Source organism: Erwinia aeris (assembly GCF_041224955.1).
GTDB classification, from domain to species: domain Bacteria; phylum Pseudomonadota; class Gammaproteobacteria; order Enterobacterales; family Enterobacteriaceae; genus Erwinia; species Erwinia aeris.
The window spans coordinates 57433-171011 of record NZ_JBGFFX010000011.1 but is presented as its reverse complement, the minus strand read 5'-3'; the positions used below and the strand labels follow the sequence as shown (position 1 = coordinate 171011).

The following is a 113579-nucleotide window of genomic DNA, read 5'->3' as shown; positions in this document are numbered from 1 at the left end:
TAACCGACGTATTCTGGAAAATCTGCTGCGCATCTCTTTTATCACCAAAACGGTGGTGCGCGTGCCGGTGATCCCGGGCGTTAACGACAGCCCGGAAGAGATCCGGCGCATTGCGGAATTCGCCCGGCTGATGATGAACGTCACCGAGATCCATCTGCTGCCTTACCATAATTTTGGTGAAAACAAATATGCTCTGCTGGGCCGCGACTATCCGCTGCGGGAAAGCGCTGCTAAGGTCAATATCGAGCCGCTGAAAGCGGTGGTAGAAGGGCTGGGGTTTACCTGCCATACCGGCGGCTAGCGATGGTGATTGGGCGATCGCAACAAACGGACAGCGTTGGCCGACGGCCAGGGCACGTGGTCGCCTGGTGATCAAAGCAGAGGGGCAATCGGGGTAAAGGAGATGACACGGTTGGCCGGAGGTAAAACACAGGGTCAATTGGGGTAAAGGAAAGCTGGTGATAAAGAGACGGGATCGACTGCGGTAAAGGAAAGGTATACGGTTTGGCTGGTGATAAAGACACGGGAGCGACCGCGGTAAAGGAAAGGTATACGGTTTGGCTGGTGGTAAAGATACGAGATCGGCTGCGGTAAAGGAAAGACGCACGGTAGGCTGGTGATAAGGAAAAGCGCGGCGCCACCACCGCCTATTTTTTGCGTTGGCCGGAACGACGTGCCGACTTATTACCTTTAGTTACAGCATCCTGAACAGGGGATATCGCATCGGAAGACGGCTCGTTGGCGTTGATATCCGCTCCGTTATTGACCGGATCTGTCTCTGCTTCGGACCTGGGTTGTACTGGTGCATCACCAGGCGAAACCAGCTGCGTTAAGGTGACGTCAGGCACAACAGCTTTCGCCGTTACGTCGTCATGCAAAGCAGTCTTCGCGCCTGTGTCGGCAGGCAAAGCAGGCCGCGTTGGGGCTACCGATTTACAGGTAATTTGCGTCATCGCCTCAATGCCCTCTGCCGCTCTGGCTATGACCCGACGGGCGTAAAGCTTGCCCATGCGGCTGGCTGCCACCGCGCCTGCTTCGACGGCAGCATTCACCGCCGACACCTCTCCCATTAATTTCACCAGTATCAGACCGTTTCCTTTGGTCTGCTCGCAGCCTGCCAGCGTCACGTTGGCCGATTTCAGGGCCGCATCGGCGGCTTCCACCGCGGCGGCCAGCCCCACGGTTTCAATCAGCCCAAGGCTTTTTCCGGGCATAGCGTTCTCCTTAATGTTATCCCGCTATTTTACCGGCCTCCCTGACGGAGCCAGGGAAACTATTTTGCCCGTTACAGAGACTTTTTTGTCTGGTCTTTATTGTTTCCGGTCGCCGTCATCTGACGACAGTAGTCTGACGGCGCCATGCCCGTTTCCTTTTTAAAAATGCGGCAGAAATAGTTGGCATCCTGCCAGCCAAGCTCCAGTGCAACAGTATGAATATTCAGATCGCTGAACTGTAACAGGGCGCAGGCAAACTGCATTTTGCGATGGGTAACGTAAGCGGAAAAACCTGTGCCCGTCTCTTTTTTAAATTTTCGGCTCAGGTAGCAGGCGCTGATAAAAGATTTGGCGGCAATACCATCCAGCGTAACGTTTTCCGTTATGCCTCGTTCAATATGAAATTTTGCCCGGGCGACAAAGGACTGCGTGCTTGTTTTCAGGGCTGCATCAAATATTTCCCGGCTTGCCTGCAACAGCAGCAGAACCAGACGCCGGTAGCGCGCCTTGCTCACACCGTCCTGCCCGACCTGTAGCGCCAGCATGCCGATCTTTTCCCGCATCGGCGGCCTTAATGACGCCTGCCGACATATCAGTTCCAGCAGCAGAACCAGCTCGCGGCTTGCCTGGTTGTCCCCAAAAAAGGCGCGTCTGTGTACGTCCAACAGCAGGTCATGCCATTGCGGATAGTCACACCGGGCAATAAGCGTCTGAAGCCGCCGCTTCAGCGCTTCGCCATGGGCGGTTCCGTGCGCATCAGCGTTCAGGCTACCGTTAACCTTATCAATGATGGCCTGCTTTTTTATCGGTTTCAGCAGATAATCTTCAATCTGCAAAGGCAGCATACTGCGGAGAAGATCAAAGTCGTCGCTGGCGCTGGTGACGATAACACGGGTAGCGCTGCTTTTGGTGCGCAGATACTGAATAACCTGCCTGCCGTCGGGGCGGGGAATGGTCAGGTCGACAAAAATCAGGTCGATATGCGGCAGTTCATCAATCAGCTGCATGGCTTTTCTACCGGTCGGAGCGTCATAAATCAGCACGCCTTGCTGACTGGCCGCTACAATGCGGCGCAGGCTTTCCGCTTCCATCGGTTCATCTTCAACTATCACCACGGTGGACATAACCGGCTCCTGTTTTACGACTGAGGCTGAAGAGGAAAACGAAGTTTGATGGTGGTGCCCATCATGGGACGGTGGGCGCTAAAGATCTCCAGCCCGTAAGCGTCGCCAAACAGCAGCTGCAGGCGCTGCATAATATTCCTTATGCCTATTCCCTGCTTATTGTCCTGCGGCCCGCTTAAAATTTGCGTTATCGTCTGTTGTGCGATGCCATCGCCGTTATCGCTGACCTCAATAATAAGATCGCGACCATCGTCGGTTGCGCGAATATGGAGTACGGCAGGTATTTCCCGCGGTTCAACAACGTAATTAAAGAAATTTTCCGCCAGCGGTTGCAGCGTTAAAAAAGGGCAGGCGACGCCATAATATTTTTCCGGAATAGCGCAAAGATAAGTGAAACGGTCCGGCATTCTGACTTTCTGCACTGCCATATAGCTGTTGACGTAGTGGATATCTTGTTCAAGCGTGATAACGGCATGATTATTTTTGCGTAGCAGATAGCGCATCATATCGGAGAAATCATGCACCATGGCTTCCGTCCGCGGCGCTTCTTCCAGAAAGGCCAGTCGGCCAATGGTATTCAGCACGTTAAATAAAAAATGCGGATTAAGCTGGTAGCTCAGCGCTTTAAATTCCGCCTCGTGCAGCAGTTTTTCCGTTTCCACTCGCCTGCGCAATTCACGGGTCAGCTGCCGTTCTTTTTTATGCAGTTCGCGCTGTATGGTGGTGGCCCAGGCCTGTTCCACCAGGCAGGAAGCCATATGCAGCAGGGTTTCAGCCAGTAGCTCAAAGCGGCGATAGGGGGTAATCGGTATTGCCTGATGAAAGCGCTTCAGAGAGGGGGTGATTTTTCGACGCGGGCGATTGGGCAGAATGCAGGGGATCGTTTTTGCCTTTTCCGCTTCAACTCTGGCCTGACCCGCAATAAAAGCGCCCAGATAATGCTCGTTAATAACCACAGGTACGGCAAACTCAACCATGCCGCAGCAGCAGCGGTAGATGACCGGTTTCCGCGCCTGCATGGCCGCCCGACCGCCGGCATTGTCGCAGGCGTGGCAGCGTTCCGCCTGGTCCGGGTTTTGGCGGTAGCGGGCGCAAAAGTCAGAAAAGCCGCTTGGCCTGGTGACGGGGAGACCAGCGGCGTCCACCACTACCAGCGCAATTCTCATTGTCTGGCTGAAGTTGTCCTGTAGCTTTTGCAGCCTGTGCGTATCCAGAAAATCCGCGATCTTATATTCAGCTTCCATGCTAAATACCTTATGCAAGTCGATATCAGGGTAATGTAACGTAAGCAATACGCTTTAATAGTGCACGGCTTCACAGCTGACAAATATTTTTTATACAGATGGAATGCCGCCGCGCTGCCTGAGCCTGCTTTGGTCGTGCGGCGATATTCAGATCGGCGATCGTCTCCTTTTTGGCGCTTCCTGACCCTGGCCGATGTTTGATAAATAGCAAAAGCTGCTGCCGGTAGAAGATAATTACAGTGTGCTGGCAGAGATGACGAGATTTGGCTGAGCGGAGAGGCCAACGGAATAATAAAGCCCGGTTTTAATTTTTTTAGTCTGCAGCGTATATGTCTGTCTGATATTTACGCTGCAAAATTGCCTGTAGCTACAGTCAGAGCTGTCCGGCTTGCTATTCAAAGGCATTACTACCTAAAACCTTACGCCGCCGCTAATGGCTGAGTAAATAAAGCGATTCGCGGCGGTGCCCGCCTTACGCTTCCTTTCTCCCCAGCCAGCGCTCTTTCAGCAGCGAGCCAGCAATGGCCGCATCCAGCAGCGGGGAGGGCGGCAGGTAATTTGCTTCGCCCAGCGCCAGCATCGTGGCCGTCAGCGGATTATCATAGCCTAGCGCATAATCCGCCAGCAGCGATCCCGCGATAGTCTGCTTAGAGATCCCCGCCCCGTTGCAGCCGCTGGCGGTGTAAACAGCGCCGCTCAGTGCACCCCAGACCGGTGCGCCGTTGCGGGTTACGCTGATGGTTCCCGACCAGCTGTGGGTCAGGCTGACGTCCCTGAACTGGGGGAAAATCTTGTCGAAAGTGGCTCTGTGCAGCCGCGTGGCGGCATAAGTTTGCGTAGCAGTTACGCGGCCGTGTAGGGCCGGCACCACGTGTTGACGAATTAAAATGCGGCGATCGGCGGTGTAGCGCAGCGTGGCGCCCGCGATGGCGTTAACCGGCGTCAGGCCCCAGCTCTTCATGATCGGCAGCCGCTGGCGCTGTTCATCGGTTAGCGGCGCGGTCAGGCTGGCGAAAGTCGCCATGGCCGCCTGCTTGCTGATGCCCGGCGCCAGTTCGCGGGAAAGGGCAGCGGTTGCCAGCATCACTTTCGGCGCACAAAGCGTGCCGAAAGGCGTGACAAGGCGATTTATTTTGCCGTAGTGAATGGCCATCACCGGCGTCATATCATAAAGAGTGACGTTTTCCGGCAGCGTTGCGGCCAGCCCGATCGCCAGGCTTGCCGGGTTGAGCAGCACCGCGCCCGGCGTATAGATGCCCTTGTGATAAAAATGCGTGCCCAGCTTTTGCGACAGCGTCTCGCGGTCAAGCACCTCATAAGCCTCGTCCATCAGCTCAAGGTTATCGCGATACTCCTGCAACACGCTTTCGCTGCGTGCATCGGCCTGGCAGTGATACTTCCCGGCCTTCTCCCATTCGCAATCGATCCCTCGATCCGTCACGATCGTTTTTAATTCGTCGATCCCGGCCTGTAATAAGGATCGATAATCCTGCGCCTTTTTCAGCTCCGCCGTCGAGCTGCCAATATTATGCGGCAGGCCGATCGCAAAGCCGGAGTTTCTGGCTGAAGAGCTTTCCGCCGCGCTGGCGGCATCAACCACCACAATTTTCAGGTTCGGATTGTGACTGGCCAGCCGACGAGCGAAAGCCAGACCGGCAAAGCCTGCGCCGACGATCGCCCAGTCCGCTTCGCAGTCGCCGCGCAGCGCAGGACGGCTTGCAGGCGTCTCGCGCAGCCAGCCATTGTGATTCTGGTTAAAAGGTATTGAGGCGTATTTCACTGTAACCATCCCTGAACGAGCCGTTCGTTAGCAAAGCAGCAAGGGCCACACCGCATCTGCTTACTCTTTTTTGTCATGTATCAAGCCATGACGCCGCCATCAGCTATCTTGTGCCTGGCCGATTGCGGCATCAATCATTCAGCAGCGTTCCGGCAGGCGGCTTCACTGCCTGCGCAACATGCAGGCGCAGCGGCCTGCATAGCGTGCGATCAATAGATTTTGCGGTAGAGGCTGGCGATATCGTCCAGCGTTGCTTCTCGTGGATTGCCGCCGGTGCAAACATCGTCCAGGGCGGCCTGCGCCAGCGCCGGAATATCTTCTTCTTTCATGCCCACATCGCGCAGGCGGGCAGGAATGCCGACGTCGACAGAAAGCTGTCGGACGGCTTCCACGGCGGCTTCTCTTGCCTCGCCCAGACTCATGCTGCACACCCTGGTGACGCCCATCGCACGGGCGATATCACGGTACTTCTCGCCGGTGAAATCGGCGTTCCACGCCATAACGTGCGGCAGGATAATGGCGTTGGCGACGCCGTGCGGCACGTTGTAGAACGCGCCCAGCGGGTGAGCCATACCGTGCACCAGGCCCAGCCCGACGTTGGAAAAGCCCATGCCTGCCACGTACTGGCCCAGCGCCATATCCTCTACGCCCTGCTTGTCGCCAGCTACGGAAGCGCGCAGCGAACGGTTGATAATCTGAATCGCCTTCAGATGCAGCGCGTCGGTCAGCTCCCAGGCGCCCTTAGTGGTGTAGCCTTCGATAGCGTGGGTCAGCGCATCGATCCCCGTGGCGGCCTTGAGTGAAGGCGGCATACTCGCCATCATGTCCGCATCGATAATAGCGACGACCGGAATGTCGTGCGGATCGATGCAGACAAATTTACGGCGATTTTCCTCATCCGTAATCACGTAGTTAATGGTGACTTCCGCCGCCGTGCCTGCCGTGGTCGGAATGGCGATAATCGGTACGCAGGGATTTTTGGTTTTGGCAAAGCCTTCCAGACTGCGAACATCGGCGAATTCAGGGTTGTTGATAATGATGCCGATAGCTTTTGCCGTATCCTGCGGCGAGCCGCCGCCGATGGCGATCAGATAGTCCGCCTGTGCGGCTTTAAATGCCGCTACGCCCTGGGTAACGACGGCGATAGTCGGGTTCGGCACCACCTCGTCATAAATGACGTAAGGAAGATGATGCCGATCCAGCAGCGAGGTGACCTTTTCAATTACGCCCGCTTTAAGCAGCGTTTTATCCGTGACCAGCAGCGCTTTTTTAAGGCTGCGCTGGCTGACTTCATGGACGATTTGCGAGATAGCGCCGGGACCGAACCAGGAGGTCTCATTCAGAATCATTCTTTGTAGCATCATCTTCTCCACTCGTTTCAAATTTTTTAAAATCACAAACGTTATTATCACTGGCTGGAAATATGCGGAGGAATGCCCGGACGAGTATTGATTAAGATCAGGTCACGGCGAGTCTTCAGGATGGAGTAATGACTATCAGGGCTTATCTTTACGGTAGGGTTTGTTAAGCTGCGGGTTCGTTAATTTTATAAGGTAGAGCTATGTTACGTGCAATCACGGCCGGAGTTTTGATGGTTTCCCCAATGATGGCCTTTGCCGATGCGGATCACCCTGAAATCGACTGTATGAAAATTAAGAACTATGCCGCAGCAGGCGATAAAGCTTATAAAGCAAAGCAGTATGAAAAGGCACGCGACAGCTATACAGAACAGGTAGCCTGGAGTGAGAGTTGCCAGCTTCCAGATAGCGCTATTGCGGTAGCTTATAATAATGTGGCGCTCACCTGGATACGTCAGGGAGACTATCGTAAAGCAAAAGCCTGGCTGCTGATTGATGAGAAAGACGCCAAATCGCAATATAATCTGGGGTTAATAAAAGAGAAACTTGCTGCCTTACCGCAGCCTGCTTCGCCCGCTGGTGAATACTGGGAATACGCAGGAAAAGGGATGTGGAATAGCTACAGCATCTCGGCAGAACAGGACCACTACAAAATTAACTTTGATGGCGTCTCGCCAGGGCTGATGGCGATGTATTACGGCCCGAATATCGGCAGCCTTGAAGGAAAGGCCACCATCCAGAACGGCAGAGGCGTACTGCAACAACGTGAGGAAGGTGACTGGGGCAACTGTGATGTCACGCTGCTCTTTACCCCAATGGATTTAACGACTCAGGTTAACGGTGACTGCGGGTTTGGTCATAACGTTTCTGCGGCTGGCCATTACATTCGCGTTGAATAGCATCGTTGGACTGAACGCTCGGCAGCCCGGCCGAAATAAAGAATAAGGAATCCTGGCGGCCGATGGCTTATAAACCCAGCCGCGACGATATTCTCTGCCTGATTTTATTTATGCCTGACGTAATCCGCTTTTTTGCGCCGGTCCATCCGCTTTTTTCAGAGCAAGGCATGGCGTCAGCTTTGGTCTGACGGGGCTCGTGCGGTTCTTCTGATGGGCGAGGTTCTCGCGGTGTACAGGACTTTTCTGGCATGCGAGGCTCTTCTGATTCGCACAGCCCCTGTAGTGCACGAGACTCTTTTGGCGTGCAAGCCTCTGCTGATGGGCACAGCTCCCATAGTAGGCGAGTGTCTTTTGGCGTATGCGATTCTCCTGACGTGTGCCGTTCTTCTGGCAAGCGTGACTGCCGTGGTGCGCGCGGTTCTCGAGGTTTACGCGGTTCTCGCGGCGTTCGCGGTTCCCGTGGCTCTCTTGGTTCACGCGGTTCCAGCGTTTCTCTGGGCGTACGCGGCTGTCGCGGTGTACGAGGTTCGCGCGGTTTTTTCTCTGCCGGTTCTGTTTTTTCCTGCACGCTGGCTCCTGATAAATGAACTTTAAAGCCCAGCTTAACAAACGCCGGGGCGCTCAGGAAATGTCGGTGGAAAAGAGCGGGTTTCCCCGCTCAGACGAATACCGCCGCCACGTTTTCAATACGCTTATGCGGCAGGGCGGCGATAACCCAGCAAGACCATCGCCGTCGACAGCTACTCGCTTTCCATTATGGAGGCGGCCAGCTGCGCGCTGTCCGGCGTGTTGCCGATAAGCTCCGTCAGCAGGTTGTTCACCCCATCGCTCATTGGCGTGAAGCGGGTCTGCGGCGAGCGCGTCACCACGATAAACACGCCGACGCTATAGCGCGGCACCATCGCCATATAGGTAATAAAGCCGCCGCCGCCGCCGGTTTTCTGGATAATGCCCGGGCGGCCGCCCTGCGGCGCCATATAAACCCAGCCCATACCCAGCGCGGAGGCTTTGCCCGGCACGTCCATTCCCTCGACGTTGGTCAGCTGGCCTCGCTGATAAATCATGGTCTGAATGCGATCGGCCTGAGGCGAACGCGCCTGCAGATCGGAAGACAGGAATTGCTGCATCCAGCGGCCCATATCGTCAGGCGTCGAATAGACGCCGCCGCTGCCGATAGCGGCCAGCGTATTGGTGCAGGGGCTGGCGCCTTTTTCCGCGATCATCAGACGCGAACACTGCTCGGGCGAGGGGGTAAAAGTCGTATCCTTCATGCCTAAAGGGCGCGTAATTTCACGCTGTAGCAACGCCGGATAGGAGGTGCCTGCGGCGCGAGCCAGCGCATCGCCCAGCAGATCGAAAGCCAGATTGGAATAGGCGGCGCGGGTGCCCGGCGCGGCTTTCAGCTGCGCATGTTTCAGCCAGTTCCAGCGCTGGCTGGCGGTTGGCCAGACGAAAACAGGCCGGTTCGGCTTGCCGCCGGGCTGCTCGCGGGGCAAACCGCTGGTATGCGTAGCCAGATTAATCAGGCGGATCGTCTGGCCTGCATAGGCCGGTACCGCGCTGCCCGGCGGCGCATATTTGCTTAGCGGATCGTCAAGCCGCACCACGCCTTTCTCCGCGAGCTTAACCAGCAGCTCGCTGGTCATCAGCTTGGTCAGCGAAGCAATACGGATAACGGACGTTTTCTGCGGCCTGACGCTGCTGCCGGGACGCACCGAGCCAAGACTGGTAAAGACGCGCTGGTTGGCGTCAATCGCCACCATCGCCATGCCGGTCGCTTTGGTGTTATAGAAGATATTCTGCGCGTAGCGATCGACAATCTGCGAGGCCAGTAAAGGATCGGGAGAGGTTCTTGCGGCCAGCGCGCCGAGCGGAAAAAGGACGCAGAGCGCCAGCAGGTGGAGTGGTTTCAACGTGCGTATATCCATCGGGAGCGGAAAAGTGCCCTTATACTAATCTTTTTCCTGGAGAGGAAAAAAGAGCGGCGGCCCTCTTTTTTACGGGCCGCCGTTAGCCGTCAGGCCGCGTTGTGGCTTACTTTGAAGATGCCGATGGCGCGGGAAAGCTGTTCAGCCTGTTCCTGCAGCGATTGCGCGGCGGCGGCGGATTCATTCACCAGCGAGGCGTTCTGCTGCGTAACCTGATCCATCTGGGTAATCGCCATATTGATCTCATCAATGCCGGTGCTCTGCTCGTGGCTGGCGATAGAGATTTCGCCCATGATTTCCGTCACGCTTTTCACGCTGGCCAGCACTTCTTCCATCGTGGTGCCCGCTTTGGCGACCTGCTTGCCGCCTTCGTCCACTTTATTCACGGAATCCTGGATCAGCTGCGCAATTTCTTTAGCGGCGGAGGCCGAACGCTGCGCCAGGTTGCGGACTTCCGAGGCGACAACGGCGAAGCCGCGACCCTGCTCGCCCGCGCGGGCGGCTTCCACGGCGGCGTTAAGCGCCAGGATATTGGTCTGGAAGGCGATGCCGTCAATCACGCTGATAATGTCGACAATTTTCTTCGACGAGGTGTTGATCATTTCCATGGTGCTGACGACCTGATTCACCGCCGAGCCGCTCTGCACGGCTACTTTCGAGGCCAGCGCGGCCAGCTCGTTAGCCTGACGAGCATTGTCTGCGTTTTGCTTCACGGTAGAGGTCATCTGCTCCATTGCGGAGGCGGTCTCCTCCAGCGAGCTGGCCTGCTGCTCGGTACGGGAAGAAAGATCCATATTGCCCAGTGAAATTTCGCCGGAGGCGGTAGCGATTAGCTCGGTGCCGGAGCGAACTTCGGTCACGATACGCAGCAGGTTTTCATTCATGGTTTTCAACGCCTGCATCAGCTGACCGGTTTCGTCAGTTGAATTCACGCGGATCTGCGTACGCAGATCGCCCGCCGCCACGTTTTCAGCAATACGTACTGCTTCGCGCAGCGGGGCAACGATAGAGCGGGTCAGGAAATAGCCCAGCACGACCGCCAGCAACGCCGCCAGCGTGGAGAAAATCAGCGTAATGCGGATTGCGGTAGCGCCATCGGCAACGGCGTTAGCGCCTTCCGCCTGCAGCTGTCCGGACTGTGAGTCGGCAAAACGCTTTACGATATCCAGATAGGCGGTTTGGGCAGGCGTCATTTTCATCAGCGCATAGTCGGCGGCGGCATCCTGATTACCGGCGCGCACTAAAGTAAGCAGCTCACTTTTGGCCGCTTCAAACTGCTGCGCCGCCTCTTTTACTGCCTGGATTTTCTTGATGCCGACTTCGGTTGTTTGCAGTTTGGCAATCTTGTCTATCGTCTGGTTGGTTTGCTGCGTCACGCTGTCCAGCTGGCCGTAACGCTTCTGGTTTTTCTCCGGATGCGAAGTCTCAATAACCATCCCGCGCAGATATTTAATCTGATCGTTAACCCCGTCGCGCGCGTCAAAAGCCAGCCTCACCTTGATATAGCGATCGTTAACAATGCGATCCACCGCGCCGTTAATGCTGCCGATTTTTACAATAGCCGTTACGCTGACCACGATTAATAACAGTATTACCAGGGCAAACGCCGCGCCGAGGCGCACGCCGACTTTCAAGTTTTTTACAGAAATCATCCGGATTGTTCCTTGCTGTTTAAAAAAGAGTCACTGAGGAAACCTTTAGCATTACAGGGGCATTAAATCGGCAGCAGGCGTGAAAACTTGATGGCATTGTGAGCGAAATCGCGCATAAGGCATGGACGGAAAAGAAAAAATGCGGCGGGCTTCCCCGGCCAGGGCGGCCGGGGAGAGGACAATTTACTGAACAGGCACGACTTTTAAACTTACCAGCCCGATGCCAAGCTGACGGGCGGTGAAACCGGCTACCGCGCCTTCGGCAGTGGTTTCCGGCACCGGCGCTCTGATAACCAGCGTGCGTTCCCGTGTCGGGTTGGACAGGCGAATGCTGACCGTACTGTCGCTATGGCTCAGGCGGAACGTCTGCTCGCTATCGCCAATTTTAACAACGAAAGGCCGCTGGCTGTTGGCGCCAAACGCGCGGGCCGTCAGCAGCAGATCGAAGGTTTCCGGCAGCGGCTCCAGCCAGGTAAGGGTGACTTCAGGCAGCAGTCCGGCATCCGACCAACGTCCGCCCCAGGGTTCGATATAGGAAAGGCCGGTGACCTTCTGCACCTGTTTGGGTAGGCCAGGCAGGGCAAACAGCAGCGTGTCGGAGGCATAGCGTAAATCCTCATCGGCAATGCGCAGCCGGGTCACGGTTTGCTGATAGCGTTCCTCGCTTTGATCACCAATCTGGCGGAAGCCCACGCGGCCCTGAGTCACGCCGGGGTTGATCTCGCGGATAGTTGGCGGTGAATTCAGCGTGCCGTCGGCAATGCACAGCTGCCTGTTAAGCGCCAGTTTCTCATCCCAGACATCGCCCATTTTAAAGCAGCTATCGATCCAGACGAACTTCTCATCCGGCGCAAAATTAGCCAGCTGCTGTTTTAACGGCGGCGCCAGATAGACATCGAACTTCGGCTCGATTTTGCCCGGTTTAACGGAGAGCAGCAGCGGCAGTTTGAAATGCACGCCGGCAAAGCTGAAGGTGTTATTCACCGTGTCCGTTTTATAATCGGCAATCGCCTTCGGAAAATTCCACAGTTTAATCACGTCCGGCTTCCACTCGTTGATCTTCTCTTTGATATTCAGGTAAGTCGCGGCAAGAGAAGAGGACGAGAGGCTGCTGCGCCCCAGGCCGATAAAGTTATCGCCGCCCAGCGCGTCCAGCACCGTCGCGCCGTTGTCCAGCGTGCTGCGCTTAACCGCAATGACTTTACCGTCGTCGTTATCGCCACGCAGCATAAAGAAGAGATTGCTGCGGTCGTGCTGGTTAAGGAATTTCCAGGCGGTATTGTTCATTGCCAGATGATCGGAGCTGACCACGATAATCGTATTTTTAAACCACGGCGTGGTGCGGATCCGCTCTATCAGATGCGCAATATGCTGTTGGCTGCAGGCGACAGCGGCGAAAGATTTGTTTTGTTTGCCTTCCCACAGATAGCTGTTGCGCTGGCAGCTGCGCGAAATAAAACCGTCAGGGTGGTGCGTATCCACCGTCAGAGCAAACAGCGAGAAAGGCTGACCCTGCTGCGCCAGCTCGACATATTTATCGTAAACGCTATCCAGCACCGTATCGTCATACCAGCCCCAGTCGTTACGGTAGCTCGGATCTTTCACTACGCTTTTCAGTTCGTTAAATCCATACAGATGGTCGAACCCGTGCGAGGAGAGGAACAGATCTTTACCGGCAAAGCTCAGGCTGGCGCCCTGGTAGAAGTAGTTTTGATAACCCGCCGCTTTCAGAATGTCGCCCAGGCAGACATTCTGCGGATAGAAAGTTGAAAGCGAGCTGGAGGCGTTGCCGTCGAAAGGCGCGAACAGCGGGATACCGCACTGCGAGGCGACCATTCCCGCAATCGTATATTCGGTGCCGGGCAGCTGCTGGGTGTTGCTGAAATCCAGCGAACCCGCTTTGACGGCGTTAAGTTCCGGCGCAAGATGGGGAAAGGCTGCTTCGTCAAAGTAGGTGCGCTCCAGGCTCTCGGCATAGATATAAACCAGATTCGGTTTATCGCCGCGTATCTGCGTGCCGGGCACCTTATAGTGCGCGTAAAAATCGGAGTCGCCTTTGCCCAGCTGCGATTTCAGCAGATCGGCCACCTGCTGATAAGCGGGCGTGGTTTTGATCGAGGCCAGCGCCAGCACAATCGCCAGCAGGCCGCAAAGCTTGCTGCCGCTACGCTTTTGACCGCGTCGTAAGATCCAGGCAAGCAGGGCAAACAGTACCAGCAGCGCCAGCACCATGCCTGCGGCCGGCAGCAAATATTTACCGATGCCCGCGCCGCTCAGGCTGTTGGTGAGGGTATAGATAACCGCGTCATTAATGCCTTCGCCCGTAAAGTAGTTGCTGGCAAGCAGCGAAGCATTCAGCACGATATAAATACCCAGAAGTAAAACAATCGCGGAAAAGCCCAGCCTGTTTTTTCCAGCTTTCCAGCTGTACAGCGCGGCCGAGGCGATAAAAAGAAGCAGTGAAAGTGATTCAGATCCCATTATTTTTTATATTCCCCGAAAAAGGCAGTCCCTGCCGGTATTCATCACCAATTTGTAGCGAATCTTCCAATTTAACGCAGCCGGTTAAGGCTGGCAATAAGCGGCCAGACGAGAAAAATGACCGCCGTCACGGGGATAAACTTTCGTTGAGGTTCTGTTTAACTTCGCGTTTAACGAGGCTCAGGGACGCTGGCAAATCGTCAGAGCTAAAAATAAATTAATTAAAGATTAAGGCCTTCGCTGCCGAAAACCTGGTCAGGCTCTCCAGCGTTATCGGGAAACAGGGGCACAACGTGGACAGGGAATAAGAAACGTGTCGCCTCGGGCGTTTATTGGCAGGCGCTTTTAGCAATTCTAAAACAAAAATAGATAAGAGATTTTACAAAAGCCTTTTTTATCCGCTGTACTGCCGCGCTTAATCCCTATAATCGCGCGCAAAATCGGCTTTATGTGACGTTTTTTTGCTTTTTCGTTCTCTCTTTTTTTAGCAATGCTTTACAGGGCTACATAATGTTAACAAAAATGCGCGTGTTAAGTCAGGCTGTCGGCCTGGCGCTGGTGATGGGCGGAGCGTCTTTTGCCGCAAACGCTGAAGTAACGTTGATCAAACAGGATCCGCAGGCGGGCGATCCGCTGAGCCGTCTGAATTTCACCGTTGGCGGCAGTATCCGTCCCCAGTTCAATAACCTGACCGGCGACGACGGTAAAAATGCCTATAAGCGTAACGGCTTTGATGGCGGCACTCGTTTCCGTTTCCTGGCCGATTACTACCTATTTGACGATGTCAGCTGGGTGGGGTATTACGAGCTGGGCGTAAATATTCCGGCGCTGTTCGACTGGGGCAACCATTATGCGGCCAAAGCGCATGACACCAGCCGCCGTATGCTTTACACCGGTTTCCAGAGCAAGACCTGGGGTAAACTGACCTTCGGTCAGCAGAACAGCGTGTATTACGATGTGGTCGGCGCGAAAACCGATATCTGGGACTACGACATGCTGGCGCAGGCGCCGGGCAACGGCATCAACGGCGACTACGACGGTTCTTACCGTTCACGCAAAATGCTGAAGTATAAAAACACCTTCGGTAATGCGGACGTGCTGGCTTCTTATCTGTTTGCTGATAACGAATATTTGCCGGGTGATGGCCTGCGCTACAAGCGTCAGGGCGGCGGCTCGCTGGGCGTGGATTACCATCTGAGCAAAGAGCTGACCTGGGGCGCGGCGTGGAACTATACCCGTGCTGATATGCGTAATCCGGGCACCGGCGACGATAAAACCTGGAACCAGAACATTTACGGGACTTCCCTTAGCTGGAAGCCAGACAGCTGGACCTTCTCGCTTGGCGGCGGCTATTACCAGAACTATCTGCTGAGCAAGAAAAAAGGCGTGGATAACTACTTTGCTGGCGATGCGTGGGGTATTGAGTACCTCGCGGGCTACACCATCCCGGTTGGCAACTACGGCCTGAAAACCTTTATGCCGTATGTGATGGGCGACCGTCTGGAATACGTTAACGATCGCGACTATCAGCGTATCGATAACGGCGTGGGGATCACCTTCCAGCTCGACTACGGTTTCCGCGTGGATTATGAACACGTCTTTACCTCAAGCAGCGATAACCTGGGCGATATGAACCTGGTGCGTCTGCGTTACGACTTCTGATGCTCGCTTTCCCCGGCTTCGGCCGGGGATTGTTTCACGGCCCACGCCTCAAAGCTCGCCTGTCATATACTGCGCCACGCCGTTACCGAAGCTCCAGTCGCCCTTGCTGTTAGTGATAAAGCTGATCATCACGTCGGCCGGTGAAATACCGCAGCTTTCTTGTAGTTCACGACACAGTTCCGCCATAAAAAATTGCTTCTGCTCATCGCTGCGTGGACTGGTAAACACCCGTACCATCACCAGGTTATCGGTGCGCGTCAGCCCCAGGCCGGTATCCTCAAACACCATCTGATAAGGCTTGTTTTCGTGAACAATCTGGTAGCGATCGCGCGCCGGTACTTTAAAAGCGGCCAGCACGGCGCGGTGCGCGGCATCCAGCAGCGTTTTCAGTTCCGATTCCGAGCGACCCTGAATGACGTCAAATTGCAGTAATGGCATGGTTTTCCCCTTAAAATATAGTGTAATGGCACCTGAGCGGCAGAAGTTACTTTAGGGACATTAGCGCGCGGGAAAAAGCGCTATAGTTGAAATGATTATTTATTATAGTGAACAATGACGATGGCTATAAAAACCGATGCGTTATGGCTACATCTTCACTGGCTGACCGTGCTGGCTGAGCAGGGCAGCTTTACCCGCGCGGCCGAAAGGCTGGAAGTCAGCAAGGCCGCCATGAGCCAGAAAATCAAAGAGCTGGAGCAGCAGGCGGGCGTGCCATTGGTAACCAGAACCACCCGTACCCTGCGGCTGACCAGCGCGGGCGAAAAACTGGTTGAGGAGCTGCGTGCGCCTTTCGCTCAGATAGAACAGAGTTTTTTCAGTGTGCGCGATTCGGCCGGGCCGCTGCGGGGATTGATCCGCGTAACCGCGCCGGTCGCTTTTGCCCGGCAGCAGCTGGTGCCGCATATCACCGCTTTCCTGAAAGAACATCCCCAGGTTCGTGTACAGCTGGAAGTGTCCGATCGGCTGGTTTCTCTGGCCAGTGAAGGGTTCGATCTTGCCATTCGCCACAGCGATACGCTGCCCGATACGCATGTAGCGCTACCGCTATGCGCCACGCGCGCGCTGGTTGTGGCATCACCGGTTTATCTGCGCCAGTACGGCCAGCCGCAAACGCCGCAGGCGCTAAGCGAACATCAGTGCCTCTACTATCCGCGCGGCACGGAAACGCCGCAGTGGACTTTTTGCCGGGAAAACAGCAGCGAAAAAGTCGTGGTTAATGTCAGCGGCCCCTTCGCGACCAATAATAGCGAATCGATAAGGGATGCCGCGCTGGAAGGATTGGGCATCGCGCTGCTGCCTGATTTCAGCGCGCAGGGTGCCCTTGCCGACGGAAGACTGGTCGAGGTTTTGCCGCAGTGGCGAACGCCGGGCGCTTTTGCCGAACATCTTTACGTCGTCCGTCCCTGGGCTGCTCAGGTCCCACGGGCCGTAAGCGGATTCGTACACTGGCTGCGCGATGCTTTCGAGCGCCAAAGCAAAAGCGCCATGGCGCCGTAAGCTACCTTTAAAGCTATTGATCACGAAGATGAAGACACGCAGGGCGGCCGCCCTGAAAGTGATTGCCGCTTTGTCAGCAGGAAGAGGCTGTGAAGCGCTGAGCTATTTTACTCTTCCCTGAACGACAGGAGAAAACGTATGGAAGCCGAGATACATGGCATCAACGATATTCTTGCGCCCGACCTTAGCGTGATTTTTTGCGGCATTAACCCGGGGAAATCTTCTGCGCATACCGGGTTTCATTTTGCGCATCCCGGAAACCGCTTCTGGAAAACCATCTGGCAGGCGGGTTTCACCAAGCGTCAGCTAAAGCCGGAAGAGGAAAAGCTGCTGCTGACCACGCGCTGCGGTATCACCATGCTGGTGGAAAGGCCCACCCGTGAGGCTACGGAGCTTTCTGCTACGGAGCTACGCGAAGGCGGCAAACTGTTAGTCGATAAGATCATGCGCTATCAGCCCGAGGCGCTGGCGGTATTAGGCAAGCAGGCCTATAAGCAGGCTTTCGGTGTCGGTAAGGTGGCATGGGGCAGGCAGCCGCATAAGCTGGGTGAAACGGAAGTCTGGGTGCTACCCAATCCCAGCGGGCTGAACCGTGCTTCGCAAGAGGAGCTGGTGGCGGCCTATAAAGAATTGGTAATGGCTTTAGCTGCTCGTTGAGACGATTTACATCGGCGTTGCAGGAAAATCAGAGCCAGCGTCAGCTTTAGTAAATTGCATCAGCGCGGGGAGAGGAAGGGCGTTACACTGCGCGACGGGTGCTCAGGATCTTTTTGTTCCGGGCAGCCGGGACAGAAAGAGAAAAGCCCCACCCGACGTCAGTCAAAGTGAGGCTACTTTCTACATCCAACAGTGTAAAGGTAGCCTTTTACCCGCTGTAAAGCAATGGAAAAGGAGGCCTGGGATGGCGCAAAAATTGTTCGCGCTCTGTTTAATAGTGGTCTGTGTAACGGTGATAGCCGTTATCTGGATCACCCGCGGCTCGCTCTGCGAGCTGCACGTTAAGCAGGGAGGTACAGAGGTTGTGGCCAGCTTAGCCTGCAACGCCGCAGGGTAGGGCAAACCGCCGGCGGACAGGACGTCTGCCGGCGCATTGTTGGGAGGATCCTTGAGCACCCTTCTTAAGGCACCTTAAAAACGCCTTCATTCAATCCGCTACATATTCCCTGGTACGATCACCACGGTAGACGGCCTTAGGCCCTGCCGTTTTCACGCTTGTTGCAGGAAAATCAGATCCAGTATCAGGTTTAGTAAATTGCGCCAGCGGAGGGAGATAAAGCGCGCTACACTGCGCGACGGGTGCTCAGGATCTTTTTGTTCCGGGCAGCCGGGACGGAAAGAGAAAAGCCCCACCCGACGTCAGTCAAAGTGAGGCTACTTTCTACATCCCACAATGTAAAGGTAGCCTTTTACCCGCTGTAAAGCAATGGAAAAGGAGGCCTGGGATGGCGCAAAAATTGTTCGCGCTCTGTTTAATAGTGGTTTGTGTAACGGTAATAGCCGTTATCTGGATCACGCGCGGCTCGCTCTGCGAGCTGCACGTTAAGCAGGGAGGTACAGAGGTTGTGGCCAGCTTAGCCTGCAACACCGCAGGGTAGGGCAAATCGCCGGTGGACAGGACGTCTGCCGGCGCATTGTTGGGAGGATCCTTGAGCACCCTTCTTCAGATAGAAAAAAGCCCCGGCCTGGGCCGGGGCTTCTTGTCACACAGGCTGGATTAATCGTCCAGGAAGCTGCGCAGTACTTCGGAGCGGCTTGGATGACGCAGCTTACGCAGCGCCTTGGCTTCAATCTGACGAATACGCTCACGGGTAACGTCAAACTGCTTGCCGACTTCTTCCAGCGTATGGTCGGTGTTCATATCGATACCAAAACGCATACGCAGCACTTTCGCTTCACGCGCCGTCAGGCCGGCCAGCACGTCGTGAGTCGCTGAACGCAGGCTCTCGGAGGTGGCGGAGTCCAGCGGCAGCTCCAGCGTAGTGTCTTCGATAAAATCGCCCAGATGCGAATCTTCATCATCACCGATCGGCGTCTCCATGGAGATTGGCTCTTTGGCGATCTTCAGCACCTTGCGGATTTTATCTTCCGGCATCAGCATCCGCTCGGCCAGCTCTTCCGGCGTAGGTTCGCGGCCCATTTCCTGCAGCATCTGGCGGGAGATACGGTTGAGCTTGTTGATAGTCTCAATCATATGCACCGGGATACGGATGGTGCGCGCCTGGTCAGCGATAGAGCGGGTGATAGCCTGACGGATCCACCAGGTAGCATAGGTCGAAAACTTATAGCCACGGCGATATTCAAACTTATCTACGGCCTTCATCAGGCCGATGTTGCCTTCCTGGATCAAATCCAGGAACTGCAGGCCGCGGTTGGTGTACTTTTTAGCAATAGAGATAACCAGACGCAGGTTAGCCTCAACCATCTCTTTTTTCGCACGACGCGCTTTCGCTTCGCCGATGGACATCCGGCGGTTGATATCTTTTACCTGTTCAATCGTCAGGCCGGTCTCTTCTTCAATCTGCGCCAGCTTCATCAGGCTGCGCTGAACGTCTTCCGACACGTCCTTGAGCTTCTCGGACCACGGTTTGTTCATTGCCAGCGCGGCGTTGAACCAGGTTTCGCTGGTTTCATTGCCGGTGAACAGCGTGATGAAGTTCTTTTTCGGCATCTTACAGATTTCAACACACAGTTTCATGATGAGGCGTTCCTGAGTACGGACGCGATCCATCATGGTACGCATGTTGTTCACCAGGTAGTCAAACTGCTTCGGCACCAGGCGGAACTGTTTAAAGACGTCGGACAGGTTTTGGATCTCGCTGACGGCGTCGGCATGGCTGCGGCCTTTGGCCTTGATCACCGTACGCGTTTTCTCGTACTGCGTGCGCAGCTCGGTGAATTTCTCACGCGCCAGTTCCGGGTCGATGCTGTTGTCATCGTCAGCGGTGTCGTCGTCGGACTCTTCGTCTTCGTCTTCGTCGTCGTCGCGCTCTTCTTCAGAGAGTTCAGAACCTACATGCGTTGCCGTAGGCGCAATCTCTTCTGCCGCGTTCGGATCGACAAAGCCGGTGATCATATCGGAAAGACGAGCTTCGCCAGCCTCGACGCGATCGTACTGCTCCAGCAGGTAGGTGATAGCCTCCGGGTATTCGGCAACGGAACACTGCACCTGGTTGATGCCGTCTTCGATACGCTTGGCGATGTCGATTTCGCCTTCGCGCGTCAGCAGTTCGACGGTGCCCATTTCGCGCATGTACATACGGACCGGATCGGTAGTCCGCCCGATTTCAGATTCAACGCTGGAGAGTACCTGAGCAGCCGCTTCGGCAGCATCTTCGTCCGTATCGCTGCTGTTTTCATTCAGCATCAGATCGTCGGCATCAGGCGCTTCTTCCACAACCTGTATGCCCATGTCGTTGATCATCTGGATGATGTCTTCGATCTGATCGGAGTCGACGATATCTTCCGGCAGATGGTCATTGACCTCGGCATAGGTCAGATAGCCTTGCTCCTTACCACGGGTGACAAGCAGCTTCAGCTGTGACTGCGGGTTTTGCTCCATAAGACGGTATCCACACTTCTGTTAAATTAGATTGGTGTTGGTCGGCTAAGTTTAAGCAGCCAACAATAACAGTGAGGGCGTTGGTTTATTGCCGCTGCCCATCGTGGCGGCTGCCAGGCTCAACCTGGCGGATAGTCGGCACTTAAGCCGCGGATATGCTGACAGAAGCTTTTTTCCTGCCGGTCTATTGCTGATAGCGTTTAAACCGGCTGCGACGATATGCGCTTCATCATGTTTCCATCGCCGCTGTTAATTCGTTTGTTACTGTTTTTTCAGGGCCTGGCTGAGCGTCCAAAATTCACGACGCTCTTCGGCATTCAGGCCGTGCGTGCGGTCGCGCGCAATTAACTCTTCCAGCCTGCGCTCCAGCGCCGCATCATACATGCTGGCCAGCGAGTCCTTGAACATGGTTTCCACTTCATCCTCAACTATCATGTGGTTCCATGTTGCCAGCGTTTCAAGGCTTTGGCTAAATTTTGTGCCGCGATAAAGTTCCAGTAACTGGCCCGTCGTCAGGCCAGGATGCGCTACGCAAGTACTCACTAACTCTACGAATAGCGGGAACCCGGGAAGCTCCGAATTATTCAGCCCTTCCAACGAAGGAACCATCGTCGCCAGCGCCGGATTCTGGATCAGCAATCCAATCAGTATACGCATGGTTGTGCGTTTTAGCTGGGGCTGCTGGGGCAACTTCGCGCCTTCGCTTTGTTTTGGCAGCAGTTTTTCCAGCTGGCTATCGTCCAGAATGCCCAACTTGTTGCCCAGTTCCTGACGCAGATAGATACGCAGCGTTTCCCCTGGTACCTGGCTAATCAGCGGCAGCGCCAGCGTACTCAGCTGGGCTCTGCCGTCCGGGGAACGCAGATCAACCTGCGGCATCAGCGTATCGAACAGGAAAGCGGAGAGCGGCATCGCCTGCTCCATCCGCGCCTCGAACGCGTCTTTTCCCTCTTTCCGCACCAGCGTATCGGGATCTTCGCCGTCCGGCAGAAACATAAAGCGTAGCTGACGTCCGTCATTCATGTAAGGCAATGCGGTTTCCAGCGCACGCCATGCTGCTTCCCGACCCGCTCTGTCGCCGTCGTAGCAGCAAATTACCGTATCGGTCGTGCGAAAAAGCAGTTGGATATGCTCGGGCGTAGTGGAAGTGCCGAGCGATGCAACGGCATAATCAATGCCGAACTGCGCCAGCGCCACCACGTCCATGTAGCCTTCCACCACCAGAAGCTTAGCGGGTTCTGGATGTTTCTTTTGCGCTTCATACAGGCCGTACAGCTGGCGGCCTTTATGGAATATTTCGGTTTCCGGCGAGTTAAGGTATTTAGGGAGTGCATCGCCGACAACGCGGCCGCCAAACCCGATAACACGTCCACGCTTATCGTGGATAGGAAACATAATGCGTTCACGAAAACGATCGTAGCTGCGTCCCTGATCGTTGGTGACCAGCATACCGGCATCGCTCAGAGACTGGCGGTCTTCCTGGCTGCGACCAAAACGTTTTAGCGCGTTATCCCAACCCGCAGGCGCAAAGCCAATCGAAAAATGCCGGATAACATCGTCGCTAAGACCGCGTTTGGTAAGATAATCGCGCGCGCCAGCCGCCTGGTTCTGCGTAAGCGACTGCTGGTAGAAATCATTCAGGCTGCCCATCAGCTGATAAAGACTCTGGCGCTGATGACGCTCTAACTGACTGGGGCCGGAACCGCTCTCATACGGCACTTCGAGGCCGTAAAGCGTTGCCAGTTCTTCAATGCTTTCGACGAACTCCAGCCGATCGTAATTCATTAAGAAATCGATCGCGTTGCCGTGCGCGCCGCAGCCGAAGCAGTGGTAAAACTGTTTTTCACCGTTGACGGTAAAAGAGGGCGTCTTTTCGTTATGAAAGGGACAGCACGCGTGATAGTTCTTGCCCTGCTTCTTTAGCTTTACGCGCGCATCGATAAGATCCACGATGTCCGTGCGAGCCAGCAAGTCATTGATAAATACGCGTGGAATTCGTCCAGCCATAGGCCTATCAGCTCATAAACGAGAACAAGCCGCGCATTCCTTTCGGAAAGCACGGCCTTGTATACTACTACTGGTCTGTGAAGCCTGAGGGCAAGCCCTCAATAATTAGTACAGACGAGTGCGGCGTGCGTTTTCGCGAGCCAGTTTCTTCGCGTGGCGTTTCACAGCAGAAGCTTTAGCGCGCTTACGTTCGGTAGTAGGTTTTTCATAAAACTCACGACGACGAACTTCAGCCAGAACGCCTGCTTTCTCGCAAGAACGCTTGAAGCGACGCAGTGCTACGTCAAATGGCTCGTTTTCACGTACTTTAATTACCGGCATGTAACTCTCACCTCGATAAATTCGGTTTTGTTGCTGACGTCAGTGCCAGCTTGTTTCAAAATGGTGCGGAATTTTACTCCAACACAGGCTGCGTTGTAAAGCACCATAGCATAATGTCTCACCAACAGATGCGCCTGTGCGGCTGCCGGTTTTTTCAGGGCAAGGATTATACCGCACTCGAAGAGGCGAGGCGATGAAATTTTCCTCTTATCGATCATGGCGATCGGTGGATAACGCGGAAATTTGCCGCAGCGCGAAGCGGCTTCATGTTACACTGCGCGCCGCAAGAATGAGGTAAATGCCATGCGTGTGCTCGGAATAGAAACTTCCTGCGATGAAACCGGTATCGCGATTTACGACGATAATGCCGGATTGCTCGCTAACCAACTTTACAGCCAGGTCAAACTGCACGCCGACTACGGCGGCGTGGTGCCGGAACTGGCTTCGCGCGATCACGTGCGTAAAACCGTGCCTTTAATTCAGGCTGCCCTAAAAGAGGCGGGCCTGCAGGCGCAAGATATAGATGCCGTAGCCTATACCGCAGGGCCTGGCCTTGTTGGCGCGCTGCTGGTCGGGGCCACCATCGGTCGTTCGCTGGCTTTTGCCTGGAACGTGCCGGCGGTGCCGGTACACCACATGGAAGGGCATTTGCTGGCGCCGATGCTGGAAGACAATCCGCCTGCGTTTCCCTTTGTCGCGCTGCTGGTTTCCGGCGGTCATACGCAGCTGATTAGCGTCACCGGCATCGGTGAATACCAGCTGCTTGGCGAATCCGTGGATGATGCGGCCGGCGAAGCCTTCGATAAAACGGCCAAGCTGCTGGGTCTGGACTATCCGGGCGGGCCGATGCTGTCGAAAATGGCGCAGCAGGGCGTGGAAAAGCGCTTTATCTTTCCGCGTCCTATGACCGACAGGCCTGGGCTGGATTTCAGCTTTTCCGGTTTGAAAACATTCGCAGCGAATACCATTCGTGAAAACGCCGGTGACGATCAGACGCGCGCGGACGTGGCTCGTGCCTTTGAAGATGCCGTTGTCGATACGCTGATCATCAAATGCAAACGCGCGCTGGAGCAAACCGGCTTTACGCGGCTGGTGATTGCAGGCGGCGTCAGCGCTAACCGTACGCTACGGGCAAGAATGGCCGACGTGATGCGAGCGCGGGGCGGAGAGGTGTTTTACGCCAGGCCGGAGTTCTGCACCGATAACGGCGCGATGATCGCCTACGCGGGTATGGTCAGGCTCAAAGGCGGGACAAGCAGCGATCTGAGCGTTAGCGTCCGTCCGCGCTGGCCGCTTGCAGAACTGTCACCGCTGCAAAGCGACTGACATTGACTCGGCGTTGTTTGCGGAACTGTCGCTGCTGCAAACCGAGTGACGTTAAAGCGGCATAGCTTGCAGAACTGTCACCGCTGCAAAGCGACTGACATTAAAGCGCCATTGCTTACGGCAATGGCGCACGGCCTGTTAGTTGCCCAGCAGGCCATTCAGCCAGCCGCCGATCAGCGGAATACCGGCGATAAGGCTTTCGATCATACCGCCAGCCTGACTACCCAACGTTGAACCGATATCTTTGCCCAAATCGGGATAGAAAGAGCCTATGCTGACCTTACCGATTAGCGGCAGCTCCACGCCTGTATTAGCGACCAGACCGTACAGGCCGTTGCCGACATAGCTACCTATGCTGCTCAGCGCTTCCTGAATATAGCCAGCGCCGCTGACCTGCATCACTTCATGCTGTGTTAATTCTTTCATCACGTTTCCTTGTAATAAAAAATAAACCCGCATCTTATGTGCGGGTTAATAATTTTATTAGATTAACGCGAAGGCCGTAAACCTGTTTTTTTAGAATTAACAGGATATTACATGAATTTATTTGCGCTTTTTCTTCCAGATTTTAGTTTCCTGGCCGCGCCAAAGGCGCTGGATATTGTCGTGATGGCGCAACAGCACCAGACAGGAAAGCATCGCTACCGGAAAAGTCAGCTGCGGTTTAAACCACCAGACATAAAACGGCGCGATCAGCGCGCTGATAATGGCGCCTAACGACGAATAGCCGCTCAGCAGAACGGTCAGCAGCCAGGTGCCGGTCATCAGGCCGGTGAGATCCCAGCCGATCGGCGCGATGGCGCCAAACGCCGTCGCCACGCCTTTACCGCCTTTAAACTGGAAAAAGATCGGATAGATATGACCCAGACAGGCCGCGATAGCGATCAGGCCAAGCCAGAAGGGCGAAAGCCCGAAATGATAAGCCAGCCAGACCGGCAGCATACCTTTCAGGATATCAAACAGCAGGACGAGCAGCGCAGGCGCTTTACCGCCGAGACGCAACACGTTAGTGGCACCGGGATTGCCGGATCCATTCTGTCGCGGGTCGGGTAATCTGAACAGTCGGCATACCAGGATTGCGCTGGAAATAGAACCGCACAGATACGCGAAAATAATCATACCGGGCGCGAATATGCTCATAACACCGTTCCGTCTTCAGGGGGTCGTTTTGTTCTCGTCATCCGTGGATAATACGCATAATCCGTCGGAAGTGGTATCCGGCAACCGCAAAAACAGAGACTCGCATCATGGATATTGTATTTATTGAACAGCTGTCGGTTATCACGACTATTGGTGTTTACGACTGGGAACAGACGATTTCGCAGAAGCTGGTGTTCGATGTCGAAATGGCCTGGGATAACCGCGTCGCGGCGGCCAGCGACGACGTCAACGACTGCCTGAGCTATGCGGACGTTTCCGAAGCGATTATTAACCATGTCGCAGGCGGCCGCTTCGCGCTGGTCGAGCGCGTGGCAGAAGAGGTTGCCACCCTGCTGCTGACGCGTTTCGGGTCGCCGTGGGTGCGGATCAAACTGAGCAAGCCGGGCGCGGTAGCGCAGGCGCTTCAGGTTGGCGTAATCATCGAACGAGGGACTATTCCGAAATAAGCGCAATGTGATTGCCATCACGATGAAACCAAACCACATTATGGGCTGTCTGAGGATTGGCCCGCCTTTCTGCGGGCACAATTTTGGCGGTGGCGTACAGCGACCGCCTTTTTAATGGCTTTGATACGGATAGGGGTAGATTTGATGGCAGATATTCATCAGCTATGGGTGGCAGCAATCCTTGGGATTGTTGAGGGGTTAACGGAGTTTCTCCCCGTCTCTTCCACCGGGCACATGATCATTGTCGGTCATCTGTTGGGCTTTGAAGGTGATAAAGCCGATACGTTTGAAGTAGTTATTCAGCTGGGATCGATCCTGGCGGTGGTAGTGATGTTCTGGCGTCGTCTGTTTGGCCTGATTGGCATCCACTTTGGCAAAGTGCCGCACGAAGGCACAGGCAAAGGGCATCTGACGCTGATCCACATCCTGCTGGGTATGGTGCCGGCCGTGGTGATTGGCCTGATTTTTCACGATAAAATTAAAACGCTTTTCAATCCCATTAACGTGATGTACGCGCTGGTTGTCGGCGGCGTTCTGCTGCTGGCGGCGGAATATCTCAAACCCAAACAGCCTAAAGCCGTAGGGATTGACGATATGACTTACCGTCAGGCCTTTATGATTGGCTGTTTCCAGTGTCTGGCGCTGTGGCCGGGCTTTTCTCGCTCCGGCGCGACCATTTCCGGCGGCATGCTGATGGGCGTGAGTCGTTATGCGGCCTCCGAGTTCTCATTCCTTCTGGCTGTGCCGATGATGATGGGCGCGACGGTGCTGGATCTGTATAAGAGCCTGGGCTTCCTGACGATGGCCGATATGCCGATGTTCGCCGTAGGTTTCCTCACGGCCTTCGTGGTGGCGCTGATTGCTATCAAGGTCTTCCTGAAGCTGATCCAGCGTATCTCCTTCGTTCCTTTCGCTATCTACCGCTTTATTGTGGCCGCTGCGGTCTACATGATTTTCGTCTAGTCAAAAAAAGCCGGACGTTTGTCCGGCTTCTTTTTAAAGCGGCTCTGCCCGCCAGGCTGCCAGCGCGGCAATACGCCTTCGCGTTAGCTCTTCCCTGACCTCCACGCCTTTGTAACCCGCCGCGACCACGTCTTTGGTCGACACGTTCTGCACAATCTCAAACGCCTTGCGCAGATAGTCGCCCTGCGGGTAAGCATTGTTCTCAAATCCGGTGCGGCCGCGCGCGTCCGCTTCGCTGGTCAGCGCAATTTGCTCCACGCGATGGGGCTTGCGCCAGGCGTCAATGCGATCGAAGAGGGCGACCAGCGTTTCCGGACTTTGCCGCTCGACGGTATGCACTAAATCGTGAAATTCCGTCACCAGCAGCGCCAGATCGCGAATGGCGTTCGGCACGCGCAGGCGCTGGCAAAGCTGCTCCACCAGCGGCACGCCCGCCGGGCCGTGACCATGATGGCTCGGCCATTTTTCCGGCGGCGTCAGCGCTTTGCCGACGTCATGAAACAGCGTGGCGAAACGCACGTCTACTTCATCGCTCAGCTCAGCGGCAATCGCCAGCGTCATCAGCGTATGCACGCCGGTATCGATTTCCGGATGCCATTTGGCCGGTGCCGGCACGCCGTAAAGATTGTCCAGCTCGGGAAAAAGCACGGCGAGGGCGCCGCAGTCGCGCAGCACCTGAAAATAGACCTGAGGCGTGCGGGTTTCCAGCGCCTTTTCGGTCTCTTTCCAGACGCGCTCGGGCGTCAGCGCGCTCAGTTCGCCGCTTTCCGCCATCGAGCGCATCAACGCCAGCGTTTCCCCGGCAATCACGAAACCAAGGTGAGCAAAACGCGCGGCAAAGCGCGCCACGCGCAGCACGCGCAGCGGATCTTCGTTAAAGGCGGCGGAAACATGGCGTAGCTGACGCTGTTCGATATCGGCACGGCCATTGTAGGGATCGTAATAGCGGCCCTCGTCATCCTGAGCGATGGCGTTAATAGTCAGATCGCGGCGCTGCAAATCCTGCTCCAGCGTCACGTCTGGCGCGGCATAGCAGACAAAACCGGTATAGCCGCTGCCGTTTTTGCGCTCGGTGCGCGCCAGCGCGTATTCCTGCTGCGTGTCAGGATGCAGGAACACGGGAAAATCACGGCCGACCTGCTGAAAGCCGAGCGCCAGCATCTCGGCAGGCGAAGCGCCTACCACCACCCAATCTTTGTCTTTGACCGGCAAATTTAACAGGGCATCGCGTACCGCGCCACCGACAAGATAACTCTTCACTACAGGCTCCCGAACTAAATTTTTCTGGCATCATACGTGAAGTGTAGAAGCTCTCCTACCGTTGTGAAGCGCCTGGCCGGTGGACAAAAAGAGGAGAAGGGCACCGAAAGATGCCCGAAAAAGCGTCAGCTCATCCAGCGATCTTTTTTCTTGCGGCTGGGGATCATATGCGGCAAAAGCAGGCCCAGCAGGAGACCGACACCGGCTACGCCGCCGCCATACATAAACCACTGCATAATGATGGTGCGCTGCTTGTCATCAAGCTGCACGTTAGCGGCGCTGACTTTTTTCTGCGCCACGATTAGCTCGTTTTTCAGTTTCTGATTTTCCGCTTTCAGGCCGTTGATCACGTCATCACTGCCCGCGACTTTCTTCTGCATTTCCGCCGTGCGCTGATTCCAGCTGCCGTCGATATTGGCCAGCTTATCGGTCAAATCCTTTACCTGCTGTTCCAGCTGTGGAACGCGAGTGCGTAGGCTTGGCTGCTGACTCAGCTGCGCCAGCGGGATCCATGACGTCCGGCCGTTAGCATCCCGGATCTGGGCATAATGCGTATCATTGTTGGTCTGTACCAGCGCTACTTCTTCCCCCGCGTTCAGCGTGCCCGTCAGGCGGTAGCTGTCGCTGGGGCCGCTGCGTACCCAGGTGGAAAGTTCGTCTGAAATATAGCGCTTCTCTTCGGCATGAAGCGAGGCGGCAACGCTGAAAGTCAGTAAAGTGAGGCCAAGTAAATGCGTTTTTTTCATTCGGTATCTTTTTTGTGAGTGCGGAAAAAAAAGTAATGGCACAGTCTGGAGATGGCTCGCATAAAGCTGAATGAGAACTATCCTGGACTCGACCTGACGCGCAAAGCGCCAGGAAAAGCGGGACAACCAGGGCGATTGTGCATTACTCTTTTCGTCATCTCTGGCTTGCCCGTTACCCGCGGTTTTCGACTTCGCACTGCATAAAAGCCGAGGCCGCAAGGTATAATCTGGCCTTTGTTGACCGTGCCGCTAATCTGATTAAGAAAATATGACCATAGAAATTGAATTAAAGTTCATTACCACGCCTGAAGGCGCCGAAAAGCTGCCGGCTCGTCTCGCTGCCTGGCCAAACGTGCACAGCGCGCCGCAGAAACTGACCAACATCTATTTTGAAACGCCGGATCGCCAGCTGCGCCGCTGGGATATGGGGCTGCGTATTCGCGGCTTCGGCGACAGCTATGAAATGACGCTGAAAACGGCGGGGAAAACCGTCGGTGGTCTGCATCAGCGCCCGGAATACAATGTAGCGTTGGAAAAGCCCGAGCTGGCCATCGCGCAGCTGCCGGCGGAAATCTGGCCGCAGGACTGTGATGTAGCGGCGTTACAGGCGCAGCTGCAGCCGCTGTTCAGCACCCACTTCGTACGGGAAAAGTGGGTGGTTACTTACCTGAACAGCGAGATTGAAGTGGCTTTTGACCACGGCGAAGTGCAGGCGGGCGAGCTAAGCGAGCCGCTGAACGAAATCGAGCTGGAGCTGAAAACCGGCGAGCGTGCCGACCTGATGGCTTTTGCGGCTGAACTGGCGGACATGGGCGGACTGCGTTTGGGCAGCCTGAGCAAAGCCGCGCGCGGTTACGGCCTGGCGCAGCGTCAGAGCCAGCGCGAGCTGCGCCCGTTGCCGATCCTGAAAGTGAAGCCGAAAGCCACGGTTGAAGAGGGGATGCTGGGCGCTTTTACGCTGGCGCTAAGTCAGTGGCAGTATCATGAAGAGCTGTGGCTGCGCGGCACCCCGTCTGCGCTGCGTGGCATCAACGAAGCGCTGGAAACGCTGCGTCAGGCTTTTGCTCTGTTCGGCACGCTGGTGCCGCGTAAGGCCAGCAGCGAACTGCGCCAAAAGCTGAACGAGCTGGAAGAGGCGCTGGCGGAGCAAAAGCCGCAGCCGTCGCTCTGCTTTACGCCGCTCTGGCTACAAACCCAGTTGGCGCTTACTAACTGGATAGCCAGCGAAGGCTGGCGTCCGTTTATCGACAGCAAAACCGACAGCAAGCTGCAAGGCTCCTTCAAGCGCTTCTGCGACATCATGCTGGGCCGCGTCTCGGCCGATCTGAAAGAGACGTTTGCCCACGTGCGTCAGACCAATGAATATCAGGACAAGCTGACCCGTTTGCAGCGTCAACTGCTCGCCGCGCGTCTGCTGGCCGGCGCCTATGACGAAACCGCCGTGGCGGCCTGGCTGGGCGCATGGGAACAGCTGGCCCACGCGATTAAAACGCATCAGGAAGCCTGGCTGGAGTCGTATCGCCATCAGGCGCTGAAGCAGTCGGTTTTCTGGAAAAACGGCGGCGCCTGATTTCGACCGCCCTCACAGGGAGTTACCTATGTCGCCTTTAACTTTACCGCCTCTGCCGCCGCTGCTTGCCGCGCTACCGGTTACCGCTGACGATCCCGCGCTGCGTGCCGCTATGGCCTTCAGCGATTTCATCAGCGAAAACCTGACGCGCTATCCTGAATGGCAGCAGGAACTGCAGCAAAGGGCGCCGGAGCCGGAAGAGTGGCGACATTATGCCGACTGGCTGGCGGAAGAAATGGCGCAGGTCGCGGACGAAGCCGCGCTTATGCGCGAGCTACGCCTGTTTCGTCGCCATATGCTGACGCGTATCGCCTGGATGCAGGCGCTGTCGCTCAGCAGCACGCAGGCAACGTTACGGCAGCTGAGCGTGCTGGCGGAAACGCTGATCGTGGCGGCGCGCGACTGGCTGTGGCAGGCCTGCTGCCGCGAGCTGGGCACGCCGGTTAACGCGCAGGGCGAACCGCAGCCGCTGCTGATCCTGGGGATGGGCAAGCTCGGCGGTGGCGAGCTGAACTTCTCTTCGGATATCGATTTAATCTTTACCTGGCCGGAAAACGGCGTCACCCAGGGCGGGCGCCGCGAGCTGGATAACGCGCAGTTTTTTACTCGTCTGGGCCAGCGGCTGATCAAAGTGCTCGATCAGCCGACCATCGACGGCTTCGTTTATCGGGTAGATATGCGCCTGCGTCCTTTTGGCGACAGCGGCCCGCTGGTGCTGAGCTTTGCCGCGCTGGAGGATTACTATCAGGAGCAGGGACGCGACTGGGAGCGCTACGCGATGGTGAAAGCGCGGCTGATGGGCGGCGCGGACGATCGCTGGAGCCAGGAGCTGGAGCAGATGCTGCGGCCCTTTGTCTATCGCCGCTATATCGATTTCAGCGTGATCCAGTCGCTGCGCAATATGAAAAGCATGATTGCCAGAGAAGTGCGTCGGCGCGGGCTGAAAGACAATATCAAGCTGGGCGCGGGCGGCATCCGCGAAACGGAATTTATCGTGCAGGTTTTTCAGCTGATCCGTGGCGGACGTGAGCGCTCGCTACAGCTGCGGGCCTTTTTACCCACGCTTCAGGCCATCAGCGATCTGCATCTGCTGCCCGCAGAGCAGGCGCTACGGCTACAGGAAGCGTACCTGTTTTTACGCCGCCTGGAGAATCTGCTGCAAAGCATCAATGACGAACAGACGCAAACGCTGCCCTCGGACGATCTTAATCGTGCGCGGCTGGCGTGGGCGATGGGCACCACGGGCTGGGCGGAGATGTACGGCCAGCTGGAACAGCATATGGCCGTCGTACGCGCTATTTTCGACGAGCTAATCGGTGATGACGCGCCGGAGGCGGGCGACAGCAAAGACACGGACGACTATGGCATTCTGTGGCAGGATCGCCTGGAGGAACCGGAGCTGGCGGCGCTGGTGCCTCATCTTACCGCCGAAGCGCAGCAGCGGCTGCTGCGCGCGATCGGCGATTTTCGCCAGGACGTGGATAAACGCACCATTGGCCCGCGCGGTCGCCAGGCGCTGGATCTGCTGATGCCGGGCCTGCTGGCCGAGGTTTGCCCGCGTGAAGATGCCGACGTCACGCTCGGTCGTCTGACGCCGCTGCTGCTGGGCATAGTGACGCGCACTACCTACCTGGAGCTGCTGACGGAATATCCGGGCGCGCTTAAGCATCTGATCCGGCTCTGTGCGGCCTCGCCAATGGTGGCCGATCAGCTGGCGCGCTATCCGCTGCTGCTGGACGAGCTGCTGGATCCCGCCACGCTTTACCAGCCCACGGCCACGGATGCCTATCGCGACGAGCTGCGGCAGTATCTGTTGCGCATCCCGGAAGAGGACGAAGAGCAGCAGCTGGAAGCGCTGCGTCAGTTCAAGCAGGCGCAGCATTTGCGCATTGCCGCGGCCGATATTGCGGGCACGCTGCCGGTTATGAAGGTCAGCGATCATCTTACCTGGCTGGCGGAGGCCATTGTGGAGCAGGTGGTGCAGCAGGCCTGGCAGATGATGGTGCAGCGCTACGGGCGGCCTTCGCACCTTAACGAGCCGCAGGCGCGCGGCTTCGCGGTCATCGGCTATGGCAAGCTGGGCGGCTGGGAGCTGGGCTACAGTTCGGATCTTGACCTGGTGTTCCTGCACGACTGTCCGGCAGAAGCGGTGACGGACGGCGAGCGCAGCATTGATGGCCGCCAGTTTTATCTGCGGCTTGCGCAGCGCATCATGCACCTGTTCAGCACCCGCACGTCGTCCGGCATTTTATACGAGGTGGACGCCAGGCTGCGTCCTTCCGGCGCGGCGGGCATGCTGGTCAGCACCTTCGCGGCTTTTGACGATTACCAGCGTCATGAAGCCTGGACCTGGGAACATCAGGCGCTGGTACGGGCGCGCATCGTTTTTGGCGACGCGGCGTTAAGCCAGCGCTTTACCGGGATCCGCCGGGGCATTCTGTGTTTACCGCGCGAGCCGGAAAAGCTGAAAACGGAAGTCCGGGAAATGCGCGAGAAGATGCGCGCGCATCTGGGCAACCGACAAAAAGGGCGTTGGGATATCAAAGCGGATCGCGGCGGCATTACCGATATTGAATTCATTACGCAATATCTGGTCTTACGCTATGCCGCGACGGAGCCAGAGCTGACGAGCTGGTCGGATAACGTACGCATCCTGGCGCTGTTGGCGCGCCACGACAGAATGAGCGAGGAAGAGGCGCATTCGCTGACCCACGCTTACGTTACGCTGCGTAACGAGCTGCACAGGCTGGCGCTCCAGGCTTTACCGGGCCAGCTTGCGCCGGAGGCGTTCAGCGCGGAGCAATCCGTGGTCAACGCCAGCTGGCAGCGCTGGCTGGAGGCGTGATCGTGGCGCAATGGGCGCAATTGACGGCATGTGCTATCATCGCGCGCACTATTTTTTGACTGACTGCAGCCTGGAGTATCTGGAATGAAAATGACGCTGCCCGATTTTAACCGTGCGGGTGTTCTGGTTGTTGGCGACGTGATGCTGGATCGCTACTGGTATGGCCCAACCAGCCGTATTTCCCCTGAAGCGCCGGTGCCGGTGGTTAAGGTGGACAACGTGGAGGAGCGTCCCGGCGGGGCGGCCAACGTGGCGATGAATATCGCTTCGCTCGGCGCCAGTTCCCGTCTGGTCGGCCTGACTGGCGTGGATGATGCGGCGCGCGCGCTGAACGACGCGCTCACCGGCGTTAACGTGCAGTGTGATTTTGTTACCGTCGCCACGCATCCTACCATCACCAAGCTGCGCGTGCTGTCGCGCAACCAGCAGCTGATCCGTCTGGATTTTGAAGAAGGTTTTGGGGGGATCGACGTTGAGCCGCTGCATCAGCGGATCCGCGAGGCGCTGCCGTCCGCAGGCGCGCTGGTGCTTTCCGATTACGCCAAAGGCGCGCTGGACAGCGTGGAAAGCATTATTGCCATCGCCCGCGAGGCGAAGGTACCGGTGCTGGTCGATCCGAAAGGGACCGATTTCGAGCGCTATCGCGGTGCGACCATCCTGACGCCAAACCTTTCCGAATTTGAAGCCGTCGTCGGCAAGTGCAAAGACGAAGCGGAGATTGTCGAGCGCGGCATGGCGCTGATGCAGCAGTTCGAGCTGTCGGCGCTGCTGGTGACGCGTTCTGAAAACGGCATGACGCTGTTGCAGCCGGGCAAAGAGCCGGTGCATCTGCCAACCCAGGCGCAGGAAGTCTATGACGTGACCGGCGCGGGCGATACGGTGATCGGCGTACTGGCCGCCGCGCTGGCCGCAGGCAATACGCTGGAAGAGAGCTGCTTCCTGGCTAACGCCGCCGCAGGCGTGGTGGTGGGCAAGCTGGGAACGTCAACGGTTTCGCCAGTCGAGCTGGAAAACGCCATTCGCGCACGGCCCGAGGCCGGTTTCGGCGTGATGAGCGAGGCGCAGCTGAAAGAGGCGGTGGCGCTGGCGCGTCGTCGCGGCGAGAAAGTGGTGATGACCAACGGCTGCTTCGATATTCTTCATGCCGGCCACGTCTCCTATCTGGCCAACGCGCGCAAGCTTGGCGATCGCCTGATTGTCGCGGTCAACAGCGATGCATCCACCAAACGGCTGAAAGGCGAGAGTCGTCCGGTCAATCCGCTGGAAAACCGGATGATCGTGCTGGGCGCGCTGGAAGCGGTCGACTGGGTGGTGGCCTTTGAAGAAGATACGCCGCAGCGGGTTATTGCCGATATCCTGCCTGATCTGCTGGTAAAAGGCGGCGATTACAAGCCGGAAGAGATCGCGGGCAGCAAAGAGGTGTGGGCAAACGGCGGCGAAGTGCGCGTGCTGAACTTTGAAGATGGGATCTCCACCAGCAATATCATCAAGGCCATTCAGGCGAAAAGCTGATGAGGACGCGGGCAAAAAAGGCCCGCCCTTAAACGACAAAAGGCGCCGGTTGAACACGGCGCCTTTTTTTAAACGGTTTCGCCTTCGGCGTTACTGCATATCTTCCGTTTTCAGCACTTCTTTCGGCATATCCGCTTTCGGCGCATCCACGCCACGGCTTTCCAGCTCGGCGATACGGGCTTCCAGCGCGGCCAGCTTTTCACGGGTACGCAGCAGCACCTGCGTCTGCACGTCAAATTCTTCGCGGTTAACCAGGTCCAGCCGGGTCAGCTGTGACTGCAGGGTCTGGCGGATTTTCTTTTCGACATCATCGCCAAACTCACGGATCCCTTTTGGCATAGAGTCATGAACCTGACGAGCAAGTTGTTCAATTTTTTTCGGGTCAATCATGGCGGCTTCCTGATAGCGGCAAAGTTTCGTTAAGTGTAATGCCATAACCACAAAGGTTAAACCCAAAAACGTGAAAGCGGCAAAATGGCTAACGATTTGCTTATTTTGTTCGTTGCCCTGCTTTTTTTTCGGCGCTATAGTAATCAGGCTTATTCTCAGGGCGGGGCGAAATTCCCCACCGGCGGTAAATCGGCTACGGCTGAAAGCCCGCGAGCGCTTCAGATCTTCCTGGTCTGAAGGTCAGCAGATCCGGTGTAATTCCGGGGCCGACGGTTAAAGTCCGGATGGGAGAGAGTAACGTATCCTGTCGGGTCTACGCCCGCCACGCCGTTATTTTTTGTCGCTGCAAGACACTCCTAAGCTCGCCCTGGTTCTGGTAACCCATATTACACAAAGGATTATTTACCATGAATCAGACGCTTCTTTCTGAATTTGGCACGCCTGAACAGCGTGTGGAACGCGCTATCGACGCGCTGCGCAATGGCCGTGGCGTCATGGTGCTGGATGATGAAGATCGTGAAAACGAAGGCGATATGATTTTCGCCGCAGAAACCATGACCGTCGAACAAATGGCGCTGACCATTCGTCACGGCAGCGGCATTGTCTGCCTGTGCCTGAACGAAGAACGTCTCCGCCAGCTGGAACTGCCGATGATGGTAGAGAACAACACCAGCTCTTTTGGCACCGGCTTTACCGTTACCATTGAGGCGGCGAAAGGCGTGACCACCGGTGTTTCCGCTGCGGATCGCATCACCACCATTCGTGCGGCCGTGGCCGATAATGCTAAACCAAGCGATCTGCACCGCCCGGGCCACGTGTTTCCTCTCCGCGCTCGTGAAGGCGGCGTGCTGACGCGCGGCGGCCATACCGAAGCCTCTATTGATTTAGTGACGCTGGCCGGTTTCAAACCTGCAGGCGTACTGTGCGAGCTGACCAACGACGACGGCACGATGGCCCATGCGCCTGAAGCCATCGCCTTTGCGAAACAGCACGCGATGCCGGTGGTGACCATTGAAGATCTGGTCGCTTATCGCCGCAGCCGTGAAACGCGTCAGGCAAGCTAAGCGCATTGCCGCGCTTCTGTACGCATAGCTAACGTCGTGCAGGCGCGCGGCGCGAGAGTTTTCGCGCTGCGGTTTTTTGCGCATCCGCTTCTCCGTTCCACTGGCCTGACAGCCCCCGCCTGGCCCGATAGCGACTGCTTTTGGCATAACTGGCCCAATGGGCGCTGGTTTCCACGTGAGGCAAAATTTGCCTCACCGTTCATCTTTAGCTCAGGCCGGCGCTTTCCAACAGCGTCAGGCTCAGCCCCATTACCGTCATACCGCAGAGTACGCCATAGCTGGGATTCACATCCGGCGCGATATCGCGCGCCAGCGGCATCAGTTCGTCAACGGACAGCGCCACCATGATCCCGGCGACGGCGGCCATAACCGCGCCCATTACCAGCGGTGACAGCCATGGCCCCATCAGCATGAAAGCTATAAGGCCGCCGGCGATCTCCGCCATGCCGGAAATCCCTGCCCAGAACAGCGCCTTCTTTTTCGATCCTGTTGCGGCGTACATCGGCCCGGCGACGGCCAGCCCTTCGGGAATATTATGAATGGCTACCGCCAGCGCAATGCCCATCCCCAGCTCCAGATCGCTGCTGGCGGTCACAAAGGTTGCGATACCTTCCGGGAAATTGTGCAGGCTGATGCCAAGCGTCAGCAGCAGCGCGGTACGACGTAGATTCTGCGGCGATTTACCGCCCATCAGATCCTGGGGATGGTGGTGCGGCAACAGCTTGTCCAGCGCAAAATAACCGAGCAGGCCGACGATAAACATGCCATAGCCCAACAGCGGCGACATCCCCTCCGCCTTCAGCGCGGCGGGCAGCATCTCCATCAGCGAAATCAACAGCATAATACCGGCGGCAAAGCCCAGCGCAAAAGCCAGCGCTCGCGCCGACGGCTTTTGGCCGATAACGCCCAGGAAGGCCCCGATAAAAGTGGCGCCGCCGGCCAGCAGAGTCAGCAGTAAAGGTATGGACATGAACGTCTCTCCTGTTCCCGAAAAAGTATAGCCTTTGCTATACATTAGCAGAGAAAAAGTACGCGTAACGTCAGGAAATGTCATTTCCGATCCATCAAAATTCCTGACGATCTTCATCATGCTTATCCGGCTTTCCCGGCGCTAAAAAGAGCGTAACGTATTCGTTATCGCTTTAATGTCCGGAGAGAGTTATGAAATCACTGATGCCCGCGCTTTTTCTGGGCCACGGCAGCCCGATGAACGTGCTGGAAGAAAATGCCTATACGCAAAGCTGGCGCGAGCTGGGGCAGAACTTGCCGCGTCCGAAGGGAATTATTGCTGTCTCCGCCCATTGGTATACGCGCGGAACGGCGGTGACCGCGATGGAAAAGCCGCGCACCATCCACGATTTTGGCGGTTTCCCGCAGGCGCTGTTTGATACCCGTTACCCTGCGCCCGGTTCGCCTGCGCTGGCGAAAGAAATAGCGGACGCGCTGGCACCGGTCGAGGTGGTGCAGGATCAGGCGTGGGGGCTGGATCACGGCGCCTGGGGCGTGCTGATAAAAATGTATCCGCAGGCCGATATCCCGGTGGTGCAGCTTAGCGTGGACGGCACCAAACCCGCCGCTTACCACTTTGCGCTGGGCCGCAGGCTGACCGCGCTGCGCGAACGCGGCTATATGATTGTCGCCAGCGGCAACGTGGTGCATAACCTGCGGATGGCAAGCCGGGACGACAGTGCGAAACCGCACGGCTGGGCTGTCTCATTTAATCACTACGTGCGTGAGCATCTGGCGTGGGAAGGGCCAGTGGAAGATCATCCACTGGTTAATTTTATGCAGCATGAGGGTGCGGCGCTTGCTAACCCAACGCCGGAGCATTATCTGCCGCTGCTTTACGTTCTGGGCGCGCGGGAGCCGGGCGAAACCATTTCCGTGCCCGCAGACGGGCTGGAAATGGCAGCAATCAGTATGCTTTCGGTACGGGTAGGATAAGATCCGCCAGAACCTATTCGATAAAGGTATGCGGGTAGAATCGGGAGAGATCCTGGGTGATCAGGTCACGATCTTCGCGCAGGCCAATACCGGCTGGTTGATCGTCAATCAGCCAGCTGCCGATCAGCGTATAGCTGTCGCCAAACTTCGGCAGCGGATGGAACTGCTGCACGATCATGCCTTCTTCGCCATAAGGGCCGTCCACGCGGGCAATCTCTTTGCCGTTTTCCACGATGCGGATGTTAGCGCCCTCGCGTGAAAACAGCGGTTTGACCACATATTTATCCATCGCCGGCACGTTATCTTCTGCAAAATAAGCGGGCAGCAGATTAGGATGATTGGGAAACATTTTCCACAGCATCGGCAGCAGCGCCTTATTGGAAATAATGCTTTTCCACGCCGGCTCCAGCCAGCGCACGCCGGCATCGGCCAGCTTGGTGGAAAACGTCTCGCGCAGCATGAACTCCCAGGGATAAAGCTTGAAAAGGTTGCCGATTACCTGGTCATGCACGTCGGTAAACTGGCCTTTTTCGCCCAGGCCGATTTCGTCGATATAGAGGAACTCGCTTGGTAGCCCTGCCTCCGTCGCGCAATCCTGAAGATACTGCACGGTGCCGCGATCTTCATCCGTATCGCGGCAGCAGGCAAAGTGCAGCCAGCTAAAGCCGTGCTGCTGATGCAGCGCCGCAAAGCGGTCGATCAGCTTCTCCTGCAGGCTGTTGAACTGATCGCTACCGGCCGGCAGATTGCCAGCGCTAAGCTGATCTTCCAGCCAGATCCACTGAAAGAAAGCGGCTTCGTACAAGGAGGTCGGCGTGTCGGCGTTGTTTTCCAGCAGTTTGGCATCCGTCTGCCCATCCCAGGCCAGATCCAGCCGGGAGTAGAGCGAAGGCTGGCTGGTTTTCCACGAGGTGCGAACAAAATCCCAGGTATGTTTCGGGATGCGGAATTTCGCCAGCAGCTCCTCGCTGTTGACCACTTTGTCCACCACCTGCAGGCACATCTGATGCAGCTCGGCGGTCACCGCCTCCAGCTTCTCGATTTGCGCCAGCGTAAACTGATAATAAGCGTCCTCGCACCAGTAAGGCTCGCCGTGCATGGTGTGGAAGCGAAAGCCATATTCGGTGGCTTTTTCACGCCAGTTGGGACGTTCTGCAATCGCCAGACGCTGCACGCTTAACCTCCGAAAGACCGGCTGGAGCCGGACGTTGCGCTGCTGCGCTGCATAGTGGACTGCTTCGCCACGCTTTCGCCAAAGCCGCCGCGCGTCACGGTGCTGGTGGTGGCCGGTTTCGGCGCCAGCGCGGTTTTCGGCACGGTCATGGTGCGGCCCGGCGTCGCGGTGCCAAAGCTTTTTCCGCTGGCGTCAACAAACTGGCCTCTGGCCGGGCTGTTTGGCGAGCGCGAGGTAAACAGCGGCTGCTGGGCAAAGCCTGCGCCCCCGCCCATCAGGCGACCCATCATATAACCGGCCATCAGCGGCATCCAGAAGCTGCCGCTCTGCTGGGATTCGGCGTTGGTGGTGCCGACGCCAGCCTGCGCGGGCGCCTGCTGGCACTGGCCTTCGCCAAACTCCGCCACGCAGTCTTCACGAGTCGCGTATTTCGGCGCGGTTTTTTCCGCCTCTTTTTTGGCGTTGTTGTAGGCCGTGGTGCACTGTTCGCTTTTGCCAGGATTGGCGCTGGAGCAGTCGTCCGCATTTTGATAAAGCGAGACGGTTTCGTCCGATTGTTCGCAACCGGCCAGCATAAATACGGCGGTTACCGCCAGCGCTACCGGAGTGAGGTGGCGTGCGCTCCAGCTTTTGCGAAAGGAGGCATGATTAATTTTTTTTGTCCGTTTCATGACATTCTGTCCTGAGCCCAAAGGTAATGCTTAGAATAGGGGAACGGCGGTGGAAATTGAAGCAACGAGCGGCAATGTGAAGGGGATCTTTACTTAGCTATACGTTTGAAAGTAAAAGGGGCAGCCAGGCTGCCCCAAAATGCTTAATGGCGGAACGGATTACCGCTGGCCGGCGCGGAAGCCTGAGCCGCCGCCGGTGCCGCAGCACGCTGCACGGCAGGCGAGGCCGCCGTTTGCGCGCCGTTTGCCGCTGCATCCTGCTGAGTGTTTTCTGGCGCTACCGCTTCTGGTGAAGTTGGGACTTCTTTACCCAGGCGGCTGTTCAGCATCTGCAGATCCTGCTCGTTCAGCGTACCCAGAGCCGATTTAATATTCAGCTCGTTGATCATGTAGCTGTAGCGCGCGTTGGAAAGCTGCTGCTTGGCGTTATATAATGTGGTGGTCGCATCCAGCACGTCAACGATGGTGCGCGTACCTACCTGATAACCCGCTTCCATTGCATCCAGCGAGCTTTGCGCCGAAACCACGGCCTGCTTGTAAGCATTGATGCTGCTGATGGACGCATTCACGTTGTTAAAGGATGAACGCACGGTCTGTACCGCGGTACGGTGTGCGCTTTCGAGCTGCTCGCTGGCGGAAACAAAAGCGTACTGCGACTGTTTCACCTGCGAGGTGACCGAGCCGCCGCTATACAACGGCAGCGTGAAGCTCAGGCCCACCTGGTTGTTGCCGCTGATGCTGTCTTGATAGGCTGCGCTGTTGGCGCGGCTGCCGCCATATTTGTTGTTCGACAGGCCGCTTTGCGCAGTCAGATCCAGCGTTGGCATATGGCCGGTTTCCGACAGGCGGATCTGCTCGCGCGCCAGATCCTGGTTCAGACGAGCGGAAAGCAGGCTAAGGTTGCGGCTTTCGGCTTCCTTCAGCAGCGCGTTGACCGGCTGCGGTTTTTCCGTCTGGAAGCTGTCGACGTTCAGCGAAGCCAGGCTCAGATAGTAGTTGCCCGTGACCTGACGCAGCGTTTCCAGATTATTATCCAGATTGTTGCGGGCCGTCACTTCGTTGGCCAGCACGCTGTCGTACTGCGCACGGGCGTTTTGCACATCCGTAATCGCCACCAGGCCGACGTTAAAACGCTGCGTGGTTTGATCCAGCTGACGGTAGATCGACTGTTTCTGCGCTTCGGTATAAGAAAGCGTGTCGATGGCGTTTAATACGTTAAAATAAGCGGTAGCGGTGTTGAGGATCAGATTCTGCTGTGCGACCTGGTAGGTAACATCCTGTACGCCTGCCGTTTTTTCCTGCAGCGTCAGCGCGCGCCATTTCGACATATCGAAAATGGTTTGCGTCAGCTGCAGCGTGCCGCTGGTCGTGGTGCTGTGCAGACCGCTGCTGTCGCGATAGCCGTTGCTGTAGGTATAATCCGCACCCAAACCTAACTGAGGCAGTAAAGGGCTGCGCGCTTCGTTGATTTTCTCAAACGCGGCATCGCGATCGGCTGCAGAACTGCGAAGATCGGGGTTAGACAACCGGGCCTGCTGGTAGATCTGCAACAGGTTTTCCGCCTGGCTGGCGACGCTGAAGCCGCCCAGGCCCAGGCCGATAAGTAAAGGGAGCAGTTTCTTCATTTGCATTCCTTGTTATGCAGCAATATTGCTATGGTAGCGCTGTCGTAAGCCAAAAAAATTATCGCCGATTCTACCAGAGTAAATGAAAGAGATAAGTTGGCTGAAAGTGCCATGTTGCCACAATTTACTCAATTTAATCATTAAGAACTACACTCTGGGCGGATTTCAGCACTCTTTTCCCGCTTTCGCCACCACCCTTACAGGAGCGTAAACCGTGAGCAGCGACAAAAAATACCCGGTGACTTTCACAAAAAACGATGTAGAAATTATTGCACGTGAGCCGTGTTATAAAGGTTTTTTTTCACTCACTCGTTATCGCTTTCGCCATCGGCTGTTTAACGGCGGCATGAGTAAAGAAGTCACCAGAGAGGTTTTTGAGCGCGGCCATGCCGCCGTCCTGCTGCCTTACGATCCGGTGAGCGATCGGGTGGTATTGATTGAACAAATCCGCATTCCCGCTTTTGACAGCAGCCCGACGCCCTGGCTGTTAGAATTGGTGGCCGGTATTATAGAGCCGGGCGAAACGCCGGAAGACGTTGTCCGGCGCGAAGCGGTAGAAGAAGCCGGGATCAAACCCGCCCGCGTGAAGCCGGTGCTCAGCTACTTAGCCAGCCCCGGCGGCACCAGCGAGCGGCTGGAGATTCTGGTAGGCGAAGTGGATGCCAGCGTGGCGCAGGGAAACCACGGTCTGGAGGAAGAGAATGAGGATATTCTTGTGCATGTGGTCAGCCGCGAACAGGCTTACCGCTGGGTGGAAGAGGGGAAAATAGACAACGCGGCCTCCGTCATCGCTTTGCAATGGCTGGAGCTGCATCATAAAAAACTAAGAGACGAGTGGAAAAACGAATGATAAAGCGCTACGTGCCTGATTTCCCTGAAATGATGCGGCTGTGCGAGACCAATTTCGCGCAGCTGCGTCGGCTGCTGCCGAAAGAAGATCGGGCGGGCGAGTCAGTCACCTGGCAGGTCAACGATGCAAGTTATACGGTGACTATCCAGGAATCGACGCGTTACACTACGCTGGTGGAAATCAAACAGACCGCGCCCGCCGTCAGCTACTGGAGCCTGCCCGCCATGTCCGTGCGGCTCTACCATGACGCAATGGTGGCGGAAGTGTGTTCGACACAGCAGATCTATCGCTTCAAAGCGCGCTATGATTATCCGAATAAAAAGCTGCATCAGCGTGACGAAAAGCATCAGATAAACCAGTTTCTTGCAGACTGGCTGCGCTACTGTTTAGCGCATGGCGCAATGGCCGTTCCGGTGTGGTGAGCCTCTGCCGCGACGGCATTAACCCTAAGGATTGTGATTGGATAGCCTGTTAAAACTTCCTGTGGCGAATGGTCGGGCAAGGGTATTACAGATAACGGACACCCATCTTTTCGCCGGTAAACATGAAACGCTGCTGGGCGTGAACACCTGGGCCAGTTTCGATGCGGTGCTGCAGGCGATTTCCGCCTGTGAAGAGCCGTTCGATCTGATCGTCGCGACCGGCGATCTGGCGCAGGATCACAGCGTGGAAGCCTATCAGCATTTCGCTGAGGGCATCGCGCGTCTGCCCGCGCCGTGCGTCTGGCTGCCGGGCAACCACGATTTTCAGCCTGCGATGTTCAACACGCTGGCCGAAGCGAAAATCGCTGACGAAAAGCATGTACTGCTGGGCGAGGAGTGGCAGATCGTGTTGCTGGACAGCCAGGTTTTCGGCGTGCCGCACGGCGAGCTGAGCGACTATCAGCTGGAATGGCTGGACAAAGCGCTGGCGAAGGCGCAGGAGCGCCATACGCTGGTGCTGCTGCATCACCATCCGCTGCCGTCGGGCTGCACCTGGCTCGATCAGCACAGCCTGCGCAATTCGCATATGCTGGAGGCCGTGCTGCAGCGCTATCCACTGGCGTCGACGCTGCTCTGCGGGCATATTCATCAGGATCTGGATTTGAACTGGAACGGACGCCGCCTGCTGGCGACGCCGTCGACCTGCGTGCAGTTCCGACCGCACTGCACCAACTTTACTATCGATTCCGAAGCGCCGGGCTGGCGCTGGCTGGATCTGTATGCGGATGGCCGGGTGGAAACCCGCGTTGAGCGCCTGACGACGCGCGCCTTCAGCCCCGATCCCGACTCCGAAGGATACTGAGATGGCCACGCTGATCTACCTGCACGGTTTCAACAGCTCGCCGCAGTCGGCTAAAGCGACGCAGTTCCGGCAGTGGCTGGCCACGCGGCATCCGGAAATCCAGGTTATTGTGCCGCAGCTGCCGCCTTACCCGGCGGACGCGGCGCTGATGCTGGAAAGCCTGATCATGGGATTATCGGGCGAAGCCGTGGGGATCGTCGGCTCGTCGCTGGGCGGCTACTATGCGACGTGGCTCTCGCAATGCTTCATGCTGCCAGCGGTGGTGGTCAATCCTGCGGTGCGGCCTTTTGAGCTGTTGGTGGATTATTTGGGTCTGAATCAGAACCCGTACACCGGGCAGCAATATGTGTTAGAGTCACGCCACATTTACGATCTGAAAGTGATGCAGATTGACCCGTTAGAGTCGCCGGATTTGCTCTGGCTGCTGCAGCAAACGGGCGATGAAGTGCTCGATTACCGCCAGGCTGTAGGCTACTACAGCGCCTGCCGTCAGACGGTTGAAGAGGGCGGAAATCATGCTTTTATCGGATTCGAACGCCATTTCTCCCCGATCCTGGACTTTTTAGGCCTCGCTGCCTGAAGCGGGACGTGGGGCTCACTCATTTACAGCCATCAAGATTGATACAATGACTCAGTCCAGCTATAACGCTGATTCCATTGAGGTACTCAGCGGCCTTGAACCCGTTCGCCGCCGTCCGGGCATGTATACCGATACGTCGCGTCCTAACCATTTAGGTCAGGAAGTGATCGACAACAGCGTGGATGAAGCGCTGGCGGGCCATGCCAAACGCGTCGAAGTGATCCTGCACGCCGATCAGTCGCTGGAAGTGATTGACGACGGTCGCGGTATGCCGGTCGATATCCATCCCGAAGAAGGCGTACCGGCCGTTGAACTGATCTTCTGTCGCCTGCATGCGGGCGGCAAATTTTCTAACAAGAACTACCAGTTTTCCGGCGGCCTGCACGGCGTGGGCATCTCGGTGGTAAACGCGCTGTCGACGCGCGTGGAAGTCACCGTGCGCCGTAATGCCGAAGTGTATGAAATGGCGTTTGAAAACGGCGACAAAGTGCAGGATCTGCACGTCACCGGCACGGTCGGCAAACGCAACACCGGTACGCGCGTACGCTTCTGGCCGGACCCGTCGTTCTTCGACAGCCCGCGCTTTTCGGTATCGCGCCTCAGCCATCTGCTGAAGGCGAAAGCGGTGCTTTGTCCGGGCGTGGAAATCGTCTTTAAAGACAAAGTGAACAATACCGAGCAAAGTTGGTGCTACGCCGACGGCCTGACGGACTATCTGGCGGAAGCGGTTAACGGCCTGCCGACGCTGCCGGAAAAACCTTTTGTCGGCTCTTTTGCCGGCGATATCGAAGCGGTGGACTGGGCGCTGCTGTGGCTGCCGGAAGGCGGCGAGCTGCTGACGGAAAGCTACGTCAACCTGATCCCGACCATGCAGGGCGGCACGCACGTCAACGGCCTGCGTCAGGGCCTGCTGGATGCGATGCGCGAGTTCTGCGAATACCGCAATATTCTGCCGCGCGGCGTGAAGCTGTCGGCGGAAGATATCTGGGATCGCTGCGCCTACGTGCTGTCGGTGAAAATGCAGGATCCGCAGTTTGCCGGTCAGACCAAAGAGCGACTCTCTTCCCGCCAGTGCGCGGCCTTCGTCTCTGGCGTGGTGAAAGATGCCTTCAGCCTGTGGCTGAACCAGAACGTGCAGGCGGCGGAAATGCTGGCCGAGCTGGCGATTTCCAGCGCCCAGCGCCGGATGCGTGCGGCGAAAAAGGTGGTGCGTAAAAAGCTCACCAGCGGCCCGGCGCTGCCCGGCAAGCTGGCGGACTGTAGCGCGCAGGATCTGAACCGCACGGAACTCTTCCTGGTGGAAGGGGACTCCGCAGGCGGATCGGCCAAGCAGGCGCGCGATCGTGAATACCAGGCGATCATGCCGCTGAAAGGCAAGATCCTCAACACCTGGGAAGTCTCTTCGGACGAGGTGCTGGCATCGCAGGAAGTACATGATATTTCCGTCGCTATCGGTATCGATCCCGACAGCGAAGATATGAGCCAGCTGCGCTACGGCAAAGTCTGTATCCTGGCCGATGCGGACTCCGACGGTCTGCATATCGCTACGCTGCTTTGTGCGCTTTTCGTGAAGCACTTCCGCACGCTGGTGAAAAACGGGCACGTCTACGTGGCGATGCCGCCGCTTTACCGCATCGATTTGGGTAAAGAGGTTTACTACGCGCTGGATGAGGAAGAGAAAGCGGGCATTCTGGATCAGCTGAAGCGTAAAAAGGGCAAGCCGGGCGTGCAGCGCTTTAAAGGCCTGGGCGAGATGAACCCGCTACAGCTGCGTGAAACCACGCTGGATCCCAATACCCGTCGCCTGGTGCAGCTGACCATTGACGACGACGACGTGGAACAGACGCTGGCGGTGATGGATATGCTGCTGGCGAAGAAACGCTCGGAAGATCGCCGCAACTGGCTGCAGGAAAAAGGCCATATGGCGGAAATCGAGGTTTAATCCTGCCTGAACTCGGCCCCGAAGCGCAACGCTTCGGGGCTTTCCGTTACCCTTCCAGCCAGCTTGTAATCTGCGTAACCATCGCCGCCGTCGAAATACCGTAGCGATCGTGCAGCGTCGGCAGTGCGCCCGCCGCCAGAAAAGCGTCCGGCAGGGCAATCTGTCTGAATTGCGGCGTCACGCCGTGCCGCATCAGCGTCGCCGCTATCGCTTCGCCCAGCCCGCCGGTAATGGAGTGGTTTTCCGCCGTGATCACCAGCCGGTTCTCGTTCACCGCTTCGCCCGCCTCGCGCAGGATGGTGGCCTCGTCCAGCGGCTTGATCATCGGCGAATGCACCACGCCAACCTCGATGCCTCTTTTCTCCAGCGCTTCTGCAGCTTCCAGCGCGCGCATGGTCATCAGCCCGCTGCTGATAATCACCGCATGTTTGCCGCTGCGCAGCCGTTGCGCCTTGCCGTGGCGATACTGATAGCCATATTTATCCAGCACCAGCGGCACTTTGCCGCGCAGCAGGCGCATATAGACCGGGCCGCTATGCTCGGCTATGGCGGGCACCGCCTGGCTGATTTCCAGCGCGTCGCAGGGATCGATAATGGTCAGATTCGGCATCCCGCGAAAAATAGCCAAATCCTCGGTCGCCTGATGGCTCGGCCCGTAGCCGGTGGTCAGGCCAGGCAGCGCGCAGGCGATTTTGACGTTCAGGTTCTCTTCCGCTATCGCCATACAGATAAAATCGTAGGCGCGGCGCGAGGCAAACACCGCATAGGTGGTGACAAAAGGCGTAAAGCCTTCCCGCGCCATGCCCGCTGCGGCGCTCATCAACAGCTGCTCCGCCATGCCCATCTGAAAAAAGCGTTCCGGGAAGGCTTCGGCAAACAGATGCAGATCGGTGTATTTGCTCAGATCGGCCGTTAAGCCAACGATATCAGTGCGCTGGCGCGCCAGCTCTACCAGCGCATGGCCGAAAGGGGCCGACTGCACGGGCTGACCTTCTGCGGCGATGGAGGCGATCATAGCGGACGTGGTCAGGCGTTTCTTTGTTGCGGTAGTCATGTTATTCCCCTTGCTCAAGCGCGGTGAGGGCTTTGTCCCATTCGTCGGCATCCACGCGGATAAAGTGCGTTTTTTCGCGCGTTTCCAGGAAAGGCACGCCTTTACCCATTTTGGTATCGCAGATAATTACGCGCGGCTGCGGTTCCGGCCAGGCGCGCGCGGCGTCAAAGGCGGCGGTCAGTGCGGCGATATCGTTGCCGTCCACGCGCTGCACGTGCCAGCCAAAGGCCCGCCAGCGATCGACAATCGGCTCAAACGCCAGAATTTCCGAACTGTGGCCGTCGGCCTGTTGATTGTTGACGTCGATCAGGGCGATCAGGTTATCCAGCCGCCAGTGCGAGGCCGACATCGCCGCTTCCCAGGTCGAGCCTTCATTCAGCTCGCCGTCGGAAAGCAGGTTATAAACAAAGGAAGCGGAGCCTTTGCTTTTCAGCCCCAGGCACGCGCCAACCGCAATGCCTAAGCCGTGCCCAAGCGAGCCGCCGGTGATCTCCATACCGGGCGTATAAGCGGCCATGCCGGACATCGGCAGGCGGCTCTCGTCGCTGCCATAGGTTTCGCGCTCGGCCTCGGGCAGCACGCCCGCTTCCAGCAGCGCGGCGTACAGCGCAATAGCGTAGTGGCCGATAGAAAGGTAAAAACGGTCGCGCGCTTCCCATTCCGGCTCCTCAGGACGAAAATTGAGCGCGTGAAAATAGCTGACGGCCAGCAAATCGGCAGCGCCTAACGCCTGGCCGATATAGCCCTGACCCTGGACCTGTCCCATTAACAGCGCATGACGACGGATATTGTTTGCGCGCTGTTTGAGCGTAAGTGTGGCAGAAACGCTGTTCATCTTATCTCCTGATTAACGGTTAACGTCTGCTGCGCGAATACGCAGCACGCAGAGCGCGCCGAGCAGTAAAACAGCAGCAATAAAGTAGATGCCCGAAGCGGGCGAACCGGTGGCGGTGGTGATAGAACCGATCAGCCACGGTGAAAAGAAGCCCGCCAGATTCGCGATACAGTTCACCGCGGCAATGCCTGCCGCCGCCGAGACGCCGCCGAGCAGGTTGGTCGGCAGCATCCAGAACAGGGAAGAGGCGGAAAGGATGCCGGCGGCGGCCACGCAGAGGAAAAACAGCGAGGCCGGTACGCTGTGACCCAGCGACGTCGCCAGCGTCAGCCCGACCACGCCGATCGCCATGGGCACGATCAGATGCCAGCGCCGCTCGCGATGCCGGTCGCCGCTGCGGCCCGCCATCAGCATAAAAATGATGGCGCAGAGATAGGGCAGGCTGGTCAGCAGGCCAATATGCAGCGGCTCGCGGATGCCGGAATTCCTGACCAGCGTCGGCAGCCAGAAGGTCAGCGCATACTGGCCCATCACCACACAAAAGTAGATCAGCGCCAGCAGCCACAGCCGCCTGTCGGCCACAAAAGCTTTCACCGTGCCGTGATGCGCTTTTTGCTGATTATCCTCATCCAAATCGGCACGCACCATGCGCTTTTCGCTCTCGTCCAGCCAGGGCGCCTGCTCAACGCGATCCTTGAGCACCATCAGCACCACAAAGCCCATCAGCATGGTAGGAATCGCTTCCAGTACGAACATCCACTGCCAGCCTGCCCAGCCGTGAAAACCGGCGAAGGCTTCCATAATCCAGCCGGAAAGCGGGCCGCCGATCATGCCGGAAAGCGGGATCGCCACAAACCACAGCACCGTCATGCGGGCGCGGCGATGCGAGGGGAACCAGTAGGTGAGATAAAGCAGCAGGCCGGGCGCCAGACCGGCTTCGGCCACGCCGAGAAAAAAGCGCAGCAGATAAAACTGCCAGGCCGTTTCCACAAAGGCGAACAGGCCGGAAATCAGCCCCCAGGTAATCATGATGCGGGCAATCCAGCGGCGTGCGCCGACGCGATGCAGGATGAGATTGCTGGGCACTTCAAAAAAGAAGTAGCCGATAAAGAAAATACCCGCCCCCAGGCCGTACACCGTTTCGCTCAGGGCCAGATCGTCCATCATTTGCAGCTTGGCGAAGCCGACGTTAACCCGGTCGAGATAGGCGCAAAGATAGCAAAGCATTAAAAACGGCATCAGCCGCCAGGCGATTTTGCGATAGGTCGCATCGCGCGCGACGGTCGTCGCGCTGAGATTAAGCGTTGTCATACTCTTCACTCCCGGAGTGAAAGAAGCCTGCTGGAAGGAGCCGATCAGTGGATCAACATGCCGCCGTTAACGTCCAGCGTGATGCCGGTCAGGTAGCTGGCGAGATCGCTGGCAAGGAACAGCGCGGCGTTAGCCACGTCGTCTGCCGCGCCCAGGCGGCCAAGCGGGATGCCGTCGATAATGGCGTGACGCCGCTCGTCCTGCAGCAGGCCGCCGGTAATATCGGTCTGGATCAGGCCCGGCGTCAGCGCGTTGACGCGGATCTGGTCCGGGCCAAACTCGCGCGCCATCGCTTTGGTTAAGCCCAGCACGCCCGCTTTCGCCGCGCTGTAGTGCGGGCCGCCGAAAATGCCGCCGCCGCGCTGGGCGGAAACGGAAGAGAGGCAAACAATACTGCCGCCGCCTTGCTGCTGCATGGTTGGGATCACCGCCTGTGACATCAGCAGCGTGCCGCGCAGATTGACGTCCAGGATACGGTTATAGTCTTCGATGCTGATTTCCAGCGTTTTTACCGGCTGCGTAATGCCTGCGTTATTTACCAGCACGTCGATGCGGCCAAACTCGCTGACCACGCGGGAAACGGCCTGGCGCACCGCAGCGGGATCGGTGACGTTGGCCGCCAGGCCCAGATGACCGGCACCCAGCTCTTCAGCCGCATGTCGCGCCGCGTTCTCATCCAGATCCAGAATCACCACCTGCGCGCCGTGACGGGCGAAACAGGCGGCGGTGGCACGGCCAATACCGCGTTGAGAGGCGGCGCCCGTAATAATCGCAACTTTATTTTTCAGCAACATAATCCACTCCGTAATAATCTTTTTTAGTGGTTCGGTATCGCTACCGGCAGGGTCACATTCAGAATTGGAAATTACGGCTAAACTGGCAATGCAAAAAAATTCATTTGATGCTGAATAGAAAGATGGATTTGATGCAGTTAACATTTCTCGCGGAAAAAAGCGGGCATCTGTCACAAAATTCATTTAAGGAGCCGCATGGAAAAACACGCAGATTTTTGCCCTTCGATAAAATCGCTCAGGATTTTTGAAGAAGTTGCGCATTACGGCAATGTGGCGCGTGCGGCGGAAGAAGTGAATATTACCGCCTCTGCTGCCAGCCATCAGCTGGCAAAACTGGAAAAAGAGCTGGGCTGCCTGCTGTTCAACCGCTCGCCCAAAGGCATGACGTTAACGCTGGCCGGTGAAAACTATCTGAAAGAAATCAGCCCGTTGCTGCTGGGGCTGACCCAGGCCAGCACCCGTCTCGGTAATGAGAAAGCGCGCAGCGCGCTGCGCATTCACTGCGCGCCCAGTTTTGGTTTGCTCTGGCTGCTGCCGCGCCTGCATAAATTCCGCGAGCGCTATCCTGCAATACAGGTCACGCTTTCCTGTTCCTACGAAAATTTATCTTTCAGCCGTGACAATATTGATATTGCGGTGCGCCACGGCTTTCCCGACTGGAAATCACTGGAAGTTAAAACCATCCGCCATGAAAAAATGTCGGTATTAGCATCGCCCGATTATTTGATTAAGCATCCGGTCGCGACGCCGGCGGAATTAATTAATCATGCGCTAATCCTTTCCGAGTCGCCTTTAATTCAGTGGCCGCAGTGGTTTGCCGCGATGCAATTAGCGCAGCCGACCAAAGACTGGCTGTTTCGCTTCGATCGTTCTTATATGAGCCTGGAGGCGGCAAGGCTGGGGCACGGTGTGGTGTTTGAAAGCGAGCTGCTGGCGGCAGAATATTTGCGTAGCGGCACGCTGGTCAGGGTGTTTGGCGACGAATGCAGCCTGCCGGTGAACGCGCATCATCTGGTTTGGCCGCGCGGCTTTGCCCGCTTTCCCCGCGTAAGCCATTTCCTGCAGTGGAGCAGCGAGCAGCTGGAAGCATCGCCACCGGCGTGACCTTGCCGGGCAGCCCCCGAACGGTATCGATAATAGAGCGGACGGCGCGGCTATCGCTATGACGGCAAGCCACAAAAAAAGGGGGCGAACCCGGTTCGTCCCTTCAGACTGCTGACAAAGCCAGCGGGTTCGTGCGGACTGAATTTTTTTACAGCGAAACGGCAGCTTCGCAGCAGCAGTGGCTGAGCGGATAAGCGGACCGTTTTCGCGCATGGACGCGCGAAACGAGCCCCCACGGATGGGTTTACGGCGTGTCCGTGTTCCGATCTGCCTCTGCTGCTTTCCACCGACCCGCACGCGACTTGATGACAGTGGATGAGTTTGTCAGCAACCTCAAGGGACGAACCCGGTTCGTCCCTTCTTACTCTTTACGCCGGTTCCAGCACGAAAATCCTCACGTCCAGCACGTCATCTTTAATGCGGCCGCGGTGCTGCTCCATATGCGCGGCCTGCTGATGCCGTTCCAGATGCCGTAAGGAATCCCACTGCTCGACCATAAACACCGAGTCGGGCGAGTTCTGTTTCCACGGCACCTGCGCCTGGTGATCCACCAGCATCCGGTAGCTGCCGCAGCCTTCTTCCTCTAACACCGTCGGGATTACTTGTTCAATCGCCTGCATGACCGCACGGCGGCGGCCGGGCCTGACACAAATTTCAGCAATCACGGTGAGCATGGTCTTTCCTTTTAAGAGAACGGTCTTAACAGTTAAGCAAAGATCTGGCCCAGATGTGTCCGATAACGCTCGATATCGCGTGGGACATCCGGCTGCTTGATCACATCGTTGCAGATAAAGGTCGGCAGCGCTTCCATTCCCAGGAACTGATTCGCCTTGTGGAAGTGCAGGTAAAGCCCGTCCACGCCCACGCCTTCAAAGAACTGGTCGGGATCGGTAAAGGCTTCCAGCGGCGCGTTCCACGTCAGGGAAAGCATATATTTTTTACCCTGAACCAGCCCGCCGGAACCATACTTCTTCGAGGCGTCGGAGCGCGTGCGGCCGTCGCTGGCGTACAGGGTGCCGTGGCCTTCGGTAAAGACCTCATCGATATATTTTTTCAGGATCCACGGTTCGCCCATCCACCAGCCCGGCATCTGATAGATAACCGTGTCGGCGGCCAGATATTTTTGGATCTCGTCGGCCACCACGTAGCCGTTGTCCACCACGGTAACGTCAACCTGATGACCGGCTTCGCGCAGGTAAGTCGCGGCCACGTCGGTCAGCGTATGGTTCAGCTCGCCTTTGGAATGGGCAAAGGTTTTTCCGGCGTCAATAATAAAAATGCGCATCTTCTTCTCCAGTATTCAAAACTGGCCTCAGTGTACGCGCGAAGGCAGGGGTTAAAAATGAGTTTTTGATCACAATACTTTTGCGCTGTGAGCAATAATCACGCCACGCAGGAAAGCGTATGCCGTCACGGTTATCTGTGACAGAAGCGGCCCGGATAAGGTACTATTCCCGCCAAACGGCCCCGATGTGGCGTGCCCGTGACGCCATGATGTGAGGAACAAAAAGTAATGAGCGATTTGACTCAGGATGGGGCAGAGCGTCGCGCTCTGCATAAGTTTACGGAAGAGGCCTATCTCAACTATTCCATGTACGTCATCATGGATCGTGCGCTTCCGTATATCGGCGATGGCCTGAAGCCGGTGCAGCGCCGTATCGTCTACGCGATGTCGGAGCTGGGCCTGAACAACAGCGCCAAGTTTAAAAAATCGGCCCGTACCGTGGGCGACGTGCTGGGTAAATATCATCCGCACGGCGACAGCGCCTGTTATGAGGCGATGGTGCTGATGGCGCAGCCTTTCTCTTACCGCTATCCGCTGGTGGACGGTCAGGGAAACTGGGGCGCGCCGGACGATCCGAAATCCTTTGCGGCGATGCGTTACACCGAGTCACGCCTGTCAAAATATGCCGAGCTGCTGTTAGGCGAGCTGGGCCAGGGCACCGTGGATTACGTGCCGAACTTTGACGGCACCATGCAGGAGCCGGCAATGCTGCCCGCGCGCCTGCCGAATATCCTGCTTAACGGCACCACGGGGATTGCGGTGGGGATGGCGACGGATATTCCGCCGCACAACCTGCGCGAAGTCGCCAACGCGGCCATCAAGCTAATCGATGCGCCGAAAACCACGCTCGATGAGCTGCTGGATATCGTGCAGGGGCCGGACTATCCGACCGAAGCGGAAATCATCACGCCGCGCGCCGAGATCCGCAAAATCTATCAGAACGGCCGTGGCTCCGTGCGTATGCGCGCGGTGTGGAAGAAAGAAGAGGGCGACGTGGTTATTACCGCGCTGCCGCACCAGGTTTCCGGCGCGCGCGTGCTGGAGCAGATAGCCGCGCAGATGCGCAATAAAAAGCTGCCGATGGTGGAAGACTTGCGCGATGAGTCCGATCACGAAAGCCCGACGCGTCTGGTGATTGTGCCGCGCTCCAACCGGGTGGATATGGAACAGGTAATGAACCATCTGTTCGCCACCACCGATTTGGAAAAAAGCTATCGCATCAACCTGAATATGATCGGGCTGGATAACCGTCCGGCGGTAAAAAACCTGCTTGAAATCATCAGCGAATGGCTGGTTTATCGCCGCGACACCGTGCGTCGCCGCCTGAATTTCCGGCTGGAAAAAGTGCTGAAGCGCCTGCATATTCTGGAAGGCCTGCTGGTCGCCTTCCTCAATATCGATGAGGTGATCCACATTATCCGCAGCGAAGACGAGCCGAAGCAGGTGCTGGTTTCGCGCTTCGGCATCAGCGAAACCCAGGCGGAAGCGATCCTGGAACTGAAGCTGCGTCATCTTGCCAAACTGGAAGAGATGAAGATCCGCGGCGAGCAGGACGAGCTGGGCAAAGAGCGCGACCGTTTACAGGGCATTCTGGCTTCAGAACGTAAAATGAATACGCTGCTGAAAAAAGAGCTACAGGCCGACAGCGAAGCCTATGGCGACGATCGTCGTTCGCCGCTGCGCGAGCGCGAAGAGGCCAAAGCGATCAGCGAAAACGAGCTGGTGCCGTCCGAGCCGGTGACTATTGTGCTGTCGCAGATGGGCTGGGTGCGCAGCGCCAAGGGACACGATATCGATCCGGGCGGCCTGAGCTATAAGGCGGGCGACAGCTATCGCGCGGCGGCGCGCGGCAAGAGCAACCAGCCGGTGGCCTTTATCGACTCCACCGGTCGTAGCTATACGCTCGATCCGGTGACGCTGCCTTCCGCGCGCGGGCAGGGCGAGCCGTTGACCGGCAAGCTGACGCCGCCGCCGGGCGCGGTGGTGGAGCAGGTACTGATGGAGGCGGACGATCAGAAGCTGCTGCTGGCGTCGGATGCGGGCTACGGCTTCGTCTGCACCTTCAGCGATCTGGTGTCGCGCAACCGTGCCGGTAAAGCGCTGCTGACGCTACCGCAGAATGCCAAAGTGATGACGCCGCAGGCGATCCATCACGAGGACGACCTGCTGCTGGCGATCACCGCCGCAGGCAGGATGCTGATGTTCCCGGTGGCCGATCTGCCGCAGCTGTCCAAAGGCAAGGGCAACAAGATTGTCTCAATCCCGGCGGCGGAAGCGGCGGCGGGCGACGACAAGCTGGCCTGGCTGCTGCTGCTGACGCCGCAAACCGCCATCACGCTGCACGTCGGCAAACGCAAGCTGACGCTGCGACCGGAAGACCTGCAGAAGTTCCGTGCCGAGCGCGGCCGTCGCGGCACGCTGCTGCCGCGTGGCCTGCAGCGTATCGATCGGGTAGAGGTGGACGAGCCTGCACGGCCTGAGGCCAGTGAAAGCGAAGAGTGATCCGGGCCGCGCCGCGCGGTGAAAAGCAGCATAGCCTGCTGATTTCAGGATATACTTCACCCGGCGCGCCCGATAAGGCGTAATGCCGGAGCGCCTGCCTTAAGGCGTCTCCGGCCCGGCAATAATGAGGATGTGATGCTGTCAATTTTTCGGATCGTCGTGACGATCGTTTATTCAATCCTGGTGTGCATTTTCGGCTGCATCTGGTGTTTGTTCAGTCCCCGTAATCCCCGCCACGTGGCGACGTTTGGCCATCTGTTCGGTCGCCTGTCGCCGCTGTTTGGTCTGAAGGTGGAAATCCGCAAGCCGGCAGGGGCGGAAAACTATCCTAATGCGATCTACATCGCCAACCATCAGAACAACTACGATATGATCACGGCGGCAAAAGTCGTACAGCCAACCACGGTGACGGTAGGCAAAAAAACGCTGCTGTGGGTGCCGTTCTTTGGCCTGCTTTACTGGCTGACCGGCAACCTGTTGATCGACCGTGACAACCGCAACAAAGCGCACGGCACCATTAACCAGCTGATCGACCAGTTTAAAAAGAAGAAGATCTCCTTCTGGATGTTCCCGGAAGGGACGCGCAGCCGTGGACGCGGGCTGTTGCCGTTTAAAACCGGCGCGTTTCACGCCGCTATGGCCGCAGGCGTACCTATTATTCCTATCGTGGTCAGCAATACGCACGATAAAATTAAGCTGAACCGGCTGCATAACGGTCTGGTGATCATTGAGATGCTGCCGCCGATCGATACCGCCGCCTTCGCCGACCAATCCGTGCGCAAGCTGGCGACCCATTGCCGCGAGCTGATGATGGAGAAGCTGGCTGAACTCAACGCGGAAGTCGCCGCGCGGGAAGCCGCAGGCGAAAAGTAAACCGATCGCCTCGCGGTCGGCACACGGCAAACAATCATAAAAAATGGATAGCGGCCCGCCGGGCCGCATTTTGGGTTACGGAGTTTTTATGTCCTTCAGTCGACGTCAGTTTATTCAGGCATCGGGCATAGCGCTGTGCGCCAGTGCGCTGCCTGCACGCGTACACGCCGCAGGGCCGGGTAATCCTTTGCCGGTGCCGCCGCTTATCGAATCCCGCCGTGGACAGCCTATCTTTTTGACGCTGCAACGCAGCCACTGGTCGTTTACCAGCGGCAGCAAGGCGCAGGTGTGGGGCTTTAACGGGCTCTACCTGGGGCCGACGGTCAGGGTCTGGAGCGGCGATGACGTCAAGCTCATCTACAGCAACCGGCTGAACGAAGCGGTGGCGATGACCGTTGGCGGGCTTCAGGTGCCGGGCGCGCTCGCCGGCGGCGCGGCGCGCATGATGTCGCCTGGCGTCGACTGGGCGCCGGTGATCCCGGTGCGTCAGGCCGCCGCGACCTGCTGGTATCACGCCAACACGCCTGGTCATATGGCGGAGCACGTTTACAACGGCCTGGCGGGTATGTGGCTGGTAGAAGACGAGGTCAGCAAAACGCTGCCGCTGCCGAACCACTACGGCGTGGATGATTTTCCGCTGATTATTCAGGACAAGCGTATCGATAACTTCGGTTCGCCGGACTACAGCCCGCCAGCTAACGGCGGTTTTGTGGGCGATACCCTGCTGGTGAACGGCACGCAGAATCCCTATGTGGAAGTCTCTCGCGGCTGGGTACGCCTGCGGTTGCTTAACGCTTCAAACTCGCGTCGCTACCAGCTCGCCATGAGCGACAAGCGGCCTTTTAACGTCATCGCCAGCGATCAGGGCTTTTTGCCCGCGCCTGTGGCGGTGCAGCAGCTTTCTCTGGCGCCGGGCGAGCGCCGGGAAATCCTGGTGGATATGAGCCAGGGCGACGAGGTATCGATCACGGCGGGTCAGGCGGCAGGCATTGTCGACAGGCTGCGCGGGCTGTTCGAGCCGTCGAGCATTCTGACCTCGACGCTGGTGCTGACGCTGCGTCCGACCGGCCTGCTGCCGCTGGTGACCGACACGCTGCCGATGCGTCTGCTGGCCGATCAGGTCATCGAAGGCGGCGTCAGCCGTACGCGCGAATTCCGTCTGGGGGACTCGGAGCCGGGCATCAACGGCGCGTTGTGGGATTTGGGCCGCATCGACGTCCAGGCGCAGCAGGGCAGCTTTGAACGCTGGATTATTCATGCCGACCTGCCGCAGGCGTTTCATATTCAGGGCGTGATGTTTTTGATTAAGAACGTCAACGGCGCACAGCCGATGGCGGAAGATCGCGGCTGGAAGGATACCGTCTGGGTTGACGGCAGCGTGGAGCTGTTTGTCTCCTTTACGCAGTCCTCTTCCGATCACTTCCCGTTTGTCTACTATAGCCAGACGCTGGAAATGGCCGATCGCGGAACGGCGGGCCAGCTGCAGGTACAGCCGGCGCCGTAGCGTAAAGCGCTGGTTGACCAGAGCGGCCAGCCAGCGAGGTTTTGCAAGGATCAAGTCAGTCGGCGCGCCCGACGGGAACCAAAGAAAGCGGGGCGAATTAAGGCAGGGAGGGCTGAGGAACGATTATTTCTTTTCCAGTACGATAGCCGTACCGCGCCAGTGGCTGGAATTGCCAGGACGGTCCAGCGAGGTAATATACATATATTCGCCGCCTTTTTTATCCACTTCCGTGCGCAGTGCCTCAAGCGCTTTTGATTTTCCACCCATCACGTTAGAAATGGATACGCGTTCTTTTTTAACGTAATTATCCAGTTCGTTACGCGGCACGATCTGTGCGGCAAAAGCGGAACCCGTCATCAGCAACAGCAGGGCAGCCGAAATAATCTTTTTCATTAAGCTTCTCCAGTAAATTAATCAGAAATATTTTCGGATTCAGTATACTGATTTTGTGAGCAATATAATTCGGTTATTAATAATAAGAAATACCGGTTTGATTAGCTAAACCTATTATAAATACTACCAATGCATTATTTTTTAAATTTGGCGTAAACATTTATTAGCAAATTAAATTTACCTTGCTGTATTTGTTCGCTTTTCAGAGGAGGGTAAAGTCTTTGCCGCTGCCGGCGCTTAATAATAATATTAACATTATTCAGAAAAAATAATGAAGGTGGTTTATCTGAGGTTTAAATTAACAGGGCATTACGTAAACAGTTCTTGTTTCTTAATGCATGATAAAGGCAGGTCGCGCGTCAAAAAGGCGGCCGCCCGTCTGTTTTCTGTCAACGGGCGGCCGGGCGCTTAGTTCAGCTCGTCAGGGTTGGGGCCAAGACGGTTGCCGGCATCCAGCGAGGCGATTTCACTGATTTCCGGTTTTTCCAGGCGGAAATCGAACACTTTAAAGTTTTCTTCAATGCGGGAAGGCGTGACCGATTTCGGGATCACCACCAGGCCGCTGTCCAGGTGCCAGCGAATAACAATCTGCGCAGGCGTCTTGCCATATTTTTTCGCCAGCGTTTTGATCACGGCCTGATCGAACACGCCTTTACCACCCTGCGCCAGCGGGCTCCAGGATTCGGTCTGGATCTGATGCATGGCGTTCCAGGCGTGCAGCGTGCGCTGTTGCAGCATAGGGTGCAGCTCGATCTGGTTGATCACCGGACGCACGCCAGTTTCATCTATCAGCCGTTTCAGGTGCGCTTCCTGGAAGTTACAGACGCCGATGCTTTTAGTCAGCCCCTGTTTTTGCAGCTCGATCATCGCTTTCCAGGCGTCAACGTAGTTGTCCTTCGCCGGGCAAGGCCAGTGCATCAGATAGAGATCGACGCTTTCCAGCTGCAATTTCTTCAGGCTGGTTTCCAGCGCCTGCGGCGCGTTCAGCTGATCGTCATTCCACAGCTTGGTGGTCACGAAGATATCGTCGCGCGCGACCGACGTTTCCTGTAGCGCCTGACCGATGCCCTCTTCGTTTTTATAGATGGCGGCGGTATCGATCGAGCGATAGCCCACATCGAGCGCTTTCAGCGCAGCCTGACGCGCTTCGTCAATGCTTGCCTGCCAGACGCCCAGGCCGAGCTGGGGCATCATATTGCCATCGTGAAGCTTGATTACGGGTTGCTCTGCCATTGTTCTCTCCTTTGCAGCCAGGGGGGCCGACGCCTCTGCGCCGGCAAGTAACGCTAAGTCTGGTTAAGACTGCTGGTCTTAGTTTAGTTGAAATTATTAACCCTTTGCGCAATTCGGATTATTGAGCCAATAGCCAGCGTAGCGGCCAGTCCCGGTATATATCCTGCCCGTTTCTGCTTTCTTCTTGCCTGTTTCTCCAGGAGGCTGGACGATTACGCCAGGCTTCGGCATGATGCCAGCTCTGCTTTTTTTCAGGTGAACACCATGGATCGCACTATGCTGTGCGCCCGGCTTGCCCGCCAGGTCGTGCAACTGATCGACGCAAAACCGGATGTGCAGACGCTGCTGCCCGATATCCGGCTTTTCCACGCCAGCCAGCCCAGCGGGCGCACGCCGGTGCTCTATTCCTCCGGTATCGTGATCCTGTTTCAGGGCAGAAAAACCGGCTATCTGGGCAACCACGTTTTCCATTACGACGCCACGGAATACCTGATGCTGACCGTGCCGCTGGCGGTAGAGTGTGAGACGTTTGCCACGCCGGAAGCGCCGCTGGCGGGCATGCTGCTGAATGTCGATCCGGTTAAGCTCCAGGATCTGCTGATTGATATTGGCGATGACGACAGCTTTCAGCCGCAGCCGCAGACGCGCGGCATTCACTCGTCGCCGCTGACCGAGCCGATGCTGTGTGCGGCGGAACGTCTGCTGGATGCGATGGCGGATCCGCGCGACGCGCGCGTGCTTGGCCCGCAAATCGTGCGGGAGATCCTCTATCACGTGCTGCTGGGGCCGTGCGGCGGCGCGCTGATGGCGCTGGTCAGTCGGCACACGCAGTTCAGCCAGATAGCGCGGGCGCTGCGGCGCATCGAGCATCACTATACCGACAACCTGAGCGTGGAGCGGCTGGCGGCGGAGGTGAATATGAGCGTCTCCGCCTTTCATCACAACTTTAAAGCCGTCACCAGCACCTCGCCGTTACAGTATCTGAAAAGCTACCGACTGCATCAGGCGCGAATGCTGATGCTGCATGAAGGCCTGAAGGCCAGCGCGGCGGCGATGCGGGTCGGCTATGAAAGTGCCTCGCAGTTTTCCCGCGAGTTTAAGCGCTATTTTGGCGTCACGCCGGGGGAAGAGATCGGCAGAATGCGTCAGATGGAATAAGAGGGCCGCCGGGCGACCCTCGGAAGGCGGGGTGCGCTAAGCGACTTTTTTCCGCTTAAAGAACAGCGCGAGGCTGCCAATCAGGCCGATGCAAAGCAGCGCCAGCGGCAGGATCATCAGAATGGACATCACCTGATCCTCATGGCGCTTGATAAAGGGCACCTGGCTTATCGCATAACCCAGCGAGACCAGGATGCCGACCCACAGCAGGCCGCTGAGCCAGTTAAAAAACTGGAAGCGCGTCTGCGTCAGGCCGGAAATGCCCGCCATGGTCGGCAGCAGCGTCCGCACGAAGGCCAGAAAGCGGCCAATCAGCAGCGCCATCAGCCCGTGCCGGTGAAACAGGCTCCAGGCGCGCTGGTGATACTGCGCGGGCAGGTGCATCAGCCAGCCTTTGACCAGGCGGGTATTGCCCAGCCAGCGGCCCTGCAGGTAGCTCAGCCAGCAGCCCAGGCTGGCCGCCAGCGTCAGGATGGCAACGGTAGGAATAAAGCCCATCACGCCCTTGGCGATCATCGCGCCGGCCAGCAGCAGTAAACTGTCGCCGGGCAGAAAGGCGGCGGGCAGCAAACCATTTTCCAGCAGCAGCGTGAGAAACATAATTCCGTAAACGATCCAGATTACATCGGGATTGGCGAGGGCAGCAAAATCCTGATGCCAAAGCGCCTGCACAATCTCATGGAGTACCGCCATTTTTTATCCTGTTTACCGCATCAATAGCACTAGTGTACTCGTAAATGGCCTGTCACAACGTGGTACAGGCCAGAGCTGTTGCCTTTTTGTTTAATTTTTTGACGATCCCGCGACGCGCGCGAAACCGTCGGCCAAATCCGCCAGCAAATCGTCAACGTTTTCCAGCCCGATATGCAGCCGGATCAGCGTGCCGCTGAAGTCAACGCCGCCTGCCGGACGGATGGCGGCCAGCTCGTCGGGCTGGTTTGCCAGAATAAGCGATTCAAAACCGCCCCAGGAGTAGGCCATGCTGAAATGTTCAAAGTGGTCGAGAAAATCCGCCAGCTGCCGATCGCTCAGCCGCGCCTTCAGTACAAAGGAGAACAGGCCGCTGCTGCCGGTAAAATCCCGCCGCCAGAACTCGTGGCCCTTGCACTGCGGCAGCGCCGGATGGTTAACCACGGCCACTTCCGGGCGCTCGGCCAGCCAGCGCGCGACCCGCAGCCCGCTTTCTTCGTGCTGGCGCAGACGTACTGCCAGCGTGCGCAGGCCGCGGCTGGCCATATAGGCGGTGTCCGCGTCCACCATTTGCCCCATCAGATAAGAGTTTTCACGCAGCTGCGCCCAGCAGCGTTCGTTGGCGACGGCGGTGCCGATCATCGCGTCGGAATGACCAATCAGATATTTAGTCCCGGCCTGAATGGAAATATCGATACCAAAATCCAGCGCGCGGAACAGAATGCCCGCCGCCCAGGTGTTATCGATCATAATGACCGCTTCCGGCGCTTTGGCCCGCACGGCCGCCACGATGGCTGGAATGTCCTGCACTTCCATCGTAATGGAAGCCGGCGATTCCAGAAAAACCACCCGCGTTTCCGGCTTCACCAGGTCGCCGATTTCCGCGCCGGCGGTATGGCTGAACCAGGTGGTGGTCACGTTCATTTTACTGAGGATTTTGCTACAGAAATCCTGGGTCGGTTCATAGACGGAACCGGCCATCAGCACGTTATCCCCGGCGGAAACAAAAGCGAGAATGGCATTGGCGACCGCCGCCGCACCGCAGGGATAAAGCACGCAGCCCGCGCCGCCCTCCAGCTCGGTCATGGCTTCCTGCAGCGAGAAATGGGTCAGGGTGCCGCGACGACCATAAAACAGTTCGCCTTCCGCTCGCCCGGCCGTGGCGCGTTTCTTCTCGGCCACGCTGTCGAACACCAGCGAGGAGGCGCGCTGAATAACGCTGTTAACGGAACCCTGGGTATAGCGTTTGCGGCGGCCGGCGCTGATTAACGCCGTTTCAATATGTTTACTGGTCATCGGTCTGCTCGGTTTAAGGATCTCGCTTAACGTTAACACGGCTGGCGGCGGGGCGAAATTCGTCATCCCGCTACGTGACAAAGTTTCAGGAAAAACCCTGGCGATAAAAAGGAGATGGCGGGAAAAGTGTAAAAAGTATTGCGTTAAGGGTAAATAGTAATGATAACTACTATCAATTCGGGTTCGATTTGGTATGATCCGACCTGTATTTTCGCTATCGGTAACTGACGTTGGAGAGACAGCGTGACGAATGATTTGATGCAGACGGACCTCTCCGTCTGGGGCATGTATCACCATGCGGACATCGTGGTAAAAGTGGTAATGATCGGTCTGCTGCTGGCTTCGGTCGTTACCTGGGCCATCTTCTTCAGCAAAAGCGCAGAGCTCAGCTCGGCGAAACGCCGCCTGAAGCGCGAGCAGCAGGCGCTGGCGGGCGTTCGTTCCCTGCAGGAAGCGAGCGATATCAGCGCCACGTTTAACGCTAACAGCCTGACCACGCAGCTGTTGAAAGAAGCCGAAAACGAACTGGAGCTGTCGCAGCAGTCCGCCGACAACGACGGCATTAAAGAGCGTACCTCGTTCCGTCTGGAGCGCCGCGTCGCCTTCTTCAGCCGCCACGCCGGTCGCGGCAATGGTTTTCTGGCTACTATCGGTGCTATCGCGCCGTTTGTTGGCCTGTTCGGCACCGTTTGGGGCATCATGAACAGCTTTATCGGTATCGCCCAGACGCAGACCACGAACCTGGCGGTAGTTGCGCCCGGCATCGCAGAAGCGCTGCTGGCCACGGCTGTCGGCCTGTTCGCTGCGATTCCGGCCGTAGTGATCTACAACGTCTTTGCCCGTACGATCGCCAGCTATAAAGCCTCGCTGGGCGACGTCGCCGCGCAGATTATGCTGCTGCAAAGCCGCGATCTGGATCTGGCCGCCAGCGCGCCGCAGCATCCAACGCAGAAGCTGCGGGTAGGGTAAGCGTCATGGCCATGCGATTAAATGAAGATCTCGATAGCAACGGCGAAATGCATGAAATCAACGTTACGCCGTTTATCGACGTGATGCTGGTGCTGCTGATTATCTTTATGGTCGCTGCGCCGCTGGCTACCGTTGACGTTCGCGTCAATCTGCCAGCCTCTACCAGCAAGCCTCAGCCGCGCCCGGAAAAACCGGTCTGGCTCTCAATCAAAGCGGATAAACAGCTGTTTATCGGCAATGAGGCGGTGACGCAGGAAACGCTGCTGTCGGCGCTGGAAAGCCAGACGCAGGGCAATAAAGACGCCACTATCTTCTTCCAGGCGGATAAATCGGTGGATTACGAAACGCTGATGGGCGTGATGGACAAGCTGCGTCAGGCGGGCTATCTGAAGATTGGCCTGATGGGCATGGAAACCGTCGCGAAATAATCGGCATCAGAAAATAAAAAATCCGTAACGATCGTTGCGGATTTTTTTTGCCTGGTTCTTAAGAAGGCCTGAACCAAAGGTAATTTATTATAAAAACTTACCCTTAGCTAACTTAATACGCCCGATCACACCGGAGCGTATCCGATCAAGATTTACCGGCCCCTTACCTTTTCCGGTACGGCCAATATACTGATCATGATTCAGCACAAATTCAATGACGGCCACGTCATGCGGATTAGCTGCCGGAAAACTACCTGGCTGAAAAGTAACGATAACCAGAGGATCCTGCATTGCTCTCTTTGCTTCGTTAGTCGTCGCGGTGGCATCGTTCTGAACACGCCCATGATAAAGATGAGCATAAGCCTCAATAAATCTGCCCTGACCATCGTATGCAGAAGACTTTAGTCTTCCCCACGCCTGGTCCTGGTCGTTTTGATAAATTTCGATATAGCCCTGGCATCCCCATAAGACGGCAAGGTCGTACAGGTGTCGGGCGAAGGGAGAAATTCTCGCAGGACTGAAGCCAAAGTAATTACTGTTCTGGGTGAACAGGTTGGATTGACTAACGCGCGAAATGAATTTTTTGGGAAGTGTGCTCACGTTCTTCCTTTAACGGTTCTCCGTTTTCATCCAGGCCCATATTACGGAAAAAGTTAGCACGTCGTTCAGCCTGAGTAGCGCCATGGAGTGGCGTGTGACCGGCATCGCGTGAGCGTTTAATGAGTCCGGTAATAACCTTTGCGTTGTCAGGTACGTAAGTTTTCATGGTACCTCCATCAATAGATATCTGACAGATTAACCAAAAATGGGGAAGAGATCGAGCAAATCCTGACCGATTTCAACGGGGGAAGCTTAACTCAGGCAACAGAAACAGGCGGCCGTAGCCCTTGCGCCACGGCCGCGCCTGCGGCGCTACATTTGCGCCACAGGCTCGCTGGTCTGGCGGGTTTGATACTGCTGCACCAGGCGTTTGATCAGCAGCGTGCCGAGCAGGCCGCAAACGGCAGCGAAGGTCAGCCAGACGCCGGGCATCGCCTTGTCGCCGGTGGCGTGGATCAGATAGCTGGACATCGCTGGCGTAAAGCCGCCGAACAGCGCCGTCGCCAGGCTGTAGGCCAGCGAAAAGCCGGTCGCGCGCACCTCTGCGGGCATCACTTCCGCCAGATAGACCACCATCGCGCCGTTATAGCTGGCGTAGAGAAACGACAGCCACAGCTCGGCCTCCAGCAGATGAGAGAAGGTTGGCGAGCCGACCAGCCAGTGCAGCACCGGCCAGGCGGTGGCGATCATCAGTACGGTAAACAGGATCAGCAGCGGACGACGGCCGTAGCGGTCGGAGACGGCGCCCATAATCGGCAGCCAGATCAGGTTTGACAGGCCGACGCACAGCGTCACCAAAAAGCTCTGCTTATCGCTCATCATCAGCACCGTTTTCCCAAAGGTCGGGGTAAACGCGGTGATCATATAAAACATCACGGTGGTGGTAACCACCATCAGCATGCCTGCCAGCACCAGCGCCCAGTTGCTGGCGACGCCGCGCACGATCTGACGCATGGAAGGGTGCACCTTACGCTGGCTGAAGGCTTCGGTCTCTTCCAGCATTCTCCTGACCCAGAACAGGAAAGGCACAATCAGGCAGCCGATGAAAAAGGGAATACGCCAGCCCCAGTCGGTCACCTGATCTTTCGCCAGCAGATGGTTCAGCCCCAGGCCCAGCAGCGCGGCGAAAATCACGGCGACCTGCTGGCTGCCGGACTGCCAGCTGACAAAAAAGCCCTTGCGGTTTTTCGGCGCGATCTCGCTGAGATAGACCGAAACGCCGCCCAGCTCCACGCCCGCCGAGAAGCCCTGCAACAGACGGCCCAGCAGGATCAGGATTGGCGCCGCCGCGCCCAGCGTGTTGTAGCCCGGCACGATAGCAATGGTTAAGGTGCCGATCGCCATCAGGCCCAGCGTCAGCAGCAGCCCTTTACGCCGTCCGTGATGGTCAATATAAGAGCCGAGGATAATCGCGCCCAGTGGCCTCATCAGGAAACCTGCGCCGAACGTCATCAGCGTTAACATTAGCGAGGCGAAAGGATCGTCACCCGGAAAAAAGGTTTTGGCAATCGCCGTGGCGTAGTAACCAAACACCATAAAGTCGTACATTTCCAGGAAGTTGCCGCTGGTCACATTGAAGATGGTGCGGGCGCTGCCCTGCGGCTTTTTCGCCGAAGAAGAAAAAGATGTCATAGCCTGTCCTTTCAGTTTTTCTTATCTTTTATCGCGCCCGCGCGGACATTAATGTGACAGGCATCACCGTTAAGGCGCCGGATGTATACGTATTGGTAACAAATAATTAACAATGCACTATCCGGGGGCAAACCGTGCCCTAAAAAGAGAGATCCACCACCACGCTGTCGCTATAGTTGCCCGCAGGCGGCGTGGCCTGCGAAGTCAGTATGCGCGCCGTATAATTAAAAGTGCGGGTCAGGCCGTCGGTGGTAATGCTGTTGGCCGCCGAGCTGGCGACGCGCTCCGTACCTGTCGGCCCCCAGCGCGAGGTCGTGGCGTTTTTATAAATTTCATAGGCGAGCCGGTTGCTGCCGCTGGCCATATAGCGCTGTGCGCCGACCGCATAGCCGCCGTTGCTCAGGCCAACCGTGTAGGTGCTGCCTTTGGTGCAGATCACATTAATGGACTGCGAAACCGCGTTAAAACTGCCGACCAGCGGCGCGCTGCCAAAGCTGACGTTAGGCGCGGTAATAGTGGTGCAGTCGTTGGTGACCACCAGCGTGGTGGTGATGGGCACCGTGCCGGAACCGGTCTGCTGACTGCCCAACAAACAGGCGCCCAGCGCGCCAATGCCGGTACAGATGTTATAGCTGACCAGAATATTCAGCGTCACCGTGTAGGTACCGGCGGCCACCACCTGGCCGGTCAGCGTCCTCAGATAAAGCGGGATAGCGAAGTTCTGTCCGCCGCCTGTTCCCAGCAAATTAAGCAGCTGCGCCTGGCTGAAGTTGACCGTAGTGCCGCCGATCAGCATCTCGGTGGCGCAGGCCGTGTCGCTGCATACGCGCAGCGGGATGAGATCCGTCCCGGTGCTGGAGGTTTTCAGCGCGCCGCGCGTGCTGCTGGTGTAGGTGGCGCTGGCCAGCTGAAACCGGATGTAATCGCTGGACAGCAGCGACAGCACGCTGCCCGAACCGCAGTTGACGTTAACGGTGGCGGTGGTGTTGCTCACCGTGGTGTTTACCGTAAAAGAGCTGACGCTGCCAAAGGTAGCCGTAGAGGTCGGCAGCGTGCAGGCCGCCCAGCCGGATAGCGAGCAGAGCATCAGCAGCGAAAACAGCGCCAGGTGAAAGATCGATCTTATTGGCAAAGTCATGGTGAGGTTCCTGAGGCAGCGGAAAGGGCGCAGGTCAGCGGCCCGTAAGTTTGTAGCGACGTCGGGCGACCGCCCGGCACGTCGAGCTTCGCTTCGCAATGGCGTCCGTCCGGCGTTTCCGCGCGGAAAAGGTTAACGGCAGCCAGGTTTTCCATCCAGACGATACCGTCCCAGCCGACATAGGTCGTCGCGGCGCCCGCGCGAATAATTTGGGTGGAAACGGGCAGCGGTTCGCCGTTCTGGTCGTGCAGGATCACGCTGGCCGCGCGCAGCGGTTCAATCGGGAAATGCAGCAGATAGCCGCTGTTGCGCTTGACGGCAAAACGCTGCTCGACGCTGGAGGTGGTCATATCGGCCGGCAGATCCAGCGTGTCGATATCATATTTGGCCGGATAATAGGAGCTGATGCCCGGCACCAGCAGATGGCCGCCGGCGTCCGTTTTGCCCATCAGCTGGTTTTCGTAGCGCACGTTGATATTGGGATAGTCGGTTTTCACCACCACAAAGGCATCGTTAACCTCATTGGCAGCAAAGTAGCTGCCGTCCATCAGCACCAGTGAGCCGCTCACGTCGGCCCATTCGGTGGTGTAATCGCCATCGCCGTAGAAGCCCGCTGAAGTCTCAATCTTCTGGTTGCGCCAGCTCAGGCTGGCCTGCTTATAGTCGCCGCCGCTGCTCTGGTTGGCCCAGGAAGCGTCGTAAGCCAGTCCGCCGTCGGTAGGCATGGAGCGCGAAACCGTTACGCGCTGCGAGGTGGTGCCCTGCTGGTCGCGATCCAGACTCAGGCTGGCGTTACCGCGCTCGCTGAACGGGATCACCAGCGAAATGGTGCCCGTCCAGTCGCCCTGTCGCTGGTCGCGGCTGGCGGAAACGTAAAGACTGCTGTTGCCCCAGATATTTTTGCTCCAGGAAAGGTTCCACAGCTGGGTGCGGTCGCCGCTGCCGCTGACGATGTCGATAAAGGCCGCGCCAAGGCTGCCGAAGCGATCGAGCGAGACGCTGGCGCTGTACTGGGCGCTGCGGCGGCTAAGGGTGTATTCCGTGCCCGCCAGGCCGCTGTTGCGATCGCCGTACAGCGCCAGGTTGCTGAAGCCCGCCGAGCGGATAATATGCTGCGTGCCGATGTTGAAGCGGCTGTTGCTGTACTGATAGCCCCAGCTGTATTGATTGCCATGTTCGCCGCTCATCTGGCTTTGCGCCAGCGCCGCATTGACCACGCCGAGCGACCCCAGCCTGACCTGGCCGCCCGCGCCGCCCAGCGCCAGCGCGTCCGCACCTTCGGCATGGCTTTCCAGCGTCAGCCAGTCGGTCAGGCCATAGCGCCAGGAGCCGCTGGCGGCGGCGGAGCCATAGTCAAAGCTTTTGATGCCGTAATTATTGCGCAGCGCCCCAGCGGAAAAAGAGAAGTCAGAGAGGCCGGGCTTCAGCAGGCTGCTGGAGACGTAAAAGGGCATGGTGGTGGAGACGCGTCGGCCTGCGGCGTCGGTCGTTACCACTACCGCTTCGCCCGCGCCGTTAACAAACGGCATATTGGTCATCGACCAGGGGCCGGGCTGTACGTCATTGCTGCTGTTCTTATAGCCGTTGACGAAGAGATCGACCGTGGAAGGTACCGCCGCCTGGCCGGAGAAAGAGGGCAGCGGATAGGTCACCAGATCCGGGCGCACGGAGAAGTCGCGCGCGATCTGAATACCGCCCAGCCGCACGCTGCTGCTCCACGCCAGTGAATCGGTGATCAGATCGCCCACGCGCCAGCTCAGCGAACGGGTTTCATCCTGATTGCTCCAGTAAGTGTCATAGCGCAGATAGCCCTCGTTCTGCGAGCCTGCCGTCTGGCCGGAAAGCTGCTGCTGCCAGACGCCGTTGCTGGAAAACTGCCCCAGCGTGCCAAACAGGCGAAACTCGTTAAAGGCGGAAAGGCGGCTGCCGCTGGCAGAGGTACGGCTGGTGTAGAGATCGTAGTTAAACAGCGCGCCGGTAGAGGTTCTGCCAGGAAAGCGCGGGCCGTTCCGCTCCTCGTTATTCAGTTTCTGGCGCGGCAGCCAGCCGGGCGGCACCGTCAGCAAGAGGCGCTGGCGGGCCTGGTCGTAGTCGGCTTTTACCTGCGGCATGGCGGAAACATCCATCATCGACGAGGTGATCAGCGCTGAAGGGATGCCGGCCCGCTGCAAATCGCCCGCGCGCAGATAATAATGGTTATCACGGAACTCCACCGGCACGACCTGGCCGTTGTCCTGCTCGTTGATCACCAGCCCCAGCATATATTGCTGGCTGGCGCCCGGCGCGTTTGGCGACGGCGGCGGCGGCAATGTGGAATAGGTTTCCGCGCGACCGGCTGAAGAGAGCAGGTAGCTTAACAGGCAGAGGGCCAGGGAGCAGCGGCGCCCGTTCATCGGCTAGCGCGCAGAGCTGCCGCTGCGCCAGGTCTGGTTATTATCCAGTTCCGCGCTGAGCTGCGAGCGGTCAGACGCCGGGAAATTAAGCGGAAACGTATTGCTCGATCGCGCCAGCACGTAGCCGAACAGGCTGTTTGACAGCGTCCGGCCGCCCAGCGAAACGTTGCTTAGCCGCGCGTGGCCGCTGCCGTTATTGGTAATAAGCAGCGCTGACTTACCGTTCTGATTAACGAGGCGCCAGCTAAGGTCGGGGCGGGCCGTGTCGGCTGAAAGGCCTTCGCCATAGGTAAACAGCGGCACGGAATAGCGCATCTGGAAATTAAGGCCCGCCTGATTTTCGCCAGGCTGCTGCGGCGTAGGGATCTCATCCAGCAGCACCCGGTAAGCCCGCTCCTCGCCTTTGGGCGGCGGGGTCTGGTTAATCAGCCTGACCAGCTGCTTCTGGCCCGGCTCTATCCTTACCAGCGGCGGGCTGGCGACCACCGTTTGCTGCGTCTGATACTGTTCGTGTCCGTCCTGCTGCTGCCAGGTGAAAACCCTGACCTGCATCAGCGTGGTCGCTGCGCCGCGATTCTCCAGCCACAGCTCGGTGGCTTTATCGCCGCTGTGGATTTTCGGATCGATGGGCCAGATCAGCACCGAATTTCCTGCCCACGCGGGCAGCAGTGAGCTAACCGTCAGTCCGGCCAGCAGTGTGAAAATACGTAGCGTCTTCATGAAATACTTTCTCCCTGTTTACCAACTCAGCGTCACCGTCAGCGTGTCGCTGTAAGTCCCGGCCCGCCGAACGCCGCTCATCTGCAGCCGACCGTATATCGGCAGCGTGATGTTATTGGCGTTACTGTAGGTCAGCGCCACGTTCTGATTGACCGGGATCGCACTTGCCGCACTGGCGGTGGCGCTGGTGTAAAGCGCATAGGCCACTAAATCGGTGTTATTAGCAATTTTAAGATTACGCGTGCTGGAATAATTACTGCCGCCGTTAATGCTCATGCTTAGCGCAGTGCCCGGCGTACAGGCCAGCGTAATCGTGGAGCTTTGAACAAAGCTGGCGCTGGCAGAAGCCGAACCGACGCCGGGGCGGGTGCCGAAGTTCAGCGTGCCGAACACGCCGGTATTGGTGCCGGAAATCACGCAGCCGTTCACTACCGACGCCGTCACCTGAAAAGTCTGCGTCGGCAGCGCTCCGGCCGGAAAGCTGATACAGCAAACCACGACACAAAGCGGGCTAAGCCAGCCCGCCGATGTTCTTTCCTGCCCCGACACGACGTGCTCCCTGCCGCCGTCAATCAGTAGTTCACGGCAACGTTAATCGTATCGGTATAGGTACCTGCCGGGATCGCTGCGTTAAAACCGCCGCCGGTAATACGACCGTAAATCGGGTAGTTGTCGCCATTGGTCGGATCCGTGGTGCCCGTGCTGGTCAGGTTAGTGTTGTTAGCGATGGGCGTGGTATAGGAAGTGGAGTTATAGAGCGTATAGGCAATGCCCTGCGTGGCGTTGCTGCCCAGCACCAGATAGCGAGGCTGCGCGGTTACTTCGCCAAACACGGTAGCGGGCGCGGCGTTGCTGCTGGTGAGCTGCACGTTATAGGTTTGACCAGTGGTGCAGCGCACAAAGATGCCGTTGCCCAGCGCGCCAACTAAGGTGGCGTTCAGGGTATCAAAGGTCGCGGCGCTGCTACCAAAGTCTAAGGTACCGAAGTTAACACCGGTGGTGGCGGTCTGGCCATTGACCAGGCAACCCGTGGTCAGGACCAGCGTGGCGTTAATAGTTCCCGTCGTGGTGGCGGCAAAGCCGGAAGAGGCCACGCCGAGACCCAAGCCGCAGCCCAGCAAAAAAAGCTTCATTTTCATAATCATTCCTTACCGATCAGACCAATGGAAGTGCTTTTTCGCCCGGTGTAAAAGCGTAAAAAATGGCCGCGATGCAGGTAAAACGCAGAGCCGGAAAGACCTGTGTTGGTCGCTATCCACGATAAAAGCCAGATTGACCAATTTCTGTTATGTTTAAAACTATAGAACAGCCTTGAACGCTGAGCTAAGCGAAACGCAAAATTTTGTTAATGAGTTGAAACAAAAGCAGACCTGCTTGCTGTAGCATGAAAAAAGACGCCTGACAAAAAATAATCAGCGCTGGCCCTGGGTTTTGCTGGGCAAAAAAAAGAGCGGATGCTAAGGTCGTTAAGCAAAAAAAACAGATAATAAACCCGTTTAATTATAAGGAGATAGATGGGTTAAGCCCGAGTCCGCAGCCGGGCATGGCCGCTTTATGCCACCAGGGGTAAAGTTGACTACTCTTTAGCCGATACCGTAATTGTTGAAATCGATTTATCAGCTTTATTATTCCCTTACCCGGTGCCAGTAATCTGGCTTTTGCTTCAGAGATTTGCATATGCTTATGAGCTCCTACGACCAGCTACTGGTTATCGTCTCCATCTTTGTTGCCTTCCTGGCATCCTATACCGCGCTGGATATGGCGGGCAGGGTGGCAACCTCTACGGGGAAAGCGGCCCGCGTCTGGCTGGTTGGCGGTGGCTTTGCGATGGGCATCGGCATCTGGTCTATGCATTTTATCGGCATGCTGGCGATGAACCTGGCGATGGTGATGAGCTACGATCCGCTGCTCACGCTGATTTCCATGTTTGTAGCCGTAGTCGCCTCGATTTTTGCGCTGTGGATTGTCTGCTACGGTGAACTGGTCTTTGCCCGTCTGATGGTCGGCGCGCTGGCGATGGCCACCGGCGTGGTGGCGATGCACTATATCGGCATGGCCGCGCTGATGTTTGAACCGGGTATCGTCTGGGACTGGCACTGGATTGCGGTGTCGATAGCGATCGCGCTGGGCGCCTCAACGGCCGCGCTGTGGCTGGCGTTTAAGCTACGTCAGGGCGAAGGGCATTTAGCGCTGCTGCGCGCCGGCGCGGCGCTGATTATGGGCGCCGCCATCGCCGGGATGCACTACAGCGGCATGGCGGCGGCCAGCTTCCCGATGGGCAGCCACGCCACGCAGATGGGCGTGAACAGCAGTTGGCTGGCGATGCTGGTCGTGGTGGTGACGCTCTCTATTTTGGGTATTACGCTGGTGGTTTCCACGCTCGACGCGCGCCTGCAGGCCAGAACGTCGGTACTGGCTTCTTCGCTGGCGGAAGCCAACCGCGAGCTGGCCCAGCTGGCGCTGCACGACAACTTAACCCGCCTGCCTAACCGTATTCTGCTGGAAGATCGCCTCGATCAGGCGCTGAGCAAGGCCGTGCGGGAAGAGACCGCTTTCGCGCTGATGTTTATGGATCTGGACGGTTTTAAGGCCGTTAACGATGCGTTTGGTCACCACGTTGGCGATAACCTGCTGGTCGCGGTCACCGAGCGGATGAAAAATTTACTGATCGGGCACCATACGCTGGCGCGACTGGGCGGCGACGAGTTTGTGCTGCTGGTGGAAATCAGCGAGCCGAACGATGCCGCCGCCGTGGCCGATATGCTGGTCAAGGCTATCGACGAGCCGTTTTTGATTTCGCGTTACGAGCTGGTGGTGTCGCTGAGCATCGGTATTGCGGTCTATCCGGGCGACGGCAACGACGAGCGGGAACTGATGTTCAACGCCGATGCCGCTATGTACCACACCAAAAACAACGGCCGTAACGGCTATAACTTCTTCCAGCCGTCGATGAACACCATCGCGCAAAACCAGCTACAGCTGATCAACGATCTCTGGCTGGCGCAGGAGCACGACGAGCTGCGCCTGTTCTACCAGCCGAAATTTTGCGCGCCGCAGGGCCCTATCGTCGGGTTTGAAGCGCTAATCCGCTGGCAGCATCCGCAGCGCGGGCTGCTGTCGCCCGACATTTTTCTGCCGCTGGCGGAAAAAACCGGGCTGATCGTCAGCATCGGCAACTGGGTGATTAACGAAGCCTGTCGCCAGCTGAGCGTCTGGCATCGAATGGGCAATACGCAATGGTCGATAGCGGTCAACCTGTCGTCGCTCCAGTTTGAGCAGGCCGGACTGGTGGAAACGGTGGTCGCCGCGCTGAAGAAACATCAGATTTCGCCAGAGCTGCTGACGCTGGAAGTGACCGAGACTACCGCCATGCGCGATCCCGACGAAAGCGTGCGTATTTTAACCGAGCTGACCGAACTGGGCGTGAAAGCCTCGATTGACGATTTCGGTACCGGCTATTCCAGCCTGCTTTATCTGAAACGTCTGCCCGCCAGCGAGCTGAAAATCGATCGCGCCTTCGTTAACGAGCTGCATACGCAGAGCGAAGACGCCACTATCGTTACCGCTATCGTGGCGCTGGCGCAGACGCTGAATCTGAAAGTGGTGGCGGAAGGCGTAGAGACGGAGGAGCAGCAGGCCTTTCTCACCGGCCTGGGCTGCAACTCGCTACAGGGCTATCTGCTGGGCAAACCGGTTCCCCCTGAGCAGGTGCCGCACCTGAAGCTGTATGCGGGCAACCACGAGTCCAACCGCACGCCGGAACAGAAAAAAGCGGCGGAGGAGAAGATCCCGGTGTCAAAAGCTGTTTAATCGCGGCCCGGCTAACTATAATAGTTGCTCATTCCTGAGCACGGGCCTGTAACAGTTTTGGCAAAATATCTGCAGTTAATCGACCAAATCCAGCAGCAGATCGCCAGTGAGATCTGGCTGCCGGGCGAAAAACTCCCCTCGCTGCGCGAGCAGGTGGCGCAGAGCGGGATGAGCCTGATGACCGTTATGCACGCCTATCAGGTGCTGGAGAGCCAGGGCTGGATCGTCTCCCGGCCGCAGTCCGGCTACTACGTAGCGCCACGGGCGGAATTTCTCAGCCAGCCCGCCAGCCACCAGAAGGTGCAGCTCACGGAATCGGTCGATATCAACGACTTTATTTTTGAGGTGCTGCAGGCGTGTCGCGACCCGGACATCATGCCTTTCGGCTCCGCCTTTCCCGATCCTGAACTCTTTCCGCAGCGCCAGCTGATGCGCTCGCTTTCCGCCGTTTCGCACTCGTTAAAACCGGCGGACGCCTTAAACAATCTGCCGCCGGGCAACGAGGCGCTGCGCAAAACGCTATCCAAGCGCTATGCGTTACAGGGCATACAGGTTTCGCCAGAAGAGATCGTGATCACCAACGGCGCGATGGAGGCGTTGAACCTGAGCCTTCAGGCGGTCACCGCGCCCGGCGACTGGGTGGTGGTGGAAAACCCCTGTTTTTACGGCGCGCTACAGGCTATCGAGCGGCTTCAGCTCAAGGCTGTCGCTATCGCCTCGCATCCGCAGCACGGTATCGATCTGACGGAGCTGGCCGCCACGCTGGCGAAGCTGCCGGTCAAAGCGTGCTGGATGATGTCGAATCAGCAGAACCCGCTGGGCTGCACGCTAAGCCGCGAGAAAAAGCAGGAGCTGGTGGCGCTGCTGGAGGCGCATCAGGTGACGCTGATCGAGGACGATGTGTATAGCGAACTCTGGTTCGGCAGCGAAAAACCGCTGCCGGCAAAGGCGTTTGAGAAACAGGACAGCGTGCTGCACTGCTCTTCTTTTTCTAAAAATCTGGTGGCGGGGTTTCGCGTGGGCTGGGTGGCGGCGGGCAGACACGCGCAGCGCATCCAGCGACTGCAATTAATGAGCACTATCTCAACCAGCGCGCCGATGCAGCTGGCGCTGGTCGACTACCTGGGCAGCCGCAGCTACGACGTGCATTTACGCCGGCTGCGCCAGCGGCTGGAGCAGCGCAAAAGCCTGGCGCGGCAGTCGCTGCGGCGGCATCTGCCCGCCAGCGCCAAAATCAACGACTCCCAGGGCGGCTACTTTTTATGGATCGAGCTGCCGGAAGCGGTTAACACCACCGAGCTGTACTATCGGGCGCTGCGCGAGAAAATCAGTATCGCGCCCGGTAAAATGTTTTCTACCAGCGAGCAGTATGCCAACTATTTTCGTTTTAATACGGCCTGGGAATGGAATGACTCGCGGGAGGCGGCGGTAGCGACGCTGGGCAGGTTGATTGCGGAAATGCTTCAGGGCCAGCGCTGGCCCTGACATATCAGACGGCAGAGGCGCGTTTTTGGCCCCAGGTCAGATGATAAACGTCGTAAAAATCGACTTCGCCTTTCAGCTGCAGCAGCTTTTGAATGCCTTGCTTAACGTTGTCCGGCACCTGGCTGCTGGCAAGGATATCCTGGATCGCCTTGTCGGACAGGGTACGCACATAATACCATTCGCCGTTATAGCACACGCGCAGATCGAGCGTATCGATATCCTCAAAGCGGTAGCGCGGATTGACATCCAGCAGCATCAGGCCGCTCATCAGCAGCACGAAAAAAGTGGCGCCCCAGAACGCAGGCCAGCCCAGAAACTCCGTGGTAAAAATCAGCGCCACGGTCAGGGCGTAGCAGACATACATCGACGCCCATAAGCCGGGATGACTTTTCAGAAAATTGAAGCTGAAACGCGGTCGGTTATCGCGCTGTTCTTCACGATTAAGGGTGTCGATTTCGCGCAGCAGGATCTGTTTAACGTCTTCCACTCTGAACCTCCTCTTGGTACAGGCATCAGTAGACCACACCTGGCGCAAGAAGGGCAGACACAGTTAATGCGAATAAAGCTATAACAGTTGCCCATATAACAAAATTAACGTTCTTGTTACCAGAATGCGTCAGAACGGCCGCCGACTGCCGCAGGCGGAGCGCGCGGGGTGAAATGCCGACGGGATCGCCGCCGCAGCCGGAACAACAGCCTCTTTCAATTTATATACCTCTTTTTTTTCGGCATAAATAAGTTAATCGATAACGGGATCTATTATCACCAGGGGAAATAAATTGCCTGAAAGCGCAAGAAACATAATGAAAAAAGCGAGTGGCGCCTTGAAAAAGGCGGGCGACAGAAATCTGTCCGCGCCAGGTGCTAATACGCTTTTGTTTAATTTAATTACAGGTTTCGGCAATTAAAATGCGTGACGTGCCGATTTGTTATGGCCGCTGGCTTGTTATATGTTTGTACTCTCTTAATAACGGATGAAGCACCAGGTTAATTCTGTTTTTAAATATTAAGCTGCCTTCAAATAAACAGATAACAAGTTAAATCAGGTAAGGATTGCCAGGATGAAAATAGGGAAATATTGTTTTTTTGTTAATTATTTTGCTCAATCCAACCCGGGGCGGCGTGACAACGATGAAAAATAATTTTGCCAGCATCCATAGCAGAAAAGAAAATGGTACGGATAGCGCACGATCATTATTAACGGAAGGCGTGACGGCCAGCGTCTGGACGCCCGATTACGTTCTGCGCCTGCGGCAAAACATTCATCTCTGCGGCTGCTCTGGCTGCGACGGCGCCTCGCCGCTGCTGCAGTTTCGCTGGAATAACCACGTGCGCCACAGCGCGGATATCAGCTGCAACCGGGCGGCGGCGGAAATCCTGAGCCTGACGGCGTCCTGTACCCTGAGCGTCAGCGAAGACCTGGCCGAACATTTACCCGAACTCTCCGCAGAGCGTTTACAGATGAATCAGCACTGCCTGCGGCTGTTTGCCGCTTTCCGGACTGAGCCTGTGCTGTTGCTCTATGCGCTGTACGGTTTTATTCGCCAGTCTGGCCCGCTTGACCCGGAGCGGCGGGCCGCGCTGCTGGAGACGTGGCTACAGCCCGCTGGCCGCCAGCGGCTGGTGCAGGATTTTTGCCTGCAGCAGGATGAACACGGCTTTCCGCCGGTCGCCGGGCAACGTCTGGAGGCGCTGCCGATATGGTTACTGGTGGATAGCGACGCCAGACTGCACAAGCTGAAAGCGATGCGGAAAAAGGGTGAGGAGACGCTACGGCAGACGTGGCGCGGCCTGCAAAAAGCGAGCAGCGCGCGACGAAAGATCCTCGGTAATTTTCTGTTTTATGAACTCTGCCATAACTTTTTTCCCGGTCATCTCGTTACCGACTGGGAGAATAATTTTGCCGACCTTTGCCGGCGTGCCCTTAGCCTGCTCCTGCTGCTGACGGCGGTTTCACCTGAACTGGATAAAGAAAGCTTGAGCGCGCTTTTTGCCGCCAGCCATCGGGCTGCGCGCAGGGAAGCTTTTTCATAACAGGCGGCGGGCGGCCGTGAACAGGCGCCCGCTTCGGGCAGCTATAAACCGAGCCCGGCAATCAGGGTAAGCGACATTATGTTCTGCATCAGGCACGGCGAGCGCCAGAGGCGGGCAATCGGTGGCTTCTGCGGTGGGTTTCCGCTTCTCTTTGCGGGAGCGCACAGGAGCAGTGGCCGTCACCGGCGCGTGCGTTTCCGGCAGCAGGATAGTATGCCAGAGTCATCGGCAGCTTTAACCGACATTGCCCGGCTTTCGCTGCTCGGCCGTTTCACAATGCAGCAGCGATGCTGAATCCGGATCAACCAGCCCGTGATGAATCAGATAGCGAGCAACCATGAACTAACCTCCTGGTTAGCCAGGGGCATTAGCGCGGTTTTCCCATTTTTCCGGTGATCAATCCCTTATGTTTATTAAGTGATTAAGCCGCCGTTTAATTTTATTTTCTTCTTTTTAAAACCAGCCTGTTTTTACTAAATCGTTTTTTTTTGGCAGGCGCGTGGGCTATTTTCGGAATGCAAAATGGCCTTACATTTTGCCTCCGAGGCAGGCGGGTGAATAATTTGAGTTAAGTCGAGAAAAATTAAGAAGTTATGTGATCAAAAACCGATCGTAATGATTGCATCTTTGCCGCCAGGTGCCACAATTAATTAACACCGAAATTACAGGAGGCATCTTATGCTAACCCATGCTGGTAACCTGCTTGCGATGATGTCTTTTGCAGCCGGCACCTTTTCTGCGGGTATGTCGAACAATCCGCAATATATGACCTTTCAGCCAGCCAGCGGCGTGCCGAACAATCCGCTGCCGCTGATTATTTATCCGCGCGCGGTGCCGGGTGAGGTGGAGGATGTGGCGGCCTGGTTTGAAGAAACGTTCGCCAGCCATCGCTGGACGCCGCGCTGGCGCTATCCGATTTATCCCTATACCCACTATCATCCCAACACCCATGAGCTGCTGGGTATCGGCGCTGGCTGGGCGCAAATCCTTTTCGGCGGCGAAACGGGCAGGGCGGTCACCGTTCACGCGGGCGATGCGATCCTGATCCCGGCAGGCGTTGGCCATCAGCAGCTGGCGGGCAGCGAAGATTTTTTTGCCGTCGGCGCCTATCCACAGGGCATGGAGCCGGTGACGCGACGCAGCGATCTGGAAGATGTGGAAGCCTCGCTACTGGCTATTAAGCGCGTACCTGTACCGCAGCACGATCCCCTCACCGGCGGTGAAGGCGCGGTGACTGAAATCTGGCATCCTTTACAGAACTGATCCATTCCCTTCTTCTCAGCGCGTCTGCCCCGTCAGGCGCGCTTTGCCAAATATTTTTTTAATAATGTCTCTTTTTTAGACGGGTACTGGCGTACGCGTCTCTTTGCCGAAGCGGGCCGCATCCACAGCGCAGCACTGGCCCGGCGCCACAGGTTCTGCCGCTAAAACAGCGCCACGCCCGGCAGGGCCAGCGGCAAGCTGTGAAAAAAATATTTTGTCATCGCTGGTTACCCAATTGTTTTTTCATCGGTTTGCGCAATCTTTCACCGGCGGCTACCTTCAAATTCATCCGCCGGATCGGCGCTGTCGTCTGCATAAGCCGATCCCCCGCCTACTGCGTTACGGAGGTTTACATGCTGCCGGGACAAACGTCCAACCGCGTATGGGATACACGTCGAAGTGAAAAAAAACGCCGCATCGAGCAGCTCGGTATCAACGGCAAGGTGCTGCCGACCGACGATCTGGTCGATTTGCTACAGAGGCTGATCGCGCCGGGCGATCGCGTGGTGCTGGAAGGTAATAACCAGAAACAGGCGGACTTTTTGTCACGTAGCCTGGCCGAAGTTAATCCGGAGATCGTGCACGATCTGCATATGATCATGCCCAGCGTCGGACGCAGCGAGCATCTGGATCTGTTTGAAAAGGGGATCGCGCGCAAGCTGGATTTCTCTTTCTCCGGGCCGCAGAGCCTGCGTATTTCTCAGCTGCTGGAAGATGGCCAGCTGGAAATCGGCGCCATCCATACCTATGTCGAACTCTATGCGCGGCTTTATGTCGATCTCGCACCTAACGTGGCGCTGATTGCCGGCTATAAAGCCGATCGCAAGGGCAATCTCTACACCGGGCCGAGTACGGAAGACACGCCCGCGCTGGTGGAGGCCGCCGCTTTTCACGACGGCATCGTTATCGCTCAGGTCAACGAACTGGTCGATGACGAGTGCGATCTGCCGCGCGTCGATATTCCGGGATCCTGGATCGATTATGTCGTCGTCGCCGACAAACCCTTCTTTATCGAACCGCTGTTTACCCGCGATCCGCGCCTGATCAAACAGGAGCATATCCTGATGGCAATGCTGGCGATCAAGGGGATCTATGCCGAGCATCAGGTGCAGTCGCTGAACCACGGCATCGGGTTCAACACCGCCGCCATCGAGCTGCTGCTGCCGACCTATGGCGAAAAGCTGGGGCTGAAAGGCAAAATCTGCCGCCACTGGACGCTGAACCCGCATCCCACGCTGATCCCGGCAATAGAGAGCGGCTGGGTTGAAAGCGTGCACTGCTTTGGCGGCGAGCTGGGCATGGAAAACTATGTCGCGGCGCGTCCCGACGTTTTCTTTACCGGCGCCGACGGCTCAATGCGATCCAACCGCGCGTTTTGCCAGCTGGCGGGGCAGTACGCGGTCGATATGTTTATCGGCTCCACGCTCCAGGTCGACGGCCTGGCTAACTCCTCGACCGTGACGCGCAGTCGGCTTTCCGGCTTCGGCGGCGCGCCGAATATGGGGCACGATCCGCACGGCCGTCGCCACGCCACGCCTGCCTGGCTGGCGATGATTGACGAGCCGGATCCGCTGGCGCGCGGCCGCAAGCTGGTAGTGCAGATGGTGGAAACCTTCCAGGGCGGCGGCAAGCCGACCTTTGTTGAAAAGCTGGATGCGGTCGACGTGGCGAAAGCCTCAGGGATGCCGCTGGCGCCGGTGATGATTTACGGCGATGACGTCACCCACGTGTTGACCGAAGAGGGCATCGCCTATCTCTATCGCGCCAAATCGCTGGAGGAGCGCCGCGCAATGGTGGCGGCGGTGGCGGGCATTACCGATATCGGCCTGGGCGTGGACGCGAAAAGAGTGGCCGATCTACGCCGCGAGGGCAAAGTCGCCTTCCCGGAAGATTTAGGCATTCGCCGTACCGAAGCCACCCGTTCGCTGCTGGCGGCGGGCAGCGTGGCGGAGCTGGTCGAGTGGTCGGACGGGCTTTATCAGCCGCCGGCTAAGTTCCGGAGCTGGTAATGAAACCTTCTTCATGTTCGCTGAGCGATATTGAGCGGCAGGCCGCGCGGCTGGCGGAGCTGGCTACGCGCTGCCTGATCGACGAAGCCCGGCTGACGCCCAAGCCCGGCCTGGTCGATGGCAGAGGCAGCGGCGCGCATCGGGATCTGACGCTGGCGCTGATGGAGGTTTCGGCGCGCAGCCTTACGCCCGCGTTTTATGCTCTGGCGCTGCACTGCTGGCAGCGTCCGGCGGATATCGCGCTGCGGCAGCAGGTAGGCAGGCTGGGGCGTGAAGGCGAACGGCAGATGATGCAGGCGACGCGCGGCGTCAACACCCATCGCGGCGCGCTCTGGGCAACCGGCCTGCTGGTCAGCGCCAGCGCCATGCTGGCAGGTGAGGGCAGCGAGCGTCAGGTCGCGCAGGCGGCGGCCAGTCTGGCACAGCTGCCGGATGACGAGGCACCGAAACTCTTCAGCAAAGGGCTGCGCGCGACGCGCCGTTATCAGGTGCCCGGCGCGCGCGAAGAGGCGCAGCAGGGCTTTCCCCACATTATGCAACTTGGGCTGCCGCAGCTAAGGCACAGCAGGCACGACGGGGCGACGGAAGCGCAGGCACAGCTGAACGCGCTGATGGCGATCATGATTTCGCTCAGCGATACCTGCGTACTTTCCCGCGCCGGGCTTTACGGGCTGGTGGCGATGCAGAACGGCGCGCGCGCCGTGCTGGATGCCGGAGGGGCGCAAACGCCGCACGGGCAGCGCGCGCTGGCCAGGCTGGACGCACACATGCTGTCGCTGAACGCCTCGCCCGGCGGCGCCGCCGATTTACTTGCCGCCACGCTGTTTGTAGACAGGCTGGGCGACACCACTTTCTGAGAGGATTTTATGGAACAGATCACGTTTACCCTGTCGGCCACGCGACAGCTCAGCGGTAAAGCGCTGGCGGGCGTGGTGGGCTCGGGCGATATGGAAGTGCTGTTTGTGGCCGGAGCGGGCCAGCAGCTGACGGTCAACCTGACCACCTCCGTCGACAACAGCGGAACACGCTGGCGGGCGCTTTTCGATCGCCTGAGCGCGTTTTCCGGGCTGCCGGCGGGCGAGATGACCATTCACGATTTCGGTGCGACGCCTGGCGTGGCGCGTATTCGTATTGAGCAGGTTTTTGAGGAGGCCGCAGATGCGTGATGACAGCAGCTTTATCGAACTTAAGGCCCGCCAGCGCGCGCGGCTGCTGCTGGACGAAGGCAGCGGACGCGAGCTGCTCGATCCTTTTGACGGCATTATGTCGCCCTGGCTGCCTGCGCAGGGCATCGTGCCGCAGGCCGATGACGGCATGGTGGTGATGAAAGGTACCATCGACGGTCAGCCAGCGGTGGTCGTCGCCATTGAAGGATCGTTTCAGGGCGGCAGCATGGGCGAAGTTTCCGGCGCGAAAATGGCGACGGCGCTGGAGCTGGCTGCCGAAGATAACCGCAAAGGTATCCCGACGCGGGCGGTGCTTTGCCTGGAAACCGGCGGCGTGCGCCTTCAGGAAGCCAACCTCGGCCTGGCGGCCATTGCGGATATCCACGCCGCTATCGTCGATCTGCGTCGCTATACGCCGGTGATCGGCATCATCGCTGGTACGGTCGGCTGCTTTGGCGGGATGTCTATTGCCGCCGGGCTGTGCAGCTCGCTGATCGTCACCCGTGAAGCGAGGCTCGGCCTCAACGGCCCGCAGGTTATCGAACAGGAGGCGGGTATTGCGGAATACGATTCCCGCGACCGGCCTTTTATCTGGAGCATGACCGGCGGCGAAGCGCGCTATCGCAGCGGGCTGGCCGACGTGCTGGTGCCCGACGGCGCCAATGCGGTGAAAAAAGCGATGAACGAAGCGATCGCGCGCGGCGTGCCCGCACAGCATCGTTCGGACGAGTACAGCTACTATCTGCCGCGCCTGAGCGAAATGAACACCGAGCGACAGGCCGATGCGCAGCAGGTTAACGAAGTCTATGCAAGGGAGGATCGCGGATGAGCGTCAGTCGTGGTGAAAAATGGCTCAGCCTGTTAACCAACGGGGCTGAAAGGCTGGGCGGACTTTGCCCTTCGGTGCAGGCGGCCGATGCGGCGCTGGGCGAAGAAACCGCGCGTTATATTGCGGTGGTGCCGGACGAGCAAAACCACTTTCCGCGCGCCGCTAAAGGCGAGGTCGGCCTGCTGGAAGGCTGGACGCTGGCCAAAGTCATCGATGAAGCGATCGTGGCGGATGCGGATAAAGCGCAGAAGCGGGCGATTGTGGCGGTGATTGACGTACCAAGCCAGGCCTATGGCCGTCGCGAAGAGGCGTTCGGCATCCACCAGGCGCTGGCGGCGGCGGTAGGCGCCTATGCCAAAGCGAGGCTGGCCGGACACCCGGTGATCGGGCTGATCGTCGGTAAAGCGATGTCCGGCGCGTTTCTGGCGCACGGCTACCAGGCAAACCGGCTGATCGCCTTTAACGATCCGGGCGTGATGGTGCACGCAATGGGCAAAGCGGCGGCGGCGCGCATCACCTTGCGCAGCATCGAGGCGCTGGAACAGCTGGCACAGACCATTGCGCCAATGGCTTACGACATCGGCAACTACCAGACGCTGGGTCTGCTGGAAGAGCTGCTGGATATCGCCTCGCCGGATGCGCCTGAAGATGACGATGTTCAGCGGGTTCGCGCATCGCTGGAGCAGGCGGTCAGCTCGGCGCGTAAAGATCCCGCTCTTCATCGCCTTAAGGGCGAAAACCGCCGCAGCTCCGCGCTGGTGCGCGAAAAAATGCGCGCGGCCTGGTAATCCAGCAAGACAGCGGGCAATCCTGCCCTGACGCGTTCAGCCTGCGAGGCGCAAGTTATGACTTACGTGATCGTTCATGCTCTGGCTCCAATTTTCGTCATTATGCTGTTGGGTTTTTACGCCGGTAAGGCAAAGAAGGTCGATAACCACAACGTTGCCCTGCTGAACGTTTTCGTCATGGACTTCGCCCTGCCGGCGGCGCTGTTTACCGCCACGGTGCAAACGCCCTGGGCAGGTATCGTCGGGCAGGCGCCGCTGGTAGTGGTGCTGGTGCTGGCGATGTGGATAGCCTACGCCGCCATCTATTTTCTCTGCACCCGCGTGTTTCACAAAGCGCCGCAGGATGCCGCCGTGCTGACTCTGACCGTCGCGCTGCCCAACTACGCCGCGCTGGGGTTGCCGATCCTCGGCAGCGTGCTCGGCTCAACGCCCGAAACCTCGCTGTCGGTCGCCGTGTCGATAGCCTGTGGCTCGGTGCTGATGACGCCGTTTTGCCTGCTGATCCTCGAGCGTGAAAAAGCGAAAACCGAGGGCACGCAGCACTCCAGCGCCACGATGCTGCCAATACTGATGTGGCGATCCGTGATTAAGCCTATCGTCTGGTGTCCGCTGCTGGGCGTGGTGCTTTCCGCTTTTGGCTTTCATATGCCGGAGCTGCTGCTCTCTACCATCCGGCCGCTGGGACTGGCCGCTACCGCGACGGCGCTGTTTCTGACCGGGCTGATCCTCTCCGCACGTCAGATCAGGATCAATCAGGCGGTGATCGTCGCCAGCGTGACTAAACTGCTTATTCAGCCCTTTATCGCCTGGGGCATTGTGCTGGCGCTGGGGCTGCACGGCCCGCTGGCGATCACCTCGATCCTGATGATCGCGCTGGCGGCGGGCTTCTTTGGCGTGGTGTTCGGCAATCGCTTCGGCGTGGAGTCGCCGGATGCGGAAGCCACTCTGCTGATCACCTCCGTGCTGAGCATAGTGACGCTGCCGCTGTTTATTTCATTAACCGCAGGAATGTAGCAATGGATGTTCGGCCGCACGATCTGCTCTGGCTGAGCGATCGTGAAGCATTGCAGGGCGATTTGCCTGAATGGGTCGCCTACTGGCAGCCGGCTTTGCCGCTGGTGGTGCGACGCGACAGGGATGCGCAGGGACGTATTCCCGTCGGCGTACGCGGCCCGGCCCGCCATCAGCGCGCGGCGGGCTGGGTTGACGCTGCGGCTGTGGTGCGCGTGCTGTCGCCGGAAGCGCTTATCGATCGGCTGCCGCACACCCCTTTTTATACTTTGCCGCCCGTTCAGGCGGCGCTGCGGCTTGCGCAGGCGGACTGGCCGTGGGCATGGGGCGTCACCGGCAGCCTGGGCTATGCGCTGGCGACCGGCGAAGCCGTAATGCACGCGGGCAGCGATCTGGATTTACTGATCCGCGCGCCTGAGCCGCCCGCCGCATCGGCGTTGCAGCGCTGGCAAAGCCTTTGCGCCAGCCTGCCTTGCCGTGCCGATACGCAGCTGGAAACCAGGCTGGGCGGTTTTGCGCTGGCGGAGTGGCTGCGCGACGGCAAAGTGCTGTTGAAAACCGATGGCGGCCCTTTCCTGACCGCCGCGCCATGGGAGACGCCGCGATGAAAATCTTACTGACCTTTCCCGGACAGGGGCCGCAGCAGCCCGGCATGCTGCAAAATTTGCCTCAGGGCGAGGCAATCCTGAAAGAGGCCAGCGAAGCGCTGAATGAAGACGCCTCGGCGCTGGATTCGGCAGAGGCGCTGCGGCATACGCGCGCGGTACAGCTGTGCCTGCTGATTGCGGGCGTGGCGCATGCGCGGGAGCTGGAGCGACAGGGCCTGGCGTTTGCGATGACCAGCGGTTTATCCATTGGCGCCTATCCTGCGGCGGTAGTCGCGGGCGCGCTGGCCTTCGACGACGCGTTACGGCTGGTGGCGCTGCGTGGGCAGCTGATGGAGCAGGCTTATCCGGCAGGCTACGGCCTGACCGCGATTATCGGCCTGACCCAGAGCGAGCTGGAGCCGCTGCTGGGAGAAGAGAGCTGGCTGGCCAATATCAACGCGGAACGGCAGCTGGTGATTGCGGGCAGCGAGGCGGCGATGCAGGCGACGGCGGAAAGGGCGAAAGCCGCAGGCGCGCAGAAAACGCACCGGCTGGCGGTCAGCGTGCCTTCACACTGCGCGCTGCTGGCGGAACCGGCGGCAAAGCTGGCGGAGGCGTTTAAAGCGGTAACGATTGTTCGCCCGCGTCGCGCCTGGCTGAGCAGCAGCAGCGGCCGCGTGCTCTGGCAGCCGGCGCAGATAGCGGATGACCTCGCGTATAATATGTCGCGCACTGTGCGCTGGCATGAGGCGATGATAGCGGCCAACGAGCGCGACGTCCGGCTGGCGATTGAGGTGCCGCCCGGCGCGGTGCTGACCGGCCTGACCCGGCAGGCTTTCAGCGAAGGCGAAGCGCTTTCCCTGGAGCAGGGCGGCTACGAGCTGGCGTTAACGCTGGCGAAGCGGTTGCAGGCGCGCGGCTGAGCGTTGCGCCCGGGGCAGGATGACCAGCTCTTACCGCCCGGTAAACAGCGACAAAGGCTGCGCGACAGGATGAGCGGTACTGATCATCCGGCAAACAGCGGTAAAGGTTGCGCCACAGGCCCGTGCGGTCGTGTCCGCAGCGTGATAATGCCGCCGCGATATTTTTCGTTCTGCGTAACCACGTAACCAGGTGTTGCGCTCTTCTCCTCCCTCTTAATAAAAATAATTGATGACGAAACGGTCAGGGCGGACATTGCTGCTGGCAAAAACGTTTAACAAAGCTGTAACGTCATGATTATGTTGTCGCGTAGACCAAATTTTATAAATTTATCTGAACTATCAACAAAATTATTTGATGTGTTATTGCTTACATTTCAGCGTTTTTAAGCTTTTCCCCGGTGAGGTTCTGTTGATTTTTGTGTAGTTAAGCTTAAGTTCGCGTCCGCTATGCAGCGCGATGCGCCTTAACCCTTCGACACAAGGAAGCAGACATGAATCCTATTACTCGTCGCAGCTTTATGACCTTTGCCGCCGGCAGCACCGTTGCGTTGGCGGCTGGCTCCGTTCATGCTCACGATCGCACCGTGGCCGCGCAACCCTGGACAGGCCAGATGGGCGGCAGCGATCCCGGCCCGCACGATCCGCTGCGTCAGGGAGAAAATCCCGATATCGTCAATCCGCCCGCTACCGACAGCGGCACGCTGCCCAACCTGCGTTTTTCCTATAGCGATTCGCACGTGCGTAAAGGCAGCGGCGGCTGGACGCGGCAGATCACCGAGCGCGAGCTGGGCGTTTCCAAAAGCATTGCCGGCGTTAATATGCGCCTTAACAGCGGCGGCATCCGCGAGCTGCACTGGCATAAAGAGGGCGAATGGGCCTATATGCTGTACGGCAAGGCGCGCATCACCGCGCTGGACGTCGACGGCCACTGGTTTGTGGACGACGTCGGCGTGGGCGATCTCTGGTATTTCCCCTCCGGCGTGCCGCACTCGATACAGGGGCTTGGCCCGGACGGCTGCGAGTTCCTGCTGGCGTTTGATAACGGCGGCTTTGACGAAGACAGCACTTTTCTGCTCAGCGACTGGTTTAAGCACGTGCCGCCGGAAGTGCTGGCGAAAAACTTTGGCGTGCCGGTGGAAACCTTCAGCAAGCTTCCTTCACCGGCCGATGAGTATATCTTCGCCGCCACACCGCCGGGCGATCTGCAAAAGGACGCCATTGCGGGCGCGACCCGTTCCACCACCGCTTTCAGTCACCGGATGCTGGCGCAGCAGCCCATCACGCTAAAGGGCGGCACGGTGCGGATTACCGATTCCTCCCTTTTTAAGGTGTCAAAAACCATCGCGGCGGCGCTGGTGGAGCTGCAGCCGGGCGCGATGCGCGAGCTACACTGGCATCCCAATACCGACGAGTGGCAATACTACCTGGAAGGCGAAGGACGGATGGGCGTGTTTGCTTCTTCGGGCCAGGCACGCACCTTCGATTTTCGCGCGGGCGATGTCGGCTACGTGCCTTTTGCGATGGGCCACTATGTGGAAAACACCGGCGACAAGCCGCTGCGTTTTCTGGAGCTGTTTAAAAGCAGCTACTACGCGGATATCTCGCTGAATCAGTGGCTGGCCTCGACGCCGCCGCAGCTGGTACGCCAGCATCTGCATCTCGACGACGCTTTTATGCAGGCGCTGGATAAAAGCAAAAAGCCGGTGGTCGGCGGCTAAAGAACCCGGCAGGCCGCAGGGAGGCGGCCCGATCGCTGTGCCAATTCGTTTCAAAATATAAGTTGTCACTTTCCTGTCATCAACCTCTTCCAGCATAAAAGCCGATAAAGCTAACCGACTTAAATTAAGGAACTTTTATGCGCTTTCGTTATTCTCTGCTGGCCAGCGCGCTGCTGCTGGCGCAGGCTGCTCAGGCAAAAACCACGCCCGTTGACTTCGATAGCATCCAGAGGATTGTTGAAACCACCACGCCCGCCAGCAGCGATGCCCGGTTCGCGGCCTTTGACGCTCAAATCCAGCAAGATCTGATCGGCGCGTTGCAGGGCGATGCCGCGAAGCTGACGCGCGCGCAGCTGGAGAAAACCGCGCAGAGCGATAAGCTGGCGGATCGCGGCTGGCTGAAGGCGAGCGGCTACGACTTTGCTAAAAAAGCCAATCAGCAGGCGGGCATCGCGCTACTAAGCGCTTTCACCACGCTGCCGAAAAGCGAGCTGGACGCCAGCATGCAGCGCGTGGCGCAGGTTAACCTCGATGCGACCGACGGCCAGCGTCGTCAGGCGATTATTGATGCGGAAGGGCAAAACCATCTGTTTTTTCTGGCCGACGCGCTGGGGCCGAAGCTGGGTCAGGCCTTTCTGAACGCCTACACCAAAGGCGAGATGGGTAAGGCGGCGGCGCTGATCAAGGCCAGCGAAGTCAGCACCGGCGCGGCCAAAGCGCACTTTAACTATCCACGTCCTTTCCTGATGCCGGGCAACACTATCCATGCGGTGCCGGATACGGCAGTGGTGAAAGATAACCAGCCCTATCAGGCGAACGAAGGATCTTTCCCCAGCGGCCACACCAATACGGCATGGACCGATGCGCTGCTGCTGGGCGAAATGGTGCCGGAACGCTTTGTACCACTGATGGATCGCGCCGCGCGCTACGGCTATTCGCGCATGGTGCTGGGCGTGCACTATCCGATCGATCTGATTGGCTCCCGTATGGTGGCGCAGCGTAATGTGGCGCACTATCTCAACGATGCAAAGTATCGCCCGCTGTTTGCTGAAGCGAAGCAGCAGCTGCGCGACGCGCTGGAGAAAGAGTGCGGCACCTCGCTCGCCGAGTGCGCCAGACCATCCGGGGCAGCCGATCCTTACGCCGCGCCGCAGATGCAGCAGTTTGCACGCTTTGCCATGACCTGGGATCTGCCGCAGGAGAAAGTGAAGCAGGAAGCGGTTGTGGTGCCGGAAGGCGCTGAGGTGCTGCTGGAAACGGCGCTGCCGCAGCTGAGCGCGCAGCAGCGTCGGCAAAGGATGGTGGCGACCGCTATCGCCGCAGGCTATCCGCTTTCCGGCACCACGCCGGAGCAGAACTTCTGGCAGCGGCTGGATCTGTCAGCGGCGGCTGATATGCATAAAGGATAAAAAAGGGGCGGCCATCGCCCCGGTTCCTCTGTAATACGGCGCTATTTTTGCGTACTGGCTTCTGCCGCCGTTGGCTCCTCGCTTTTAACGCCGATTTTTGGCAGCGCGCCGAAATCGAGGGTTTTCCCTTTCAGCTCTTTCGCCAGCGCTTCGCTGATATCCGCTTCCGGCGCAAAGGCCAGTGCGGCCTGCGCAGGCAGGATCGCCAGCAGCTGGTGCTGCTCGCGGTACTTTCCGGCCGCCTCCGCTATCGCTTTCAGCGCGACGCCGTTAGCCCGGCGCTGCTCATGCTGCCACTCCAGATCCAGCAGCTGCCGATCGGCCAGCAGCGCGCTGCGTCGTTTCTCCTCCGGCAGCCTGGCGCCGTTTTCCTGCGCCATCTTCAGACCCTGTCGGAGCTGTTGATCGACCGTCTGCAGCCGCGTTTTCAGCTGCTCCGCCAGCCCTGAATCCTGCATAACTTTGTCAGGATTGATAAATTTCACCGGCCGCGTCTCTTGCCGATCGCAGCCCGCGAGCAGCGTTATAATTGCAAGACTCAGAGCCAGCACACTGATTTTTGGCTTCATTTCCTCTCCTTGTAGCCGGTTTCGGCATTTCCCTGCATGGGTTCCTTCAGGCGCTCAGACTATAAACGATAGCGCGTCCGGCGGCCGATATTTCCATCTTGTCCGTTGATTCACATCAACTTTATGCCCGTTGTTCCATTGGGATCAGGTCGGCATTGTCGGCCATACGCCGGGACCGATAGGCAGGCCGAGCGCGTACCATGCCAGCAGCAGCAGGAGCCAGACGCAAAAAAACAGCAGCGGGTAGGGCGCAATCAGGACGTAATAGGTGCCCAGCTGCGCATCCTTGCGGTAGCGCTGCAAAAAGCCCAAAAACAGCGGCAGAAAAGGCGACATCGGCGCCAGCGGCAGCACGGCCGAATCCGCAATACGGAAAATCATCTGCGCAAAAGCGGGATGAAAGCCCAGCAGCATAAACATCGGCACGAAAATAGGCGCCAGAATCGACCAGATTGCCGAACCGCTGGCGATAAACATGCAGAGCAGCGCAGAGAGGAACATCAGGCCGATAAAGGCGGGCGCGCCGGTCATCTCTGCTTTTTCAAGCAGATCGGTCAGCCCCACGGCCATAAACTTGCCCATGTTGCTCCAGTTAAAAAAGGCTACAAACTGCGCCAGCGGAAAGACCATCACGATAAAACCGGCCATGCTTTTCATCGGCTCAATCAACAGCTGCGGGATGTCGTTGGGTCGCTGGATCTGCCTGGTCGCCACGCCGTAGGCTATCCCGGCCACAAAAAAGAACAGGATAATCAGCGGCACGATGCCCTGAATAAAAGGCGAGGGGATCACGCTGCCCGTCTGCGGATGACGCAGCGGTGCACCTTCCGGCACCACCAGCAGCGCCACCAGCGCGATAAACACCAGCGAAGCGATGCCGCTGATGCGCAGACCGCGATTTTGCAGCGGCGTCAGCTTCGCCAGTCCGTCCTGCGATTCGCCGCGCCAGGCGGGCAGGCGCGGCTCGATAAACTTGTCAGTCAGCAGACCGCCCGCCAGGGTTAAAGCCACCACCGAGCTGGCCATAAAAAACCAGTTATCCAGCACGCTGACGTGCACGGTATCGCTGACCGCCTTCGCCGCCTCGGTACTGATGCCGGAAAGCAGCACGTCGGTAGTCACGATCAGCAAATTGGCGGTAAAACCGGAACCGACGCCCGCAATAGCCGCCATCAGCCCGGCGACCGGATGACGGCCCACGGCGATAAACATCAGCGCCCCCAGCGGCGGCATCACCACCAGCGCGGCATCGGATGAGATATGGCTGAAAAAGGCGATAAACAGCACCATATAGCTGGCGTAGCGGGCGCTGACAAATGACGCCATCTTATGCATCAGCGCCTGAAGCAGCCCCACTTTTTCCGCCAGGCCCGCGCCGATCATCAGCGCCAGGATCGATCCCAGCGGTGTAAATCCGCTGAAATTTTTAATGATCCCCGGCAGGATCCATTGCAAACCCGCCACGCTCAGCAGGTTTTTAACACGAATGACCTCGCCGTTGGCGGGATTGATCACCGAAACGTCCAGCCACGACAGCACGGCGGTTGCCGCCATCAGCACGATAATCAGATAAACGAACAGTAAGAACGGGTTGGGCACCTTGTTGCCGATGCGCTCAACCCAGCTGAAGACTCTGCCGGGACTTTTTCCCGGCGCGGTTGTATCACTCATGTTTTACCCTCTGTTGTGTTGGCTTTTTTATTGTCGGGCTGGGATCGGGCCCAGCCTCGGGCAGCGTCTGCGACGCCTTGCTGCAAAAGCACGTGCAAAAACCGTGCCTTACTGCCGGTGCGGTGCTATCTCCGCACGCGGCTTGTTACGTCATTAGTGCACCTGGCGATTAAAGCGGTGCGGTGCTGTCTCCGCGCGCGGCTTGTTACGCCGTTGGTGCGCCTGGCGATGAAAGCGGTGCGGTGCTGTCGCCATACGCGGTCGTTACTCGTTGGTAAAGCTGTCGATATGAAAGGCGAGGGCGGCCAACGTTTTGACCGCCGTCGCCATCACCGCCTCGTCAAAGTCGAATTTCTCATTGTGATGACCGGCGCTTAGCTGCGTGCCGAAAATGATGTAGGAAGCCTGGCCGCCGCGCGCCTTGACCCGCTCCATCATATAGGTGGCGTCTTCAGAACCGGCGGGCTGGCCCCGACTGTCGACCAGCGAGGTCAGCTCCGGAATGCGCGCGGCCTGCTGGCGGATATAGTTCACCCAGGGCCGGGTCGGCTGGCAGCTGCGCGCCGCGCCTATCAGCTTTACCTCGTGCTGCACGTCATACATCGCCGCCGCGCCCGCCACCACTCGCAGCGCCTGCTGATAGATAAAATCATTGATGTCGTTGGTGGCGCCGCGCGTTTCCACCTTCAGCAGCGCGCGATCGGCCACGACGTTGCGCCCGGTTCCCGCCTGCAGCACGCCTACGTTAATACGCGAGCTGCCGCCGCTGTGCTGCGGCAGGTTATGCAGCGCCAGCGTGGCCTGCGCCGCCGCCAGCAGCGCGTTTTTGCCTTCTTCCGGCCGCGCGCCCGCGTGCGAGGCTACGCCGCGAAAAGCGATATCCATTTTGGTGGTCGCCAGAAAGGTATCGCTACCGCACACCAGCTCTCCGGCCGGCACGCCGGTGCCGATATGAATGGCGGTAAAAAAATCCACGTCATCCAGCACGCCCGCTTCCACCATCGATTTTGCGCCGCGCGTGCCTTCTTCGGCCGGCTGGAAAATCAGTTTGACGGTGCCGCACAGCCGCGAGGAAAACTGCTTCAGCACCTGCGCCACGCCCAGCCCAATCGCGGTATGACCGTCATGGCCGCAGGCGTGCATCATGCCTTCGTTGCAGGAAGCGAATCCTTCAGCGAAAGGGCGATGCGCCTGCGCCTGCATTTCCACCACGTCCAGCGCGTCCATATCAACGCGAAACGCCATCACCGGGCCGGGACGCCCGGTCGCCAGCGTCGCGACGATGCCGCAAAAGCCGCCGGAAAAGTGCGGCAGCCACTGCGGCAGCGCGCCCTGGGCCAATGCCCGCTGCTCCTGCTGCGCCAGCACCTCCGCAGCAGGCACTCCCATGCGCGCCTCCGCTTTAATCACCTCTTTGCCCAGCTGTAGCGACCAGCCCAGGCGGTGCAGCTCTTCGGCCACCAGCGTGGCGGTGCGGAATTCAAGCCAGCCGGACTCGGCGAACTTATGCAAATCGCGACGCCAGTGTTGCAGGCGGGGAGAGATCTCTTTTACAAAATCGGTTACGGCTTGCTCCATTTCTGGTTCCTTTAATAGCAGTACAAAAAATGCTGGTTTATCGACTCTACACAGTGGTTTCGGCGCGCAGAAGATGACAATATCTTTTGACTGATAAACAACGGTTATCACCCACAAGGAGGTTTTATGCCCGCATCGATCAAGCTGCACCAGCTTCGTGCATTTGTGGAAGTGACGCGTCAGGGCAGTATCCGGGCGGCAAGCCGGGTGGCGAAGCTTTCGCAGCCCGCGCTCTCTAAATCGGTGCAGGAACTGGAAGAAGCGCTGGGTGCGCCGCTGTTTATCCGGCAGCGGCAGGGCGTTCAGCTTACGGCGACAGGCAAAGATTTTTTTCGTCACGCCAGCCTGATCCTGGAGGAGCTGCGGGTCGCGCAGGAAGAGATCCAGCAGCGGCTGGGCCAGGCGGGCGGCTCGGTCAATATCGGCGTGGGCGGCAGCATCGCCCGCACGCTGATGCCAAAGGTGATAACTCAGTTTCATCACCTCTTCCCCGAAGTCAGCGTGCGCATCCTGGAGGGCCAGCTGGTGACCTTGCTGCCGGAGCTGCGTCAGGGCGAACTGGATTTCACCATCAATACCTGGTCTCCCGGCCATCAGGACAACGAGCTGAGCTACGAAACGCTGATGGAGCGCGACTACTGCGTGGTGGTACGCAAAGGCCATCCGCTGGCGAACGCCACCTCGCTGGAAGCGCTGCGCCACTGTAGCTGGACCATGCCTTCGCCCAACGGCAGCTACTATCAGCTGTTGCAGGATCTCTTCGCCGACAGCGGCCCGTTACCCGCTATCACCATCACCTGCGAAACTTTTATGGCCTGCGCCAGCCTGCTGGCCCAGAGCGATTTCGTCAGCATCCTGTCGCAGGATTTTTTTACCGATCCGCTGGTCGGCCATCGGCTGGTGGCGCTAAAGCTGCGGGAAAAAATGCCCAGGGCGACCTTCTGCCTGATCCGGCGTAAAGATACCGCGCTGACGCCGATGGGCGCGCAGCTGGCCAGGCTGTTTCGCCAGCAGAGCCAGGCGCTGGTGCTGGCTTAGCTCTGACGGTCAACGGGAAAGAGCAGCAACATGCTAAAGTTAAATTTTTACGCTAAGAGGTTTCTACTATGTCGCACTCGTCCTATACCAGCCGCATCATTACCGCCACGCCAGAACAAATCTGGCCGCTGATTGCCGATTTTAACGGCCTGCCGAAAATCCATCCGGCTATCTCCTCCAGCGAGCTGGAAGATGGCGCTACCGAAAGCAAGGTCGGCGTGGTCAGAAAGCTGACGCTGCCCGATGGCATAGTGCGCGAGCGCCTTGTAAAGCTGGATAAAGCCAATTGGGAGCTGCACTACGCGATTCTGGACGGCATCATGCCGGTCACGGATTACGTGGCGGTGGTGAAGCTGACGCCGAAAAACGACGGCACCACGCTGGCGGAATGGTGGGCGGATTTCAAGGTTGAGGCGGGCCATGATGAACAGGAAGTAGCGCAGAGCATCAGTGAAGGCGTCTTCGCCACCTGTCTGCAAAACGTCGCGCAACAGGCTGGCTGAGTAAGGATCTTCGCCATGACGACGCGATTTATCGTGCAGCGCTACCATCCTCGCTACCAGGCGGGGGTAAAAGATCTGATCCTGCCGATCCAGAATCACGAGTTCGGTATTGCGATTTCGGCAGAGCAGCAGCCGGATCTCAGCGATATCCCGACCTTTTATCAGCAGGGCGCGGGCGATTTCTGGCTGGCGACGGTCGACGATCGGGTTGTTGGCTGTATCGGCCTGAAGGATATCGGCGAGCAGCAGGCCGCGCTGCGGAAAATGTTCGTGGCGGAAGACTGGCGAGGCAGGGAGCACGGCGTGGCCAATAGCCTGCTGCAAACGCTGCTCGCGCACGCTCGCGAGCGGCAGCTCCGTGACGTCTGGCTGGGCACCACCGCGAAATTTCTGGCGGCGCATCGTTTTTACGAGAAGCACGGCTTTAGCGAAGTGGCGCAAGCCGCGCTACCGGCCGCTTTCCCCGTGATGAAGGTGGACACAAAGTTCTACCGGCTGGCGCTGTAGCAGAAAAGCAGCCGGTTTTTGCCGCCAGTCACCAGCTTGACTGCGCCCTGCTGACCGGGCACGGTTTTGTCAACATCCTCAGGGGCGAACGCTTCGCCCCTTTTACTCAGGCCTGCTCGCCTGAGGTGCTCATCTGCATCAGATCTTTATCAACAAAGAACAGCCCTTTACCGCTGGTGCCGACCAGTGCCAGCTTATCCAGCACGGATTTGAACAGCTTCTCTTCTTCATGCTGTTCGGCCACGTACCACTGCAGGAAGTTAAAGGTAGAGTAATCCTGCGACGTCATTGCCGCATGCGCCAGCTCGTTGATTTTTGCGGTAATCAGCTGCTCGTGCTCGTAGGCCTGTTCCAGCACGTTGTTCAGCGAGTCAAAGGTCACCGGCGGCGCGGCGATGCTGCCCAGCGCCGGCATGGCGCCGGTATCGCTCAGGTAGTTGAACAGGCGCTGCATATGCTGCATCTCTTCGCGGGAGTGCTCGCGCAGAAAGGCGGCGGCCCCCTCAAACCCTTTGTCGGCGCACCAGGCGCTCATCTGCAAATAGAGGTTGGCGGAAAAGAATTCCAGGTTTAACTGATCGTTCAGGCGAGCGGTCATTTCGGCAGTCAGCATAGCGGCTCCAGATATTAACAGGCAAAATAATTATTTGCCGCATTATGCACGGGAAGCAGAGAAATAAAAACCGCAGAAAAATATATTTTATATTTATCTGCGGCGAAAAATAAGGAGTGATAATTATTATCATCCTTTCTCATGTTGGGGCATGCTGTAATGGTTTTGATAATTATTCTTGTTAGCTATTCGTTTTAAAAAAGGCGTCCTTTTAAGAGTATGCATAAGCTATACGAATTACTTGTTTACTTAATGATTTGAAAGGGTTTTTCATTGGTTAAATTCGTTTTTTTGGCGGAATAAATATTTAAAAACGCGCTTTTTAGCTGTATAACAGGGAAAGAATAAACGCCGCTTTTTGCAAAAATATAATAGTGGCGGTTGCGTGCGTTATCGCTGCTGTCTGGCGCCCTGCCGACGTGGCTGGACATCGTCAACGGCCGATAACGACGTGAAGCAGATAAATGATATGACGAGCGGCTCAGCCGCGGACAACGGTTTAACTCATAAAAGGGATGCATAATGGAGCTAAAGGACTGGCATACCGCAGACATTATCGCTGCGTTAAAAAAAAGAGGCACAAACTTATCCGCGCTTTCACGGCAGGCGGGACTGGCGTCCTCGACGCTGGCTAACGCGCTGCGCCGTCCGTGGCCGAAAGGCGAGCGGCTGATTGCTGAAGCGCTGGACATCGCTCCCGAGAAAATATGGCCGACACGCTATCAGCATCCGGTGCGGCCACATAAGTATCACAATCAGAACGGCCGGTAAGCCGTCGGCGACGCTCGCTTAAAACGTTTCCCAGTTTCCTTCACCGGCTGCCGGCTGCGTTTTTTTCAGGGCTTTTTCGGCAGGTTTTGCGGCTGGCGCGCGCGCGTGGCCGGTCTGAAACACGGCAACGGCCTGAGCCAGACGGGTCGCCTGGTCCTCCAGCGACGCGGCGGCGGCGGCCGATTGCTGTACCAGCGAAGCGTTCTGCTGCGTGACCCGATCCATCTCCGTGACCGCCTGGCCAATTTGATCGATGCCGCGACTCTGTTCGTCAGAGGCGGAAGCGATCTCTGCCATAATGGCGGTGACGCGTCCCACGGCATCGACGATATCGTGCATGGTTTCTCCGGCGGTGGTGACCTGAAGCGAACCGGCGTCGACGCGGCTGACGGATGCTTCAATCAGCGTCTTGATCTCTTTCGCCGCCTGGGCGCTGCGCTGGGCCAGATTGCGCACTTCGCCCGCGACCACGGCAAAGCCACGGCCCTGTTCGCCCGCGCGGGCAGCTTCCACGGCGGCGTTAAGCGCCAGGATATTGGTCTGGAAAGCGATGCCGTCAATCACGCTGATGATATCGGCGATTTTCTTCGAGCTGCCGGCGATATCGCTCATGGTTTGCACCACGCCGTCCACCACCTTGCCGCCTTTGATTGCGGTTTGCGACGCGCTCGACGCCAGCTGTGAGGCCTGACGCGCGTTTTCTGCGTTCAGCTTCACCGTGGCGGTCAGCTCTTCCATGCTGGCTGCGGTCTGCTCCAGCGAGGCGGCCTGCTGCTCGGTACGGGCGGAGAGATCGTTGTTGCCCATCGAAATTTCGCTCGCGCCGGTGTAGATGGCGTCAGAGCTTTCCCGCACGTGGCTGACGGTAACGGTCAGCGCCTGCTGCATGGCGGAAAGATGGGCGGCCAGCCTGGCTATTTCGCTGCGGCCTTCCACCGTCAGCGTGCGGGTCAGCTCGCCTTCGGCAATGTGCTGAATATGCTCCTCAACCTGCTTCAGCGGCCGCAGCAGCACTTCCTTAATCACTTTCCAGATGACCAGCACCAGCACCAGCAGCAGCAGGATCACTGCCGCCAGCGTCCACATCATATTCGTAAAGCCCTGCTGATTGACCTCAATGCCCGTCGCCAGCAGCTTCGCGTTCTGTTCGCGCCACTGGTTATAGCTGGCTTTCAGGCCGTCCTGCGCCTGCTGCGCATCCAGATTGCCGTAAGCCTCGTAGTTATTCGCGCCGAGAAACTGGACAGACTGCTTCATGGTGTCATGCAGCTGCTGATAGCTGCTGGCCACGCTGGCCGTTATCTCGCTGCTTTGTCCGGGTTGCGCAGGAGCACGCTGATAACGTTCAAAGTGCGCCTGCGCCTCGTTAAGCAGGGCAGTGGCGTTGGTCAGCAGCTTGTCGATGGCCGCCAGCGTGGCCGGATCGGTTTGCTTTTTCAGAATACGGATAGCGGCGCGGTTAATGGTGACGCGCGTTTCAAGCAGCGTCTGCCAGGTGTCGCTGAGCTGGTTCTGCTGCTGCGTCAGCACGCTGGCGTGGTTGAAATTCTCTTTGTCCTGGCTAATAGCGTTAAATGAGAGCGCGCTGGAAACCAGCAGCAGCCCGCTGAAAATAACCAACATGATAACGATGCTGGTCACAACTTTAATATTTTTTAGCATACTGCGTACTCGGAAAGGGGAGTCGATAAAGGCTTATCGGTAGTCACGCAGGGAAACTTTATGGCGCGCGGGCGTCAGACGGTGAATAAAATATAAGCTGAATCGATTAGCGTGAGCGCCTGGCAAAAAATTTGCTTTAGGCGCTGTTGCTCAGCCGCCACCAGCGGGCGCAACTGGCGGTCAGCTGTCGATAAGCCTGACGTAGCCGATCGGGCGAGGGCCGGACAAAGCTGAACGGCAGGTTAAGCTGCTGATAGAGCCAGTGAGCGGTAATGTGCTCGCGGTTTTTCGGCACGCTTTCGGGCAGGGAAGGCAGCAATGACAGCCAGCTGGCGGCAAGCGTTTCGGTGGTCTGGCTATCTACCGTTGCCGCCATATCGGCGATAAACCGATCGATATGCCCGAACAGTTCTGCCGTGCTTAAAGCGGGTGATTGCAGCGCAAACAGCAGGCCGGCCTGTCCGGCGGTCTGATGAAAACGGCAGCTGACCACGTAGCCGACGTTGGCCTCGACCCGCAGCCGTTGAAAAAAGCGCGGCTCAAACAGCGTGGCGAGCAGCTGCCAGCTGGCAAAGCAGACCGCGCTGGCCTCGGCGAGCGGGCAGAACACCAGCACCGCCGCATCACGGCTTGCCGTCGGGCAGGAATAGTGCGGCTGCGTGGGGAAAACGTGCGGCGGTGACTGCGCCGGTTCGACCGCGCCCGGCAGCCTGGTCAGCAGCCGCGCCAGGTCTGCTGCGCTGTTGGCCGCGCCGCCGTAAAGCGTGGCCTGCCAGCGTAGCGCCGACAGCGCATCCGCTGACGTGCTGTTCAGCAAATCGGGCAGGTGCGCCAGCAGACAGCGGATGGCGATATCGTCAGCCTGCTGCGCCTGATAAAAAAGCCGTTCGCCAAAAGCCTGGGTGGCGGCTGGCGGATCCGTCAGCGCCTGTATGGCCCGATCCAGCGTAGCGGCCAGTAATGCATCTTGACCGCTGAGCCGCAGCTGCCACAGACCGTGCTGGCGGGAAAAGGCCAGCTCGCCGCCGCCGTGCAGCGCATCGCCCATCGCGGGCTGAAGCGCGGCCTCGATCAGCGCGGCGCTACGTCGATCTGGCAGAAGGCCAGGCTGGACGCTAAGCAGCAGCGTTGGTTCGACCGGCGCGGCAACCAACGCCAGCGCGCTTTTCGCTACCGGTAACGCGGGCGTGACGGGCGTGGAGGCTGGCGAGTAGAAATGCAGGGCGGGCGGCGTTTCCGGCTCCGGCTCCGCCTGCGGCCAGTCGATAGCCGCCAGCCGTAGCGTAAAGCCCTGCGCGCGGACGGACGGCGCGCTGACCGCAGGCGATACCCACAGCCGGCTGAGGCTTTGCGGCAGGGGTAGCGGCGTGGTCGACTGCGCAGGCGGAAAACCCAGCGCCAGATCGCGTAGCTGGTCGAGAGGAGAAAGCTGGCTGAAACGCCGCTGCGTGAGGCTGGCATAGTGAGCCCGCTGCTGCTGCGTCAGGCCAGAAAGCTGCGCCAGCCAGCGGCGGAACAGCGCTTCTATACGGGCGCACTGCGCCAGCTGAAGGCCGCTCAGCTGAAAGCGCACGCTGGCTACCGACTGCCGCGCGCTGCGGTAAGGCTCCAGCAGCGAAATATCGTCGCACAGCCCCTGTTCGCGCAGCGTCGCCAGCAAACTGCCTGACGCTTTGTCGGTCAGCAGCTCGCGCAGCAGCGTCAGGCTGGCGGGCTGCGGGTCGTTGAGGAGAAAACTCAGCTGGAGATGCTGCGCTGCGGCGCTTTGCAGCGCAAAAGCCCGCTGTGGGGCCAGCCGTAACAGCGGCGGCGCGGCAGGCAAGGTTTCTGCGCGAGCAAAAGCCCTTGGTGCGGTCGGCCGTAACAGCGGCGGCGCGGCAGGCGCGGTTTCTGCGCGAGCAAAAGCCCTTGTTGCGGTCGGCTGTAACAGCGGCGGCGCGGCAGGCACGGTTTCTGCACGAGCAAAAGCCGCCGCGGCCTCTTCGGCCATGGCTTCCAGCTCCTGCAGCGGCTGCGGGCCGCTCAGCCAGAGTTCCAGGTTGCCGGTATGGAACCAGCATTGATGCCAGTCCCGCAGCGCCTGCTGGAGCGCGACCGCGTCGTCGCCGAAATGGCGCTGGCTGCCGACGTGAAAATCGTGCAGGGGATGGGGCGCGGCGAAGGCCTGGCTCAGCGCCGCCTCGCACAGCGTCGGGCCGTGGCTTTGCAGCATCCGATACTCCGCCTCGATCGCGGCCGCTTCTGCGGTAATCGCCTCGGTAGCCAGCAGCGGGCGCGCCAGCATATCAGACAGCCTGCACAGCGCCTGCCCCAGCCGCTCGGGAGCGATCTCCACAAACCAGGCGGTGAAATGTGCCTGAGTGGTGGCGTTAAGCCGCGCGCCGTGGGCGGGCGCCCAGGCCATCAGCCGCTGCTCCTGCTGATAACCGGCGCTGCCGGCGAACAGCACATGCTCCAGCAGATGCGCCAGGCCCGGCCAGCGTGCGGGTTCGTCAAGGCTACCGGCGGAAAGCCGGAACAGCGCCGCCGCCCGCGTGGCCTCCGGCTCATGGATCAGCGTGATCCGCAGGCCGTTTGCTACGCGGGAAGAGGAATGACCGTTCACGCTTCGGTTTTAAAGATCAGCTGTGAATTGGTGCGGTTGCGGAACTGCAGCTGGCTGATTTGAATATTGCTGCAGTTGGCCTGCTCACGCGCCTCAAGGATCTGGCCATGATGCGGCGATTTGGCGCAGACGGGATCGGCATTGTCCGCGTTTCCGGTCAGCATAAAGGCCTGGCAGCGGCAGCCGCCGAAATCCTTCTCTTTTTCAGAGCACGAGCGGCAGGGTTCCGGCATCCAGTCGAAGCCGCGATATTTGTTAAAGCCGAACGAGTCGTACCAGATTTCCTGGAGCGTATGCTCCAGCACCGACGGGAAGGCGATCGGCAGCTGGCGCGCGCTGTGGCACGGCAGCGCCATGCCTTCCGGCGTCACGCTCAGGAAAATCGCGCCCCAGCCGCCCATACAGCCTTTCGGCCGCTCTTCATAGTAGTCGGGCGTCACGAACAGCAGGTTAGCGAAGTTGCTGTTGTCCTTCATTTTTTCGCGGTAGCGCTGCACCACGGCTTCGGCGCTGGCGATCTGCTCGCGGGTAGGCAGCAGGCCCTCGCGGTTCAGCTGCGCCCAGCCGTAAAACTGGCAGGTCGCCAGCTCGACGTCGTCGGCCTCCAGCTCGATCGCCAGTTCAATAATGCGATCGATCTGGTCGATGTTATGGCGATGCAGCACAAAGTTCAGCACCATCGGGTAGCCGTGCGCCTTGACCGCTTTCGCCATCGCCAGCTTTTGCTGGAAGGCTTTTTGCGATCCCGCCAGCGCCGCGTTCAGCGTCTCGTCGCTTGCCTGGAAGCTGATCTGGATATGATCGAGACCCGCTTCGGCAAAGGCGTCGATCTTTTTCTCGGTCAGGCCAATGCCGGAGGTGATCAGGTTGGTGTAAAAACCCAGATCCCGCGCGGCACGGATCAGCTCGGGCAGATCTTTACGCACCAGCGGCTCGCCGCCGGAAAAGCCCAGCTGGACGGCGCCCATCTGGCGGGCCTGTTTAAAAACTTCTATCCATTGCGCCGTGGTCAGCTCCTGCTCCTGCCGGGCGAAATCCAGCGGGTTTGAGCAGTAGGGGCACTGCAACGGACAGCGATAGGTCAGCTCCGCCAGCAGCCAGAGCGGCGGATTAGGCTTAAGCGAGTTCACGGAAAATTATCCACTTCTGTTCGACGGCCTGCATAAAGAACGCTTTGACGTCCTCATCCACGCCGCCCGCATCGGGAAAACGAGCGTTCAGTTCGGCAATCAGCGCGGCAAGCGGGCGTTTACCGTCCACCAGCTGCAAAATCGCGGTGGCGCTCTCGTTCAGCTTCGCCATGCCTTCCGGGTACAGGATCACGTGGCAATCCTGCGTCGGCTCCCACTGCAGGCGGTAGCCACGGCGAAACGCAGGTATCTGCTGGTCGTTAAGGGTCATTACAGCAATCTCTCTTTATGCCAGACGGGCTGGTCGGTCACGGTATGGTAAGGCGGACGATGCAGCGCGTAGGCCAGGGTCATAGCGTCCAGCATACTCCACAGAATATCCAGCTTGAACTGCAAAATAGACAGCATACGCTGCTGCTGTTCGGCCGTGGTGAAGTAGTCCAGCGCCAGCGCCAGCCCGTGCTCGACGTCGCGGTTAGCCTGGCTCAGGCGGCCGCGAAAATAGCCGTAGCCTTCGGCTTCGATCCACTTATAGTGCTGTGGCCAGCTGTCCAGGCGCGACTGGTGGATTTCCGGCGCAAACAGCTCGGTCAGCGAGCTACAGGCCGCTTCCTGCCATACCGCGCGGCGGGCGAAGTTAACGTAAGCATCCACGGCGAAACGCACGCCGGGCAGCACCATCTCTTCCGACAGCAGCGTCTCGCGCTTGAGGCCGACCGCTTCGCCCAGGCGCAGCCAGGCTTCAATCCCGCCTTCGCTGCCCTGATGACCGTCGTGATCCAGAATACGCTGTACCCACTTGCGGCGCGTCTGCGGATCCGGGCAGTTCGCCATAATGGCGGCGTCCTTCAGCGGAATACTGGTCTGGTAGTAAAAACGGTTCGCCACCCAACCCTGGATCTGCTCACGCGTCGCCTGGCCGTTGTGCATGGCGATATGGTAAGGATGATGGATATGGTAATAAGCGCCTTTGGCGCGTAGCGCCTGCTCGAACGCTTCGCGCGTCATGGGAGTCTGTTGCATGATTTTCTCACAGGTCGATACGCATACCGTCCCAGCTGACTTCGATGCCGTGCTGCGTCAGCGCCTGACGTTCAGCCGACTCTTCATCCAGGATCGGGTTGGTATTGTTGATATGAATAAGGATTTTGCGCTCGGCGGGCAGCGAAGCCAGCAGCGCTATCAGGCCCTGCTCTTCGGCCAGCGCCAGATGACCCATATCCTTACCGGTATTGCGGCCCACGCCGGTTGTCGCCAGCTCGTTATCCTGCCACAGCGTGCCGTCGATCAGCAGGCAGTCGGCTTTTTGCAACCAGCCCAATAGCTCGCTGTCCGGCTCGCCCAGACCGGGCGCATACATCAGCGTTTTTCCGCTGCGGGTATCTTCAATAAACAGCGCGACATTGTGGCCGGGCAGCGGTCTGCCGCGATACTGCGAATAGGGCGGCGCGTTGCTGAGCAGCGGGATGGCGGTAAACCGCAGCGCCGGACAGACCGCCACGGAGAAAGGTTCGCCGGGCTGAATCGCGTGATGCACCAGGCCGCCGTTCCAGTGCGAAAGCATGGTAAAAATGGGGAAACCGGTGGTGAGATCGTCGTGTACTTCCGGCGTGCACCAGACCTGATGCGGACAGCCCTCGCGCAGGCTCAGCAGGCCGGTGGTGTGATCGATCTGACTGTCGGTCAGGATAATCGAGCCGATAGCGGTGCCGCGCAGGACGTCTTTCTTATTCAGCGCGGGCGTGGCGGCGATCTGATGAGCGATATCCGGCGAGGCGTTGCACAGCACAAAATCGACGCCGTCGTCGCTGATGGCGATGGAAGATTGCGTACGCGCCGACGTTTTCAGCGTGCCGTTACGCACGCCCTGACAGTTTCGGCAGTTGCAGTTCCACTGGGGAAAACCGCCGCCGGCCGCAGAGCCAAGAACGTTAATTTGCATGTGTAGACCAGAAAAAAAGAGAGGAAATGCCCACCTGAGTGGGCATAAGGGCTTAGCGGTTGGAGATGTACAGCGTCACTTCCAGGCCTAAGCGTAAATCAACAAACGTTGGTTTAGTCCACATAGCGGAGCTCCTCATGGTGTTAAGGGAAAAATCTGCCCGTTAAGTTCGGCAGGTAAACAGCTTATTGTCAAATATCGCCCTGCGGCGGCGCAAATGTTGCACCTGTGTCACAGTGATATCAACCCTGTAAGCCGCAGGGATTAACGGGGGAGCGTTATTCTCCCCAGGTTTTCTTCAGCACGCGTAGCCAGTTACGCCAGCAAATCTTATCGATCAGTTCGGGCGAATAGCCCGCCTGCTGCATTAAATCGACCAGCTTCGGCAGTCCGGCCGCGTCGCCCAGTTCGTCCGGCACGCTGATGCCGTCAAAGTCAGAACCGAAGCCGACGCGATCTTCGCCCAGCTTTTCCAACAGCGCATCAAGATGCTGCACAATCTGCGCCAGCGGCGTATCGCTGTCGCGCTTGCCGTCGGCGCGCAGAAACGCATTGCCAAAGTTGACGCCGACAAAGCCGTCGCTCTGCGCAATTGCGGCCAGCTGAGCGTCGGTTAAATTACGCGGCTGCGGGCAAAGCGCATGAACGTTGGAATGGGTGGCGACCAGTGGCGCATCGCTGACCTCCGCCACCTGCCAGAAAGATTTCTCATTCATATGCGACAAATCGATCAGCAGCTTTTTCTGATTAAGCACGCGCAGCAGATTGATCCCGACAGGCGTCAGCCCGTCGCCGCTGTCCGGCGAGCCGGGAAAACCGCCGGTCACGCCGGTGCCGAAGCGATTTTGCAGATTCCACAGCGGGCCGACGCTGCGCAACCCGGCGGCAACCCAGCGGTCAAGCTGGCTGCACTCGTCATCCAGCGCCTCTGCGCCCTCGATATGCAGCACCATCGCCAGCACGCCCTGCGCGATACAGCGCTCAATATCCTCCGCGCTGCGGCAGATACGGGCCTGACCGGCGGAGCGATCGGCAATCTGATGCAGCAGGGCGATCTGCGCTTCGGTAATCGCCAGCGGATCGTGATCCTCTTCCTGCCAGCCCGTCTTGCTTTGCTTCACGTACTGCGCCGGCGGCACAAACACCGCAAACAGGCCGCCGGCAAAGCTGCCCCGGCGCATTCGCGGCATATCCAGGTGACCGTGCATCGTGCCGTGCAGAAAATCCGCCACGGCATCGCCTGTTTCCTGCATCCACAGGCGCAGCAGAAGATCGTTATGGCCGTCAAAAACGGGTTGAGCAGAGGTCGATAGCGTCATTGTTATGAATCAGAAGGTACATTGTTAAATAAATGATACCTCAAAGCGCCGTGCCGGGCCTGCTGAAAAGTGCGGTTATGGCGCTAAAACGCATTAAACGGCAGGGAAAAGTGTAAAGAATTGCGGTAAGGGTAAAGAGGATGTTGGAGAGGACAGGGAAGAACAAAGCTGCCGACGAACGCCGCCTACGGTGTTAAAGCTCTTGACGTATAAAGCTCAGCAGTTATTTATTCACTCCCTTCGGGCTTCCGGCGCGCTGATATGCCGCACGATAAGGCGGTGGCGGTTGAGCAAATCCGCCCTTCGCTGACCGGACGCGGCCTGACCCGCTCGCCAAAAGACAGTATGCAGCCGTCGGTTAAAAACCTGGGCGACAGCGTGATGGATAGGGTACGCCTCCTGTTTTTTGTAGTATGCAGGAAGGAGCCGCTTACAGGCCGTCAGGCCTGCTGCTCCGCTCTTCGGCTCTCTTCCGCCCGCAGGGCGCCCGGCGTGGTGCCGGTGGTGCGCTTAAACGCCCGGCTGAAAGCGGCCAGCGAGCCGTAGCCCAGCCGCCAGGCAACGCTCTCTATCGCTTCGCCGTCGCGGCCAATCCACTGCGCCGCCAGCTGCATACGCAAATTGGTCAGATAGCGTACCGGCGTCATGCCGGTGACCGCCAGAAAGCGCTCGGCAAAGACCGAGCGCGAGCTGCCCATCTCCGCCGCCAGCTGCGCCACCGTCCAGTTTTTGCCGGGATCGCGGTGTAGCGCCACCAGCGCTTTGCCTAACTTAGGATCGCGCAGCGCCTCCAGCCAGCCGCCCGCCGCGCCACAGCCCGATTCCACCCAGCCGCGTACGATAAACGCCGCGACCACATCCGCCAGCCGCGCCAGGATGCCCGCATAGCCCGCTCTTTTGCCCAGCGATTCCCGCTCCATCGCTTCCAGCATCGGCTGCACTTCCGGATATTTATGGATCAGCGTATCCGCCAGCAGCACTTCCGGCATCGAGCCGATCAGCATCTGCATACCGCCCAGGTCGAACTCCATACAGCCGCTGAATATCAGCGTGGTTTCTTCGGTGGACGCGCAGTCTTTAATACAGCAGACGTTGCCGCAAACCGGCGTGGTATTGAAAGCGCGGATGTCCTTGCAGGCCACATCGGGCGAGGAGAGCAGCACATGATCGCTGCCGTGCGGCAGCAGCAGCGCATCGCCCGTATTCAGGGTGCGCAGCTGGCCGTTCTGCGTCCGCAGCAGCACCGGGCCGCGGCTGACGAAGTGGAACTGCGCGCGGCCCGGCGCTTTAACAAAGCCAACGCCAAACGGCGCGGCGAGTTCGATACGCCGATACTGTAGCCCCAGCAGGCGCATCCCGTAGAGCAGCTCGCTGGTGAGATCGTGGCCTTCTGTGGTCATGGCAGCGCTTCCCGGACGATTAATCAATAATGACGGATTTTACATCATAGACCATCCGACACCAGCGCTTTAATCTTGCTGCCATCGAACGATTAAAGAGATTTTCTATGACAACACCAATAAAGCCTCAGTGGGGAGCCGTGTTCTCTATGGCGCTGGGCGTATTTGGCCTGGTAACCGCCGAGTTCCTGCCCGCCAGCCTGTTAACGCCGATGGCGGCCAGCCTGGGCGTGACGGAAGGCATGACCGGCCAGGCGGTGACCGTGACGGCCATTTTCGCGTTGGTAACCAGTTTCTTCAGCGCTTCCCTGACCAGCAAGCTGGATCGCCGTGGCGTGATGCTGCTGTTTTCCGTAATGCTGATCGTTTCTAACCTGCTGGTCGCCTTCGCGCCGAACCTGACCTTTATTCTGGCGGGACGAGTGATTTTAGGTATTGCCATCGGCGGCTTCTGGACGCTGGCGGCGGCAACCGCTATGCGGCTGGTGCCGGAAGCGATGATCCCGCGCGCGCTCTCCATTGTTTTTAGCGGCGTGTCGGTTGCTACCATCGTTGCGGCGCCGATGGGCAGCTATTTCGGTCATCTGATCGGCTGGCGTAACGTGTTTGTCGCTGCGGCGGCCATCGGCGTGCTGGCGCTGGGCTGGCAGCTGGCGGCATTGCCAAAAATGCCGCCTAATCCGCTGGCTAAAAACAGCTCGATCCTGTCGTTGATTAAGCGTCCGGGCATGCAGACCGCGCTGCTGGCGATTATTCTGGTTTTCTCCGGCCATTTCGCCTTCTTTACCTATCTGCGACCTTTCCTGGAGAGCGTAACCGGCGTGGACGTCAACGGGCTTTCCGCTATTCTGCTGGGCTTTGGCGTGGCGAACTTCGCCGGTACGCTGCTGGCGGGCCTGCTGCTGGAGCGTAATCTGCATCTGACGCTGATCGGCATGCCGCTGGCGATGGGGCTGATGGGCGTGGCGCTGGTGGGATTAGGTTCCGCGCCGGTGATGGACGCGCTGCTGGTCGCGCTGTGGGGCATGGCGTTTGGCGCCGTGCCGGTTGCCTGGTCAACGTGGATCACCCGCACCATGCCGGAAGAGGCGGAAAGCGGCGGCGGTTTGCTGGTGGCGGCTATTCAGCTGGCTATCACTATCGGCGCAGCGGCCGGCGGTATGATTTTTAACGTTACCGGCGCTAAAGGCGTGTTTATGGGTAGCGCGCTGCTGTTATTGCTGGCGACCATGACCATCTTTATGGCGCTGCGCGTGAAAGCACCCGTGCAGGACGGCGTATAAAACAAGCCGGTGCGGTAGCTGATGCCGATCGGTTAATGATGCTGTAGTGGTGCAGAAATCCGGAAACTTCCTGTTTCCGGATTTTTTTTACGTCGTGCTCAGGATTGTTGCCGCTAATCAGGCGGTGGTATTGATGTTGCGACCGACTGCGGGGTTGGCAGGTAACTGAGGGATGGAATCAATGATCCCGGCCGCCACAGACTGCTGATTATCCAGGGCTTTCTTTAGTACGAGCGTGCTTACTTTGTTACCGAGTTCCATGTTATCAAGGCCGGTAGCCAGTGATGCAATTTGTGATACATCCATCTTGCTCTCCTGATTAATATGACTGCCCAAAGGGTAAAAAAGGCTTTCAGAAGCCTGAAAAAGCTATCGGCATTTGAGCGCAAATCTTTAGCGATACCCTGCGGAGCAGGCATGGCGGCGTGGTGCGGGCGCGTCTTGTTTATAGCGGCCTGAAAGCGTTGCATGGTGAGGTTTTGCTGGTTGTTAAGCCGCAGGCAGCCAGCTGGGTAAATGCCTGGTCGTGCTGTCGAAGCTGGCGTTTGAGGCGTATTGCCGTTCGGCGGCCCCAACCGCCGGGTGCTCAAATGCTGGTATCAGAGCTGAACCAATCGTCCTGGCCACGCAACGGAAAGCCTTTTTTGAAAAGCTGGTGGCGAAATGTGAGATCAAAGAAAGCTATGCTGACACACAGTTCAGAAATGTGACGCGTTAATGGTAAAAAGCCCCTGCGCCAATACACAGGGGCAATAATCAAAACTCGCGCTTGACAATAATATAACCATTAAAATTGACAGAGCACTCGTCATCATTAATTAATAGCGAAGCTAAAGTGACAATGTGTTTATTTTTGTGGTTAATATAATCATACTTTACAATTATATTTTTAGCATTACTTTCCATAAACATTTGTTTTCCTTTATCGAGCGAAAAAAAATGTGTTGATTCTGTACTATAGTTCTTTCTTGCCAGAGTTTCAGCAAGCTCAGGCGTTACATTGTTAGTACTCAGGAGTGACAACTTTGTTTTATCAACTAAAATGTCACTTTCTTTGATATCTAAATCTGCAACAAGAGCATCGGTCATACTTACCCCGACGCTTCTGTTAATATCAAGGCATGATTCAGGTGTTACGCCCGCAGATGCATTAGCACAGATAATAAAGGTAAAAAGAGCGGAGTTTTTTATCATTTCACAATTAACTCCTGATCATGACTTTCAGCAATCTTTTTCCTGTCATATAACCTGGTAACAATACAACCGTTAGATGCTGTCCCTTTACCATTATCACCATGAATAAGGAAACCATCCCGGTCACACATGCTATTCCCTGGATGAGGAGTTAAACGTATGACATGTTTCCCCGCTTTTGGATGCGTGGCTTGCATTCGCCTAATATGGTATTTTCCTCGAGGCAGAGGGCCTTTAAATTTAACGCATTCGAATGCTACATCATCTTTATACCCCCGCGCACCAGCGTACATAGCCTTAAACTGGAACTTACCATTCAGGTAAAAAGATTTAGTCATCACTTCATAAGCCCATGCCATTGTTACTCTCCTTGTTTACACCAACTGTTGATTTACTCCTGCAACATGCATTTTAAACAGAATTCATTTACTGGTTTCCATAGCAGATAAAGGAAATTGAAGGATCTTATAACAATAATCAAAAGAGGGATTGATTTTGTCCGAAATTGGCATAGTATCTCTCCAAAGTAGGATTTCTGTGCATACGCCACTTATGAATTGCAAACCTCGCCACGGCGGGGTTTTTTGCTGTTAGCCCTGTGGCAAACGCGGCATACAATTATCACTGTGATGCTTCAGCCCACTTTTAATATTACTCTTTTAATTTGTGATGGTGTTCAACCTTTTTTGTTTTTTATTTAATTGCCGCTCCAAAAAGTTCTTAATTTATTTTTATTAAATATATAACTGCCTGTATATATTGTTTTTTATTGTAGTTTTAGGCAAATGGTTACATAGATTGACGAATCCCTGACAAAAGAGTAAACCTGTTTATGCCTTATCAAGAAGCAAATGGTGGGGCATATATTTAGGTTGATAATTGGAGGAATGATAGCCGGATCATTGGGCGGTTTGGCTGGTATAGCCGTAGGGCTGGCTGGTGGCGTTATCTCTGGTGGATGTTTCAAGAATAGCGGCAACGGCGGAGGCGGTGGTTCCGGTTCAAACAATTCAAATTGTTCTGGCGACTCTTGTTCCTTTTAAGGACGCTTAAAGTGAAAGAGAAATTGATTTACTGCCTCGCTATTTTTTTTGGGGTGCTTCTGGCATCATCGCTATTGAGTGGTGCAAAGGTAATGTTTACTAATTGGTATGCATTCCCTGAAGAAATATCACGCTTCAGTATAATGATGATTTGCTATATTGGTGTGGTTAAATTTATTCATTTTATTTTTTCGATCTTGATTAAGAAATAAACGTAATTTATATAAAAATTTCACTTTAAATATTATATTATATGGCCGCCAGGTGCGGCCTTTTTAATGCTTGTTAGAATGGCTATTTTTTTATAAAAGGAAAGCTTTCCACGTATATATTGCAGGCTTACTTCGGTGGGCCTTTTTTATTTAATGTTTTTATATGACAGAACAGTTAAGCACCGGTGCAACCTCCGGATCAGTCGCTGGCTGGGGGCTCATTACTTCCGCGCTGGCAGGTTTTATAACGTCAGTAGATTATTCAATCACATTCGGAGCACTTGCGGACGCGATCTGTTTTGTCGTCACCGGGCTAATCCTTTTTTATGGCAATTTTGCGCTGCTTTGGCTTTTCGGGCATTACAAGGTGTCGGCATGGCAGGCCACAGTCGTGAACCTAAGGAAATGGCGACGCAGTAAATATAAATACTCAATAGATTTACAGCGGCTTTTGCATATTTTGCCCATGAAAGGCCGGGCGCAAAATACGTTGGTAGCGTCAAATATGAAAAACCACACGCTTGCCTGAAAGCAGCTCTACGTCCAGGGCGGTTTTGTGATAAAAGAGGGCGCCTTTTGTAACCGCTTATACGGGGTTATGGTGACAGGCAGTAATATGAGCCGATCCCGGCTGTATTTACTGCTTCCAGGCTAGTCGGGGGAAGCTGCGCCAGGATAAGAATTGCTGTCCTGAGCGCATATTTTAGTGATGTCCGTTGGGAGCCAGAAGCGTTCCTTCGCCATGATTCCGTATATCCTGTCGAACAGCTGTCTGGTATTAACACATGCAGTGAACGTCTGTTTGCGACCACGCAGGTGCGAGCATTGAACGGCACGCTTAGAGTAAAGGTGCCGCCCGTTCTGCGGCACCACCAACAATGACGCCTCCGTGCCTTTCAGCGATATGTTGAACAAGGCCCGTGCCTGGTCGAAGGACAGTCGCCCACTGAACAACCTGTTTACTTACCTGCCGACATCGACATCTGTTGGGCGGACTTCAGGTGCTGCTCAACGACCGGCGTATGCGCGTCGGCCAGGGCCTTCACATCCGCATCCTTAATCTGCATGGCGTCACTTTTCAGCTTCGCCAGCACCATCTTGTGGTCTTTAGTGCCGGCGTTTTCCATATACATCTTGTCAAATGCGTTGCCGCTCTGCTTTTCCAGTTTAGCGGCTATGGCCTTGTGGCTGGCGTCCGGCTCAGTCGGCAGCGTCACGCCCTTTTGCTGGGCGACGGCCTGTACTTTGGTCAAGGCGGCGCCGTGATCTTCGACCATCTGCTGAGCGAATGCTTTGACATCGCTGCTTTGGGCCTTGCTCAGCGCGAGCTTGGCAGCGGCGATTTCATTGATATTGGCCTGCGCCATGTCTTTCACCGCTTTTTCGTCGCCGGCACTGAGTTTGGCGCTCGATCCTGCCTGGCCCGCGGCGACATTCTGCGCGGCGCTCGTTGGCGTCTGGGCCTGCACGCCGACAGTGTTGAACATAGCGGCCGCTGCCGATACGGCCAGCAGCATTTTCAGGGTTTTACTCTTTTGCATGTTGTTCTCCTGATGGTCGTGGGTAGGGTGGGTATTTGGGAACTAACCGTGCTCAGATTCGTAGGTAAATTACACCAGCAATGGTCAGTATAGTGGATCATCGGGGCGAGTCAGGGTCTGCAACGAGAACGGCAGCAAATGATGGAGGCAAAAAAGCGGGAATGGCACCTGTGTCACGCGCCAGAAGTTGATAGGGGCGTAGGCGGCAGGCCGGAAAATTCTGTGCTGTAAACGTGTACAGAGAGAAACGTTTCTGTGGCTCTGCGCCTGTTCATCATTGTTTGACCCGAAAAACGCAGCTACATTTTGTTATCTGAAACCAAGCGGAGAACTGTATGAATAACAAGCACGTATTGCTGGTCGGTGCAAGCGGCGTAGTTGGCTTTGCCGCTCATGATTCCTTCCATAAAGCGGGCTGGCAAATCACGACTCTTGGGCGTTCGCCGCACAGCCCTCATTCTTCTCCTCATATCAGCGCCGACCTGACCTCTTCAGAGGATCTTAAACAACACCGCGAAGCGTTTGAAACGGTGACGCATATCTTTTACGCGGCGTTGCGCCAGGATCCTAATCCGGGCGTGGAAGCGGATATTAATGCGCTGATGTTTGAAAACCTGATCGGCGCAGTGCGCTCGTCAGGCAATGCGTTGCAGCATATTATCTTTATTCAGGGCGGCAAGGTTTATGGCGCTCATCTGGGCGTTTACCGCACCCCGGCACGGGAAGAGGACAGCCGGCATTTTCCGCCTAACCTCTATTTCCGGCATGAAGACTATGCGAAGAAGATTGGCGAGGAAGGTATCGGCTGGACTGCGCTGCGCCCGGATATTGTTATCGGCCACTCATTCGGATCGCCCATGAACCTGGGAAATCTGATCGGCGTGTACGGGACGATTTGCCGCGAAACGGGAACCGCTCTGCATTTCCCCGGCCCGGATGACGCCTATCGCAATACGCTGGTGAATATCACCGACAGCCGCATTCTGGGGCAAAGCGCTATCTGGGCTGCCGAAAACGCCAAATTCGGCGCGTTCAATATCACCAATGGCGACGTGTTTCGCTGGTGTCATGTCTGGCCAAAACTGGCTGACTGGTTCGGTGTGCCGGTCGGCGAGGCGCAGCCTGTCTCGCTTAGCGAACGTCTCAGCGGGCTTAAGCCTCTCTGGTCATCCATCGCCGATAAGGCGCAGCTGAAGGAGAAGAATATCGATAAGCTGGCGCTGGGCGGATTTGGTGATTTCATCTTCCATGTGCAGAAAGATGCCATATTTGACGTCACCAAAGCGCGCCGGGAAGGATTTGACGCCATGATCAGGCGCTCCGATGACGTGTTGATCGAGCATCTGGAAGCCATGCGCAGCAGTAAACTTATTCCCTGATATGCAAGGCAGCCCGCCGTCTGGCAGGCTGCCGATCCACTCTTGCGGCTGGCTTTGCAACGGCTGAGTTAATGCCCTGATAATCGCTCAGGAAACGATGCTTACAGAAATGCTGAGGTGTCTGAAAAAGTTGTCAGGTATCGCTTTCTCCAGAATCTGCGCCCAATCCATCAACCAGATAATATCAGCCATATCGCGCCACTTTATCGTGACATCTTCCTGCGCCAGACCGCGCATAACACTGAGCACCTTTCCGACTATCTCCGGAGCAAGCGCTGTGGTCTGGTCATCAAACCGCCTTACCGGTAGCTGCATCGCCACGCATTACTGCTGTCCGGCTGCTATCTGCGCCAGATAAGCGTCTAATCTTTGTCAGAAGCAGGCATTGCTTACAAATATATAGCAACCGGCAAAGTACAAATAACTGATGAGCCAAATGGCTAACTAAGTGCGCAGAATTTTTTTGAAAAAGATAAGTACAGGTTGGAATAGAGCGCATAAAAAAGCCCCTTTCGGGGCTCTTTTATGCGCTATACATCCCCTGCTTCTTTGGGCGACCCCCGCCAAAGACTGAGGAACGTTTAACGCGAAGGCTA

General features: G+C 57.6%; 108 protein-coding genes and 1 riboswitch (2 of these 109 only partly in view). Of the genes, 49 read left to right on the top strand and 59 right to left on the bottom strand.

Annotated features, from left to right (window positions below):
* On the top strand, positions 1-301 hold the 3' portion of the coding sequence (locus tag AB6T85_RS17575) for a glycyl-radical enzyme activating protein (protein WP_369896278.1). Its footprint begins 608 nt before the window's first position; only the last 301 of its 909 coding nucleotides appear in the window; its start codon lies beyond the left edge, outside the window; the stop codon is at positions 299-301.
* A 346-nt stretch (positions 302-647) separates the two neighbouring features.
* Here AB6T85_RS17575 and AB6T85_RS17570 read toward each other — a convergent pair whose 3' ends face one another.
* The 5 genes from AB6T85_RS17570 to fucO form a co-directional block, all read right to left on the bottom strand.
* Complete coding sequence (locus AB6T85_RS17570) at positions 648-1214, bottom strand: BMC domain-containing protein (protein ID WP_369896277.1); 567 nt, start codon at positions 1212-1214, stop codon at positions 648-650.
* A gap of 71 nt (positions 1215-1285) precedes the next feature.
* Positions 1286-2338 (bottom strand): helix-turn-helix domain-containing protein, encoded by a 1053-nt coding sequence (locus AB6T85_RS17565; protein ID WP_253458142.1) that lies wholly within the window; start codon positions 2336-2338, stop codon positions 1286-1288.
* Positions 2339-2352: 14 nt separating this feature from the next.
* Positions 2353-3582, bottom strand: coding sequence for a sensor histidine kinase (locus AB6T85_RS17560; RefSeq protein WP_369896276.1), 1230 nt, complete (start codon positions 3580-3582; stop codon positions 2353-2355).
* Positions 3583-4054: 472 nt separating this feature from the next.
* A complete protein-coding gene (locus AB6T85_RS17555; RefSeq protein WP_369896275.1) occupies positions 4055-5362 on the bottom strand; it encodes an NAD(P)/FAD-dependent oxidoreductase in 1308 nt (435 codons plus the stop codon).
* 209 nt (positions 5363-5571) lie between these two features.
* Positions 5572-6723, bottom strand: coding sequence for a lactaldehyde reductase (fucO, locus tag AB6T85_RS17550; protein WP_369896294.1), 1152 nt, complete (start codon positions 6721-6723; stop codon positions 5572-5574).
* A gap of 200 nt (positions 6724-6923) precedes the next feature.
* Between fucO and AB6T85_RS17545 the strand changes: the two genes are divergently transcribed.
* Together AB6T85_RS17545 and AB6T85_RS17540 are read left to right on the top strand one after the other, a co-directional pair.
* Positions 6924-7619 carry a tetratricopeptide repeat protein gene (locus tag AB6T85_RS17545; protein WP_369896274.1) on the top strand — a complete coding sequence of 232 codons (696 nt, stop codon included), beginning with the start codon at positions 6924-6926 and terminating at the stop codon, positions 7617-7619.
* Positions 7620-7829: 210 nt separating this feature from the next.
* Positions 7830-8213 (top strand): hypothetical protein, encoded by a 384-nt coding sequence (locus AB6T85_RS17540; RefSeq protein ID WP_369896273.1) that lies wholly within the window; start codon positions 7830-7832, stop codon positions 8211-8213.
* Positions 8214-8359: 146 nt separating this feature from the next.
* Here AB6T85_RS17540 and ampH read toward each other — a convergent pair whose 3' ends face one another.
* The 3 genes from ampH to opgB form a co-directional block, all read right to left on the bottom strand.
* Positions 8360-9547: a D-alanyl-D-alanine-carboxypeptidase/endopeptidase AmpH gene (gene ampH, locus AB6T85_RS17535; RefSeq protein ID WP_253458157.1), complete on the bottom strand. Its 1188-nt coding sequence runs from the start codon at positions 9545-9547 to the stop codon at positions 8360-8362.
* 89 nt (positions 9548-9636) lie between these two features.
* On the bottom strand, positions 9637-11199 hold the full coding sequence (locus AB6T85_RS17530; RefSeq protein ID WP_301250653.1) for a methyl-accepting chemotaxis protein: 1563 nt from the start codon (positions 11197-11199) through the stop codon (positions 9637-9639).
* 183 nt (positions 11200-11382) lie between these two features.
* Positions 11383-13680 (bottom strand): phosphatidylglycerol--membrane-oligosaccharide glycerophosphotransferase, encoded by a 2298-nt coding sequence (gene opgB, locus AB6T85_RS17525; RefSeq protein WP_369896272.1) that lies wholly within the window; start codon positions 13678-13680, stop codon positions 11383-11385.
* Positions 13681-14190: 510 nt separating this feature from the next.
* Here opgB and AB6T85_RS17520 point away from each other — a divergent pair.
* Entirely contained in the window at positions 14191-15342 is a 1152-nt protein-coding gene (locus AB6T85_RS17520; protein ID WP_369896271.1) for a porin, read from the top strand.
* A 48-nt stretch (positions 15343-15390) separates the two neighbouring features.
* On the opposite strand, the gene AB6T85_RS17515 is transcribed toward AB6T85_RS17520, so the two are convergent.
* Complete coding sequence (locus AB6T85_RS17515; protein WP_253458169.1) at positions 15391-15780, bottom strand: tautomerase family protein; 390 nt, start codon at positions 15778-15780, stop codon at positions 15391-15393.
* A 120-nt stretch (positions 15781-15900) separates the two neighbouring features.
* Between AB6T85_RS17515 and AB6T85_RS17510 the strand changes: the two genes are divergently transcribed.
* The 4 genes from AB6T85_RS17510 to AB6T85_RS17495 all read left to right on the top strand — a co-directional run bounded on the left by AB6T85_RS17510 (position 15901) and on the right by AB6T85_RS17495 (position 18434).
* Complete coding sequence (locus AB6T85_RS17510; protein ID WP_253458172.1) at positions 15901-16839, top strand: LysR substrate-binding domain-containing protein; 939 nt, start codon at positions 15901-15903, stop codon at positions 16837-16839.
* A gap of 138 nt (positions 16840-16977) precedes the next feature.
* Positions 16978-17496, top strand: a complete 519-nt coding sequence (gene mug / locus AB6T85_RS17505) for a G/U mismatch-specific DNA glycosylase (protein WP_253458175.1) — start codon at positions 16978-16980, stop codon at positions 17494-17496.
* A gap of 244 nt (positions 17497-17740) precedes the next feature.
* Positions 17741-17893 carry a Hok/Gef family protein gene (locus tag AB6T85_RS17500; RefSeq protein WP_253458178.1) on the top strand — a complete coding sequence of 51 codons (153 nt, stop codon included), beginning with the start codon at positions 17741-17743 and terminating at the stop codon, positions 17891-17893.
* A 388-nt stretch (positions 17894-18281) separates the two neighbouring features.
* Positions 18282-18434 carry a Hok/Gef family protein gene (locus tag AB6T85_RS17495; protein WP_253458180.1) on the top strand — a complete coding sequence of 51 codons (153 nt, stop codon included), beginning with the start codon at positions 18282-18284 and terminating at the stop codon, positions 18432-18434.
* A 119-nt stretch (positions 18435-18553) separates the two neighbouring features.
* Here the strand turns inward: AB6T85_RS17495 and rpoD are convergent, their stop codons facing one another.
* From rpoD to rpsU, 3 genes are all read right to left on the bottom strand, one after another.
* On the bottom strand, positions 18554-20398 hold the full coding sequence (rpoD, locus tag AB6T85_RS17490; protein ID WP_125287187.1) for an RNA polymerase sigma factor RpoD: 1845 nt from the start codon (positions 20396-20398) through the stop codon (positions 18554-18556).
* 261 nt (positions 20399-20659) lie between these two features.
* Complete coding sequence (gene dnaG, locus AB6T85_RS17485) at positions 20660-22405, bottom strand: DNA primase (protein ID WP_253458182.1); 1746 nt, start codon at positions 22403-22405, stop codon at positions 20660-20662.
* A gap of 105 nt (positions 22406-22510) precedes the next feature.
* Positions 22511-22726 carry a 30S ribosomal protein S21 gene (gene rpsU, locus AB6T85_RS17480; RefSeq protein ID WP_001144069.1) on the bottom strand — a complete coding sequence of 72 codons (216 nt, stop codon included), beginning with the start codon at positions 22724-22726 and terminating at the stop codon, positions 22511-22513.
* Positions 22727-23029: 303 nt separating this feature from the next.
* On the opposite strand from rpsU, the gene tsaD reads away from it, so the two are divergent.
* Positions 23030-24052 carry a tRNA (adenosine(37)-N6)-threonylcarbamoyltransferase complex transferase subunit TsaD gene (gene tsaD / locus AB6T85_RS17475; protein WP_253458183.1) on the top strand — a complete coding sequence of 341 codons (1023 nt, stop codon included), beginning with the start codon at positions 23030-23032 and terminating at the stop codon, positions 24050-24052.
* A gap of 138 nt (positions 24053-24190) precedes the next feature.
* On the opposite strand, the gene AB6T85_RS17470 is transcribed toward tsaD, so the two are convergent.
* Both AB6T85_RS17470 and plsY read right to left on the bottom strand, forming a co-directional pair.
* Positions 24191-24478: a hypothetical protein gene (locus tag AB6T85_RS17470; RefSeq protein ID WP_253458186.1), complete on the bottom strand. Its 288-nt coding sequence runs from the start codon at positions 24476-24478 to the stop codon at positions 24191-24193.
* 117 nt (positions 24479-24595) lie between these two features.
* A complete protein-coding gene (plsY, locus tag AB6T85_RS17465) occupies positions 24596-25192 on the bottom strand; it encodes a glycerol-3-phosphate 1-O-acyltransferase PlsY (protein ID WP_253458189.1) in 597 nt (198 codons plus the stop codon).
* Positions 25193-25299: 107 nt separating this feature from the next.
* On the opposite strand from plsY, the gene folB reads away from it, so the two are divergent.
* Both folB and bacA read left to right on the top strand, forming a co-directional pair.
* Positions 25300-25659: a bifunctional dihydroneopterin aldolase/7,8-dihydroneopterin epimerase gene (folB, locus tag AB6T85_RS17460; protein ID WP_253458192.1), complete on the top strand. Its 360-nt coding sequence runs from the start codon at positions 25300-25302 to the stop codon at positions 25657-25659.
* Positions 25660-25803: 144 nt separating this feature from the next.
* On the top strand, positions 25804-26622 hold the full coding sequence (gene bacA / locus AB6T85_RS17455; RefSeq protein WP_125287192.1) for an undecaprenyl-diphosphate phosphatase: 819 nt from the start codon (positions 25804-25806) through the stop codon (positions 26620-26622).
* A 33-nt stretch (positions 26623-26655) separates the two neighbouring features.
* Here bacA and AB6T85_RS17450 read toward each other — a convergent pair whose 3' ends face one another.
* Together AB6T85_RS17450 and AB6T85_RS17445 are read right to left on the bottom strand one after the other, a co-directional pair.
* A complete protein-coding gene (locus AB6T85_RS17450) occupies positions 26656-27882 on the bottom strand; it encodes a multifunctional CCA addition/repair protein (RefSeq protein WP_253458195.1) in 1227 nt (408 codons plus the stop codon).
* 125 nt (positions 27883-28007) lie between these two features.
* Positions 28008-28628 (bottom strand): TIGR04211 family SH3 domain-containing protein, encoded by a 621-nt coding sequence (locus AB6T85_RS17445; protein WP_253458197.1) that lies wholly within the window; start codon positions 28626-28628, stop codon positions 28008-28010.
* A gap of 268 nt (positions 28629-28896) precedes the next feature.
* Here AB6T85_RS17445 and AB6T85_RS17440 point away from each other — a divergent pair, with 268 nt between their 5' ends.
* From AB6T85_RS17440 to hldE, 3 genes are all read left to right on the top strand, one after another.
* Positions 28897-30198 carry a CYTH domain-containing protein gene (locus tag AB6T85_RS17440; RefSeq protein ID WP_369896270.1) on the top strand — a complete coding sequence of 434 codons (1302 nt, stop codon included), beginning with the start codon at positions 28897-28899 and terminating at the stop codon, positions 30196-30198.
* A 28-nt stretch (positions 30199-30226) separates the two neighbouring features.
* Entirely contained in the window at positions 30227-33043 is a 2817-nt protein-coding gene (glnE, locus tag AB6T85_RS17435; RefSeq protein ID WP_369896269.1) for a bifunctional [glutamate--ammonia ligase]-adenylyl-L-tyrosine phosphorylase/[glutamate--ammonia-ligase] adenylyltransferase, read from the top strand.
* 84 nt (positions 33044-33127) lie between these two features.
* Positions 33128-34555: a bifunctional D-glycero-beta-D-manno-heptose-7-phosphate kinase/D-glycero-beta-D-manno-heptose 1-phosphate adenylyltransferase HldE gene (gene hldE / locus AB6T85_RS17430; RefSeq protein WP_253458203.1), complete on the top strand. Its 1428-nt coding sequence runs from the start codon at positions 33128-33130 to the stop codon at positions 34553-34555.
* A gap of 90 nt (positions 34556-34645) precedes the next feature.
* On the opposite strand, the gene ubiK is transcribed toward hldE, so the two are convergent.
* Positions 34646-34945, bottom strand: a complete 300-nt coding sequence (gene ubiK, locus AB6T85_RS17425; RefSeq protein ID WP_253458205.1) for a ubiquinone biosynthesis accessory factor UbiK — start codon at positions 34943-34945, stop codon at positions 34646-34648.
* 147 nt (positions 34946-35092) lie between these two features.
* Positions 35093-35245, top strand: a riboswitch (FMN riboswitch).
* Between the two features lie 107 nt (positions 35246-35352).
* Here ubiK and ribB point away from each other — a divergent pair.
* On the top strand, positions 35353-36009 hold the full coding sequence (gene ribB / locus AB6T85_RS17420; protein WP_253458206.1) for a 3,4-dihydroxy-2-butanone-4-phosphate synthase: 657 nt from the start codon (positions 35353-35355) through the stop codon (positions 36007-36009).
* A gap of 205 nt (positions 36010-36214) precedes the next feature.
* Here the strand turns inward: ribB and zupT are convergent, their stop codons facing one another.
* On the bottom strand, positions 36215-36979 hold the full coding sequence (gene zupT, locus AB6T85_RS17415; protein WP_253458209.1) for a zinc transporter ZupT: 765 nt from the start codon (positions 36977-36979) through the stop codon (positions 36215-36217).
* A 191-nt stretch (positions 36980-37170) separates the two neighbouring features.
* Here zupT and ygiD point away from each other — a divergent pair, with 191 nt between their 5' ends.
* The gene (ygiD, locus tag AB6T85_RS17410) at positions 37171-37953 is read left to right on the top strand and encodes a 4,5-DOPA-extradiol-dioxygenase (RefSeq protein WP_253458212.1); all 783 of its coding nucleotides are present in this window, start codon (positions 37171-37173) and stop codon (positions 37951-37953) included.
* 13 nt (positions 37954-37966) lie between these two features.
* On the opposite strand, the gene AB6T85_RS17405 is transcribed toward ygiD, so the two are convergent.
* The 3 genes from AB6T85_RS17405 to tolC form a co-directional block, all read right to left on the bottom strand.
* Positions 37967-39127, bottom strand: a complete 1161-nt coding sequence (locus tag AB6T85_RS17405) for a glutathionylspermidine synthase family protein (RefSeq protein ID WP_301250635.1) — start codon at positions 39125-39127, stop codon at positions 37967-37969.
* Positions 39128-39129: 2 nt separating this feature from the next.
* Positions 39130-39798 (bottom strand): DUF1190 family protein, encoded by a 669-nt coding sequence (locus AB6T85_RS17400; protein WP_253458220.1) that lies wholly within the window; start codon positions 39796-39798, stop codon positions 39130-39132.
* 143 nt (positions 39799-39941) lie between these two features.
* On the bottom strand, positions 39942-41423 hold the full coding sequence (gene tolC, locus AB6T85_RS17395) for an outer membrane channel protein TolC (protein ID WP_253458223.1): 1482 nt from the start codon (positions 41421-41423) through the stop codon (positions 39942-39944).
* Positions 41424-41637: 214 nt separating this feature from the next.
* On the opposite strand from tolC, the gene nudF reads away from it, so the two are divergent.
* From nudF to parE, 5 genes are read left to right on the top strand one after another with little or no spacing between them, the layout of a single operon-like run.
* Complete coding sequence (gene nudF / locus AB6T85_RS17390; protein WP_253458226.1) at positions 41638-42273, top strand: ADP-ribose diphosphatase; 636 nt, start codon at positions 41638-41640, stop codon at positions 42271-42273.
* Complete coding sequence (locus AB6T85_RS17385) at positions 42270-42695, top strand: DUF1249 family protein (RefSeq protein WP_253458229.1); 426 nt, start codon at positions 42270-42272, stop codon at positions 42693-42695. The genes nudF and AB6T85_RS17385 overlap by 4 nt, the downstream gene beginning before the upstream one ends.
* Before the next feature lie 37 nt (positions 42696-42732).
* Complete coding sequence (gene cpdA, locus AB6T85_RS17380; RefSeq protein WP_369896268.1) at positions 42733-43557, top strand: 3',5'-cyclic-AMP phosphodiesterase; 825 nt, start codon at positions 42733-42735, stop codon at positions 43555-43557.
* A 1-nt stretch (position 43558) separates the two neighbouring features.
* A complete protein-coding gene (gene yqiA, locus AB6T85_RS17375; protein ID WP_125287208.1) occupies positions 43559-44137 on the top strand; it encodes an esterase YqiA in 579 nt (192 codons plus the stop codon).
* A gap of 46 nt (positions 44138-44183) precedes the next feature.
* Positions 44184-46079 carry a DNA topoisomerase IV subunit B gene (gene parE / locus AB6T85_RS17370; protein ID WP_253458236.1) on the top strand — a complete coding sequence of 632 codons (1896 nt, stop codon included), beginning with the start codon at positions 44184-44186 and terminating at the stop codon, positions 46077-46079.
* A gap of 46 nt (positions 46080-46125) precedes the next feature.
* On the opposite strand, the gene AB6T85_RS17365 is transcribed toward parE, so the two are convergent.
* The 4 genes from AB6T85_RS17365 to AB6T85_RS17350 are packed head-to-tail and all read right to left on the bottom strand — an operon-like array spanning position 46126 to position 50073.
* Complete coding sequence (locus AB6T85_RS17365) at positions 46126-47133, bottom strand: transketolase family protein (RefSeq protein ID WP_253458239.1); 1008 nt, start codon at positions 47131-47133, stop codon at positions 46126-46128.
* 1 nt (position 47134) lies between these two features.
* Entirely contained in the window at positions 47135-47968 is an 834-nt protein-coding gene (locus AB6T85_RS17360; protein WP_369896267.1) for a transketolase, read from the bottom strand.
* Between the two features lie 12 nt (positions 47969-47980).
* Positions 47981-49279 (bottom strand): MFS transporter, encoded by a 1299-nt coding sequence (locus AB6T85_RS17355; protein ID WP_369896266.1) that lies wholly within the window; start codon positions 49277-49279, stop codon positions 47981-47983.
* Positions 49280-49323: 44 nt separating this feature from the next.
* Complete coding sequence (locus tag AB6T85_RS17350) at positions 49324-50073, bottom strand: SDR family NAD(P)-dependent oxidoreductase (protein WP_253458248.1); 750 nt, start codon at positions 50071-50073, stop codon at positions 49324-49326.
* A gap of 195 nt (positions 50074-50268) precedes the next feature.
* On the opposite strand from AB6T85_RS17350, the gene AB6T85_RS17345 reads away from it, so the two are divergent.
* The gene (locus AB6T85_RS17345; RefSeq protein WP_253458250.1) at positions 50269-51177 is read left to right on the top strand and encodes a LysR substrate-binding domain-containing protein; all 909 of its coding nucleotides are present in this window, start codon (positions 50269-50271) and stop codon (positions 51175-51177) included.
* A 368-nt stretch (positions 51178-51545) separates the two neighbouring features.
* On the opposite strand, the gene AB6T85_RS17340 is transcribed toward AB6T85_RS17345, so the two are convergent.
* Both AB6T85_RS17340 and AB6T85_RS17335 read right to left on the bottom strand, forming a co-directional pair.
* Complete coding sequence (locus AB6T85_RS17340) at positions 51546-51851, bottom strand: putative quinol monooxygenase (RefSeq protein WP_253458253.1); 306 nt, start codon at positions 51849-51851, stop codon at positions 51546-51548.
* A gap of 32 nt (positions 51852-51883) precedes the next feature.
* Positions 51884-52462 carry an NAD(P)H-dependent oxidoreductase gene (locus AB6T85_RS17335; protein WP_125287216.1) on the bottom strand — a complete coding sequence of 193 codons (579 nt, stop codon included), beginning with the start codon at positions 52460-52462 and terminating at the stop codon, positions 51884-51886.
* A gap of 228 nt (positions 52463-52690) precedes the next feature.
* On the opposite strand from AB6T85_RS17335, the gene parC reads away from it, so the two are divergent.
* From parC to ftsP, 3 genes are all read left to right on the top strand, one after another.
* The gene (gene parC, locus AB6T85_RS17330; RefSeq protein WP_369896265.1) at positions 52691-54964 is read left to right on the top strand and encodes a DNA topoisomerase IV subunit A; all 2274 of its coding nucleotides are present in this window, start codon (positions 52691-52693) and stop codon (positions 54962-54964) included.
* 135 nt (positions 54965-55099) lie between these two features.
* Positions 55100-55837 carry a 1-acylglycerol-3-phosphate O-acyltransferase gene (locus AB6T85_RS17325; protein WP_253458259.1) on the top strand — a complete coding sequence of 246 codons (738 nt, stop codon included), beginning with the start codon at positions 55100-55102 and terminating at the stop codon, positions 55835-55837.
* 88 nt (positions 55838-55925) lie between these two features.
* Positions 55926-57341 (top strand): cell division protein FtsP, encoded by a 1416-nt coding sequence (ftsP, locus tag AB6T85_RS17320; RefSeq protein WP_253458262.1) that lies wholly within the window; start codon positions 55926-55928, stop codon positions 57339-57341.
* A 123-nt stretch (positions 57342-57464) separates the two neighbouring features.
* Here ftsP and AB6T85_RS17315 read toward each other — a convergent pair whose 3' ends face one another.
* On the bottom strand, positions 57465-57734 hold the full coding sequence (locus tag AB6T85_RS17315; RefSeq protein ID WP_253458266.1) for a YdgH/BhsA/McbA-like domain containing protein: 270 nt from the start codon (positions 57732-57734) through the stop codon (positions 57465-57467).
* A 408-nt stretch (positions 57735-58142) separates the two neighbouring features.
* Entirely contained in the window at positions 58143-58967 is an 825-nt protein-coding gene (gene dkgA, locus AB6T85_RS17310; protein WP_125287221.1) for a 2,5-didehydrogluconate reductase DkgA, read from the bottom strand.
* 264 nt (positions 58968-59231) lie between these two features.
* Here dkgA and AB6T85_RS17305 point away from each other — a divergent pair, with 264 nt between their 5' ends.
* The gene (locus tag AB6T85_RS17305; RefSeq protein ID WP_125287222.1) at positions 59232-60125 is read left to right on the top strand and encodes an AraC family transcriptional regulator; all 894 of its coding nucleotides are present in this window, start codon (positions 59232-59234) and stop codon (positions 60123-60125) included.
* A 36-nt stretch (positions 60126-60161) separates the two neighbouring features.
* On the opposite strand, the gene AB6T85_RS17300 is transcribed toward AB6T85_RS17305, so the two are convergent.
* Both AB6T85_RS17300 and metC read right to left on the bottom strand, forming a co-directional pair.
* Positions 60162-60818: a DedA family protein gene (locus AB6T85_RS17300; protein WP_253458269.1), complete on the bottom strand. Its 657-nt coding sequence runs from the start codon at positions 60816-60818 to the stop codon at positions 60162-60164.
* Positions 60819-60908: 90 nt separating this feature from the next.
* Complete coding sequence (gene metC, locus AB6T85_RS17295; RefSeq protein ID WP_369896264.1) at positions 60909-62111, bottom strand: cystathionine beta-lyase; 1203 nt, start codon at positions 62109-62111, stop codon at positions 60909-60911.
* Positions 62112-62354: 243 nt separating this feature from the next.
* On the opposite strand from metC, the gene exbB reads away from it, so the two are divergent.
* Together exbB and exbD are read left to right on the top strand one after the other, a co-directional pair.
* Positions 62355-63080 (top strand): tol-pal system-associated acyl-CoA thioesterase, encoded by a 726-nt coding sequence (exbB, locus tag AB6T85_RS17290; RefSeq protein ID WP_253458276.1) that lies wholly within the window; start codon positions 62355-62357, stop codon positions 63078-63080.
* Positions 63081-63085: 5 nt separating this feature from the next.
* A complete protein-coding gene (exbD, locus tag AB6T85_RS17285; protein ID WP_253458280.1) occupies positions 63086-63508 on the top strand; it encodes a TonB system transport protein ExbD in 423 nt (140 codons plus the stop codon).
* An 87-nt stretch (positions 63509-63595) separates the two neighbouring features.
* Here exbD and AB6T85_RS17280 read toward each other — a convergent pair whose 3' ends face one another.
* The 8 genes from AB6T85_RS17280 to AB6T85_RS17245 all read right to left on the bottom strand — a co-directional run bounded on the left by AB6T85_RS17280 (position 63596) and on the right by AB6T85_RS17245 (position 71130).
* The gene (locus tag AB6T85_RS17280; RefSeq protein WP_369896263.1) at positions 63596-64108 is read right to left on the bottom strand and encodes a hypothetical protein; all 513 of its coding nucleotides are present in this window, start codon (positions 64106-64108) and stop codon (positions 63596-63598) included.
* A complete protein-coding gene (locus AB6T85_RS17275) occupies positions 64071-64274 on the bottom strand; it encodes a hypothetical protein (RefSeq protein ID WP_369896262.1) in 204 nt (67 codons plus the stop codon). The genes AB6T85_RS17280 and AB6T85_RS17275 overlap by 38 nt, the downstream gene beginning before the upstream one ends.
* 146 nt (positions 64275-64420) lie before the next feature.
* On the bottom strand, positions 64421-65740 hold the full coding sequence (locus AB6T85_RS17270) for an MFS transporter (RefSeq protein WP_253458282.1): 1320 nt from the start codon (positions 65738-65740) through the stop codon (positions 64421-64423).
* A 139-nt stretch (positions 65741-65879) separates the two neighbouring features.
* Positions 65880-66878, bottom strand: coding sequence for a Csu type fimbrial protein (locus AB6T85_RS17265; RefSeq protein WP_369896261.1), 999 nt, complete (start codon positions 66876-66878; stop codon positions 65880-65882).
* Positions 66875-69271: a fimbria/pilus outer membrane usher protein gene (locus AB6T85_RS17260; protein WP_369896260.1), complete on the bottom strand. Its 2397-nt coding sequence runs from the start codon at positions 69269-69271 to the stop codon at positions 66875-66877. Before AB6T85_RS17260 ends, AB6T85_RS17265 begins: the two co-directional genes overlap by 4 nt.
* A gap of 3 nt (positions 69272-69274) precedes the next feature.
* Complete coding sequence (locus tag AB6T85_RS17255; protein ID WP_253458288.1) at positions 69275-69991, bottom strand: fimbrial biogenesis chaperone; 717 nt, start codon at positions 69989-69991, stop codon at positions 69275-69277.
* 18 nt (positions 69992-70009) lie between these two features.
* Positions 70010-70489, bottom strand: coding sequence for a Csu type fimbrial protein (locus AB6T85_RS17250; RefSeq protein WP_253461218.1), 480 nt, complete (start codon positions 70487-70489; stop codon positions 70010-70012).
* A gap of 74 nt (positions 70490-70563) precedes the next feature.
* Positions 70564-71130 (bottom strand): spore coat protein U domain-containing protein, encoded by a 567-nt coding sequence (locus tag AB6T85_RS17245; protein WP_125287232.1) that lies wholly within the window; start codon positions 71128-71130, stop codon positions 70564-70566.
* Positions 71131-71668: 538 nt separating this feature from the next.
* Here AB6T85_RS17245 and AB6T85_RS17240 point away from each other — a divergent pair.
* The gene (locus tag AB6T85_RS17240; protein WP_301250627.1) at positions 71669-73801 is read left to right on the top strand and encodes a putative bifunctional diguanylate cyclase/phosphodiesterase; all 2133 of its coding nucleotides are present in this window, start codon (positions 71669-71671) and stop codon (positions 73799-73801) included.
* A gap of 57 nt (positions 73802-73858) precedes the next feature.
* A complete protein-coding gene (locus tag AB6T85_RS17235) occupies positions 73859-75286 on the top strand; it encodes an aminotransferase-like domain-containing protein (RefSeq protein WP_253458292.1) in 1428 nt (475 codons plus the stop codon).
* 4 nt (positions 75287-75290) lie between these two features.
* On the opposite strand, the gene AB6T85_RS17230 is transcribed toward AB6T85_RS17235, so the two are convergent.
* Positions 75291-75773 carry a YlaC family protein gene (locus tag AB6T85_RS17230; RefSeq protein ID WP_125287235.1) on the bottom strand — a complete coding sequence of 161 codons (483 nt, stop codon included), beginning with the start codon at positions 75771-75773 and terminating at the stop codon, positions 75291-75293.
* Between the two features lie 644 nt (positions 75774-76417).
* Between AB6T85_RS17230 and AB6T85_RS17225 the strand changes: the two genes are divergently transcribed.
* From AB6T85_RS17225 to AB6T85_RS17170, 12 genes are all read left to right on the top strand, one after another.
* Positions 76418-77320, top strand: a complete 903-nt coding sequence (locus AB6T85_RS17225; protein WP_301730009.1) for a hypothetical protein — start codon at positions 76418-76420, stop codon at positions 77318-77320.
* A gap of 678 nt (positions 77321-77998) precedes the next feature.
* Positions 77999-78583, top strand: coding sequence for a cupin domain-containing protein (locus AB6T85_RS17220; protein WP_369896259.1), 585 nt, complete (start codon positions 77999-78001; stop codon positions 78581-78583).
* 353 nt (positions 78584-78936) lie between these two features.
* A complete protein-coding gene (gene mdcA / locus AB6T85_RS17215; protein ID WP_253458301.1) occupies positions 78937-80592 on the top strand; it encodes a malonate decarboxylase subunit alpha in 1656 nt (551 codons plus the stop codon).
* The gene (locus AB6T85_RS17210; protein ID WP_369896258.1) at positions 80592-81449 is read left to right on the top strand and encodes a triphosphoribosyl-dephospho-CoA synthase; all 858 of its coding nucleotides are present in this window, start codon (positions 80592-80594) and stop codon (positions 81447-81449) included. Before mdcA ends, AB6T85_RS17210 begins: the two co-directional genes overlap by 1 nt.
* A gap of 9 nt (positions 81450-81458) precedes the next feature.
* Positions 81459-81758 (top strand): malonate decarboxylase acyl carrier protein, encoded by a 300-nt coding sequence (gene mdcC, locus AB6T85_RS17205; RefSeq protein ID WP_253458307.1) that lies wholly within the window; start codon positions 81459-81461, stop codon positions 81756-81758.
* Positions 81751-82587: a biotin-independent malonate decarboxylase subunit beta gene (locus AB6T85_RS17200; protein ID WP_253458311.1), complete on the top strand. Its 837-nt coding sequence runs from the start codon at positions 81751-81753 to the stop codon at positions 82585-82587. Before mdcC ends, AB6T85_RS17200 begins: the two co-directional genes overlap by 8 nt.
* Positions 82584-83375 carry a biotin-independent malonate decarboxylase subunit gamma gene (mdcE, locus tag AB6T85_RS17195; protein ID WP_253458315.1) on the top strand — a complete coding sequence of 264 codons (792 nt, stop codon included), beginning with the start codon at positions 82584-82586 and terminating at the stop codon, positions 83373-83375. The genes AB6T85_RS17200 and mdcE overlap by 4 nt, the downstream gene beginning before the upstream one ends.
* 57 nt (positions 83376-83432) lie before the next feature.
* On the top strand, positions 83433-84389 hold the full coding sequence (locus AB6T85_RS17190) for an AEC family transporter (protein ID WP_369896257.1): 957 nt from the start codon (positions 83433-83435) through the stop codon (positions 84387-84389).
* 2 nt (positions 84390-84391) lie between these two features.
* On the top strand, positions 84392-84994 hold the full coding sequence (locus tag AB6T85_RS17185; RefSeq protein WP_369896256.1) for a malonate decarboxylase holo-ACP synthase: 603 nt from the start codon (positions 84392-84394) through the stop codon (positions 84992-84994).
* Positions 84991-85896: a malonate decarboxylase subunit epsilon gene (mdcH, locus tag AB6T85_RS17180; protein WP_369896255.1), complete on the top strand. Its 906-nt coding sequence runs from the start codon at positions 84991-84993 to the stop codon at positions 85894-85896. Before AB6T85_RS17185 ends, mdcH begins: the two co-directional genes overlap by 4 nt.
* Positions 85897-86387: 491 nt before the next feature.
* Entirely contained in the window at positions 86388-87614 is a 1227-nt protein-coding gene (locus tag AB6T85_RS17175; protein WP_301730013.1) for a cupin domain-containing protein, read from the top strand.
* A 137-nt stretch (positions 87615-87751) separates the two neighbouring features.
* Positions 87752-89023, top strand: coding sequence for an acid phosphatase (locus AB6T85_RS17170; protein WP_369896254.1), 1272 nt, complete (start codon positions 87752-87754; stop codon positions 89021-89023).
* 41 nt (positions 89024-89064) lie between these two features.
* On the opposite strand, the gene AB6T85_RS17165 is transcribed toward AB6T85_RS17170, so the two are convergent.
* The 3 genes from AB6T85_RS17165 to AB6T85_RS17155 all read right to left on the bottom strand — a co-directional run bounded on the left by AB6T85_RS17165 (position 89065) and on the right by AB6T85_RS17155 (position 92841).
* A complete protein-coding gene (locus tag AB6T85_RS17165) occupies positions 89065-89592 on the bottom strand; it encodes an OmpH/Skp family outer membrane protein (RefSeq protein ID WP_369896253.1) in 528 nt (175 codons plus the stop codon).
* Between the two features lie 144 nt (positions 89593-89736).
* Positions 89737-91263 (bottom strand): p-aminobenzoyl-glutamate transporter, encoded by a 1527-nt coding sequence (abgT, locus tag AB6T85_RS17160; protein WP_369896252.1) that lies wholly within the window; start codon positions 91261-91263, stop codon positions 89737-89739.
* Positions 91264-91527: 264 nt separating this feature from the next.
* On the bottom strand, positions 91528-92841 hold the full coding sequence (locus AB6T85_RS17155) for a M20 family metallo-hydrolase (protein WP_369896251.1): 1314 nt from the start codon (positions 92839-92841) through the stop codon (positions 91528-91530).
* A gap of 126 nt (positions 92842-92967) precedes the next feature.
* On the opposite strand from AB6T85_RS17155, the gene AB6T85_RS17150 reads away from it, so the two are divergent.
* The 3 genes from AB6T85_RS17150 (at position 92968) to AB6T85_RS17140 (ending at position 94889) form a co-directional block, all read left to right on the top strand.
* Positions 92968-93879, top strand: a complete 912-nt coding sequence (locus AB6T85_RS17150) for a LysR family transcriptional regulator (RefSeq protein ID WP_301250616.1) — start codon at positions 92968-92970, stop codon at positions 93877-93879.
* A gap of 68 nt (positions 93880-93947) precedes the next feature.
* Positions 93948-94382, top strand: coding sequence for an SRPBCC family protein (locus AB6T85_RS17145; protein ID WP_253458333.1), 435 nt, complete (start codon positions 93948-93950; stop codon positions 94380-94382).
* A 15-nt stretch (positions 94383-94397) separates the two neighbouring features.
* Positions 94398-94889 carry a GNAT family N-acetyltransferase gene (locus AB6T85_RS17140; RefSeq protein WP_253458336.1) on the top strand — a complete coding sequence of 164 codons (492 nt, stop codon included), beginning with the start codon at positions 94398-94400 and terminating at the stop codon, positions 94887-94889.
* Between the two features lie 106 nt (positions 94890-94995).
* Here the strand turns inward: AB6T85_RS17140 and ftnA are convergent, their stop codons facing one another.
* Complete coding sequence (gene ftnA, locus AB6T85_RS17135) at positions 94996-95502, bottom strand: non-heme ferritin (protein WP_369896250.1); 507 nt, start codon at positions 95500-95502, stop codon at positions 94996-94998.
* Between the two features lie 522 nt (positions 95503-96024).
* On the opposite strand from ftnA, the gene AB6T85_RS17130 reads away from it, so the two are divergent.
* Positions 96025-96273, top strand: coding sequence for a helix-turn-helix domain-containing protein (locus AB6T85_RS17130; protein ID WP_253458341.1), 249 nt, complete (start codon positions 96025-96027; stop codon positions 96271-96273).
* A gap of 18 nt (positions 96274-96291) precedes the next feature.
* Here AB6T85_RS17130 and AB6T85_RS17125 read toward each other — a convergent pair whose 3' ends face one another.
* The 9 genes from AB6T85_RS17125 to AB6T85_RS17085 all read right to left on the bottom strand — a co-directional run bounded on the left by AB6T85_RS17125 (position 96292) and on the right by AB6T85_RS17085 (position 106331).
* Positions 96292-97935 carry a methyl-accepting chemotaxis protein gene (locus tag AB6T85_RS17125; protein WP_253458345.1) on the bottom strand — a complete coding sequence of 548 codons (1644 nt, stop codon included), beginning with the start codon at positions 97933-97935 and terminating at the stop codon, positions 96292-96294.
* Between the two features lie 136 nt (positions 97936-98071).
* Positions 98072-100540, bottom strand: coding sequence for an insulinase family protein (locus tag AB6T85_RS17120; protein WP_369896249.1), 2469 nt, complete (start codon positions 100538-100540; stop codon positions 98072-98074).
* Positions 100537-101670, bottom strand: coding sequence for a pyrroloquinoline quinone biosynthesis protein PqqE (pqqE, locus tag AB6T85_RS17115; protein ID WP_253458351.1), 1134 nt, complete (start codon positions 101668-101670; stop codon positions 100537-100539). Before pqqE ends, AB6T85_RS17120 begins: the two co-directional genes overlap by 4 nt.
* Complete coding sequence (gene pqqD / locus AB6T85_RS17110; RefSeq protein WP_125287256.1) at positions 101657-101941, bottom strand: pyrroloquinoline quinone biosynthesis peptide chaperone PqqD; 285 nt, start codon at positions 101939-101941, stop codon at positions 101657-101659. Before pqqD ends, pqqE begins: the two co-directional genes overlap by 14 nt.
* On the bottom strand, positions 101941-102693 hold the full coding sequence (pqqC, locus tag AB6T85_RS17105; RefSeq protein WP_253458354.1) for a pyrroloquinoline-quinone synthase PqqC: 753 nt from the start codon (positions 102691-102693) through the stop codon (positions 101941-101943). The genes pqqD and pqqC overlap by 1 nt, the downstream gene beginning before the upstream one ends.
* Positions 102694-102700: 7 nt before the next feature.
* The gene (pqqB, locus tag AB6T85_RS17100) at positions 102701-103612 is read right to left on the bottom strand and encodes a pyrroloquinoline quinone biosynthesis protein PqqB (protein ID WP_301250614.1); all 912 of its coding nucleotides are present in this window, start codon (positions 103610-103612) and stop codon (positions 102701-102703) included.
* 52 nt (positions 103613-103664) lie between these two features.
* The gene (gene pqqA, locus AB6T85_RS17095; RefSeq protein ID WP_071789594.1) at positions 103665-103736 is read right to left on the bottom strand and encodes a pyrroloquinoline quinone precursor peptide PqqA; all 72 of its coding nucleotides are present in this window, start codon (positions 103734-103736) and stop codon (positions 103665-103667) included.
* Positions 103737-103890: 154 nt separating this feature from the next.
* Positions 103891-104931: a dipeptidase gene (locus tag AB6T85_RS17090; RefSeq protein WP_369896248.1), complete on the bottom strand. Its 1041-nt coding sequence runs from the start codon at positions 104929-104931 to the stop codon at positions 103891-103893.
* A gap of 440 nt (positions 104932-105371) precedes the next feature.
* Positions 105372-106331, bottom strand: a complete 960-nt coding sequence (locus tag AB6T85_RS17085; RefSeq protein WP_301250612.1) for an AraC family transcriptional regulator — start codon at positions 106329-106331, stop codon at positions 105372-105374.
* Between the two features lie 107 nt (positions 106332-106438).
* Here AB6T85_RS17085 and AB6T85_RS17080 point away from each other — a divergent pair, with 107 nt between their 5' ends.
* Complete coding sequence (locus AB6T85_RS17080; protein WP_301730020.1) at positions 106439-107614, top strand: MFS transporter; 1176 nt, start codon at positions 106439-106441, stop codon at positions 107612-107614.
* 117 nt (positions 107615-107731) lie between these two features.
* Here AB6T85_RS17080 and AB6T85_RS17075 read toward each other — a convergent pair whose 3' ends face one another.
* The 3 genes from AB6T85_RS17075 to AB6T85_RS17065 all read right to left on the bottom strand — a co-directional run bounded on the left by AB6T85_RS17075 (position 107732) and on the right by AB6T85_RS17065 (position 109167).
* Complete coding sequence (locus tag AB6T85_RS17075) at positions 107732-107920, bottom strand: YjfB family protein (RefSeq protein ID WP_253458365.1); 189 nt, start codon at positions 107918-107920, stop codon at positions 107732-107734.
* Positions 107921-108370: 450 nt separating this feature from the next.
* On the bottom strand, positions 108371-108808 hold the full coding sequence (locus AB6T85_RS17070) for a Shiga toxin A subunit (protein ID WP_253458367.1): 438 nt from the start codon (positions 108806-108808) through the stop codon (positions 108371-108373).
* Positions 108805-109167: a tlde1 domain-containing protein gene (locus tag AB6T85_RS17065; RefSeq protein WP_369896247.1), complete on the bottom strand. Its 363-nt coding sequence runs from the start codon at positions 109165-109167 to the stop codon at positions 108805-108807. Before AB6T85_RS17065 ends, AB6T85_RS17070 begins: the two co-directional genes overlap by 4 nt.
* A gap of 1059 nt (positions 109168-110226) precedes the next feature.
* Between AB6T85_RS17065 and AB6T85_RS17060 the strand changes: the two genes are divergently transcribed.
* Entirely contained in the window at positions 110227-110592 is a 366-nt protein-coding gene (locus AB6T85_RS17060) for a phage holin family protein (RefSeq protein WP_369896246.1), read from the top strand.
* A 430-nt stretch (positions 110593-111022) separates the two neighbouring features.
* Here the strand turns inward: AB6T85_RS17060 and AB6T85_RS17055 are convergent, their stop codons facing one another.
* Positions 111023-111604 carry a DUF4142 domain-containing protein gene (locus AB6T85_RS17055; RefSeq protein WP_253458373.1) on the bottom strand — a complete coding sequence of 194 codons (582 nt, stop codon included), beginning with the start codon at positions 111602-111604 and terminating at the stop codon, positions 111023-111025.
* 335 nt (positions 111605-111939) lie between these two features.
* Between AB6T85_RS17055 and AB6T85_RS17050 the strand changes: the two genes are divergently transcribed.
* Complete coding sequence (locus tag AB6T85_RS17050; protein ID WP_253458375.1) at positions 111940-112983, top strand: NAD-dependent epimerase/dehydratase family protein; 1044 nt, start codon at positions 111940-111942, stop codon at positions 112981-112983.
* An 87-nt stretch (positions 112984-113070) separates the two neighbouring features.
* On the opposite strand, the gene AB6T85_RS17045 is transcribed toward AB6T85_RS17050, so the two are convergent.
* Both AB6T85_RS17045 and AB6T85_RS17040 read right to left on the bottom strand, forming a co-directional pair.
* Positions 113071-113304, bottom strand: coding sequence for an ATP-binding cassette domain-containing protein (locus tag AB6T85_RS17045; RefSeq protein ID WP_301730025.1), 234 nt, complete (start codon positions 113302-113304; stop codon positions 113071-113073).
* 202 nt (positions 113305-113506) lie between these two features.
* On the bottom strand, positions 113507-113579 hold the 3' portion of the coding sequence (locus AB6T85_RS17040) for a hypothetical protein (protein WP_253458380.1). The gene runs 167 nt beyond the window's last position; 73 of the gene's 240 nt are visible here — the last part of the coding sequence; its start codon lies off the right edge, out of view — the gene reads right to left on this strand; the stop codon is at positions 113507-113509.

Bases quoted from the DNA above. Each gene is read 5' to 3' on its own strand.
- AB6T85_RS17570 (WP_369896277.1), bottom strand. From the start codon at position 1,214: ATGCCCGGAAAAAGCCTTGGGCTGATTGAAACCGTGGGGCTGGCCGCC.
- AB6T85_RS17565 (WP_253458142.1), bottom strand. From the start codon at position 2,338: ATGTCCACCGTGGTGATAGTTGAAGATGAACCGATGGAAGCGGAAAGC.
- AB6T85_RS17560 (WP_369896276.1), bottom strand. From the start codon at position 3,582: ATGGAAGCTGAATATAAGATCGCGGATTTTCTGGATACGCACAGGCTG.
- fucO (WP_369896294.1), bottom strand. From the start codon at position 6,723: ATGCTACAAAGAATGATTCTGAATGAGACCTCCTGGTTCGGTCCCGGC.
- AB6T85_RS17545 (WP_369896274.1), top strand. From the start codon at position 6,924: ATGTTACGTGCAATCACGGCCGGAGTTTTGATGGTTTCCCCAATGATG.
- AB6T85_RS17540 (WP_369896273.1), top strand. From the start codon at position 7,830: ATGGGCGAGGTTCTCGCGGTGTACAGGACTTTTCTGGCATGCGAGGCT.
- ampH (WP_253458157.1), bottom strand. From the start codon at position 9,547: ATGGATATACGCACGTTGAAACCACTCCACCTGCTGGCGCTCTGCGTC.
- AB6T85_RS17530 (WP_301250653.1), bottom strand. From the start codon at position 11,199: ATGATTTCTGTAAAAAACTTGAAAGTCGGCGTGCGCCTCGGCGCGGCG.
- opgB (WP_369896272.1), bottom strand. From the start codon at position 13,680: ATGGGATCTGAATCACTTTCACTGCTTCTTTTTATCGCCTCGGCCGCG.
- AB6T85_RS17520 (WP_369896271.1), top strand. From the start codon at position 14,191: ATGTTAACAAAAATGCGCGTGTTAAGTCAGGCTGTCGGCCTGGCGCTG.
- AB6T85_RS17515 (WP_253458169.1), bottom strand. From the start codon at position 15,780: ATGCCATTACTGCAATTTGACGTCATTCAGGGTCGCTCGGAATCGGAA.
- AB6T85_RS17510 (WP_253458172.1), top strand. From the start codon at position 15,901: ATGGCTATAAAAACCGATGCGTTATGGCTACATCTTCACTGGCTGACC.
- mug (WP_253458175.1), top strand. From the start codon at position 16,978: ATGGAAGCCGAGATACATGGCATCAACGATATTCTTGCGCCCGACCTT.
- AB6T85_RS17500 (WP_253458178.1), top strand. From the start codon at position 17,741: ATGGCGCAAAAATTGTTCGCGCTCTGTTTAATAGTGGTCTGTGTAACG.
- AB6T85_RS17495 (WP_253458180.1), top strand. From the start codon at position 18,282: ATGGCGCAAAAATTGTTCGCGCTCTGTTTAATAGTGGTTTGTGTAACG.
- rpoD (WP_125287187.1), bottom strand. From the start codon at position 20,398: ATGGAGCAAAACCCGCAGTCACAGCTGAAGCTGCTTGTCACCCGTGGT.
- dnaG (WP_253458182.1), bottom strand. From the start codon at position 22,405: ATGGCTGGACGAATTCCACGCGTATTTATCAATGACTTGCTGGCTCGC.
- rpsU (WP_001144069.1), bottom strand. From the start codon at position 22,726: ATGCCGGTAATTAAAGTACGTGAAAACGAGCCATTTGACGTAGCACTG.
- tsaD (WP_253458183.1), top strand. From the start codon at position 23,030: ATGCGTGTGCTCGGAATAGAAACTTCCTGCGATGAAACCGGTATCGCG.
- AB6T85_RS17470 (WP_253458186.1), bottom strand. From the start codon at position 24,478: ATGAAAGAATTAACACAGCATGAAGTGATGCAGGTCAGCGGCGCTGGC.
- plsY (WP_253458189.1), bottom strand. From the start codon at position 25,192: ATGAGCATATTCGCGCCCGGTATGATTATTTTCGCGTATCTGTGCGGT.
- folB (WP_253458192.1), top strand. From the start codon at position 25,300: ATGGATATTGTATTTATTGAACAGCTGTCGGTTATCACGACTATTGGT.
- bacA (WP_125287192.1), top strand. From the start codon at position 25,804: ATGGCAGATATTCATCAGCTATGGGTGGCAGCAATCCTTGGGATTGTT.
- AB6T85_RS17445 (WP_253458197.1), bottom strand. From the start codon at position 28,628: ATGAAAAAAACGCATTTACTTGGCCTCACTTTACTGACTTTCAGCGTT.
- AB6T85_RS17440 (WP_369896270.1), top strand. From the start codon at position 28,897: ATGACCATAGAAATTGAATTAAAGTTCATTACCACGCCTGAAGGCGCC.
- glnE (WP_369896269.1), top strand. From the start codon at position 30,227: ATGTCGCCTTTAACTTTACCGCCTCTGCCGCCGCTGCTTGCCGCGCTA.
- hldE (WP_253458203.1), top strand. From the start codon at position 33,128: ATGAAAATGACGCTGCCCGATTTTAACCGTGCGGGTGTTCTGGTTGTT.
- ubiK (WP_253458205.1), bottom strand. From the start codon at position 34,945: ATGATTGACCCGAAAAAAATTGAACAACTTGCTCGTCAGGTTCATGAC.
- ribB (WP_253458206.1), top strand. From the start codon at position 35,353: ATGAATCAGACGCTTCTTTCTGAATTTGGCACGCCTGAACAGCGTGTG.
- zupT (WP_253458209.1), bottom strand. From the start codon at position 36,979: ATGTCCATACCTTTACTGCTGACTCTGCTGGCCGGCGGCGCCACTTTT.
- ygiD (WP_253458212.1), top strand. From the start codon at position 37,171: ATGAAATCACTGATGCCCGCGCTTTTTCTGGGCCACGGCAGCCCGATG.
- AB6T85_RS17400 (WP_253458220.1), bottom strand. From the start codon at position 39,798: ATGAAACGGACAAAAAAAATTAATCATGCCTCCTTTCGCAAAAGCTGG.
- tolC (WP_253458223.1), bottom strand. From the start codon at position 41,423: ATGAAGAAACTGCTCCCTTTACTTATCGGCCTGGGCCTGGGCGGCTTC.
- AB6T85_RS17385 (WP_253458229.1), top strand. From the start codon at position 42,270: ATGATAAAGCGCTACGTGCCTGATTTCCCTGAAATGATGCGGCTGTGC.
- yqiA (WP_125287208.1), top strand. From the start codon at position 43,559: ATGGCCACGCTGATCTACCTGCACGGTTTCAACAGCTCGCCGCAGTCG.
- parE (WP_253458236.1), top strand. From the start codon at position 44,184: ATGACTCAGTCCAGCTATAACGCTGATTCCATTGAGGTACTCAGCGGC.
- AB6T85_RS17365 (WP_253458239.1), bottom strand. From the start codon at position 47,133: ATGACTACCGCAACAAAGAAACGCCTGACCACGTCCGCTATGATCGCC.
- AB6T85_RS17360 (WP_369896267.1), bottom strand. From the start codon at position 47,968: ATGAACAGCGTTTCTGCCACACTTACGCTCAAACAGCGCGCAAACAAT.
- AB6T85_RS17355 (WP_369896266.1), bottom strand. From the start codon at position 49,279: ATGACAACGCTTAATCTCAGCGCGACGACCGTCGCGCGCGATGCGACC.
- AB6T85_RS17350 (WP_253458248.1), bottom strand. From the start codon at position 50,073: ATGTTGCTGAAAAATAAAGTTGCGATTATTACGGGCGCCGCCTCTCAA.
- AB6T85_RS17345 (WP_253458250.1), top strand. From the start codon at position 50,269: ATGGAAAAACACGCAGATTTTTGCCCTTCGATAAAATCGCTCAGGATT.
- AB6T85_RS17340 (WP_253458253.1), bottom strand. From the start codon at position 51,851: ATGCTCACCGTGATTGCTGAAATTTGTGTCAGGCCCGGCCGCCGCCGT.
- AB6T85_RS17335 (WP_125287216.1), bottom strand. From the start codon at position 52,462: ATGCGCATTTTTATTATTGACGCCGGAAAAACCTTTGCCCATTCCAAA.
- parC (WP_369896265.1), top strand. From the start codon at position 52,691: ATGAGCGATTTGACTCAGGATGGGGCAGAGCGTCGCGCTCTGCATAAG.
- AB6T85_RS17325 (WP_253458259.1), top strand. From the start codon at position 55,100: ATGCTGTCAATTTTTCGGATCGTCGTGACGATCGTTTATTCAATCCTG.
- ftsP (WP_253458262.1), top strand. From the start codon at position 55,926: ATGTCCTTCAGTCGACGTCAGTTTATTCAGGCATCGGGCATAGCGCTG.
- AB6T85_RS17315 (WP_253458266.1), bottom strand. From the start codon at position 57,734: ATGAAAAAGATTATTTCGGCTGCCCTGCTGTTGCTGATGACGGGTTCC.
- dkgA (WP_125287221.1), bottom strand. From the start codon at position 58,967: ATGGCAGAGCAACCCGTAATCAAGCTTCACGATGGCAATATGATGCCC.
- AB6T85_RS17305 (WP_125287222.1), top strand. From the start codon at position 59,232: ATGGATCGCACTATGCTGTGCGCCCGGCTTGCCCGCCAGGTCGTGCAA.
- AB6T85_RS17300 (WP_253458269.1), bottom strand. From the start codon at position 60,818: ATGGCGGTACTCCATGAGATTGTGCAGGCGCTTTGGCATCAGGATTTT.
- metC (WP_369896264.1), bottom strand. From the start codon at position 62,111: ATGACCAGTAAACATATTGAAACGGCGTTAATCAGCGCCGGCCGCCGC.
- exbD (WP_253458280.1), top strand. From the start codon at position 63,086: ATGGCCATGCGATTAAATGAAGATCTCGATAGCAACGGCGAAATGCAT.
- AB6T85_RS17275 (WP_369896262.1), bottom strand. From the start codon at position 64,274: ATGAAAACTTACGTACCTGACAACGCAAAGGTTATTACCGGACTCATT.
- AB6T85_RS17270 (WP_253458282.1), bottom strand. From the start codon at position 65,740: ATGACATCTTTTTCTTCTTCGGCGAAAAAGCCGCAGGGCAGCGCCCGC.
- AB6T85_RS17265 (WP_369896261.1), bottom strand. From the start codon at position 66,878: ATGACTTTGCCAATAAGATCGATCTTTCACCTGGCGCTGTTTTCGCTG.
- AB6T85_RS17260 (WP_369896260.1), bottom strand. From the start codon at position 69,271: ATGAACGGGCGCCGCTGCTCCCTGGCCCTCTGCCTGTTAAGCTACCTG.
- AB6T85_RS17255 (WP_253458288.1), bottom strand. From the start codon at position 69,991: ATGAAGACGCTACGTATTTTCACACTGCTGGCCGGACTGACGGTTAGC.
- AB6T85_RS17245 (WP_125287232.1), bottom strand. From the start codon at position 71,130: ATGAAAATGAAGCTTTTTTTGCTGGGCTGCGGCTTGGGTCTCGGCGTG.
- AB6T85_RS17240 (WP_301250627.1), top strand. From the start codon at position 71,669: ATGCTTATGAGCTCCTACGACCAGCTACTGGTTATCGTCTCCATCTTT.
- AB6T85_RS17225 (WP_301730009.1), top strand. From the start codon at position 76,418: ATGAAAAATAATTTTGCCAGCATCCATAGCAGAAAAGAAAATGGTACG.
- AB6T85_RS17220 (WP_369896259.1), top strand. From the start codon at position 77,999: ATGCTAACCCATGCTGGTAACCTGCTTGCGATGATGTCTTTTGCAGCC.
- mdcA (WP_253458301.1), top strand. From the start codon at position 78,937: ATGCTGCCGGGACAAACGTCCAACCGCGTATGGGATACACGTCGAAGT.
- AB6T85_RS17210 (WP_369896258.1), top strand. From the start codon at position 80,592: ATGAAACCTTCTTCATGTTCGCTGAGCGATATTGAGCGGCAGGCCGCG.
- mdcC (WP_253458307.1), top strand. From the start codon at position 81,459: ATGGAACAGATCACGTTTACCCTGTCGGCCACGCGACAGCTCAGCGGT.
- AB6T85_RS17200 (WP_253458311.1), top strand. From the start codon at position 81,751: ATGCGTGATGACAGCAGCTTTATCGAACTTAAGGCCCGCCAGCGCGCG.
- mdcE (WP_253458315.1), top strand. From the start codon at position 82,584: ATGAGCGTCAGTCGTGGTGAAAAATGGCTCAGCCTGTTAACCAACGGG.
- AB6T85_RS17190 (WP_369896257.1), top strand. From the start codon at position 83,433: ATGACTTACGTGATCGTTCATGCTCTGGCTCCAATTTTCGTCATTATG.
- AB6T85_RS17185 (WP_369896256.1), top strand. From the start codon at position 84,392: ATGGATGTTCGGCCGCACGATCTGCTCTGGCTGAGCGATCGTGAAGCA.
- mdcH (WP_369896255.1), top strand. From the start codon at position 84,991: ATGAAAATCTTACTGACCTTTCCCGGACAGGGGCCGCAGCAGCCCGGC.
- AB6T85_RS17175 (WP_301730013.1), top strand. From the start codon at position 86,388: ATGAATCCTATTACTCGTCGCAGCTTTATGACCTTTGCCGCCGGCAGC.
- AB6T85_RS17170 (WP_369896254.1), top strand. From the start codon at position 87,752: ATGCGCTTTCGTTATTCTCTGCTGGCCAGCGCGCTGCTGCTGGCGCAG.
- AB6T85_RS17165 (WP_369896253.1), bottom strand. From the start codon at position 89,592: ATGAAGCCAAAAATCAGTGTGCTGGCTCTGAGTCTTGCAATTATAACG.
- abgT (WP_369896252.1), bottom strand. From the start codon at position 91,263: ATGAGTGATACAACCGCGCCGGGAAAAAGTCCCGGCAGAGTCTTCAGC.
- AB6T85_RS17155 (WP_369896251.1), bottom strand. From the start codon at position 92,841: ATGGAGCAAGCCGTAACCGATTTTGTAAAAGAGATCTCTCCCCGCCTG.
- AB6T85_RS17150 (WP_301250616.1), top strand. From the start codon at position 92,968: ATGCCCGCATCGATCAAGCTGCACCAGCTTCGTGCATTTGTGGAAGTG.
- AB6T85_RS17145 (WP_253458333.1), top strand. From the start codon at position 93,948: ATGTCGCACTCGTCCTATACCAGCCGCATCATTACCGCCACGCCAGAA.
- AB6T85_RS17140 (WP_253458336.1), top strand. From the start codon at position 94,398: ATGACGACGCGATTTATCGTGCAGCGCTACCATCCTCGCTACCAGGCG.
- ftnA (WP_369896250.1), bottom strand. From the start codon at position 95,502: ATGCTGACTGCCGAAATGACCGCTCGCCTGAACGATCAGTTAAACCTG.
- AB6T85_RS17130 (WP_253458341.1), top strand. From the start codon at position 96,025: ATGGAGCTAAAGGACTGGCATACCGCAGACATTATCGCTGCGTTAAAA.
- AB6T85_RS17125 (WP_253458345.1), bottom strand. From the start codon at position 97,935: ATGCTAAAAAATATTAAAGTTGTGACCAGCATCGTTATCATGTTGGTT.
- pqqD (WP_125287256.1), bottom strand. From the start codon at position 101,941: ATGACCCTTAACGACCAGCAGATACCTGCGTTTCGCCGTGGCTACCGC.
- pqqC (WP_253458354.1), bottom strand. From the start codon at position 102,693: ATGCAACAGACTCCCATGACGCGCGAAGCGTTCGAGCAGGCGCTACGC.
- pqqB (WP_301250614.1), bottom strand. From the start codon at position 103,612: ATGCAAATTAACGTTCTTGGCTCTGCGGCCGGCGGCGGTTTTCCCCAG.
- AB6T85_RS17090 (WP_369896248.1), bottom strand. From the start codon at position 104,931: ATGACGCTATCGACCTCTGCTCAACCCGTTTTTGACGGCCATAACGAT.
- AB6T85_RS17085 (WP_301250612.1), bottom strand. From the start codon at position 106,331: ATGACCACAGAAGGCCACGATCTCACCAGCGAGCTGCTCTACGGGATG.
- AB6T85_RS17080 (WP_301730020.1), top strand. From the start codon at position 106,439: ATGACAACACCAATAAAGCCTCAGTGGGGAGCCGTGTTCTCTATGGCG.
- AB6T85_RS17075 (WP_253458365.1), bottom strand. From the start codon at position 107,920: ATGGATGTATCACAAATTGCATCACTGGCTACCGGCCTTGATAACATG.
- AB6T85_RS17070 (WP_253458367.1), bottom strand. From the start codon at position 108,808: ATGATAAAAAACTCCGCTCTTTTTACCTTTATTATCTGTGCTAATGCA.
- AB6T85_RS17065 (WP_369896247.1), bottom strand. From the start codon at position 109,167: ATGGCATGGGCTTATGAAGTGATGACTAAATCTTTTTACCTGAATGGT.
- AB6T85_RS17060 (WP_369896246.1), top strand. From the start codon at position 110,227: ATGACAGAACAGTTAAGCACCGGTGCAACCTCCGGATCAGTCGCTGGC.
- AB6T85_RS17055 (WP_253458373.1), bottom strand. From the start codon at position 111,604: ATGCAAAAGAGTAAAACCCTGAAAATGCTGCTGGCCGTATCGGCAGCG.
- AB6T85_RS17050 (WP_253458375.1), top strand. From the start codon at position 111,940: ATGAATAACAAGCACGTATTGCTGGTCGGTGCAAGCGGCGTAGTTGGC.